The sequence below is a fragment of the Streptomyces zagrosensis genome, from assembly GCF_014203645.1.
Classification (GTDB): Bacteria; Actinomycetota; Actinomycetes; order Streptomycetales; family Streptomycetaceae; genus Streptomyces; species Streptomyces zagrosensis.
In genome coordinates this window covers 1-113,857 of record NZ_JACHJL010000013.1, presented here as the reverse complement: position 1 = coordinate 113,857, position 113,857 = coordinate 1, and the positions used below count along the sequence as shown (strand labels likewise).

Sequence of the window (113,857 nt, the reverse complement as noted above, 5' to 3'; positions counted from 1 at the left end):
GTTGGCACATTCCCTGGCCGCCATCGACCTCCCGTACGCAACCGGCGTGGCCGCCTGGCCGGCGTTGGCGGGCGGTCTGGAGACAGACCTGACGCACGGCGCCGGCTGGGCGTACGCACTGCTGATGCTCACCACCCTGCCGCCGCTGGTACCCAACTCGGCCCTGCTGATCACCAGCGGAGTGCTCGCGGCGCGCGGCAGCCTCGACATCGCGCTGGTGCTGCTCGTCGTGGCCGGCAGCGCACTGCTCGGCGATGCCGTACTGCACTGGTTCGGCGGGCGGTTCAAGGGCCCCGTGCAACGCTGGGCGAACCGCACCACTCGGCGCAAGGCCCTGCTGGGATGGTCGGCGGGGCACATTCAGCGGCGCGGGGTGCCCTTCGTCGTCGCGGTGCGCTTCCTCCCCAGCGGCCGGCTGATCGGCGCCCTCGGCGCGGGCGTCGTCGGCTACCCCGCACACCGTTACCTCATCGGCGCCGGAATCGCCGAGTCCATTTGGGCGGCCTACTCGGTCGGCCTCGGCTATCTGGGCAGCGCAGCGGCGCGCGGCGAGCTCCAGGCCATCGCGATCGGCTGCGGGGTCTCCCTGCTGGTGGCCGCCGTCAGCGGCTATCTGCAACTGCGATCCCGCCGCGCGGCCGGGCCAAGCGCCGCCCCCGACGCTGATGACGGACCTGATAAGAACGGGTGAAGCCCACGCTGGGCGTGACCTTCCTCGCTCGCCGCTAACTCCCGCATTATGCGATCCTTTTGGGCGAAGGCCTGCTGAACGGCCCGCTAGAGCACGGTGTGGCGAGAACGGGAGAGACGAATGCGCGGTACGTCCGTCGAAGACGGCGTGGACATAGAGCATCCGGCCGGGACACCAGTGCCGGCCCGCCCCGCGGTGCGGACCGTCGCGACGTCGGTGTCGTCCCGGTGACGGGCGGCGCGCACCGGGGTGAACTCCTCGCCATCAGCGACCTGCACGTCAGTTACGAGGACAATCGCGCCATCACGGAGAAGCTGCGCCCCAACTCGGACGACGACTGGCTGATCGTCGCCGGTGATGTCGGCGAGGTCTTCGCTGACATCGAGCGCAGTCTCCAGCTCCTCAGCGAACGGTTCGCCAAGGTCATCTGGGCGCCCGGCAACCACGAACTGTGGACCCACCCCAAGGACTCGCTGGAGCTGCGCGGCGTCGCTCGCTACGACCGGTTGGTGGAGATGTGCCGGTCCCTTGGCGTCGCGACCCCCGAGGACCCGTTCCTCATCTGGGAGGGCACCGCAGGCCCGCTCACCATCGCCCCGGTCTTCACGCTGTACGACTACACCTTCCGGGCCAACCCCCGGCACACCCAGGAGGAGGCGCTGGCCGCCGCGTACGAGACCGGCGTGGTCTGCACCGACGAGCACTTCTTGCACCCAGACCCGTATCCGAGCAAGGAAGCCTGGTGCCAGGCGCGGATCGCCGAGACGGAGCGGCGGCTGGCCGAAATCGCTCCGGAGGCTCCGCCGGTGCTCATCAACCACTGGCCCCTGACTCGACTGCCCACCGAGGTCCTCTACTACCCCGACTTCGCACTGTGGTGCGGCACCAAACTCACCGCGGACTGGCACCGGCGTTTCAACGCTGCCGCCGTCATCTACGGCCATCTGCACATTCCGCGCGTCACCACCGAGGACGGCGTGCGGTTCGAAGAGGTCTCGCTCGGCTACCCGCGCGAGTGGCGGCGGCGCGGCCTCCCGGACAACCTGCTGCGCCCGGTGCTGCCCGCGGTGGGCCACGGGGACCAGCAGTACAGCCGGGCGCGCTAGACACCCGATCTGGACCACCGGAGGGCCCGGCGAACACCGGCGCCCTCCGGCGCCCGGGCGGTTAGTGGGCCGACGTTACGAGGCTGTATGAGCTTCCCACTGCTTAGACACCAACGGTGCGGGCCTGAGGGCCGGTGGACGCGTTCGCGAACGGCCGCGGCCAGACGGGCGGGGAGCGCCGTGTGACGGTCGGGACGCGATGAGACCGCTGGAGCTTGGGGCCTGGCGAGCATGGACCATGGCGGGATGACCCGACCCAGAATCCGTGTCGCCGCGTATGTGATCCGCCATCGCGACATTCCCGAACTCCTGGTGTTCGACCACGTCGGCATGGAGGAGGCCGGCACCCAGATCCCCGCGGGGGGCGTCGAAGCCGGCGAGGGAGGGGAAGAAGCGGTCCTTCGCGAGGTCGCCGAGGAGACCGGTCTGCGCATTGCCACCGTGCTTCGGAAGATCGCGGTGGAGGATAAGCCGCACCCGGAGACGGGACAGCCGCGGCGCACCAGCTTCTTCTCCCTCCGGGCACCGGACAACACCCCCGACGCGTGGGAGCACCGGGTCCGTGGTGACGGCGGCGACGCTGGCCGTACCTTCGCATGCCGGTTCCTGCCCCTTCCTCTCAGGCGTCCACTGGCCGACGCCCAAGACGCCTGGCTGGGTCATATCGACCCCTGTTGGACCACCGCTCTCGACGGCAGCCGGTAAGCAGCCATGAAGGGCCCAGCAGGTCGCGTCGGCGCTGACCGCCGGGTACCGGCGCTGCTGACCGCCGAGCCAGGCCCGGCGGTCAGCCGCGCTATCGGTTACGGCGTCGGTGCGCCCTGCAAAGTGGCGAGGGACAGTGCGAATCGGTCCGCGCTATCGGTCCACCAGTGGCGCAGGGTGAGTCCGGCCGCGGCCAGTTCGGCGCTGACGCCCGCGCGCCGGAACTTCGCGGACACCTCGGTCCGTACCTCCTCGCCCGCCTCGAAGGACACCGCCAGATCGAGTGCGGGGATCTTCGCGGTCAACGCCGCCCTGGCCCGTAGGCGCATCTCGATCCACTCGTGTTCCGGGTTCCAACGGGCCACATGGTCGAAGTCGGCCGGGTGGAAGTCGGCGCCCAACTCGCGGTTGAGTACCGACAAAACGTTTTTGTTGAACTCTGCGGTGACGCCTGCCGCGTCGTCGTACGCCGCCACCAGCGTCTGCTCGTACTTGACCAGGTCGGTGCCGAGCAACAACGCATCGCCCGGCGCCAGCAGCGAGCGCACCGAGGCCAGGAAATGGGCCCGTTCGTCGGGCAAAAGGTTGCCGATGGTGCCGCCGAGGAAGACCAGCAGCCTGGGCCCCGGTGTGTCCGGCAGGGCCAGAACCTGCTGAAAGTCGGCGACCAGGGCATGTACGGAGAGCTCGGGGCGTTCGGCCAGCAGGGCGTGCCCGGCCAACTCCAAGGCGCTGGCGCTGACATCCACCGGCACATATGCCTGGAGCTTGGGCAGCGCATCCAGCAGCAGCCGGGTCTTCTCCGACGATCCCGAGCCGAGTTCGACCAGGGTCCGTGCATCGATCGCCGCCGCGATCTCCTGGGCGCGAACGGCCAGGATCTCTCGCTCGGTGCGGGTCGGGTAGTACTCGGGCAGGCGAGTGATCTCCTCGAACAGCTCGCTTCCGCGTGCGTCGTAAAACCATTTTGGCGGCAGCCACTTGGGCTCGGCGGTCAGCCCGGCGGACACGTCCGTACGCAAGGCGGCGGCCGTCGCGTCGGCCGGGAGGGTGCGGGTCAGGGCGAACGGGCTCACGGGGGAGGGCTCCTTGGGCGGGGAGAGCTGTTGGGGTTCGGCGGCAGGCGGCGCGACGCGGCCGGGCTGAGGGGCCAGCGCGTGCGGTGGTGGGTAGGGCCGCTGCGGTGGCGAAGCCGGGGACGGTGGCGAGGCCGCCGCGGGGGAGTGCGGCGGTCGGCGATCCGCGCCGGAATCCGCTGCCGGGGCCCGGCCAGCCCCGGCAGTGGGGGCAGGCCGGGCGGGTGCAGGCGGGGTAGTTGGCGTGCGGTGTGGTGTGGCGTGGGCGTCTGGGCTGCCAGGCATCGGCGGTGGGGTGACCGCCATCGGCGCGCCGATCGGGGTGAGCGAGACGCCGCAGCGGGTGGCGATCACCAAGGTGCGGTCGGGGACCTGCGTCCAGCGTGGATCGTCGTCGTAGGGCTCCGATGCGACCACCACAGCAGCGGTACGGGCTGCCTGGTCGGATGCCGAAGCACGGTGCCCGGCGCCGTTCTCTCCCGGCTGTCCCGGCTGCCCTGGCTGCACCGGCTTTCCCTGTGGCGTTTCGGCGCCGGGCTCGGTGCGGTACCACAGCGAGTCGCCCCAGGCGGTGGCCGCGATGGTGGTGCCATCGGTGAGCAGCAGATTCAGCCGTGACCCGGGGGCCGCCTCATCCAGTGCGATGACCGTCGCGGTGAGCGCCTGGCCGATCGGGACCCCCGCCCGCAGCTGGTGCAGCGTAAAAGCCCAGATGAATGCCGCATCGCAGCGTGCTTCCATGCCGAGCAGTGCCTCCGGGGGGAGCGTGGGCACCAGGCTCGCCATTGATTCCGGCCAGTGCCGCACGGCCCCGTTGTGGCTGAACAGCCAGCGTCCGGAGGCGAATGGCGCGGCAGCCGCCTCCCCATCGGCACTGGGGTCGGTGGCGTCCCGTACAGCGCCGAGCAGCGCCCCGGAGCGCACGACCCGGGCGAGATCGGCGAACGACAGATCCGCCCAGATGGGCCCGGCCCTGCGGTAGCGCGCGGGCACCGGGTCGTCGGCCGCGTACCAGCCGACGCCGAATCCGTCGGCATTGACCGTCCCGTGCTGCTGCCGCCGCGGCTCCCAGGACTGGTGCAGCAGCGCGTGCGGGGGCCGGATGAGGAGCGCGCCGAGTGGCACCTCGTCCCCGAGATAGGCGAGATGGCGGCACATCAGCGGCCCCCTTTCGGGGCCGGGCACGCGCGGCGCGGCAGTCCGCCGCGTGCGGCCGTCACCGCTGCCCCGGCTGTGCGTCGCGTGCGGTGCGGAAGCCGGCGAAGATCTGGCGCCGCATCGGCAGGTCCCAGTTGCGGAACGTGCCCCGGCAGGCCACCGAGTCCACGGCGAAAGAACCACCGCGCAGCACCTTGTGCGCGTCACCGAAGAACACCTGCGAGTATTCCGGGTACGGAAACGCCACAAAGCCCGGATACGGCAGGAAGTCGCTGGCCGTCCACTCCCACACATCGCCGATGAGCTGTCGAACGCCCAGTGGCGAGGCCCCCAGTGGATAGCCGCCGACCGGTGCGGGGCGTAGATGCCGCTGCCCGAGATTGGCATGCTCGGGGGTGGGGTCGGCGTCGCCCCACGGGTAGCGTAGGGAGCGCCCGGAGGCCGGGTCGAATCGCGCGGCCTTCTCCCACTCCGCCTCGGTCGGCAGCCGCCGCCCCGCCCAGCGGGCGTAGGCATCGGCCTCGTACCAACTCACATGGAACACCGGCTCGTCCAACGGCACCGGCTCAAGGACACCGAACCTACGCCGTAGCCACTCCCCGCCATCGCGGCGCCAGAACAGCGGCGCGGTCAACGTGTGTTCGCGCACCAACGCCCAACCGTGCGGATGCCACCAACGCGGCTCGGCGTAACCGCCGTCCTCGATGAAGCGCAGATAGGCGCCGTTGCTCACCGGCACCGAGTCGATGTGAAAAGCGTCCAGCGTCCTGCGATGGGCCGGGCGCTCATTGTCCAGCGCCCAGGGTTCGGCGGATGTGCCCATGGTGAACTCGCCGCCGGGGACCAGCACATCGGCGGGCAGCCGGGCCGCATCGGCCGGTGCACGCGGCGGCTCGGGGGCGGTGAGCGCCGCCGGGCCACGCCGCAACTGGTGGGTGATCAGCATCGTTTCATCGTGTTGCTGCTCGTGTTGGGCGATCATCCCGAAGGCGAACGCCGCGTCCACCAGCGGCTCGCCCCGCAGCGGCGAGCGCTCCAGCACGTCGAGCACGCGGCCACGAACGTCTGCGGCGTAACTGCGCGCCTGAGCGGGCGGCAGCAGCGGCAGCGTGGGGCGCGCGGCCCGCGGATGCTCGAATGCGTCATAGACCGAATCGATCTCCGGCCGTAGGGCCTCGCGCCCAGCCACGGCGCGCAGCAGCCACTGCTCCTCTTGGTTGCCGATATGTGCCAGGTCCCAGACCAGTGGTGACATCAACGGCGAGTGCTGAGCGGTCAGCTCCGCATCATCCACGCAACTGGTGAGCGTCGCGGTGCGCTCCCGAGCGGTGGTCAAAGCTTGGAGGGCGCGCTTCCTGAGCTGCTCCGGGTCGCTGCCTTGGCCGGACGCGGACGACGTCCCGGGCTCTCGTTCTGTGGGGGTCATCGGCGGCCTTCCTTCCCGGCGACGGAATCGAGTAGATCGTCGGCGGGACATCGTCCCCGCGCGACATAGCGTTCGGTGAAGTCGGCAACGGTGGCGCATACGGAAGGCGAGGCGCCCAGTCGCGGCAGCGCGTCCTGGGCCGCGGCGAAACATGCGAGGGCCGCGGTGCGCAGCTCCGGATCGGTCAGCGCCCGCTGGGCTGCCCGACGCCACAGGGGATTGCGGGGAGCGGGCTGCGAGCCCGCGGTGTCCGCGAGCGGCTTGACCGCACGGTAGGCGGCCTCAGCCGCCGCCGGGTCGTCGAACAAGGCGGCGGTCACCGCCAGCGGCACCATCCAGCCGTCGATGCCCGGCTGGGCGTCGATCATGCGCAGCTCCATATGCCCACGTGGCCGAACCGGGGGGAAGAGCGTCGATATGTGGTAGGCGACGTCATCGAGGCTCGGCGGCCGGGGCAGGCCGCTGCGAATCCAGTCCCGCAGGCTCAGCGGTTCCTGCGGCACCTCCCAAGGCCCCGTGTCGTCCCCGAGGGCACGGACGCACATCACCGGCGCGTCCAGCACGTAGGCGGTCCAGGCCGTACGCGGGTCCGTGTCACCGGCGGGTGCCTGGGTGCGGCCCGGGTCGAACGACGCCCACACGGCCTGCCGGGTGGACCGCCAACCGGTGGGCCGGCCCTGAGCGAGCGGCGAGTTCGCAAACGCGGCAACCAATACCGCGCCCAGCAGGTGCGCCAGCTGCCAGCGTCTCCCGTATCCCAGTGTTCCCGGCTCCTCGTGCCCCGCGTCCAGGCAGACCTGTACGGACGCCGAGCGGCACATCATGGTGCGGCCCGCGGAGCCCCAGCGGTCGAGATAGCACTCCATCGCTTGATAGCGGGCCTGGGTGAGCAGCCGGCGCGGTGGCCGCCACGGGTCATGGCCGTGGCCCGCGATGGTGAGCCCCATGGAGAGAAGAGATGCTCTAACCGCGCTCAGGTCCTCCGTCATCTCCTGGATGCAGGAGGTGAGCGAGGAGGCGGGGCGGGAGCTGAGTTCGACTTGGCCGCCCGGTTCGAAGGTGAGGGCGGATCGGAGCGGGAGAGCCCGTAGACCTTCGTTCGCGGTGGTCAGCCGGGACGGATGAACGGGGCGTACGGGGTCGTGCAGGTCGTGTACGAGCCATTCGAGTTCGACACCCAGCTTGCTAGGTGGTCCTGTCTTGAAACAGATGCCGTGTACCAAGGCTTCCACTTCGGCCTCGGTGACCGTCTGCGCTCTCGACGGTCGTAGCTGTTCGGGCATGGCCAAGCCTCCCGTCTGCCGGCCTCGTGAGTCCGGCTCGGTGCGGGGCCTTATGGCCCCCGACACCACCTAAAACCACGTGACGCACGCACTCAAGGGGGCGTATGTCACTTGTCCCAGGTGTGCCCGGCTGTTGACGCAAGCACCACAGCTCATCGTACGGTCACGGCCGTTAAACCTCTCATGGCGTCCGCTGCTCTGCGGCGGTCAGCGGCGGTCTTCCGGCGACCTTCGGTGAGCTGTGGCGCGTTGTGTCGCCCGCCGGTCCACCTACGTATGCCCGTGATGGCCACGGCCATCACGGGTCATGTGTGGACGCCGCCGGCCTGCCGAGCCGCCTGCCGAGATGGGACCGCCCGGCGTGGCGGGTGGCTGCCCCGGGGCTGGCCCAGTTGGGCGAGCGCCGCGCGTCATAATCCGCATCGACCTGGGTACTCGCTGGCGACGAAGCCGATGAACAAGACCCCGCCGTACGAGTGGGGCAGCCAACGAGGAAGTGAGGCTTTTCCATGTCGCAGGTCGAGGAGTCCATCGAGGTCAACGTGCCGGTCCGCACCGTGTACGACCAGTGGACGCAGTTCGAGACCTTTCCCGAGTTCATGGGCGGAGTGGAGCGGATCGAGCAGCGGACCGACACCCTGACCCACTGGGTGACGAAGGTCAACGGGGTGCAGCGCGAGTTCGACGCCGAGGTCACCGAGCAGATCCCCGACGAGCGCGTCGCCTGGACCACCGTCGGCGGGGACGTCAAGCAGGCTGGTGTGGTGACCTTCCACCGTCTTGACGCGACCACCACGAAGGTCATGCTGCAAATGAAGTTCGATCCTGACGGCATGGCCGAGTCCGTCGGCGACAAGCTCGGCTTCGTCAAGCGGCAGGCCACCGCCGACCTGGAGCGGTTCAAGACGTTCATCGAAAAGCGCGGCATCGAGACCGGAGCGTGGCGCGGCCAGGTGTGACCCAGCGCGTTCAACCAGCCGGACTCGTGCGACTCGCCTGGTCGTGCCTGATCTGCCCAGGTGGAGCGCCCCGTATCCCGCCGCTGCCGCCGGGCGCATCCGTCCGGCGGCAGCCCGCGGTCAGTTAGTCAGTTGAAGAAGAGGTCGGTGAATGGTGTCGCCGCATCTTCCGCGGATTGCCCAAACGGGGCATCGAAGTCCCATACCAGGAACAGCAGGAAAGCGATCAGCGCGCTGAACAAACCCGCGAGGAGCAGTTCCCGCGGCGAGCGGCGGATCTGGAGCGTGAACACAATGCCGACCGTCACCATGGCCCCACCGACCAGACCGAACCACACCACGCCCGGCAGCGTCGCGCCCGCGCTCTGCTCCCTGGCGCCGCGCGCGTCGTCGGCGAGGGCGATCTGATCCATCAGCGGCTGGTACGTCTGGGCCATGCGCTCGTCGCGTGGCGTGGACTCCGCCGCGTCATGCCGCAGCTTGCGCAGCAACGCGTCCCCACGCTCCGTGAGCTCGCCCTTGTCGATCATGTGGGGGAATTCCTTGTCCACGACGTGCCGTACGTACGCGGTCACATCCGCCCTGATCCGCTCCCGCTCGGGTGCCGGATACACATGGACCCGCTCGCTCACCTCGTAGAGTGACTGCGCCTCGGCACGCACCGTGTCACCGGCCGCACTCCTGGCCTCCCACACCCCGGCAATGGCGAGGCCGAGGACGATCGCGTACACCACGCCGATCATCATGGCCATGTACTCGATGACGTCGGGGGTCTCCGATGGGTCGTCATCCTCGCCAACGCGACGCTGGTTGAGGAAGACGACGAGGAGCACGACGGCGCAGGCGGCGCCCATCGCGAGGGCTAGGACCAGCCATTCGGGCATGGAAACCTCCGGTACGCCGATGCGCGGAGGCGACGGCGGAGAGCAAGGTGGACGAGGCGTGGCAGGTGCCGCCGGGCCAAGGGTGGCGTTCGGCCTCGGAAGGCCGGTCGCCTGGCCTCTTGGCTCGGGCAGCCGGGCGTGGGGGCCTTCAGCGTGGTGCCTCGACCCGGTGGCCTAGCGGCCTCGGCCCCGGCTGCGGGTGGCGGAGCGGGCGCGTAGCGTCGCCGCGGCGAGTACCGCGGGCGCGGTGATGAGCAGCGTGAGGGTCACGGGGGACAGATCGCCCTGCGGCTGGCGGTGGGTGGGGCGGTGATAGGCGCGCACCTCGATCGTCTCGGGCTCGGGTTTCGGCGTGCGGGACGGGTCCGGCTGGGGCCGCGTGGGGGGCCCCGACGTGGGCCGGGCCCCAGGCGGGACCGGCGGTGGCGGGGCCGCACGGCCACGCTCCGGCCGGGATGGGCCGGGTGGCGCCGGGGGTACGGGGACAGCCGGCGCAGGCGTGGCGTCGGGCGGCGCGGGCCGCACGGGCGGGCTCGGCTCAGGCGGTGTCGGCGCGGGTGGTGTCGGACTCGGCGCCGGCGGAGTGGGACTTGGCGTGGGCGGCGTCGGGGTCGGAGTGGGTGTGGGTGTGGGTGTGGGCGGCGTCGGGGTCGGGGTGGGCGTTGGTGTGGGCGTTGGGGTCGGTGTGGGAGTTGGGGTCGGCGTCGGCGTGGGCGTCGGGCACGGTGGGTGGGGTGGCTTCGGTGGCTTGGGCCGTCCGCAGGAGCCGTGGCCGATGACGACCTTGGCCTTGCCCGCCGAGATGGCGATGCACAGGCCGTTGGGTCGGGTGTGCACCGATACGAAGGCGTTGCCCGTGATGATGTCCAGTCCGAAGCCGCTGTTCCGGCCCTGCTTCGACCCGTGACCGCTGTGCGGGACCGCTCCGCTGTGTCCGACGCGGTGCGGCGTGCTCTGCGCTGACGCTGCCGGCTGGGGCTGTGCGTGGGCCTGCGGCGCGTGCGTTGGTGAGGGCTGCGCCCGCGGACCCGAGGTTGGCGGTCGAGGCTGGAGCAGAGGACGCGCTGGCGCGGTGCCGTCTGCTCGTGGCTCGGGCGCGACCCGTGGAGCCGGCTCGCTCCGTGCCCCGGCATCGCCCGAACCGGCCGCTGCCCAACGGGGACCGGCAGTGACGACACGTTCCGCCTCGCCGTCACCGGCCGTAGCGGTCGCCCCGGAGGAAGCGAGGACAACGGCCGCGAGACCTATCCCTGAACGCGTTGCCCAATGCCATCGATTCACGCGGCCATGCTGCGGGAGCCCTTCATGAGGCGATCCCGGATTAGCGTCAGCTTCGCTCAATAGGGTGAAAAATCGCGTGCCGCGTTTAGAGAGCGCCTAGCGATGGCCAGGCCGGTCAGCGGGCCCTGGCGCGGGCGTCCGCGGTAGCCACGAGGCGTAAGGGACAGGAATGAGGCTGAGTAGGGGCAGCGCCGCACCGCCGGTCAACCGTGACTGACCGGCGAAACGGGGCGGCCGAAGCACGCAACGGTGAGCGCAGCCCCAACGACGTACAAGACAGCGCCCTATGTCCGATGTTCGTTTTCGCCCCCTGCCCCTGCCGAGGCTTACTCGTGCAGCGCGCGCTCGATGATCGCCTGGGTGTCCGTGCCGGGCGGCAGCGTGCCGAACGCATGCCCCCAGTCCCCGCCAAGCCGCGAGGCGCAGAACGCATCCGCGACCGCCGGGTGGCTGTGCCGTACCAGCAGCGAACCCTGGAGCACCAGCGTCAGTTGCTCGGCCAACCGCCGGGCCAGCAGCTGAGCCCGCACCGGGTCGGCGAGCTCACCGAGCAACTTCCGTACCCGTGCCACCGCCGCGTCCAACCGGGCATCGGCCCCTGCCGCCGCGTCCGCCTCCGCGAGAAGGGCGTCCGCCGCATCCGGTGCCTTCGCCAGCGCCCGCAGCACATCCAGCGCCGCCACATTGCCCGAGCCCTCCCAGATCGACAGCAGCGGCGCCTCGCGGTAGAGCCGGGGCATGCCGGACTCCTCGACGTAACCATTGCCGCCCAGGCATTCCAGTGCCTCCGCCACATGGGTGCTGCCGCGCTTGCACACCCAATACTTGCTGGCCGCGAGCCCGAGCCGGCGCAGCGCCGCCTCGTGGGCGTCACCGGCCTCGGAGCGGTCCAATGCGGCGGCGAGCCGCAGCGCCAGTGCCGTGGCGGCTTCGGATTCGACGGCCAGGTCGGCGAGCACATGTCGCATCAGCGGCTGGTCGATGAGGTCAGCGCCGAACGCCCGCCGGTGTGCCGTGTGGTGCAGCGCCTGCCGCAACCCCGCTCGCATCCCGGCCGCCGAGCCGATCACACAGTCGAGTCGGGTCACGTTGACCATCTCCACGATGGTGCGTACCCCGCGCCCAACCTCGCCCACTGCCCAGCCGACGGCCTGTTCGTACTCGATCTCGGCGGATGCGTTGGAGCGGTTGCCCAACTTGTCCTTGAGCCGCTGTAGCCGCAGCGCGTTGCGGCTGCCGTCCGGGAGAACCCGCGGCAACAAGAAGCAGGTCAACCCCTCGGGCGCCTGCGCCAGGGTCAAGAACACATCGCTCATCGGGGCAGAGGTGAACCACTTGTGGCCGGTGATCACATACGAGCCGTCGCCGGCTGGGGTGGCGGTGGTGGTGTTGGCGCGTACGTCGGAACCGCCCTGCTTCTCGGTCATCGACATGCCCGCAATCAGCCCCCGCTTGCCCAGGGGCGGACGCAGCCCGAAGTCGTACACCGAGGAGGCGAGCAACGGCCCGTACATGTCGGACAGTTCGGGTGAGGCACGCAAAGCGGGAATCGCGGCGTACGTCATGGAGATCGGGCAACCATGCCCTGCCTCGGCCTGCGCCCATGCGTAGAACTTCGCGGCGCGTACGAGGTGGGCGCCCGGACGCGGCTCGGCCCAAGCCGCCGCGTGCTGGCCGGTGGCGATCGCCTCGGCCATCAAATGATGCCAGGCGGGATGGAATTCCACCTCGTCCACGCGGTGCCCGTACCGATCGTGGGTGCGCAGCACCGGATGATTCTCCTCGGCCAGCCGCGCCCACTCCTGGACCTCAGCCGACCCGGCGCGGGCCCCCACCTCACGTACCTCAAGCTCGCCCCACGCGCCGCCCTCGCGGCGCACCGCTTCCAGCAGGGCGTCGTCATCGGCGGTGCTGAAATTCGTAAGCGGCGGGGCCTGGTTGACGACCTCATGAGTGGGGCTGGGGCTCACAGTGACCTCCGGGGCGCAGCCGATTGTCCTTACACTTCTATGATGCGTGACGGAGAACCGTAATGCACGGGTCGGGGCCAGGGTTTCCGGCCGGACGCGCGGCAGGCCGGTGGGCCGGGACGAGCCGCGGATGGGCGAGGGTATGGGCAGCGTGGATGGCACGGCAGCTGGCAGGGCGGACGGCGGCGGCGCAGACGGCCGGCGCCCGGGCGCGCGTATGGGGGCGGCGGGAGCAGGCACCGTGGCGGCGGGCGATGCGGGCGATGCGGGCGATGCGGGCGTGCCGACGCTGCGCCCTTTGACCGCTCGGTCGGTCGTGCTCAGCACGCTCCTCGGTCACCACCCCGCCGAACTTCCCGCGCGGGCTCTGGTCCGCGCGGGCGAACTGTTCGGCACCGCCGATGGCACCGTCAGGGTGGCGCTGACCCGCATGGTGGCCGCAGGAGACCTGGAGCAGCGCGACGGTGCGTATCGGCTGTCGGCCCGACTGCTCGCCCGGCAGGCCCGCCAGGACGACAGTCGATCCCCGCAGCTGCGGGACTGGGCCGGTCAGTGGGAGATCGCCCTGGTCACCGGCGAGCGGCGGCGCCCCGCTGCCGAACGCGCCGCCCTGCGGCAGGCGATGGGCACGCTACGACTCGCCGAACTCCGCGAGGGAAGTTGGCTGCGTCCCGCCAATTTGGAGCGGCCCCGTCCGCCCGCCGCGGCCGAGCAGTGCGCATGGCTGATCGGAACCCCCGAGGGCGATCCGGCCCAGCTCGTAGCGAGCCTGTGGGACCTGGAGACCTGGTCCCGACACGCCCGATGGTTGCTGTCCGCGCTGGACGCGGCCGACGAGTTGGCCGGCAGGTTTACGGTGGCGGCGGCCATCCTTCGCCATCTGTTGGCCGACCCCGTGCTGCCGGGGCCGCTGCTGCCCGCCGACTGGCCGGGCGAGGCATTGCGGCGCTCCTACGGCGGGTTCGATGAGGAGTTCCGGGCGGCCATTCTTGGCCACGCGGACTGAGCGGCATCGACGCGGTGTGCTCATGCTGCTGCCGAGGCGGCGTGTCCCGTACGAGCCGGCCCAACTGGGCCTGGGTGACGTGCCCCGTACGATCCGACGCGGTGACGTACCGTGCTGCCTGGCCACTGGACTGCCGGGCGCGTAGCCGGCGTGGGTGCTAGAAGTCCACCCAGGCGGTCTCGTCCGCGCGGGCCACGGACTCCTGCCCGAAGTCCCGCTCATAGGCAGTGCGGATGCCCTCGATCTGCGCGTCGTGGGACCGTGCCTGCGACCGCGGGTAGAGCAGGATCAACTCGTACGAGCGCTCCCGCTCGATCGTCCCGTGCTGGTTGCGCCACTGGCCACGCCCTTCCTGAATGGTCAGCCCGGCGGGAAAGTGCGGGGTGATCTCTCGATCGACGAAGGCGAGGAACTGCTTGTCGGTGACCGGCGGGCCCCCGTCTGGCCGGGCGGTGCCGAAGAACAGCCTGGTTTCGACATACGGCTTGCCGCGCTTGACGGAGGTGGCGGCGGTTGGCGCGGGGGAGTCGGGGCCCAAGGTGGCGTACGCGGCGGGGGCGCCCAGCGCGAGAACGGCGGTCGTCACCAGGGCAGCGAGGTGTAGCCGGGGCGGCGTGGTCGGCATGGTGCGGGTCCCTTTCGCTGGTGTCAGCGCGGCACAGCCCATCTGAGCCATCCGCCGGGCTCGCCATCGTGCGGTGCTCACTCTGGCGCGCGGGTGCGCAATGCGCGTACCGGGCGAGGTATGCGCGCCGAGGCCGCCCTCACCGCGTGGGCCTGCGGCCGACTCACCGCAGCCCCGGCCGATGCCAGGCCGACGTTGGGCGCGGGCCCGGCCGCTATGTCGGGTTGGGAGCGGGCAGGCCGATGGGATTGGGAAACCGCAGGGCACCAGCGCAGGCCCGGGCCAGCGGCGTGAGTAAGTCGGTCAGCCGCTCGCGCCGGGTGGCGCTCACGTCCTGCCAGGGCCGCTGGGCCGCCCGGTTGGTGGCCTGCTCGATGTCCAGGAGAAGTTGACGGCCCCGCGCCGTGGCCGCGCTGTCGGCTGCCAGCAAGCCGCGCTCGGCCAGGCGCTCTGTCGCCGCGTCCCACTCGGCGTCGGTCCAACCCCGGTAGGGCTGGAGTTCGGCGCGGGGCAGGTCGATGCCCGTGCGCAGTACGAGCGCCTCGCAGCCGTCCAGACCTGCCGCCACGAGCGCCGCAAGGTGCCCATCGCCCCGGTGCTCGCGCAACAGCGTCGCCGCATGCCACAGCCGGCGCAACGGCTCGTCAGGCGTCGGGAGCGCGGTGTTCGCGGCGGCCAGCACCCGCCCCGCGCAGTCGAGCTCTGTCGCCAGTGCCCCGAGTTCATCGGCGGCCTGCCGCGCTGCCGCCTCGCGACCGGCCAGCAGCCGCCGCAGCGCCACCTCCGCACCGGTCAGCCGCAGCTTCAGCGCCTGCTGTGGCGAGACCGTCTGCCAGAGCGCAGGCAGCGCCCGCCTGACCATCGCCGGGGCAAAGCTGAAGAACGCGGCCACCACCGGCTCCGGGCCCACGGGGCCCAGCGGAGCCGCGCGACCGACGAAGTAGCCGGGCCAAAAGCCCTTGAGGCCCGCCTCATGAAAGGGGGCGTGTGCGTCGGGCGCGAAGTAGCTTACGGCGTGCAGGGGTTCGACTAGCGGCCACAGGGCACGGGCGGTCGCTTCAGCCTCGCTCATCTCTCCATGCCTCTTTCCATTTTCCATTTGCCATTGTTTCCTTTCATTCCCTTGCTTCCTTTACTTTCTTGGGCGCCCTTGTTTCCTTAGTTTCCTTAGTGCCAATGCGTCGTTGGGTGACGAGGTGGGCCGGGCCGCATTCGGGTGACACCGTGACCGGCACACACGGCATGCGGCGCAGCAGGGTCAAAAATCGGCCCGCGAAGATGGGATGACCGGCCGGGGACGGATGCAGCCGGTCAAGGCCCTCGGGTTCGAGCAGCAGTGGCACACAACTCGCCCCGAACACCTTGGGCCCGTGTAGATAGTGCAGCCGCTGGTCGCCGTGGTCGCGCAGGAGCCGCACCGCATGCCGGACCCGTTCGCGGCTCTCGCGGACCGTCAGGCCCGAGGGGCCGGCCAACTCCTCGCGCTCGGGGGCGATGATGGTGGACATCACGGCGAACGGCGTGTGGGGATGGCCCTCGCGCACGGTCCGTATGAAGCCGATCAACGCCGCCGTCAGCGAGTCACCGTTGTGTGTGCCAAGCGTGTGAACGTTGATGCCGACGCAGACGGTGAGCAGGTCAGCGGGCAGGTCACGCATCAGGCGCGCGGTCATCGGCTGGAGGTAGCAGGCCGCGCCGAGCGCCAGCGACGTCAGGTCCCAGCCAGCGCGCCGCGCCACCAGCGCCGGCCAGGTCCTGCTGGGCGAAACGGCCCCCCGCCCCTGAGAGATGGAGCTGCCGTAATGCAGCCAGTGTGGTTGGTCCGCGTGCATATCGGCGGCCACGGTCGCCCCGGCAGCGACGGCGAGGCCGCGCAGCCGGAACCGGTGGTAGTAGGGCAGCCACAGCTCCACGGTCGGCGGCCCATTCGCGTATCGCCGCCCGGCCACCCCACCCCGACTGTTCAGCCCCGTCAGCCCCGGCACCCGAAACTCCGCGTCCCCGCCGTGCGTCTCAAGATCCACCGTCGCCATCCGGCGGCCATCTCGCAGCACATCGAGGCGGGCCCGCTCCGGCGGCCCGTTCAGCCGCGGCGCGGGATCGGCCTCGTATCGGCAGCTGAGCCAGGGGCTGTCGGTGCGCAGCGTGACGCGCACCCCCGATGGCATCGCCGCTCGGCCGGTGCCGCCCTCGGGCAAATAGAGCGCTGCTTCTTCGTGAGGCAGCCGCCAGGGCGCGGTCCAGCACGGGCCGCGCTGGAGCGACACCGCGCCTCGATAGCGCAGCAGCGGATCGTCGTGGGCGATCAACTGCGCCCCGTTCGTGATCACTTAGCCCTCATTCGAGCCCCGTTAGCGCGACGAGCTTGTTGAGCGTATTCCCGTTTCGGGCGGTGCCGGTGAGGCCGAGGCGCTTTTCCCACAGCACCTGAGTGAGCTTGGAGTGCCGCACCCCATCGGGGCAGTACACATAGATCTCGCGCTCGCCGGCACGGAACTGGTCGGGGGCGTACGCAGCCGGGTCGATGCCCGCCAGCCGCTCGGGATCGACCGGCCCGGACAAGAACGTGACCAGCAGCCGGGCCGGGTCGAACTCCTCGCCGTGAAACGGATTGTGCTCAGCGATACGGCGCAACTCACCGCCAGCGAGGACGAGCACCCGCACCTCCAACGCCATGTGCTCGGCTATCGCCCGCTCCAGGGCGTCACCGACCGCGGCCGGCCCCCGCAGGCCCCGCTCCTTCGATGGCAGGGTGAACACCGCGTTTCCACTGTGTAGGTGAGTCCGCACCGCGCCGCATCCGAGGTTGGTCAGCAGTTCCCGCAGGGTAGCCATGGGAATCCGGTGATGCCGGCCCACGTTGATGCCGCGCAACAGCGCCACGTATCTCGTCACCGGCCCACCGTAACCGCGCCCACTGACAGTGGCCGGACGCCGTCGTTGCGGCCTGATGCGAGCCGATCGGATGAGAGCGGCCGGGCGAGAGCGTCCTGACGAGAGGTGCCGGGAGGCGTGGTTGAACCGAGATGAGATCACTCGCCGAAGAACAGGTTCTCGGGTTTGCGGGCACCAGAGCCGACACCAGAGCCGGCGCCGATACCGGCGCCGGCAATAGAGTCAGCGCCCGTGGCGCTCAGTCGGGGGTGCTCAGATGCTGACGTTGTGCGACCTGAGATAGGCCAGCGGGTTGATGTCGGAGCCGTAACCGGGCCCGGTGCGGATCTCGAAGTGCAGATGCGGGCCCGTGCTGTTGCCGGTGGAACCGGAACGTCCGATGCGCTGCCCGCCGTTGACCGACTGGCCTTCTCGCACCGACACCTGCGAGAGGTGCGCGTACTGGCTGTACTTGCCGTCCGCGTGCCGGATGACGATCTGGTACCCGTACGCGTCGCCCCAGCCTGCCGAGACGACCGTGCCGTTGCCGACCGCCCGAACCGAAGTGCCGATGGACACCGGGAAATCGACACCGGTGTGGTAACCGCGGGACCAACTCGAACCGGCCACCCGGTAGCCGGTGGTGACGCCGACGCCGCTGACCGGCGTGGTGTACCCGCCGCTGGAGGCGGGCGCCGGGCGCTTCTTCTCCTGCCGCTCTGCGGGCTTGTGGGCCGGTTTCTGAGCGGGCTTCGACGTCGGCTTGTTGACCTGCTGGTGGCTGTCGCCCTTCGGCTGCGGCTTCGCCGACCGCTCGGGCGCCTTCTGGTCAGCCCTGGGCTGCTTCTTCTTTTGTGGTGCCTTCGGCGTCTGTGGTGTCTTTGGTGCGTTCGGCGGCTTCGGGGTGTGAGGCGTCCTTGGGGTCTGCGCCTGGGGCCGCTTGGGCTGCTGCGTGGTCGGCGTGGTCCGGCCACCGTTCAACGCGAGGCGCTGACCCGGCATGATCAGGTCGGGGTCGTCACCGATGGTCTGCCGGTTAGTGTCGTACAGGCGTTGCCAGCCGCCGCGTACCTCGTGATCGTCCGCGATGGCGGAGAGCGTGTCGCCGCCCATGACGACATACGGCCCGGCCTTGGGGCCGCGGCCAGGCAGCGAGGTGGGTGTGGTCTCAGGCTTCGCGCGGGTCTCGGACGCCGTCGTGGCCTGCCGCTCCCGCTCGGGGGCGGCCTTGGCCACAGGTGCGGCGCTCCCCTGGGACGGGCTCATCCCGGCGGCGCAGTTAGGCCACGCCCCGGGGCCCTGTGACGCCAACACCTTCTCGGCGACGGCTATTTGCTGCTCTTTGGTGGCCAGGTCGGCGCGCGCGGCATAGGCCGTGCCGCCGTACTCCTGCCAGGTGCTCTGCGTGAACTGGAGCCCGCCGTAGAAGCCGTTGCCCGTATTGATGTCCCAGTTGTTGGTGCTCTCACATTGGGCGACCTTGTCCCAGGCGTCCTGTGAGGCGGCCCCCGCGTCTGCCGCCCCGACGAACGGCAGGGCCATGCCCGCACCGCCAGCGGTAACGGTGAGCGAAGCACGGGAAACCCGGCTGGGCTGATAGCGGCGATGGCGACCACGTAAAGACATAGCGCGTTCCTCTCGCTGCACCCGCTGGCGGGTGTTCGGCGCGCCACAGCGTAGAGCCGCCTTCGAACCCACTACAAGAGGGCAATCGACCATCGCTTCGCTGTTCCTTGCGATCGTCCTGCGCGACGTGCCGCGACGAGGCGCACCGGGGTGCCGGGAACCGGCAAGTCCGCCGCCGTACGCACCCGAGGCAGGCGTTGTCCAAGGGGTGCCGTGCGGGGCCTGGCGCCGGACCGGCTCCGCGTGCCGTACGGCTGGCCAGCGGGTCGCCGAGCGCCGCATCGGGGCTGTTTTCGGAGCGTACCGACTGGTTAGTATGTCCTGAGCGCGTGATCGCGCCCGTACCAACCCGACCGGTTGTGGGAGGCCAGCGAATGCAGGCATGGCGAGTGCACGAGAACGGCGAGCCGCGCGAAGTGATGCGCCTCGATGAGGTTGCGGAGCCGTCCCCAGGCCCGGGCGAGGTGCTGCTGCACGTGCGCGCCATGGGCGTCAACTTCCCGGACGCGCTGCTGTGCCGCGGTCAATACCAGGTGCGCCCGCCCTTTCCGTTCACGCCCGGGGTCGAGGTGTGCGCCGAGGTGATCGCGGTCGGAGCTGACGGCCCTGGTGGCACGGCCGAAGGCAGCGGCCCTGGTGACACGCTCTGGCCACCCGTGGGCGCGCGCGTGTTGGCCCAACCCGCGGTCCCCGCAGGCGGCTTCGCCGAGCGCGTTGTCGTGCCCGCGTCGGCGCTGTTTCCCGCACCGGATGCGCTGGATGACGCGGAAGCCGCGGCCCTGCACATCGGATACCAGACCGGCTGGTTCGGACTGCACCGCAGGGCCGGGATCGCGGCGGGCGAGACGCTGCTCGTCCACGCCGCCGCTGGCGGGGTCGGCAGTGCCGCCGTGCAACTCGGCAGGGCGGCGGGGGCCCGCGTCATCGGCGTCGTCGGCGGCCAGCACAAGGCCGCCATCGCCCGCGAGCTGGGCTGCGATGTGGTCATTGACCGACGATCCGATGACGTCGTCGCTGCGGTCAAGGAGGCCACCGCAGGGCGCGGCGCGGATGTCGTGTACGACCCGGTGGGAGGCGATGCCTTCACTCAGTCGATCAAGTGCGTGGCTTTCGAGGGACGCATCGTGGTCGTTGGCTTCGCCAGTGGCGTGATCCCCAACGCCGCCCTCAACCACGTCTTGGTCAAGAACTACGCGGTTCTCGGCCTGCATTGGGGCCTGTACACCACCCTCGACCCCGCCGCCGTACGCTCCTGCCATGAGGAACTGACGCAGCTCGCCGCACGCGGTGCGATCAAGCCATGGATCAGCGAGCGGGTTCCCCTGGCCGGAGCGGCCGATGCGGTGCAGCGCGTCGCCGACGGCGTCACCACCGGCCGCGTGGTGGTCATCCCCGGTCTGAAGGAGGGCGCCTGATGAGCGCGAAGAACACCGCTGTCGAAGCGGCCGAACCGTCACCCGGCCCGATCGCTGCGGCCGAGCCGTCAGGTAGTCCGGCCGATGGTGCCGAGCCGCCGCCCGGCCCGATCGACGCGGCCGAACTACGGCGCAGGGTCGCACAGTTGCTTGCCGCGTACGACCCGGCGACCACGGCCAGGGCCGACTTCCTACGGGCTCAGTTCGACGCCGGGCTCGCGTGGGTGCACTACCCGGCCGGCCTCGGTGGCCTCGGCGCTCCGCGAGCCCTACAGGGCGTGGTCACCGCCGAACTCGATGCCGCGGGCGCCCCTGACAACGATCCACGCCGCATCGGCATCGGCCTTGGCATGGCTGCGCCGACCATCCTGCGCTACGGCACGAAGGACCAGCAGCGCCGGCTGCTGCGCCCCCTGTGGACCGGCGATGAGGTGTGGTGCCAGCTCTTCAGCGAGCCCGGTGCCGGCTCCGACCTCGCCGCGCTCGCCACCCGCGCGGTGTACGTCCCCGCGGCCCACCCGAGTGAGGGCCACAGTGCGGATGACGCGGAGCGCGCCGGCGGCTTCGGGGCCACGGCTCGCGAGCGGGGTGAGCCGGGTGAGCACGGTGAGCCGGGCGAGGAGGCTCCGCGGAGCGGAGAGTGGGTCATTGATGGGCAGAAGGTGTGGACCTCAAGCGCCCATGTCGCCCGGTGGGGCATCCTCATCGCCCGTACTGACCCCGACCTGCCCAAGCACCGCGGCATCAGCTACTTCATCTGCGATATGACCGACCCCGGGGTCGAGGTCAGGCCGCTGCGCCAGATCACCGGTGAGGCCGAGTTCAACGAGGTCTTCCTCACCGGGGTGCGCATCCCCGACAGCCACCGTCTCGGTGCGCCCGGCGAGGGCTGGCGCGTGGCGCAGACCACGCTGATGAACGAGCGCGTGGCCATCGGCGGCGGCAGCGTGCCTCGTGAGCACGGCATGATCGGTGTCGCTGCCCGCACCTGGCGCGAGCGCCCCGACCTGCGCACCCACGATCTGCACCAGCGGCTGCTGCGGCTGTGGGTGGAGGCGGAGGCGGCCCGTTACGCGGGGGAGCGGCTCGGCCAGCAACTCGCCATCGGCCAGCCGGGTCCCGAAGGTTCGGCCATGAAGCTTGCCTTCGCCCGGCTGCATCAGGAGGTCAGCGGCCTTGAGGTGGAACTACTCGGCGATGAGGGCCTGACGTACGACGACTGGACCATGCGCCGTCCCGAACTCGTGGACTTCACCGGGCGCGAGGCCGGCTACCGCTACCTACGGGCCAAGGGCAACTCCATCGAGGGCGGCACATCCGAGGTGTTGCTCAACATCATCGCCGAACGCGTGCTGGGCCTGCCGCCCGAGCCGCGTACCGACAAGGACGCCGCCTGGAAGGACCTGCCCCGATGACGCATCAGGCCCCGACGCAGCCCCCACAAGAGGGCGCGGGCTCGGCCCACCTGCTCTACAGCGAGCAGGAGGAGGACCTACGGGCCGCCGTGCGCGCGCTCCTCGCCGACCGCTGTCCACCCGAGACCGTGCTCGCCCATGCGGAGGGCGGCCGGGCCTATGACACCGCACTGTGGCAGGCCCTTGGCGCCGAGATGGGTACTGCCGGGCTGCTGGTTCCCGAGCAGCTCGGCGGGGCGGGTGGCAGCGCCCGCGAAGCCGCCGTTGTGCTGGAGGAATTGGGCCGCGCGGTCTCCCCGGTGCCCTATCTGACCAGCGCCGTCATCGCCACGCAGGCGCTGCTGAGCTGTGTCGGAGCCATGGCCGATGCGAACACCGACAGCGGGGAGCAGCCGCGGGCCGCGGCCGAAACCGCGGCGGATGCGGAGGTAGCCGTCGAGCTGCTGGCCGCGCTCGCCTCGGGGGAGCGGGTCGGGGTGCTCGCCGTGCCGCTGTCCAGTGCGCCGGGCAGCGCCAGTGCCGTCACCGTACGAGCCGATGCGCACGCCGCCCTCACCGGCCAGATCGCCGGCGTCGCCGACGCGCTCGCCGCCGATGTGCTGCTGGTCCCCGCGGACGGCCCGGACGGCGTGGGCCTGTACGCGGTCGAAACCTCAGCTCCGAAAGCGGCCCGGCTGCGCCTGGACCCCAGCACGCCGCTCGACCTCACGCGTACGCTCGCCCGGATCTCCCTCGACGCCATGTCCGCCCGCCGCGTTGCCGGCCCTGGAGGTGCCGAGGCCGCCATCGCCCGTGCGCTGCTGACCGGAGCGGGGCTGCTGGCATCGGAGCAACTCGGGCTCGCCGAATGGTGCTTGACGCAGACCGTGCGTTACACCAAGGAGCGGCACCAGTTCGGTCGTCCCGTGGGCTCCTTCCAGGCGCTCAAGCACCGGATGGCGGCACTGTGGCTCGATCTGGTCTCGGCCCGCGCGGCTGCCCGCGCCGCAGCGGACGCGCTGGCCACCGGCGACCGTGACGCCCCGGTCGCGGTGGCCGTCGCCCAGGCGCACACCGCGCGGGTCGCGGTGCGCGCCGCCCAGGAATGCGTGCAACTACACGGCGGCATTGGCATGACCTGGGAACACCCCGCACATCTGTACCTCAAGCGCGCCAAGAGCGATGAGATCGCCCTCGGCACACCGGGGCGTCACCAAGAGGTGCTGGCCCGTCTCATCGACCTCCCGGCCCCGACCGGCTGACGGCCGGCTGACGGCCGGCCGTTGGCTGGCTGCTGGCCGGCGCTGGCCCTCGCTCACGTGGCCCGAGGCCACCGCAGCGCGGGGGCCAGGCCCCGCCCCGGCCCGTCCACGGCGCTTCCATCCGGTTCCGCTTCCATTCCGTATCGCCGGTATCGCCGGTATCACGCGTATCACCGGCATCGTGCGCATCATCCGTACCGACCTCCAAAGCCGCGTGGCCCGTCCCTGGCCGCCTCGCCCCGCGGCCACCTGCCCCAGTAGCGCGCCGCGTCCGCTCGCGCGGTGGGTCCGGCGCCCCGTGCCGCGCCTGGGCCCGGCCCTCGGACGCGTCAGTTCCGGCACCCGACCACGGTGCGGCGAGCCGGCGCCACCATGAGGTCTCAGAGGGCCCCCACGCACCGCCAAACTCCGGCCCCGCACGACTGGTCCTGAACCCACCCTGGGCCTCCGCTTTCACATGTTGTTTAATTGCGACCGATTCGCAGTAACGGTTGATCTTCAACAGAGGTGGGGCATGACGGCCCGGACGAGACGGACTTTGACCGCCGCAACAACGGCGGGCGTCCTGGCAGTGGGCGCGGCAGCGTGCTCAACCCCGGACGACGGCAAGAACGATGGACCGGCCGACGCGGCGGTGGTCGGCATCGCGTACGAGCCCGACAGCCTCAGCCCGCTCCTTGGCTACGGCAAGGACGGCAACTCCAAGATTTTCGACGGGCTGCTGACGCACGACGAACGGATGCGGCTTCGGCCCGCACTCGCCGCCAAGCTGCCCGAGATATCCGACGGCGGCCTGACCTACACGTACACCCTGCGCGCAGGCGTGCGATTCAGCGACGGCGAGCCGTTCACCGCCGACGACGTGGTCTTCACGTACCGCACCATCCTCGACAAGAAGACCAACAACGCGTCCAAGACCGAGCTCGATGCGGTCAAGAACGTGGACAAGAAGGACGACAAGACGGTCGTCTTCCATCTGAAGTACCCCTACGCGCCATTCGCCGAGCGCACTGTGCTGCCCATCGCGCCGCAGCACATCGCAGGCAGGCAGGACGTCAACACCGGCTCCTTCACGACCAAGCCGATCGGCACCGGACCGTACCTGCTCAGCCGCTGGAGCAAGGGCGAAAAGCTCGTCTTCAAGGCCAACCCCACCTACTGGGGCGGCGCGCCCAAGGTCAAGAAGTTCACCATGGCGATCATCAAGGACGACGATGTACGCGCCACTCGGCTGCGCTCCGGCGACCTCGACGGCGCCATCTTGCCGCCCAACCTCGCCGCCACCTTCAAAAGCGATGAGGACCTGCGCAGCCTGCGCGCCAAGACCTACGACTACCGCACGGTGACGCTGCCCAGCGGCAACCCGGTCACCGGTGACCGCGCCATGCGCCGCGCCCTTGACGTCGCCGTGGACCGCAAGGCCATGGTGGACGGAATCCTGGACGGCGCGGGCAAGGAAGCGTACGGGCCGGTGCCCACCGACAGCGAGTGGTTCACCAAGGGCACCGAACGCCACCACGACCTGGGCGCGGCCAAGCGGACGCTGGACGAGGCCGGGTGGAAGCCAGGCAAGGGCGGCATCCGCACGAAGGACGGCAAGCGAGCCTCCTTCACCCTCTGGTACCTCACCGGCGACAAGCTGCGCCAGGACCACGCCCTCGCCTACGCATCCGACGCCAAGAAGGCCGGCGTCGAGATCAAGGTGCAGTCGGGCACCTGGGAGGTCATCGAGCCGCGGATGCAGCATGACGCGGTCCTCGCGGGCGGCGGCAGCCCGGCCGACCCGGACTTCGACCAGTACACGCTGCTGAATTCCGCGCTCGCCGGCGACGGCTTCAACAACATGGCGCACTACGACAACCCGGCCGTGGACAAGGCGCTCACCGAAGGGCGGCGCAGCGGCGACAAGGCCAAGCGCAAGGCCGCGTACGACACCGTCCAACGCGAACTCGCCAAGGACCCCGGCTACACCTTCCTCACTCACATCGACCACCTGTATGTCCTATCCGATCAGTGGAAGTCGCTGACCACCCAGGTCGAGCCGCATGACCACGGCCTGGCATCCGGCCCGTGGTGGAACGTAGAGAAGTGGCAGCCGAAACGGTGACGGGCGCCCGGCGCCCGGGCCTGCCCTGGCTGCCGATGGCGCGGCTGGTGGGACGCCGGGTGCTGTTCGCGGTGCCCGTGCTGTTCTGCGTGACCTTCGGTGTCTTCGCCATCGCGGCGGCCTCACCGTTCGACCCGGTCAAGGCGTACGCGGGCACCGCCGGGCTCACCGCTTCGCAGGAAAACCTCGATCAGTTGCGGGCGAACCTGGGCGCCGATGACCCCTTCGCCGTCCGCTGGTGGAACTGGCTCACCTCGGCGCTCACCGGTGACCTGGGCGACTCCACTTCCCTGCGGCAGCCCGTGGCCCAGGTCATCGCGGAACGCGTCGGCTGGTCGGCGCTGCTGTGCGCGGTCGCCTTCGCGCTGGCGGTGCTCGTCGGCATCGTGCTCGGCGTGCTCGCGGCCCGGCGCAGGGGCGGCCTGCTCGACCGCGCCATCACCTTTGTCTGCTACACGCTGGAGGCCGCCCCGCCGTTCTGGCTTGGGCTGCTGGCCGTGTGGCTGTTCGCCCTCAAACTGGACGCGCTGCCCGCCGGCGGGCTCACCGACACCTCCAGCGAGGTCGCCACCGTGGGCCAGGTCACCCACCATCTGATCCTGCCCGCCGCGGTGCTCGCGGTCTCCCAGCTCCCCTGGTTCGTGCTGTACGTACGGCAAGGGGTTGGTGACGCGCTGGAGGAGGACCCCGTGCGCGGTGCCCGCGCCCGCGGTCTCAGCGAACGCACGGTACTGCTTGGCCACGCCCTACGTTCGGGGCTGCTGCCGGTGCTCACCCTCATCGGCTCCCGGGTGCCCGAACTGATCACCGGCGCCCTGCTGATCGAAACCGTCTTCAGCTGGCCCGGCATCGCCGCAGCCACCGTCGAGGCAGCCACCAGCGTGGACTTCCCACTCCTCGCCGCCCTCACCGTGTTCGCCACGCTGGCTGTACTCGCCGGGAACCTGCTGTCCGACCTGCTGTACGGACTCGCCGACCCGAGGGTGGGCTTCGATGGCTGATCATGATCGGGTCCACGACCGGGGCAACGGCCACGGCAACGGTAACGGCCACGGGCAGGGTTGCTCCAGCGATCACGACGGCTCCACCGACCGGGCCTGCGAGCGCGCGAGCGAGCGTGACGCCCTACGCAAGGGCGTGCCCGCCCCGAACGTGGTTCGTGCCCCCACCGGGGCGCCGCCGGCCTCGCCCGCTGCACCCGCTGCACCCGCGCCCTACAACGCGCCCGCTCCGCCGGCCCACCCGGGGGCGGGTACCGACACCGGTTCGATCGCCGCGGCCGGGCCGGGGCCCAACGCCTCGGGCACCTCCGGTTGGCGGGCCGCTGTTTCCCGTACGCGCCGGGGCGGCCATGCGCTGCGCGCAGCGATCAGCGCCGGGCTCGTCGCGGCCATCGCCTTGACCGTCCTCTTCGTCCCGCTGCTCTTCCCGCTCGATGAACAGGCCGTCCACCTGGCCGACAAATTGCGCGCCCCCTCGCTCGAACACCCCTTCGGCACCGACGATGTGGGCCGCGACCTGCTGTTGCGCTGCGTGTACGGGCTGCGCGTGTCGCTCCTGGTCGGCGTCGTGGCCGCCCTTGCCGCCACCGTGATTGGCACCGCCGTGGGCGCCCTCGCCGGAGCGCTCGGAGGCTGGGCCGACCGCCTGGTGATGCGGCTCGTGGACGTCTTCTCCTCGGTTCCGCATCTGCTGCTCGGCATCTTCATCGTGGCGATGTTCCGGCCCGGCGTCTGGCCGGTGGTGATCTCGGTGGGGCTCACCCACTGGCTGTCCACCGCCCGCATCGTCCGCGCCGAACTGCTGTCGCTACGCACCCGGCCCTATGTGGAGGCGGCCATCTCCGGCGGGGCGTCGCGGCTGCGTGTCGCCGTGCGCCACCTGCTGCCCGCGGTGTTGCCGCAGGCCGGGCTCGCCGCCGTGCTGATGGTGCCGCACGCCATCTGGCACGAATCCGCGCTCTCCTTCCTCGGCCTCGGCCTGCCCAGCCACGAGGCGAGCCTTGGCGCGATGGTGCAGAGCGCGCGGAGTTCGCTGCTCGCTGGCGACTGGTGGCCGACGCTCTTCCCCGGGTTGCTGATCATCATCCCCACGCTCGCCATCGCGGGCCTCGCCGGGGCCTGGCGAGAACGCATCAATCCGCGCCGCCGATCGGAGCTGACGCTGTGACAAGGCCCGACGAGCAGTCCCCAGTCCTCGCCGTGACCGGTCTTTCGGTCCGCTTCCGGATGCGCGGCGGCCAGTACATCGCTGCCGTATCCGATGCCACCTTCGAGCTGCGGCCCGGCGAATGCCTGGCCCTGGTGGGGGAGAGCGGCTGCGGCAAGTCCGTACTGGCTTCCGCCCTGCTGGGACTGCTGCCGGGCAACGCCGAGACGGCCGGTACCGCCCACCTCGGCGGCCCGGCCGGTACGGAGCCGGTCGAGCTTTTGACCGCCGGTGAACAGGTGCTGTCCCGCACCATCCGCGGCCGGCGGGTCGGCCTCATCCCGCAGAGCCCAGCCGCCCACCTCACACCGGTTCGCACCGTGCGCGCCCAACTGGAGGAGACGGTGCGGGAGTTGACTCGTATCCGCCGCCCGCGACTACGCCGCGCGGCCGAGACGGCAGCCGAGCGGGCCGCGTTCCCAGCCGATCACCTCGATCGCTATCCGCACCAGCTCTCCGGCGGCCTGGCCCAACGCGCAGCGACCGCCCTCGCACTGGTCGGCGACGCCGCGCTGCTGCTTGCGGACGAGCCGACCACTGGCCTTGACCGCGACCTCGTGGAGCACACGGTGGACGAACTCCGCCGCCATATCTCCCCGACTCCCGCACGCGCCCCGACCCCCGCACCCGTCCAGGACCCGGCATGCGCGTCGAACGCTGCGCCTGACGCGGACGCTGCGACCGCCGCAGGCCCTGCGACCAGCCCGGGCCCGGCCGCCGGAACAGGCGCGCGCGACACGGCCATGAGCAGTGACCGAGGTGCCGACCCTGCCGCGGACACAGTCTCCAGGCCCGTGCCGCAGGCCCGCGCGCTGCTGATGATCACCCATGACCTGGCCGCCGCGCAGCGCGTCGCCGATCGCGTCGCCGTGATGTATGCGGGCCGGATCGTGGAGCTTTCCGACGCACGCGACTTCTTCGGCGCCCCCGGCCCCCGCCACCCCTACGCCCGGCGGTTGCTCGATGCCCTGCCCGAGCGCTCGTTTACGCCGATCGCCGGCATGCCCCCGGAGCTCGGCCACCTCCCACCCGGCTGTTCCTTCGCACCCCGCTGCGACCAGGCGAACGACCAGTGCGCCACCCTCCCGACGCTCACCGACGGCGTGGCCTGCCATCACGCGCCGCCGCCCGCCTACCGCGCGCCCCTGGCCGGCCCCGGGCAACGAGCCGAGGCCGGCCCCGCGAGCGCCCCGTGCTCCGTCGCAGACAAGCCGCGTGCCACACTCCCCGACGACGGCGGACCGGGCACCATCGCATCCGATTCTGGACCGCGTACCAACGAGGCCCACCATGCTTGAGCTCCGCGACATCACGGCCGGATATGAACGGCGTTCCCCGGTGGTACGAGGGGTCTCGCTGCGCATCGCGGACGGAGAAGCATTGGGGCTGCTCGGGCCCAGCGGCTGCGGCAAGTCCACGCTGGCCCGAGTCGCCGCCCTGCTGCACCGGCCCCTCGCGGGCCAGGTCATCCTCGACGGCGATCGGGCGCGTGGTTGGCGGCACCGGGCCCCCCGCGCCCAACGCACCGCGTACGGCGTCATCTTCCAGCAGCCGCGCTTGTCCGCCGATCCACGGCTGGCGCTCGCCGACCTGATAGCAGAGCCGTTGCGTGCCACGGGGCACGGCAGCGAAGCGACCACGCGCACCGCCGAGTTGGCGCGTCGAGTCGGTCTCGGTGCCGACCTTCTCGACCGTCGCCCGCACGAGGTCAGCGACGGGCAGTTGCAGCGCGCCTGCCTGGCCCGTGCCCTTGCGCTGAGCCCGCGCTGGCTGATTTGTGATGAGATGACGGCGATGCTGGATGCTTCGACCACCGCCGCCCTGGTGCATGTGGTGGAGGAGTACCGGCGCGAGAGCGGCGCCGGGTTGCTGGCCGTTGGCCACGACCGCACGCTGCTCACCCGCTGGTGTGACCGCACGGTCGGTTGGGCCGAGTTGACGAGTTAGGCCCAACTCATGATCATCCACAGACCTGCCGCGCCTGGCCTGGCTCCTCGTGCCCGCCCCAAGGTGCCGGGCGCCGCGCTCCGCGGGTCGAACCGGCGAACGACACTCGTATGGAGCACATCTACGTTTCTTAGGGCGTAACCGGCATAGGGGAAACTATCGACTGATCGTCGCCCGGTCGATCAGCCCATGTGCCGACATGCTCTGGAGCGCCGTGGTCATCTCGATTTCCGTCCTCCTGTTGCTCATTGTCCTCACGGTGACCTTCCTCCGTGGTGGGAACCTGCGGGTCTCACACGCCGTTGTCTGCGCCCTGTTGGGCTTCTATCTCGCGAGCAGCAGCATGGCGCCCTCCATCAACGAAGGGCTGACGACCACGGCCGAGTTCGTCAACAGCGTGCAGCCGTAGCGGACCGGCATCATCCACCGGTCCGCTACGGCTACGTCATCGGGTGCGGTTGCCTCAGCGGCCGATCTCGACGTCCTCCAAGATGCCGAGCGCGTCCGGGACCAGGACGGCAGCGGAGTAGTAGGCGCTGACGAGATAGGAGGAGACGGCCTGCTCGTTGATGCCCATGAACCGGACGTTGAGGCTCGGCTGATACTCATCCGGAATGCCGGTCTGATGCAGTCCGACCACGCCCTGATCGGCCTCACCGGTGCGCATGGCGAGGATCGAGCTGGTGCCGGTGTTGCTGATCGGAATCTTGTTGCAGGGCAGGAGCGGCACCCCGCGCCAAGCCCGCACCGTGGAGCCCATGAAGTCGATGCCCTGCGGATACAGTCCGCGGCTGCTGCACTCCCGACCGAACGCTGCGATGGTGCGCGGGTTCGCCAGCAGGTACTGCGTCTTACGGCGCCGTGACAGCAGCTCGTCGAGGTCGTCGGGGGTCGGCGGGCCGGTGCGGGTGTGGATGCGCTGGGTGAGGTCGGCGTTGTGGAGCAGGCCGAAGTCGCGGTTGTTGACCATCTCGTGCTCTTGGCGTTCGCGGAGCGCCTCGACGGTGAGTCGCAGTTGTTCCTCGACCTGGTTCATCGGCTCGTTGTAGAGGTCGGCCACCCGGGTGTGCACGCGCAGCACGGTCTGAGCGACGCTGAGCTCGTACTCCCTGGGCGCCAGCTCGTAGTCCACGAAGGTGCCGTCAAGTACCGGCTCACCGATGTGCCCCGAGGCCACCGCAATGTTGGCCTCTCCGCGCTTGTTGGTGGGCAGTTCGGGCCGGGCTGCGAACGCTTCGGTGTGCGCAGAGAGCGTGGAATGCCGCTCGGCGATGGTCTGGAAGGTCTGCCGAGGCAAGGTGAGCACGGTGCACCGGGTGACGGCCTTAACGGTGTACTCCCAGATGGCGTCCGCGTCCAACGGGGTGCGCTCCCCGAAGTAATCGCCATCGGCGAGCACGCCGAGCACGGTCTCATCGCCGTACTTGCCGGTGCCGATCTTATTGAGCTTGCCGTGCGCGATCAGCACCACCTGGTCCGCACGCTGGCCGGCCTCTACCAGCACGCTGCCCGCGTCGAACTCCTGCTGCTCAAAGCCCCCGGCCAGCGCTTCAAGCGCCGAGGCATCCGCAAAGCTGCGCAGTAGCGGCAACTCGCCCAGCTCCGCCGGAATGACCCGAACCTCGGCCCCCGTGGTGATGAACTCGACCCGGCCATCCCCCACGGTGTGCGTCAGCCGCCGGTTCACCCGGTACGTACCAGCCTGGACCTGAACCCACGGCAGCACCCGCAGCAGCCACCGCGACGAGATGGCCTGCATCTGTGGGACGGACTTGGTCGTCGTGGCCAGATTACGTGCGGCTGCCGTGCCCAAGCTGAGCTGCTGCTCACCCTCGGAGGCCGGACCCGATTCCACGGAAGTCGTCATATGTGAAACAACCTTTCTTTAACGACGTACGATTGCGCATAAAACCGCTCGCGATGGTGCGGCGAGCGGGTCAGCGGCCGATTTCTACGTCTTCAAGGATGCCGAGCGCGTCGGGCACGAGGACGGCAGCGGAGTAGTAGGCGCTGACGAGATACGACATGATGGCCTGCTCGCTGATGCCCATGAAGCGGACCGAAAGGCCTGGCTGGAATTCATCGGGCAAGGCGGTGGGCTGGAGCCCGATCACACCCTGCCTCTCCTGGCCGGTGCGCATCACGAGGATCGAGGTTGTGCCGCTGTCGCTGACCCCGATCTTGTTGCAGGGGAGTACGGGAACCCCCCGCCAGGCCGGCACGGCGTGGCCGCAGTAGTCGATGCTCTGCGGATAGATGCCCCGCGCATTGAATTGCCGGGCCATGGCTGCGATGGCCCGAGGATGGGCCAGGATGACGCTCGGGTCCTTCCACACGGTGGCCAGCAGCTCGTCGAGGTCGTCGGGGGTTGGCGGGCCGGTGCGGGTGTGGATGCGCTGGGTGAGGTCGGCGTTGTGGAGCAGGCCGAAGTCGCGGTTGTTGACCATCTCGTGCTCTTGGCGTTCGCGGAGCGCTTCGATGGTGAGCCGCAGTTGTTCCTCGACCTGGTTCATCGGATCGTTGTAGAGGTCGGCCACCCGGGTGTGCACGCGCAGCACGGTCTGGGCGACGCTGAGTGGATGCTCCCTGGGCGCCAGCTCGTAGTCCACGAAGGTGCCGTCTAGCACCGGCTCACCGATGTGGCCAGCGGAGACTGCGACCTCTGCCTCCCCCTGTGCGTTTCGCGGCAGTTGGCCCTCGTGTAGAAAGCGCTCGATGTGGGCGCTCAGCTCTGCGTCGTCGCTGACGACGCGCTGAAACGATTCCCGAGTCAGGGTCAGCACGGTGCCGCTGGTCAGCGCCTTGAGCGTGTACGGCCAATCCTGGTCGGGCCCCACCAGCGCATCGGCGCCCACGTGGTCGCCATCGGCGACCACGCCAAGGACGACATCGTCGCCGTACTTGCCGGTGCCGATCTTGTTCAGCTTGCCGTGCGCGATCAGCACCACCTGGTCCGCACGCTGGCCGGCCTCGACCAGGACATCGCCCGGCGCGAAGTCGCGCTGACTGAAGCGATCGGCGAGCGTAGTGAGTGCGGCGTCCGCGGTCACATCGCGCAGTAGTGATAATTCGCGCAACTCGGGCGGAATGACCCGAACCTCGGCGCCGGTGGTGGAAAACGTGATACGGCCGTCCCCGACCGTATAGCTGAGCCTTCGGTTAACTCGGTAGGTACCGCTGGACACGGAAACCCATGGCAGCACCCGCAGCAACCACCGCGAGGTGATTCCCTGCATTTGCGGAACTGTTTTGGTCGTCGTGGCGAGTTGCCGTGCGGCTGCCGTACTCAGGCTCAGTCGTGATGGCTGCCCCTCGGCTTCCGCCGAACTCGATTCCACTGACGTTGTCATCGTAAATGCCCACCCAACCCCGATATGAACACGCGGAAAGATAATCCGCTCAGCGCCTCCGAAGATACCAGTGCGCAATAGGGGCTGTATTCACTCGAAAGAGTGGCATAGGGGAATCGGTTAAATTCTGGTAAATACTCCGATCCCGTTGGGCACCGGGCGTTCGCCGCCCCCGGACGGGTTGTTGCGCACCGTTGGCTGTGGTGCACCCGGCTCACGCGTCACCATGGTCGATGAGCCCCCGCCGTCGAGGTTCACCGCGTCATCGGCGCCCAACTCCAGCATCAGGCCCGCCAACTCAGCGATGGTCAACCCGGAGCGATACTGCGGACGGCCGTCCAGGGACAGCAAGTACATATGCCGCCCACCCTCCCCGATGCCCGCGGCCGAACGCACGGCGGGCGTGGCGGCGTCCAAGCCGTCTAGGGGACGATGCCCGCGCGCGATCGGATATCCGCCCACCGCGAAGGCCACCGGGCCGGGGCGGCTGGCCTCCAGCGCGTGCCGTACCGACACTCGGTCGCCCACCCGCAGCCCGCGCAATGACGCGGCGCCCGCCTCACGCCCCACCAGCACTACGGAATCCCGGGCCACCGGGCCGCGCCCCGGCGTGGGTGACACCTCACTCACCCGGCCCTTACGCACCGTCACCTCGTAGGTCTCTTGGCTGCAAGGTGCCGCACGGTTGGTGTCGGTGCCGCACGTCGCGCGGACTCGCGAGGTCTGACCCCACGCCGCGGTGTACGCCCCGATGCCGCCCTCCGCCAGCGCGTACTGATTGAGGCCACGCAGCGCCAGCGAGCCCCGCGGCGTACGTACCGTGCCGTGCAGTTGCAACCGGTCCAGCCGCGCGGTGCGGTTTTGGCCCACCGCGATGACGTCCTCGGTGCCGGTGCCCGGCGGCAGCTTGGGACCGAACCGCTGGCCTTGCGGCACGGCACCCTTGAGCCGGTGGCCGGCCGCGATGGCGGGCCCCACCGGGGCGCCGGTGGCCTCCACGCCCGGATGCTGGGTCTCGCTGATGTTGAAGAAGTCGCCGTTGACCGCGGCCATCGCACCTCGATCACCCGCCAGTTGAGATAGGGGCGCCCGCGCGCCCACCGCTCCTGGATAGACCAGGTCGAGCGAGAGCCCCGGCGTCCGCAGATCGATCGAGAGCAGGTGCCCGTAGGCGGTGCCGTGAGAGGAGGGCACCGAAAATTCCCGATACTCCACCCCCGGCGCGAGAGACGCGCGATGGGTGACGTGCGGGGCGGCGTCGGCTCCGCTCGCCGCTGGCGCGGTGACCAAGCCGCCGCCGATCAGGGCCGCCCACGCGACCACCACCCCAAGTGCCGCCCGCGCACGGTTCGCCCGTACCGTCACCTTTCCTCCACTCCCCGCATCGGCTGCTGGCTGCTGGCTGCTGACTGCTGACTGCTTCGAAAGGCTTCCCCTCGCGGTGGTCCAGGCACCCGGAACGTCAGGGAAATGGCTGACGACCACCTGCGGAACTCTCCGCGCGTCCCTGCCCATGGGCCCCGTGGCCCTCGATACTCACTGGCGTCCGTCGTGCATGTCCGGCCCTCGCGCCGGGACGAGAAGTAGGAGGCCCCCATGGTCCACAGCACCCGCAGAGCCTTCGTCGTCACCATCGGAGCCGCCCTGGCAGGCGGTGTCGCCGCCCCCGCGTACGCGCAGGCACGCGGTGGCCATCCGGGCGGCGCAGGCGTGTCCCCGTTGCGCCAGGCGCACGCGCACAACGATTACGAGCACGCCCGTCCGCTCCACGATGCGCTCTCGCACGGTTTTACCAGTGTCGAGGCCGACATCTGGCTCGTGGACGGTCAACTCCTGGTCGCGCATGACGAGGTGGACCTCGACCCGACGCGTACCTTGGAGCGGCTCTACTTGGACCCGCTGCTGCGCCGGGTGCGGGCCAACGGCGGCCGGGTGTACCGAGGTCACCGCCTGCCGTTGCAACTGCTGATCGACATCAAGAACCAGGGCGACGCCACCTACCGGGTCCTGTCCAAGCGACTGCACCGCTACCGCTCCATGCTCAGCTTCACCGCAGGTGGCCGGGTCTTCGAGGGCGCGGTTACCCCGGTCATCTCCGGCGACCGAGCCGCGCGGCCCGCCATGGAGGCCGAGCGCGTACGGCACGCCTTCTACGACGGGCGCCTGGATGACCTCGGCACCGGGGTGCCTGCCTCCTTCATCCCGCTGATCAGCAGCAACTGGACGCAGAGCTTCACCTGGCAGGGCGTAGGCGCCATGCCCGTACACGAGCGTGCGCGACTGCGACAGCTCGTGGACGCTGCTCACGCCCAGCGGCAGCGAGTGCGTTTTTGGGCCACGCCCGACCTGCCGGGCCCGGCCAGGGAAGCGGTTTGGCGCGAGTTGTTCGCGGCGGGCGTGGATCACCTCAACACGGATGACCTGCCCGGCCTTGAGGCGTTCTTGCGCGCGGCGCGCTGAGGCGGCCCGCGCGGCGCGCGTGTGTGGACGCAAGCGCCGGGCTGGCGGCGCATACCGGACATGTCTGTGGTCATGGACTCATCGTATGATCACCGACAGCGGCTTTCCGGTAACGCCCACCGCGCGCGTCGTGCGGTGCCCCGGGCCCCCGCAGACGGTTACTGCGGTACGCGACTCACCCGTACCGTCGGTGGGGCCGCGACGGTACGGGTCGTACGGGCGCGGGTGATACGTGAGGTAGGGGCGGAGCTGAAGACGCGCGCGGTGCGGGCGATATGACAGGTGTAGGCGTTTTGTGCGAGGTCGCAGGGATACTCACTGGCGTCCGGCGGGCTGGTCGCGCATGCTGACCGCCATGCAGATCAGAGACGCGACCACCGGGGATTGGGCAGCCATCTGGCCGTTCCTGCACGAGATCGTTGCCGCGGGGGAGACGTACACCTGGGACCTGGACACCAGTGAGGACCGGGCGCGGGAGATGTGGATGCTCGCACCACCGAGCCGCACGGTGGTCGCCGTGGACGATGACGACACGGTACTTGGCACCGCGAAGATGAACCCGAACCACATGGGCCCCGCCGCACACATCGCCAGCGCCAGCTTCATGGTCGCGCCCGAGCACGCCGGGCGCGGTGTCGGCCGGGCGCTGGGCGGCTACGCCTTGGACTGGGCCCGTTCCGAGGGCTACCGGGCGATGCAGTTCAACGCCGTGGTGGAGACCAACACCCGGGCCGTCGCCCTATGGCGCTCGCTGGGTTTCGAGATCATCGGGACCCTGCCCGCCGGGTACCAGCACGCGACCAAGGGCTTCGTCGGGCTGCACATCATGCACCGGCTTCTCTGAGCGGTACGCGGATGAAGGTGGCCTGCTGAGCGGGCTGACGCCCCGGGCGGGCAGGCGCGCGGATGCCGGCCCGGCGCGTGATGCTGGCCGGGCCCCGCCGCCCCGCGGTGTTTACCCGTCCCGATGCCTCAGCCGGACCCGAGCAACGCCCCGGCGCTTGAGAGCGTCGTCGCGATGCGGCCAAGCGCCGCGTCATCGCGCGGCACCGCGTCATACGACGGCCCATCGGCCGTCGCCCAGCGGCGGGCCACCGCGCCCGGTTCCGCACCGAGCAGCAGGCCGGCGGCTTGTGCCGCGGCGCCAAGCGCCACCAACTCCCGGGCGCGCGGCACTCGAAGGGGACGGCCGCTGAGCCGCTGGATGGTCGCGCGCCACGCGGCGCCCTGCGCGCCGCCGCCGATCAGCAGCAGCGGGGACAGCGGGTCCGCGTCCGGGCCGACGACCTTCTCCAGCGCCGCGAGCAGCGCGTACCCGGCCCCGTCGTACGCGGCCTGCAACACCTGGCCCGCGCTCGTGTCATGGCGCAGCCCATGCAGCATCCCGGTGGCCGCCGGCATATGCGGGGTGCGCTCGCCGTCGAGGAAGGGCAGCACGGTCACCGTGCCCCCCGGCTCCACCGCCTCCCGGTCGCGACCGAGCAGCGCCGCGATCCGGTCCACCGCCAACGTGCAGTTGAGCGTGCAGGCCAGCGGCAGCCAGGCGCCCTGCGCATCGGCGAACCCCGACACCGTCCCACTGGGATCGGTGGGGCGTTCGAAGGAGACGGCGTACACCGTGCCGGACGTACCGAGGCTGACGACCGGCTGCCCGGGGCGCAGCCCCAGGCCAAGGGCCGCTGCCATGTTGTCGCCAGTGCCACTGGCGACCAGCGTGCCGGGGGCGAGCGGCAACTCGGGCCGTGGGCGTACGGTCCCCGCCGCCTCGCCCGGCCGCAGCACCCTGGGCAGCAGCGCGGGCGACAGTGCGACGTGGTTCAGCACCTGCTCGTCGTACGCCTGGCTCGCGGTGGCCCACCAGCCGGTACCCGACGCGTCACCGCGGTCGGTGACGCCCGCCTCGGTGAGCCGCTCGGTGAGGTAGTCATGCGGCAGCCGCACCGCCGCCGTCGCGCGCGCCGCCTGGGGCTCGCTTACGCGAAGCCACGCCCACTTGGTCACCGTGAAGGACGGCGCCGGTACGCTGCCCAGCCGCTGCGCCCAGGACTGCGGCCCGCCGAGATCAGTGACCAGCCGGTCCCGCTGCGGGGCCGAGCGAACGTCGTTCCACAGCAGAGCGGGCCGCACCGGTTCGCCGCCCGCGTCCAGCGTGACCAGTCCATGCTGCTGCGCGCAGACGGAGATGGCCGCTGCCTGTCGGGCATAGGGGCCGCACTGTTCCAGCGCATCGCACAGCGCTGTCCACCACTGCCGTGGGTCGCTCTCCCTGGCTCCACCCGAGCTGACGGTGTGCCGGGACTGGCCGCGCGCGAGCACCGCGCCGGTCGCGGCGTCCACCGCGAGCACCTTCGTGGACTGCGTGGAGCTGTCCACGCCGATGACGAGCGGTCCCTCCGGTACGGCGGCCACGGTCATGCGCTCTCCTTCAGCCCGGCTGTGCGCGTCCCTACCCTGTGGATGACCACGCATCGTAGTTCGCCAGGACCACGCGGAAAACGCTGCCGCGGGCTGTCCTGCGCCCATTGCGGGGCGTGCCGGGCCCCTCCCGCGCGAGCGGTTCAGGCGTCCGGAACCGCCTGGATGTCGAGTTCGACGCGGATGGTCGCGCCGACTACCGCGATCCCCCGGGAGAGCATGGTGCGCCAGTCAAGAGTGAAGTCCTCCCGGTGCAACTCGGCCGCTGCGGTGCAGGCGGCCCTGGTCTCGCCGGATATGCCGGTGCCCAGGCCCAGGTAGCGAGTGTCGAGCGCGATGCTACGGCTGACGCCGTGCAGGTTCAGGGCGCCCTGGACGGACCAGCGGGAGCCGCCGCGGTGCACGAAGCGGTCGCTGGCGAAGTGCATATGCGGATAGGTGGCGGCGTTGAGAAATTCGGCCGAACGTAGGTGTTCGTCTCGCTGCCGCACACCGGTGTCGATGCTCGCGGTGTCGATGGCCACCTCGATCCGGGAGTCCTCCATCCGCTCCCCGATCGCCATGGTCCCCTCGAACTGGTTGAACCGGCCGTGCACCGCGGCAAGGCCGATGTGCCGGGCCACGAAGCGGACCGCACTGTGGTCGGGGTCAAGACGCCACACGCCGGGCGTGGGCAGTGCGGGCTGTGGGGCGAGGTCCATCGCAATGGGCTCCAGCGCGGTGCGAAGCCCATCGGTCGCCGCGCAGTTGCGGCGCACGGGCTGGAAGCCCTCCGAGGTGACGGCGAGACCGTACGAGCCGGGTCGTACGGTCGCCGTGAACCGGCCGTTGGGATCGGTCTGTCCGCGCACCACTTCCTGCCCATGGGCGTCGCGAACGGAAACGTCGGCTCGATGGAGCGGAAGCCGAACGGGGTCGAGTACCACGCACTCCAGTGCCCCGGAGCCAGGTGGCAGTGGTGTGGCCTCCCTCCCCGTGGCGCGATGACGGCGGCGGAGCAGGGCAAATGCCATTCCCATGGCCTTTCTGGAGCAGTAAGTGATGGAAGGTAAGACCACCGCATTGTGTCACCGCTCAGGACAAGGTCGTGCAAGACCCCCATCACCATCGCAAACGCGGCGGCTCCGGTCGATGGACCGGAGCCGCCCGCCTTACCCTCTTGTCACCCTCCAGCCGCCGGCCCGGTCAGTCCTCGCCAAGCGCGCCGGCCAGCGCCGTCGCGGGGTCGCCTGCCGCGGGGCCGGCTGGGCACCAGTGGCCTCGCTCCTTGCGGTACGGCCACCAGCGGCCGTCTTGGCCGTATCGCAGTTGGGCGTCGGCGCCCACCACCGTCCACCGATTGCCGTCCGCGCGCAGGCGGGGCCGTTCCGGCTCCTCCCACGCCTGGGAGAGCTGCACACCGGCCCGTGCCAGCGCGTCCGGGCCGGGCGCCCATCGTTCGTCGAGTACGGCGAGTGCGTCGGGCCCGCCGTGTTCCCACGCCAGAGCGGCCCGGTCGAGGTCGGCCCGGCCTCGGCCGCAGCCCGCCGCGAGCCGGGCCACGATGGGTGCGGCGGGGTTGGCTGTGGCCAACCGCACCGCGTCCTGCCCTTCCGTCAACTCTTCTCGTACGGGCACCTGTTCGTGGCCCGGCGCCAGTGCCTGGGCCAGCAACCGATGGGCCCGCGCCGCGGCGTCGGCCGCCAAGAACTCCAGCGCGTCGGTGTCCAGCGGTCCTGCGACGCCGGGCGACGGCGTGCCCACGGTCGCCGCGTCACCGCCGAGCCGTGGCGGGCGTCCCGGCTCCGGCACCGGTGGTGGGGGCTCGGGCAGTGGCGGGATGGCCACCGCCATGGCGAACACCTCGCGCGCCGGGACAGTTTGGGGAGTGGGCGCAACGGCCGCGCGCCCCGGAGCGTGCGGTGCGGCACGCGCTGCGCTGCGCGCCTGGAGATCGTCGAGCAGGTCGCGCTCGCCTCGCCCGCGCAACAACAGCAACACGAACGGGTCCTGGTCGAGCAGCCGGGCAAGCTGATAGCACAGTGCGGAGGTGTGCGGACAGTGGTCCCATGCCTCGCAACCGCACTCGGGCTCCAAGTCGCCGATGCCGGGCAGCAGTTCCACGCCCGCCGCCGCCGCGTCCTCCACCAGGTGCGGCGGCATGTCGCGATCGAGCAGCGCGGCAATGTGCCCCGACTGATCGGCGACCATGTCAAGCAGCCGGTCCCACTCGGCCTCGGTCAGCTCGCGCAGCAGAACGTCGGAACGGTAGGGCGTGCCGTCCTGGCCCCGTACCACGGCGGTAATGCGCCCAGGGCGTACGCTCACCGCACCCACGGCGCCGTCCCTGGCGTGCTTGCGGCCCTTCTTGAGCTGCTGGTTGTCCAGGGCGGTGTCCTCAAGCGCCTTCAGCCACCGCTGGCCCCACCAGGTCTGAGCGAAGCCTCGGCCATGCGCCGGCGGCAATGCCGCGAAGGTGCGTTCCACGGCGTCGGGCCTGTTGCCGTGGGTGGGCCGGTGGTGGCCGGTTGCCGCGCCGCCGGCGTTCCCCTGTGCGCCGGGGCGGGAGGCGTGCGCATCTGCGTACGGGTCGCGGTGACGTTCGTCGCCCTGCTCACGGTCCGGGTCGTACGAGCGGTCCGAGTCGTACGGGTAGTCGGTGTGGGACATCACTTGGTCTCCCTCTGGCCCGCTGGCCGCAGTGCTACCAGTTCCGTCAGTTCCGCGTCGGACAGTTCGGTCAGTGCCACCTCACCCGAGCCGAGTACGGCGTCCGCCAACTCCCGCTTGCGCTCCAACATGGCGGCGATGCGGTCCTCCACCGTGCCCTCCGCGATGATGCGGTGCACCTGCACCGGCTGGGTCTGCCCGATGCGGTACGCGCGGTCGGTGGCCTGCGCCTCGACCGCCGGGTTCCACCATCGGTCGTAGTGCACGACATGCTCGGCCCTGGTGAGGTTGAGACCGGTGCCCGCCGCCTTCAAGGAGAGCAGGAATACCGGTGCCTCCCCATCCTGGAAGCGCTGCACCATCTGCTCGCGCCGCGCCACCGGGGTGCCGCCGTGTAGGAACTGGGTGGGCACTCCGCGCGCGGCCAGGTGGCGCTCAAGGAGCCGGGCCATCGCTACGTACTGGGTGAAGACCAGCACACTGGCGCCCTCGGCCAACACCGTGTCCAGGAGCTCGTCGAGCAACTCCAGCTTCCCCGAGCGGCCCTCGATGGATGGCGATTCCTCCTTGAGGAACTGCGCCGGGTGGTTGCAGATCTGCTTGAGCGAGGTCAGCAGTTTGAGGACCAGACCGCGGCGCGCGAAGGCATCCGCGGCGGCGATCTCGGCGAGCGTCTCGCGTACCACTGCCTCGTAGAGCCCGGCCTGTTCCCTGGTCAGCGACACCGCCCTGTCCGTCTCGGTCTTCGGCGGCAACTCCGGTGCGATCCCGGGGTCGGCCTTGCGGCGGCGAAGGAGGAAGGGGCGAACGAGTGCGCCGAGCCGTTCGGCCGCCGCCGGGTCACCGCCCTCCACTGCTCGCGCATAGCGGCTGCGGAAGCGTCCCAGTGAACCGAGGAGGCCAGGCGTGGTCCAGTCGAGGATCGCCCACAGCTCGGAGAGGTTGTTCTCCACCGGCGTTCCCGACAGCGCCACCCGTGCCTTTGCACCGATGCTGCGTAGTTCCTTGGCCGTCGAAGAATATGGATTCTTCACGTGCTGGGCCTCGTCGGCGACGACCATGCCCCAGCTCACCTGGGCCAGCCGGGCGGCGTCGCGGCGCATGGTGCCGTAGGTGGTGAGAACGAACTCGCCATCCGCGACGGTGTCAAGGTCGCGTACGGCGCCGTGGAAGCGCCGCACCACCGTGCCCGGCGCGAACCTCCCGATCTCCCGCTCCCAGTTGCCGAGCAGCGACGTCGGGCAGACCACGAGCGTGGGCCCGGCCGCTTCGGGCGCCGTCTGCCGGTGCAGATGCAGCGCGATCAGCGTGATGGTCTTGCCCAGGCCCATGTCGTCGGCGAGACAGCCGCCGAGCCCCAGCGAGGTCATTTGGTGGAGCCAGGCCAGGCCGCGGAGTTGGTAGTCGCGCAGCGTGGCGGTGAGCGCGGCGGGTTGCGCAACCGGTTCCGGACGGCCCTCGCTCGGTGTTCCGTCTGCGCTGTTCTCGGGGCGCGCCAGGCGGTCGCGTAGCGCCGCGAGCCAGCCACTGGCCTGCACCTCCACCTCGATGCCTGCGGCCTCGGCGCGCCCGGTGAGCGCGGCACTGAGCGCGGCGACCGGTGTGACCTTGTGGTCCTGCCGCTCGCGGGCGCGGCGCACGGTGGCGGGGTCGATGAGCACCCACTGGTCGCGAAGCCGGACCACCGGCCGGTTGGCCTCGGCGAGTTGGTTCAACTCCGCTCGGGTCAGCTCCATGTCGCCCACCGCGAACCGCCAACTGAAGGCCAGCAGCGCCTCGGCGGACAGGAACGCCGGAAGCCCGGAACCGCCCTGCGGCTCTTCGTCATCGGGCGGGCCGACCACGGCGCGGGTGGTGAGCTCTCGCGCCAACTCTCTTGGCCAGTGCACTCGTACGCCGGCGGCCTCCAGCGCCACCGTCGCATCGCCGAGGAGTTCACTGACCTCCTCGTCGGCGAGGTCGAGTGCGTCCGGCACCGCGGCGGAAAGCAGTGGCGCCAGTGGTGCCCAGGCGCGGGCCGCGCGGCGCAACGTCAGCAGTGCGTCCATCCGGGCCGCGGGTCCCAGCGCGGCGGCCACCTGGGTGTCACCCGCCCACACCTCGGCGGCGTCCGCGACCAGCGTGGGATCGGTGACGCTATGGAGTTGCAGGACGGCGCGGAAGCGCGCGCCCGCGCCCGCCCGCGCATCGTTGCCGGTCGCGTGGGCGTCCGCCAACGGCTCGCTCGTGCTTTCGTGGGCCGTGAGCCCAAGGATCTCCACCCGCAGCGAGAGTCGTACGCCTGCGTCATGCCCGGCGGCGACGCTCGCCGCCCACTCGCGTTGCTCGGGGAGGTGCACCGGGGCGGTGGCGGCGAAGGCGGGCCCACCGGTGACGAGCGCGGCGGCGGGGGAGCGCGGCAGGCCATCCGCGACAGCGTCGAGGAAGGAGCGCAGCAGGTGCTCGGGCTCTGCCAGGGGGAGGTCGCCCGCATCGGGGTACGTGGCGGGGTCGAAGTCGGTGTCGAGGCCCACGCCGACCAGTGGCGCGGCGTGTGCCGCCGGTGGCATGGCCGCGGCCAGTTCTCGTATCCGCAGCAGGTCCGCCTCATCGAGCGGGCCGACCCGCCAGGCGTCGTGATCGGTCCCGCTCAACCCGGGCAACAGCCGGCCCCGGGCGGCTAGTTGGAGGGCGAGGACTGCCGCGGAGCCCCAAAAGGCGGCGGCGGTTCCGGTGCGCGCTGACCTGGCGCGGGTGAGCGCGGGCAGCGCCACACGCACCGGCAGGACCGTGGCCCGCACGTGCAGGGCCGCAACGCCGGAGCCCTCCGCCACGACAACGGTCAGTTCCGCCGCGGAGTCGGGGCCCTGTGGCGGGGTGAGGTGATCGTCCGGCTGCCAGAAGGCGATCCGGCCGGTACGTGCGGGGTCGCCGGGGAGGAAGACGGCTGAGCAGCGGCCGAGCTGGGCCAAGTGTGCAGGTTGTGTGAAACGAAGCGAAGTTAGCGAGGAGGGCGAGGCGGGTGGCGTCACAGGCTACTGCATTCCTCAAACTTGACTAGTAGACGTCGGAGTCGCCGAGGGTAGCGGATGCTGCCTCCGCACGGGTGTCTGCGCGGAGTGATAAGCGCCACGTTGCAGCTTCGGGGCTCGCGGCCGGTACGCCCGCCTCAGCACGTACGAGCGTAGGAGGCGGGCCGTGCTGTCCTTCGTGGACTGCTTTTCGCGCGCGCGTACGCTATACCGAAGGTTTCCAGAACCGTCGAGGGGTGTGGCTAGCCCCCTGTCGCTTGCGGGACGTGGCCCCCGGGAGATCCGGGGGCTGTCTCCATAGCCACGGACGGCCCTCGCCGTTTACGTTTCCAAAGGTCAGGCCATGTGGTGGCACGGAGCCGCACGTGGACCGCCAATGGACACGGAGATGCCATGCCTCAGGCCACCGCCGCAGCCACCCTCGCACCACCTGGCGGCGACCTCGCCCCATCCTCGGGTAGCGACTTCGCCCCCCTGCTGCGCGAGGTGAAGGCTGCGGGCCTGCTCGGGCGGCGCACCGGCTGGTATATCGCGGGCATTGCGCTCAATTTGCTCGCACTCGCCGCCGTCGTGGCCGCGGTCGTTTTGGTCGGCGACTCTTGGTGGACCGTGGCGCTCGCCGTGCCCGCGGCCATATTCTGGGCCCGCACCTCCTTCGTCGGGCACGATGCCGGCCACGCACAGATCACCTCCGACCGTCGCATCAGTGCGCTGATCGGCCTGGTCCACGGCAATCTGCTGCTCGGCATGAGCCGCGCCTGGTGGAACGACAAGCACAACCGGCACCACGCCAACCCCAACCACATCGACAAGGACCCCGACGTCGCCGTCGGCGCGCTGGTGTGGACCCGGCACCAGGCCGCGCTCCGGCAGGGCTTCACCCGCTGGCTCACCCGCCACCAGGCCCGCCTCTTCTTCCCGATGCTGCTCCTTGAAGGGCTCAACCTCAAGGTTTCGGGCCTACGCGACCTGCGTCGGCAAACGCCGCGTGAGCGTGCCCTGGAAGCGCCCCTGTTGGTCGTGCACTACATCATGTACATCGGCTTCCTGCTGGCCGTTCTGTCGCCGGGTAAGGCCCTCGTCTTCGGCCTCGTCCACCACGCGCTCTTCGGCCTCTACCTGGGCATGGCCTTCGCTCCAGGCCACAAGGGCATGGAGATGCCCGACCCGCAGGGCGACCGCTGGGGCCACCTCAAGCGTCAGGTCGTCACCTCGCGCAACATCCGCGGTGGCCCGGCCACTGACTGGGCGCTGGGTGGCCTGAACTACCAAATCGAGCACCACCTGTTCCCCAGCATGGCGCGCCCCCACCTGCCGCTCGCCCAGCCGCTGGTCCGGGCCCACTGCGTCAGGCTCGGCCTTCCGTACACCGAGACCGGACTCATCGACTCGTACGTATGGGCGCTACGTCATATGCACGATGTGGGGGCCCCGCTGCGATCAGGTGTGGAACCTGCGGCGAGTGGCACCCGTTAGACAGATGCGAGAGCGGCCCACCGTGTTGCAGGAGGAGGCGGAAAGCGATGTCGAACCGTGCGAAGGTAGCCGTCGGCGGAGTGATCACCGGGTTGGTGCTGCTGATGCTGCTGCCCAACTGGCTAGCGCTCCTTGTCATGATCGGCGTTCCGGCCGGTGCGTATCTGTTGCTTGACTCCTCGCAACGCAGTCGGCTGCGCCGAGTCTCCCGCAAGCAACTGGGCCGCTGATCGGCGCGACGTCCGTCCAAAGGCCGGGTGGGGGCGGGCTGCCGCGCGGCGGTCGGTGAGAGGGTGCCTGGCGCGAGCGCACTGCGGGTTTCGCGGCGCACTGCGGGTTTCGAGGAGAGGGACGGCCCGGCATGAATGGATCGGTCACGGCGGTGTGCAGCGACAGCGAGCACGCGTTCAGCAAGCCGACGCGCGAGCGGATCACGCTGCTAGCCGGGCTCGGGGTCGAGGGTGACGCGCACCTGGGCGTCACCGTCCAGCACCGTTCCCGGGTCGCCCAGGACCCGACCCAGCCCAACCTCCGTCAGGTCCACCTCATCCACGAGGACCTGTTCACCGAGGTCGCCGCTGCGGGCTTCGCTGTGCGACCGGGTGACCTCGGCGAGAACATCACCACAAGCGGTATCGACCTCCTGGCCCTGCCGGTCGGCACGCTGCTGCACATCGGGGACACCGCCGTCGTCGAGGTGACCGGGTTGCGCAACCCCTGCCGGCAAATCGATGGGTTCTCCGATGGCCTGCTCAAGCAGGTGGTGGGCCGCGACGCGAAGGGCGAAATCGTCCGCAAGGCCGGGATCATGGGCATCGTGCGCAAGGGCGGCGCCGTCCGTCCGGGCGATGCGATCCGGGTGAAGCTCCCGGTGGGCCCGCACCGGCCCTTGGAGCGTGTCTGAGCCCTGCCGCTCCGCGGCCCACGGCTCCGCCTTCGCTCCAGCGGGCTGCTCCAGCGGGCGCTCTGAGTGCGGGGTTGCCGCGCGTGCCGGCCGGCTATTCGGGACGTACGGCCAAGGCATCCAGCGCGGCCAGCAAACCGGGCAACTCGGCCCCACGACCAACCGGCAACACCTCACCCGGCTCGTCATCCAGCAGGACGAACGCGATGTCATCGGTCCGAGCCACCAGACTCCAGCCCGGCCCATCAGCGCGCAGCGTGCGAGCCTGGCCCGACGCGTACGCCGAACGCACCCGACCCGGCGGCGGGGGCGTACGCACGTAATCGTGCGCCTCGCGCAGGACTCGGCGTACGCCCGCGTGACCTGGCCCGTCGCCGTGAGGCCCGGCCGCCGCGGGGGTGGCCGGCGGACGCCGGTCGGTGGATGGGGCGGCGTGGCCAAGGGCGATGGCGGAAGAAGGCCCTGCGGAAACACGGGCCACCACTGCCGGCTGCGCCTGCGAGGCCGTACCCCCTTCCGCGAACATCGCCGCACCATCGACCTGCTGGCGCCACATCACCCACTGCAACGCGATCTCGTCCGCGCCGAGCCGTCGTTGCGCCGGACCCCACCGATCGCAGTCCGGCGGGCTGAGCGGCTGCCGGGTCAGCCCGTCCGGGCCGGGTTCGGGTGGCGGATCGTGGGGCGCGGGTATCCCCGGCGCGGCGACCGCGACCGCTAGCGGCCAGCCGGGCAGGGCGGCCACGATGGTCCGCTCACCGGGCGACAGGTCATAGGCCAGGCCGCAATCCCAGGCCGCGACCGCGCAGGCGACCAGCGACACATCGTCGGTGACCACCGTCCAACGGGCGCCGGCACCGTCCTGGCCGAGCACCAGACCGTATCCATCGAGGTGCGGCGCGAGACCGAGCACCGCGCACACCTGCGGGTAGTCGTCGCCAAGGACGCTGGGGAACTGCGCCGGGGTGACTAGCACCGCGGTCAACACATACAGCGCTTCATCGTTCAACTCGTCCGTCGCGAGCACCACGGCCTCCCTCTCCGTTCCATCGTCCGGCGCACCTTAACCAGCCAGTAACTACGGCGTCGATACCCGGGACAACACCCATGCCGAGCTGCGCGCCATGCGCGCACGACCGGCCCGCCGGATAGCCACGCCCATGACGGAACGTAACCTTCCGGTGCTGCACACGTGCGCAGTGGCGCCTGTGAGGTGGTGATGCGTACGACGCGTAGGGGGCGACTCGCGTGGCCCGCGCCGCTTGCGCGCTCGCCCCCTATCGTCTTTCGCTGAGGTCGCTGAGGTCGCTGAGGCCGTTGAGGTCGCGCCATCTAGCCGGCAGCGGCCTCACGGCGAGGGCGGGCCAGCCTCGATGCCGCCAGGAATTGCGTACTCCGTATCACCGTGCAAAGCGCTGACGCAGCCCAACGAACACCTCCGGCCGCCCCTTGCCCTGCGCCGTATACGCCTGCCAACTGCACCGCCACCCCCTTAGAGTTGAACCCCAGGCGTTGTGCCTCCGGACCACCGAAGGGAAGCCAGCTCTATGCGGCGATACGACTGGCTACGAGAGATCCAGCGGCTCGACCCCGAGCGCGACTTCCTCCGCATCTACCGCATCACCGTCACCCATGAGTTCCCCTGGGACTTCACGCGGGCTTTGGAATTGGCTCTCTTTCGGACCTATGCGGTGCCCAGCATTGGCAGCCTGCTCGCCGAAACCGGTGAATTCACCGAACGCACCCAAAAGCGCTACGACGACACGGCATTGCTGCTCGACGCGGTAGCGGAGCACGGCTTCACGACGAAGGAGGGACGCACCGCGATCCGGCGCATCAACCAGATGCACCGCGCCTACGACATCAGCAACGATGAGATGCGGTACGTGCTGAGCACCTTCGTGGTGACGCCCAAGCGTTGGCTGGACGCGTACGGCTGGCGGCGGTTGTGTGAGCACGAAAAGCAGGCGGCGGCCCGGTACTACCACACCCTCGGCACCCATATGGGGATCACCGACATCCCCGAAACCTTTCAGGACTTCGAGCGCTGCCTCGACGGTTACGAGGCTGCGCACTTTGGGTGGGACGAGGGCGGCAGACGGGTAGCCGACGCGACCCGCGACCTGATGGCCTCCTGGTACCCGCGTCCGCTGGCGCCGCTGGTCCGGGCGGCGAGCGTGGCCCTACTCGACACGCCGCTGCGGCGTGCCTTTCGATACCCGGCGCCGGGGCCGTTGACCACCGCGGTGGTGCGAGGGGCGCTGCGGCTGCGCGGCACCGCAGTACGGTTGCTGCCGCCACGCCGTCAGCCCCACTACGCCCGGCAGAACCCGCAAATCAAGGGCTATCCGGACGGCTACGCACTAGCCGACCTCGGCACCTTTCCGTTCGGGCGGGGGGCTCGTACGGCCCGGACCGGTGGCTCTCGGCCTGCGCTGGCACCCGGTTGCCCCGTTGGCCATCTATCGCTCCCACCGCGGAACACGGAAGCGGAAGCGGAAGAGCAAGGGTAGGTACGCCTGCGGCCCGGGCCTCGGCTGCCTGGTTCGGCACCCCGGAACAGGCTCCCCGGTCTGGGCCGGGGCTGCTGGGTCCGGCAGACGAGAGACCAGTCCAGCGGCGAAGACCGTGCCCACCATGCCGTCCCGCAGCGGCAGAGCGCATGCGTTAGTGACCGCGAGCCCGGCCACCGCGGTCGCCGCCAGCTACTACCGGGGCCGACAGCATGGCTACGCAGACGTCAACACCGAGCACCACGTCATGGGGTCTCACCGAGCCCGGGCCCGGCAGCGGGCCGGGTAGCCCGGCCGACGCGGTCGCCCAGGCCCCGAAGGAAGGTGATCAGCTCAGGCGGCTCATGCACCGTGAACTCACACCCCAGCGTCGCCAGCCGCAGCGCGAGCCACTCCAACGAGTCGGCCGAACTGTGCAACCGACAGCGATGCTCATCAATCGCCGTGAGGTCCCCCGGTGCGTCGCCCAGTGACCCGGCCACCGCCGCGAGCGGCGCGTGCAAGGTGGCTACGGCCCGGTAGGTGGGGGCCAGGCCGCGGAGCGAGGCGGCTACGTAGGCCGCCGCGTCCGGCGCGGGCAGGCTGCGTGGCTCGGCGCGCGCCCCGGTCAGTTGCGGCTCCCGTACACGGTCCACCCGGAACACGCGCCAGTCCTCGCGGTCGTTGTCGTACGCGACGAGGTACCACCGCCGCCCCGTGGCCACCAGCCGATGTGGTTCCACTAGCCGCTGGCTCTCTGTGCCACCGGGAGCGGCGGACAGCTCCTTGCCGTCCTCCGCCTCGTCGCCCGACCTGTTACCCGACTTGCGACCCGACGGCTCTGTGTCAGCCCCCGCCTCGTCGTGGGACCCGGTGCCGGCTGGGCCTGCGGTCGCCCAGGCTCCGCTTCGGTCTCCGGCACGTCCCCACACCGCGCGGTACCGGAACCGCACCCGCTCTTGCCCGGCCACCGCGGAGGCGAGCACGCTGAGGGTCTCCGCATCCACTCCAGGGCCCTGGTCCGCTGGCAGCGGTACGGTAGCGGCGCTGAGCGCCCGCACTCGATGCCGAAGCCGCGACGGCAGTACCTGATCCAGCTTGGCGAGCGCCCGCAAGGACGCTTCCTCGACGCCGTTCACAGCCTGGCCGGCCGTACCCCGCAAGCCGATGGCGATGGCCACCGCCTCCTCGTCATCGAGCAGCAGCGGCGGCATGGCCGCACCCGCCACCAGCCGATAGCCACCAGCGGCGCCCATCGAGGCCCGCACCGGATATCCGAGGTCGCGCAGCCGCTCCACATCACGGCGCACCGTGCGCGGACTGACCCTGAGGCGAAGCGCAAGCTCGCTGCCTGGCCACTCGCGCGGTGTCTGTAGCAGCGACAGAAGGCGCAGTAGCCGGGCCGGGGTGTCGGTCATGCGCCCAGCATGCCAGCGACACCTGCCGATATAGGCCAGGAATTGACCTCTATCAGCCAGCGACAGCTGCGGATAGAGGCCACGAACTGACTTTTTACGGCACTACTCTCACCCTTAACTTCAGGTTGATGGCCGGCCGCCGCGTGCTGATCGCGGCCCGATCGCGCGTCTGACGGGCGAGCCCGTGAGGTTGTGCCGGCTGCGAGTGGCCGTAAGGCCCGCCGCACGCCCATCGAGCGCCGCCTGGCTGGTTGGCGGTGACGACGCCTTGTCGGCCGGGCTGCCGTGAGGGCTCGGCTGCTGCCCTGTTTCGACGCCTACGTCGTCGGCTGCGACCCGCGCGGGCTTCTGTTCCCTCGGCGCTGCGGCGGACCGCGCGCTCAGCCGCACCGGTCAGGCAGGTCACCATGCGGTGCTACTCGGCGAAGGAGTGGTCGCCGGCGTATGGCACCAGCGCCGTGCGGGCCGCAGGTTACCCATCACGGTGGAGCCACTGTGCCGGCTTACCACCACGGACCGCCGCCAACTGGACGAGCAGCTAGCCCGCGTCGGCCAGCTCCTGGACGCGACCCCCGACCTGACGATCGGCAAGGTGACGGTGGGCCCGCACGCGTGAGCCCGTACGGATATGTCTGCCCGAGTACCTCCGGCTGCGTGCGGCACCCGATGGCTCGTGCGCGGCGCAGCCGGGTTCCGGGACTCAGCTACGCGCCGAGGTGGCGCGGCGGAAGAGAGCCGTCCACAGGAAGGACGCGCCGAAGTGCTGAGATTCGCGGGGCTCGGCGTGCATGCGGCGCAGTTCGACCTCTGTCAGATCGCAGAAAATCCGCCGTAGGGATGCGGGGGTGTAGGCGAGTCCGCCGTGGAGGCCGGACCGGCGGTAGAAGTCCGCATCGGGGAGCTCGGAGCCGGAGCCACCCTCCCCGGCAGCGAAGCAGGCCAGGGCGAAGTGGCCGCCGGGAGCGAGCGCACGATCCAGGAGCGCCAGATAGCTGATGCGTCGGTGGGGCGGCAGATGGTGGAAGCAGCCCGAGTCGTAGATCAGCTCGTACGGGCCGCTGAGCGCGGTCGCGGCAAGGGCGAAGGCGTCGCCGCAGTGGAACCGGATATCGGCCCCCACGTCGCGGGCGCGCTCGCCGGCCCAACCGATGGCCCCGGGGGAGAGATCAACGGCATCCACATCAAAGCCCAAGGACGCCAAATAGAGCGCATTACGGCCCGGCCCGCACCCCACATCGAGCGCTCGGCCCGGTGCGATCAGCCCGCGGTCGAGATACGAGACCAGGTTCTCATCCGGTGTGGCCGCGAAGAATGGCACGGGCCGTGAGCGGTCGGCGTAAAAGGTGTCCCACCAGGCGGCAGCGTCGGCCGTCCAGCGGTCGGCCTCTGGAGCGAACAGGTCGTCCATGAGCGTCAGTACGTCGTCGATGGTGCGTACGGTCCGGTCCATCCGGCCCCCTTTCGCATGGGTGAACGCTATGGCCTGCAACAGGAAAGAGCCCAGCTCAAGAGCTGTTACGCGGGAGGCTGCACGGCCGCTGTCGCGATCCGTGTGGGGGTGTGCAGGGCACCTACCTTCGACCGGGCTTGCGGCACCGTTCGTGCGCCTGTGAAGGGTCGTCACGCACGCTTCTTGAGCGGTGCCCGCAGCGGTTTCTCAATAATTTTGTACGGCACAGGCTCAAAGCCCCAGCCCCAGCCCGCTACCGCGGTTTGCGCGACGTCCTTGCCGAGCGCTCTCGCCGAGAAGGAGACACGCCAGCAACTCACCCGGCGCGGTGTTGTGTCCCCCAACTCCGCCGCGCGCTCTTCGCCCTGGAGCGGGCCGGCGTCTGGTGCGCTCTCCAGCCCAGGAGTTCCCTGGATCGTCACTGAAGGTGACCCTGCCGCATGCCAGGACCACGACGAACGGTGCCGTTTCACCGTCAACACCCAGCGCCAACGCGGCCGTAGCGGGCCGGGTTCCGTCTTTGTCCACAGTGCCCGCTCGTCAGGCAGACAAGATCATCTCCGTTCGAGCACACACCACATCGGAGCGGCCTGCGGGCCGCCGTCCGCGCGGATGGTGGAGGGCGTTCCGGCACGGGTGTGTGACGAGAGACAGGCTCGCCACAGTCCCGCTGTCAACTGTTCTGCCGTGTCTCCATCGTGTGCCAGAGCGGGCACAAGGGCACCTCAAAGCCAAGGCCGGGTTGCCGAGACGGCGACGGTGAGCAAGGCTGGCACGGCAGTTGCGGGGAACGCCGTACGGGGAGGCGAGGGGCATGGCACTGACCAAGGGGCTCGACTGGCTGCTGGACGACTTGACCAAGCGGATCGAGCACATACGGCACGCTTTGGTGCTGTCCAACGACGGCCTGGTAACCGGAGCGAGCACATCGCTCGTCCGGGAGGACGCGGAACACATGGCAGCCGTCGCATCGGGTCTGCACAGCCTTGCCAAGGGGGCCGGCCACCATTTTCAGACAGGTCGCGTGCGCCAGGTCATGATTGAGTTCGAGGAGGGCGTGCTGTTTGTGACGGCTGCGGGCGACGGCAGTTGTCTGTGTGTCCTCAGCCACGAGGACGCAGACGTCGGTCAGATCGCCTACGAAATGGCCCTTCTCGTCAACCGTGTCGGTGAGCACCTGGGCGTCCAGGTGCGTCAGCAAAGTGGTGTGCCGGGCACCGTCTAAGACGCCGGGCGCAAGCCGGTCGGAGTTATCCACAGGCCTGCCACGCGACGTCTTCCCCGAGTTATGGTCGTCACTGTCAGTGATCGATCGGTGAGGGGAAGACGCCATGGTGGTACACGCATGGGATGAGCGGGCGGCGGCGGGGGCGACCGTGTCGCTGGGCAGCGCCGCCCGAGAACTTGGCTGGCAGCGCCGAGAGTTGGAATTCGCTGTGCAACTCGGCGAGGTGCGCTCGGTGGGTGGTGGCGAGCCAGCGGTGTGGAGTCGCTCGACGACGGCCTGCGGTCCACCGGGCCCGGCAGTGCCGGGGGCGTCATGGCGAAGGCGGGTCATCCGGGCGGAGATCGAGCGGTTGGCCGCAGATGTGTGCGCCGCTGTGGCACTGCGCTCTCGGCTGCGGTTGATGGGCACAGCGCAAGCAGCGGAGCTGCTGGGCATCAGCCCGGGACGGTTCACCCGCCTGGCGCGCGGTGGATGCGTTAGTCCTGCACGCTTCTACGTCAATCGCTACCGGGCCGTGGTCTGGCTCTATCTGGCGGTCGAGCTGGCGCAATTCGCCGCACACCAACCCGGGTTGAGCGCCGCCCGGACCCCGGAGCGACTGCGGGCCGCGCTGCGCACGGGCGCCGACTGGCGAGGGCGGAACTGGCGGGCGCGGCGGGTCGGGCAGTTGCTCACCCAAAGCGCCGACCCCTGGGAGCGGGCCGCCGCATCGGCCGCCGTGCTCAGCGCCGATGCGCTGGCCGAGACGGTGCCGGACCCGGCAGAGCGGGCCTATCTGCGAGAGCTCGACCCGCCCCTGAGTCCGGTGCGTGCCGTGGCCCCTGCCGTGCGCGCCGCGGTGGACCAGGTGCTGACAGCGGACGATCGGGAGGAGGCGATCTGGCACCAGATCGGTCTTGCTACGGCGCTGGAGGATGCACGACTGACCCGGCGGGCACCCCGCCCGGCGTTGCCCGCACCCGTGCATCCCAGCGGGCCGACCGACCACATGGCTCCCCGGGCCTGCGTGACGCGCCCCGCTCTCGTTGAGCCGCTGGGCCCGATCGACCGCGGAGCTTTGACCGGCGCAGGCCCAAAGAACGCGGGCCAGGACCCGTCCGCGCCCCACGATGGTGCGATGGCTGCGGCGCACGCGCGACCGGGCGCTGTTTGGCAATGGCTGTCGCACACGGCTGCTACGCGCAGCGCCCAGGAGACCACGAATTCCCGGCAGCCTCAGACCACCGCCGTGCAAAGGGCCACCCGCACCAGGGAGCGGTCACGCGGCAGCGACCGGGAGCCACAGACCAGACGGCGACCTCCGGGGCGTTGACCCTCACACCTGCGTCTCGGGGCGGCGATGCGGTCGGAACAGGCCCTCCTGCATGACCGAGACCAGCAGCGCGCCGTCCCGGTTGAAGATTTGGCCGCGGGCCAGACCACGTGCGCCCGTCGCGATGGGCGACTCCTGCTGGTAGAGGAACCATTCATCGGCACGGAAGGGCTGATGAAACCACATCGCGTGGTCCAGCGATGCCATGTCGAAGCCGCGCGGCCCCCACAGCGGTTCGATGGGGATGCGCACCGCATCCAGCAGGGTCATGTCACTGGCATAGGTGAGGGCGCACGTGTGCACAAGCGGGTCATCACCCAGCGGGCCCACCGCACGCATCCACACCCCGCTGCGCGGTTCCGCCCCCGCCAATTCCTCGGCCGTCCACCGCAACGGCTCGACGTAACGGATGTCGAAGGCCTGCCGCCGCTCCATGCGGCGTAGCGCCTCGGGGAGTTCTCCCAGATGCTCGCGGATCGCGTCGCCGAGCCGGGGCAGCGACTCCGGCTCGGGGACCTTCGGCATCGGCACCTGATGCTCGAAACCCGGCTCCGATTGATGGAAGGAGGCCGTCAGATTGAAGATCGTCCGCCCCTGCTGGACGGCGACCACCCGCCGGGTGGTGAAGGATCGACCGTCCCGTACGCGCTCCACCTGGTACACGATGGGCACCCCCGGCATGCCCGGCCGCAGAAAGTACGCGTGCAGCGAGTGCACCGGGCGATCCCCGTCCGTGGTCCGTCCCGCCGCCACCAGGGCCTGCCCTGCGACCTGTCCGCCGAACACCCGCTGGAGCGATTCGTCGGGGCTGAGACCGCGGAAGATGTTGACCTCGATCCGCTCCAGGTCGAGCAGATCGACCAGCCGCTCGGCGGGATTGGTCATCGGTGATGCTCCTTTGTTGAAATGCCGGGGCGTGTCGCCCGGCCACCGCCCGGCGCGAGTGGCGTGTGGGAGGTTACAACTGGCCCACGTCGGTTACGCGGACCACCGCCCGGCCTTCCTCGTCCGACGCGGCCAGGTCCACCTCGGCGGAGATGCCCCAGTCGTGGTCGCCGTTCGGATCGGCGAAGGTCTGCCGCACCCGCCACAGTCCGTGCTCCGGCTGCTCCTCGATGCGCAGCAGCTTGGGGCCACGCGCGTCGGGTCCGGTGCCAAGTTCCTGGTACTCATCCCAGTACGCGTCCAGCGCCCGCCCCCAGGCTTCCGCGTCCCAGCCCGACTCCGCGTCGAGCTCTCCCAACTCGTCCGCCTTGTCCAGCGCGGCCAACTCCACCCGGCGGAACATGGCGTTGCGCACCAACACCCGAAAAGCGCGGGTGTTCGCGGTGACCGGCTTGACCTGGTCCGCGCGCTCCTGCGCCTCCTCCGCCGACTCCACCTCCGGATTGGCGAGTTGCTCCCACTCATCCAGCAGGCTGGAGTCCACCTGCCGCACCATCTCGCCGAGCCAGGCGATCAGATCCTCGAAGTCGTCCGACTTCAAATCGTCCGGCACGGTGTGATCCAAAGCCTTGTACGCGCTGGCGAGGTAGCGCAGCACGATGCCCTCGGTGCGCGCCAGATCGTAGAACGAGGTGAATTCGGTGAACGTCATCGCCCGCTCGTACATGTCGCGAATCACCGACTTGGGCGACAGCGGATGGTCGCCCACCCACGGGTGACTCTTGCGGTACACGTCGTACGCGTGCGACAGGATCTCCTCCAGCGGACGCGGATAGGTGATGTCCTGCAAAAGCTCCATCCGCTCCTCGTACTCGACGCCGTCCGCCTTCATTTGCGCCACGGCCTCGCCCCTGGCCTTATTCTGCTGGGCGGCCAAAATCTGCCGGGGGTCATCGAGCGTCGATTCGACGACGGACACCATGTCCAGGGCATACGAGGGAGACTCCGGGTCCAACAGCTCGAACGAGGCAAGTGCGAACGTAGACAGCGGCTGATTGAGCGCGAAGTCCGCCTGCAAATCGACGGTCAGCCGGACGATCCTGCCGTCGGCGTCAGGCTTGTCCAACTGCTCGACCACACCGCCATCCAGCAGGGACCGATAGATGGCAATGGCGCGGCGGATGTGCCGAAGTTGGTTCTTGCGCGGCTCGTGGTTGTCTTCCAGCAGCCGGCGCATCGCCTCGAACGCGTTGCCCGGCCGGGCGATGATCGCAAGGAGCATGGTGTGCGTCACGCGGAACCGGGAAGTGAGCGGCTCAGGGTCGGCGGCGATCAGCTTCTCAAAGGTGTTCTGTCCCCAACTCACAAAGCCCTCGGGTGCCTTCTTACGGACCACCCTGCGGCGCTTCTTCGGATCGTCACCGGCCTTCGTCAGTGCCTTCTCGTTCTCCACCACGTGCTCGGGGGCCTGCGCCACCACAAACCCGGCGGTATCGAATCCGGCTCGCCCGGCGCGCCCGGCGATCTGGTGAAACTCACGGGCGCGCAGTGTGCGCACCCGCTGCCCGTCGTACTTGGTCAGCGCCGTGAACAGCACCGTCCTAATGGGCACATTGACGCCGACGCCAAGCGTGTCCGTACCGCAGATCACCTTCAGCAAACCGGCCTGCGCAAGCCGTTCCACCAGCCGTCGGTACTTGGGCAACATCCCCGCGTGGTGCACTCCGATGCCGTGCCGGACATAGCGCGAGAGGTTGCGGCCGAACTTGGTGGTGAATCGGAATTTTCCGATCAGCGCCGCGATCTCGTCCTTCTCGTCGCGCGAGCACATATTGATGCTCATCAGGGCCTGCGCCCGCTCCACGGCCGCGGCCTGGGTGAAGTGCACGATGTAGACCGGGGCCTGGCGCGTTTCCAGCAGTTCGGTCAGCGTCTCGGTGAGTGTCGTCGTTCGGTACTCGTAGCTCAGCGGTACCGGCCTGGTGGCCGAGCGGACCACGGCGGTCGGCCGCCCGGTACGCCGGGTGAGGTCCCCCTCGAACCGTGTGACGTCGCCCAGCGTCGCCGACATCAGTACAAACTGCGCCTGCGGCAACTCAATGATCGGGATCTGCCAGGCCCACCCGCGGTCTGGCTCCGCGTAGAAGTGGAACTCATCCATCACCACCTGACCCACGTCAGCGTTCTTTCCATCCCGCAGTGCGATGGACGCCAGCACCTCGGCGGTGCAGCAAATGATCGGAGCGTCGGCGTTCACGGACGCATCGCCGGTCAGCATGCCCACGTTCTCGGTGCCGAACATCTTGCACAGCTCAAAGAACTTCTCCGAGACCAGCGCCTTGATCGGAGCGGTATAGAAGGTCACCTCATCGCGCGCCAACGCCGCGAAGTGCGCCCCTGCCGCAACCAGGCTCTTCCCCGAGCCGGTGGGCGTGGACAAGATGACATTCGACCCGGAGACCACCTCGATCAGTGCCTCCTCCTGAGCGGGGTAGAGCGAGATGCCCCGTTCCTCCACCCACGTCGAGAAGGTCTCGAAGAGGGCATCGGGGTTGGCGTCGCTCGGCATCTGATCGATAAGAGTCACGCCCCCATACTGCCTGCTCTTGGCCTTCAGGCGGGAACCGGCTGTGCTGACGAAGATCGTTCGCAGCTAGGCTGTGCCGGGCCGATGAGAAGACCACCCGCCGAGGCGCGGGCGCGAGCAGGGGCGGGGAACGACGATGATGGGACCGGCGCATTCGCTGTCCGGAGCGGCAGCCTGGCTGGGGGTGGGCGCGGCAACCGGGGCCGCCGGGCACCCCATGCCCTGGCCCGTGCTCGTCGTCGGCGCGCTGATCTGCGCCGGGGCCGCGCTAGCCCCGGACCTGGACCACAAATCGGCGACCATATCCCGCGCCTTCGGACCTCTCTCGCGTGGCCTGTGCGAGGTGATCGACCGTATCTCCCACGCCACCTATCAGGCCACCCGAAAAGCAGGCGATCCGCGCCGCTCCGGCGGACATCGCACGCTCACGCACACCTGGGTGTGGGCCATGCTGATCGGCGGAGGCGCCTCGGCGCTGGCCGTGACCGGTGGCCGCTGGGCTGTGCTTGGTCTGCTCTTTGTGCACATGGTGCTCGCGGTCGAGGGGCTGCTGTGGCGCATGGCCCGCGTCTCCAGCGACGTCCTGGTCTGGCTCCTGGGAGCAACCAGCGCCTGGATTCTCGCCGACATCCTCAACAAGCCGGGCAACGGCTCGGACTGGCTGTTCACCGGGGCCGGCCAGGAGTATCTGTGGCTGGGCCTGCCGATCGTGCTCGGCGCTTTGGTGCACGACATCGGCGATGCGCTGACCGTGTCCGGCTGCCCGATCTTGTGGCCCATTCCGATCGGCCGCAAGCGGTGGTATCCGCTCGGCCCGCCAAGGATGATGCGCTTTCGTGCCGGAAGCTGGATCGAGCTCAAGGTTTTGATGCCTGTCTTCATGCTCTTGGGCGGCGTAGGCGGACTCGGAGCGCTCGGCTTCCTGTGACCTGCCGCTGGTGCGCGAGCCCGGGAGTGCCCAGGTCGCAACCGGTGCGCCGCCCGCCCCGAAGGGCGCGCGACGCACCGGCAATGAGCTCACTGGTGCCAGGAGCGCCAGAGCGCGGCGTACGCACCGTTGGCTGCGATCAGTTCGTCGTGTCCGCCCAGCTCGCTGATACGGCCGTCCTCGACCACCGCGATCACATCCGCATCGTGCGCGGTGTGCAGCCGGTGCGCGATGGCCACCACGGTCCGTCCCTCAAGCACCCGGGCCAACGAGCGTTCCAGGTGTCGCGCCGCACGCGGATCGAGCAGCGATGTCGCCTCGTCCAGCACCAGCGTGTGGGGGTCAGCGAGCACCAGTCGGGCCAGCGCGACCTGCTGGGCCTGCGCGGGCGTCAAAGTGAGGCCACCCGAGCCGACCTCCGCTTCGAGACCACCCTCCAGCGCCCGGGCCCACCCATCCGCGTCCACCGCGGACAGCGCTGCCCACAGCTCGCGATCCACCGCGCCGGTACGGGCCAGCCGCAGGTTGTCCCGCAGGGAACCCACGAACACATGGTGCTCCTGGTTGACGAGCGCAACCTGCTGGCGCACCTGCTCGGCTGGCATCCGCGCCAGCTCGGCACCGCCGAGGGTGACCTCGCCCGTGCGTGGCGCATAGATCCCCGCGAGCAGTCTCCCCAGCGTGGACTTGCCTGCCCCGGAGGGCCCGACCAATGCCATCCGTGTCCCTGGCCGCACCGCGAGGGTCACGTCGTGCAACACATCGGTTCCCGCCCGGTAGCCGAAGCGCACCTCGTCAGCGCGCATGTCCCGGCCTTCCGGTGTCGCTGCGCCGTCCGTGTCCTCAGGCTCGATTTCCCGTACGCCTACCAATCGGGCCAGCGACACCTGAGCGATCTGCAACTCGTCGTACCAGCGCAAAATGAGGCCCACAGGCTCGACCAGCATCTGTGCCAGCAGCGCCCCCGTGGTGAGTTGGCCGACCGAGAGCCAGCCCTCCAGGACGAAGGCACCGCCCAGGATCAAAACCGAGGCCAGGATCAGCACATGTGCCCCGCTGATCACCGGGAAGAGCACCGTGCGCAGCCAGAGCGTGTACCGCTCCCAACTCGTCCACTCGCGTATCCGGCGATCGGAAAGAGTCACTCGGCGGCTGCCGAGCCGGTGCGTCTCGATGGTGCGGCCGGCATCCACCATCTCGGCCAGCGTGGCGGCGACGGCCGCGTACCCGGCGGCCTCCGAACGGTAGGCGCTCGGCGCCCTGCGGAAGTACCAGCGGCAACCGACCAGCAGTACCGGCAGCGCCACCAGGACGGCCAGGCCCAGCGGCGGCGCGGTCGCGGTGATTGCGCCGAGCAACAGCCCTGTCCACACCACACCGACCGCGAGCTGTGGCACGGCCTCGCGCATGGCGTTCGCAAGACGGTCGATATCGGTCGTGATCCGCGACAGCAGATCCCCGGTCCCCGCCCGCTCCAACACTCCCGGCGGCAGACCCACCGAGCGCACCAGGAAGTCCTCGCGCAGGTCCGCCAACATCTGCTCACCGAGGATCGCGCCACGCAACCGCACCTGGTGCACGAATACCGTCTGCACGGCCAGGGCCAGTGCGAACAGGGCAACGGTGCGGCCGAGCGCGACGTCGTCCTCGCCCGCCGCGAGGTCCTCCACCATGCCGCCCAGCAGGTAAGGCCCGACCATCGATGCCAGCACGGCGACGGTGTTGACCAGCATGAGCAGCCCGAAAGCGCGGCGGTGGCGGAGCAGCAGTTCGCGTACGTAACTCCGCACGGTCAGCGTCGAGCCGACAGGCAGGGTGGTAGCCGACTCCGGGGCGGCCGGGTCGTACTCCGGCGGTGCTACGCCGATCATGCCGACTCCTCGATCTTGCGGGCCTCGGTGGTCTGGTGGGTACTGCCGCCCGGCGCGACCGCCACCGGCTCCTCGTCACTTTGGCGAGTCACCACCGCGCGGTACGCCGGGTTGGTGAGCAGCAGTTCGCGGTGGGTGCCGACGTCCGCAACGGCGCCGTCAGGGACGAACACCACCCGGTCGGCACGGTCGAGCAGTAGAGGACTGGAGGCGAAGACGACCGTCGTGCGGCCGGTGCGCAGCCGACGTAGACCATCGGCGATCCGGGCTTCGGTGTGCGAGTCCACGGCGGAGGTGGGTTCGTCGAGGACCAGTACACCCGGATCGGTCACCAGCGACCTGGCCAAGGCCAACCGCTGCCGCTGCCCACCGGAAAGGGAGCGCCCACGTTCAGTGATCTTGGCCCGCTCCGGGTCGCCTGAGCCATCGTCCGCCGCCTGCGCCAGGGCCGTGAGTACGTCGCCGCACTGCGCGGCGTCCAATGCCTCTTGGGCGGAGACCGTGCCGGAACAGGGCACGTCGAGCAGTTCGCCGAGTGTCCCCGAGAGGAGCACCGGGTCCTTGTCCTGGACAAGCACTGCCGCTCGTGCGGCGATCAGCGGAAGGTCATCCAGTGCGATACCGCCGAGCAGTACCGAGGGCGCGCCGGATGCCGGCGGGGTGTCGGGCCGCGCCGTGGGGTTGTCGTTCTGCCGCGCAACGTCACTCGCCGCGGCCGTATGTGCTGCCCTGTCTGCTGTGTTTGCTGTGTTTGCCTCGTCGGCTTCCTCGTGTGTGTCGGTGGCGAGTTTGGCCGGCTCGGGTACGCCTGGTGCGTGGCCTCCCAACCGGTCGGCCAGGCGCCCCGCCGCGTCTGGGTCGCCGCACACGACGAGCGTCAGTTGCCCGGCGGGCGCGAGGAGGCCGGTCGCCGGGTCGTACAGGTCCCCGCCGAGTTCCACTGGATCGTCGCCGGTGTTGGCGCCGAACGCGTGCACGTCGGTTGACGTGGGCGCCCGGCCCGAACGCTGCAACGCCAGTACCTGGGCGGCGCGCTGCGCGGACGGCCGGGAGAAGGAGTAGGCCATGGCGATCTCTTCGAAGTGCCGCAGAGGAAAAAGGAGGAAGGTGACGGCGCCGTAGACCGTGACCAGTTCGCCGACGCCGATCCGGCCGTCCTGAGCCAGCCCGACCCCGTACCAGACGACGGCAATCAGCAGCAGTCCCGGAAGCGCAACCTGTACGGCGGCGATCAGTGCCCACATTCGGGCACTGCGCACTGCTGCGGCTCTGACTTCCTGGGAGGCCGCACGATAGCGGTCGAGGAACAATTCTTCGCCGCCGATGCCGCGCAGTACCCGTAGGCCCGCCACGGTGTCGGCGGCGAGCTCTGTGGCCCGGCCGGCCTTCTCCCGCTGAACGTCGGCCCGCCGGGTGGCATACGGCAGCAGCGGCAGTACACCGAGCGTCAGCAACGGGACGCCGATGGCGATCACCATGCCGAGAGCGGGCTGGTAGATGATCAGGCTCACGCACACCACGACGGTGGTCACCACCGCTGCCGCGAAGCGAGAGAGGGTTTCTACGAACCAGCCGATCTTCTCCACGTCCCCGGTGGAGACGGCGACGACCTCGCCGGCGGCGACCCGGCGGGTCAGTGCGGAACCGAGTTCGGCTGCTTTGCGGGCCAGGAGTTGCTGTAGCCGGGCGGCCACCGTGATCCAGTTGGTGATGGCCACCCGGTGCAGCATCGTGTCACCGGCCGCCGCGAGCGCACCGAGCACGAGCAACAGCCCACCGGCCAGCGCCAGTCGTTCGCCGGAGCGGTCTACCACGGCCTGTACGCCGAGACCGAGGGCCAAGGGCAGGCAGGCGAGGGCCGCCATGTGCAGCGTGCCCCACAAGGCGGCCACCACCTGTTGGCGCCGCTGTTGTTTGCCCAGCCAGATCAGCAGGCGGGGGCCGGAGCGCGCATCGGGGTGGCCGGGATCGGGGAACGGCAGATCTCGAATTTGCATGACATCCCGAGCTAGCGATGAATTCGACAGGAAGCAGGAAGCAGGAAGCAGGGGCGGGAGACGTGACAGGTTCGCCTTCCGAGCGGAGCGAATTCAACTGGTTTTCCCGGGCAGCGGGCGGTTCGGGCCGATCGGTCCCCGGGTGCTGCCGTGGTCCCGGCGAAGGGGTGCGACGATGGGAGCCATGCGAATGTCGGGTGTGGTGCGCGGGACGGTGGTGGCCGTGCTGGCTGCCGGCCTGCTGGCCGGTTGCGAGGGCAACGGTGGCAAAGACAAGGGGCCGGCGGGCGACGGCGCGAAGCAGGCGGGGCCAAAGGCGTCTTCCTCGGCGGACCCACGGCGCATCCCACATGTGGGGGACAAGCTGGCGGCGAAGATACCCGGTGTGACGCGGCAGGTGGTGGCCGTCTACGGCAGGGGCGAGAACTCGGCCGATGCCACAGTGGTGCTCTACACCAAGGACGGCGACACCTGGAAGCGTGACCGGTCCTGGTCCGCTCACAACGGCAGGCGGGGCTGGACGACCCACCACCGTGAGGACGATAAGCGCAGCCCGGTGGGCGTGTTCGCGCTCAGCGACGCGGGCGGTGTGCTGCCCAATCCCGGCGCCGAGCTGCCGTACCACCACGCCGCCGCCTTCGCAGCCCCGCACTACTGGCCCAAGACCCATTGGCACGACTTCGACTACGTCATCGCGATCGACTACAACCGCCTCACGGGTACCTCGCCACTGGACCCGACCCGCCCCCAGGGTCGCCGCAAGGGCGGCAGCATCTGGCTACATCTGGACCACGGGAGCGGCACGTCAGGCTGTGTGAGCCTGCCAAAGGCGGGGATGGAGTACCTGCTCAAGCACCTTGACCCGGCGCGGCATCCCGTCGTGGTGATGGGGGACAAGCAGCAGTTGGCTGCCTGACGCGGCGACATGCGATCCGCGCTGGCGTCCCGTACGTCGCACTTGGGCGCACGGGCCGTGCCCGTCAAGGCTAGCCCGCCGTGCATAGGTGCGCGGCCTGCCGCGCGAAGGCCGGGCCGCGCACCAGCCGGCGGTTATTCCGGTTTTTGCGAATCGATGCCCGGCCGTGCCTTCTTCCACAAACCCCGGGTGAAGTCAGGTATCGCCTGCGGCGCGCCGTTGGCCTTGATGGAGGCGTGACTCAGCGGCACCGGCGCGGTCCAGGTTGCCGCGTCGTAAACGTCGAAGTCGGGGACGAGTCCGAGTCGCATGCACTGCATCACCCGGAACAGCATGATGTAATCCATGCCGCCGTGGCCGCCCGGCGGATTGGCGTGTTCCTTCCAGAGCCAATGGTCCCAATCCGCGTACGCCGCGAAATCACCCCACTGGTCGTCGTTGTTGTCCGGTTCCAGGTAAATGCGTTCCGGATAGTCCTCGAATACTCCCTTGGTCCCACCGAGGATGTTGAGACGGCTGTACGGATGGGGGTTGGAGACGCAGTGCTCCAGCCGTATGACGCGGCCCTTCGCCGTCTGTACGAGGCTGATCGACATATCGCTGCCGACGTACGACTCCTTCCAGCTCGGGTCGCCCGGCGGCATATGGTCCTTGCGGTAGGCCGCCAGACCGCCGGTGGGCGAGCCGAACGTGCTGATTCGTACGGCGCGGTCGCTCCGGTTCACGTCCATGTAGTTGGCGACCGGGCCGAAACCGTGGTTCGGGTAGAGGTCGCCGCGTAGCCTGGTGTGCCACAGGCGGCGCCATGGCCCTTCGTAGTACGTGGGCGAGAACATCAGCCCGCGCAGGTCGTGGATGTACGCGCCGGCGCCGTGTAGCAAGTCGCCAAACAAGCCCGCGTGTGCCATGCGCAGCACCCGCATCTCATTTCTGCCGTACGCGCAGTTCTCCAACTGCAAACAGTGCCGACGGGTGCGCTCGGAGATATTGACGAGCTCCCACAACTGGGACAACTCCATGGCCAGCGGGCACTCCACGCCGACATGCTTGCCGTGCAGCATGGCCGTTTTGCACATGTCGAAATGCGAGTCCCAGGGCGTTGCCACATAGACGAAGTCAAGGTCTGAGCGCTTGCACAGGTTCTCGAAATCGTGGTCGTTCTTGGCGTAGATGGCCGGGGCGGGCTGTCCCGCTGCCGTGACCTTCCGGGCGGCTTTCTCGGCCTTTTCCCGCACCGGATCACAGAGCGCGATGACGCGTACGCCCGGCAATGCGAGAAACAGGTCGATCATGCTGCCGCCGCGCTGCCCCAGGCCGATGATGCCCACTCGTACGGTGCTGCGCCGCTCGAAGGGCACGCCGATCATGGTCGTGCCGCGCTGCTGCGGCGACGCGGCTTCGTCCGCCGGTGTGTCGTCCGCTGTCTGCGCGCCGTGCGCCGCCGCCTGTTGCGCTCCCAGGCCGCCGAGGCCGAGCCCGGCCCCGGCGGCGCTCGCCGTCCACAGCACCGAACGGCGGCTGGGTGCGGGGCCATCGGAGACGGCGCTGGCCTCCGTGTCGGTGAGGTTGCTGGGGTCGTGGGGTGTTGCCTCGTTCATCGAGCCTCCTGGAAAGCTGACGGCGCGTGGCGTGCGGAGATCGTGTCAGACCCTGGCGGGTGTGAGCCGTGTGCCACAAGAGGCGGAACTGGACTCTTGGCGGGAAGGGTTGGACTTTCGTCGGGAGCCGGGTACCGGGGCATCGGCTCGCTGCGCTTCCTACGGCCCGGTGCGCGCGGCTCATGGCCCCCGCAGGGCCCCGGCTTACGGCCGCAGGACCCCCGTTAGGCCAAGGCCGGGGACGCAGTCGGGCTCAGCGGCGGCTGTCGCGGTCGTCCGGGCAGTCCGCGAGGGTGTCGAGCAAGCCGCCGAGCAAGGCCCGATCGTGCTCACTGAGCGGTGCCAGGATGTCCTCCGCCGCGGATCGACGCGCTCGGTGTAGCGCGCGTAGCGTCGCGCGGCCGGCTTCTGTCAGCTCGATCCGCACCACCCGCCGGTTCGCCGGATCGGCCGCACGGCGCACCACGCCGTTCGTCTCCAGGGCGTCCACCAGCGTCGTCACCGCACGCGGTACGACCTCAAGCCGTGCGGCCAAGTCGGCCATGCGCGGCGGCTCGGCGTCGTACTGCGCCACGGTGCGCAGCAACCGGGCCTGTGCGGGAGTGATGCCCAACGGTTCCAGATAGCACTTGTGCGCACGGTGCAGTCTGCGAGTGAGGCGCAGAAGCTGCTCGGCGAGGTGACCGGAGGCGTCGGAGGTGGGCATGGCCCGAATCTTATCAGGACAAAGCTCATTGTGAGCCTAGGTAACAATGAGCTATGCTCGGTAAATCGCGCCGGCAGGCGGTCGGCAAGCGTCCACACCTTCGGAAGGGGTCCATGCGCGACGACGAACCACAGTGGGTCCCGCCCGCTGCTGACCCGGAAGAGCCCGCACAGGTCCGGCGTATTCTTCGCCTCTTCCGTCCCTACCGAGGTCGGCTCGCCCTGGTCGGGCTGTTGGTGGCTGCCTCATCACTGGTCTCCGTGGCCTCGCCTTTCATGCTCCGCGAGGTGCTCGACACCGCCATCCCCGAAGGACGCTCGGGCCTGTTGACGCTGCTCGTGTGCGGCATGATCCTCGCAGCCGTCGTCACCAGCGTCTTCGGCGTCCTACAGACCCTGATCTCCACCACCGTAGGCCAGCGGGTGATGCACGATCTACGTGCTGCCGTCTACGACCGGCTCCAGCGCATGCCGCTGGCCTTCTTCACTCGCACGCGCACCGGCGAGGTGCAGTCCCGCATCGCCAACGACATCGGCGGCATGCAGGCCACCGTCACCTCCACCGCTACCTCGCTGGTCTCCAACCTGACCAGCGTCATTGCGAGCATCGTGGCGATGCTCGCGCTCGACTGGCGGCTGACCGTGGTCTCCCTCTGCCTGCTTCCCGTCTTCGTGTGGATCAGTCGCCGGGTCGGCAGGGAGCGCAAGAGGATCACCTCGCAGCGGCAGAAGCAGATGGCGGCGATGGCCGCGCTCGTCACCGAGTCGCTGTCGGTCAGCGGCATCCTGCTCGGCCGGACCATGGGCCGGGCGGACTCGCTCACTCAGGAGTTCACCCGCGAGTCCGAGCGGCTCGTCGATCTTGAGGTGCGCTCCAGCATGGCCGGCCGTTGGCGGATGTCAACGATCGGGATCGTCATGGCGGCCATGCCCGCGATCATCTACTGGACGGCCGGGATGGCGCTCCAGACGGGCGGCCCGGGCCTTTCGATCGGCACCCTCGTCGCCTTTGTCTCCCTCCAGCAGGGTCTGTTCCGGCCAACGGTGAGTTTGCTGTCCACCGGTGTGCAGATGCAGACCTCGCTCGCGCTGTTCCACCGCATCTTCGAGTACCTCGACCTCTCGGTGGACATCGCCGAGCCGGAGCAACCGGTGCACCTGGAGCAGGTGCGTGGCGAGGTGCGCTTTGACGGCGTGGACTTCTCCTACGACCCGGAGGCGACCGAGCGCACATTGCGGAGCATCGACCTCACGGTGCCCGCAGGAGGCAGCCTGGCCGTGGTCGGGCCCACCGGGTCGGGCAAGAGCACGCTGAGCTATCTCGTGCCCCGGCTCTACGACGTCACCGGTGGGCGGGTGCTCATCGACGGGGTGGATGTTCGAGATCTGAGCTTCGACACGCTGGCTCGTGCGGTCGGCGTCGTCTCCCAAGAAACGTATCTCTTCCATGCGTCGGTGGCCGACAACCTGCGCTTCGCCAAGCCCGACGCGACCGATGAGGAGTTGCGCGCCGCGGCCGAGGCGGCCCAGATCCACGACCACATCGCGTCCCTGCCCGATGGTTACGACACCCTCGTTGGCGAGCGTGGGTACCGGTTCTCGGGAGGGGAGAAACAGCGGCTCGCTATCGCACGAACGATTCTGCGCGATCCACCCGTGCTGATCCTCGACGAGGCCACCAGCGCGCTGGACACTCGCACCGAGCACGCCGTGCAGCGGGCCATCGACGCCCTCGCGGCCAACCGCACCACCCTCACCATCGCGCATCGGCTCTCGACCGTGCGCGACGCGGACCAGATCGTCGTCCTCGACGGCGGTGTCATCGCCGAGAGCGGTACGCACGAGGAACTCATGCTGAGCCAGGGCCGGTACGCGCAACTTGTGCGCCGGGACGCCAAGTTGCCTGCGGCGATACCGGCCAGATGATCCGAAGGGCGACGCCGCGCCTCGGAGCACCAGGGGATAGCGGCCGTCTGGTGCTCATAACCGTCTGTACCGAGTGCCCGCGCGCACGTCGTGGCGCTGGTCGTGGTGGCTTACGCGGTCTCGTCAGGCCCTGGCCCGAACGCGCGCAGGAAGGTGCGTACCGCGGCGCGGGCGACCTCGCGCGCCTCGGCGTCGGAAACCGGGCGGGTGCCCAGGCGCGAGCGGGCCTCCATGGGGCCGGTGAGTAGGGCGAAGAACTGCTCGGCGGCCTGCGCGGGATCGGCCGTGTGCAGCCGCCCGGCCAGGGTGAGCCGCGCGAACCGGTCGGCCAGCGCTTCCTGTACCCGGTGAGTTCCGTGACCCCACACGGAGTCCAGCAGTTCGGGGAACTTGCCGACCTCGGCGTACAGCAGTCGGCGTAGCGCCCAGGAGCGTTCGTCGCAGGAGCACAGCAGCAGGCGGTAGCCCACATCTTCGAGCGTCGCGCTCAAGGCAGCCGCGTCGTCGGCCGTGGCACCCTCGGCGCGAAGCTCCGCGACCACGGCCAGGCTGGCGGTCAGCGCACGTGCGCCCGCCGCCTCCATGGCGTGCCGAAACAGGTTCTCCTTGTCGCCGAGGTGGTTGTACACGGTGGGCTTGGCGACTCCCGCCTCGGCCGCGATGACCCGCACGCAAGCCTGGCCGTATCCCTCACGCGCGAACACCGTGAAGGCGGCGCCCAAAATCGCGTGCCGCTTGTCGATCCGTCCCCGTGGGGCGCCTGCTCCCGCCGTCTGCGGGGAACTCACTTCGCTCACCTGGGCATCGTACCGACTGTCACAGCACTCTGAACCAATGGGTCCAATTGCATGGTCGTAGTCGTTGTGCATTACTAGTGGGGCCACTGAATTGAACCGGGTGGTTCAGTTCTGGAGTGCCCAAGACGCCCTCCGGGCGTGCGTCCACCGCCAGCGAGGAGACCGTGCATGAAAAATCTGGTGATTTCCGGGGGGACCGATGGGATGGGCAAGGCCATCGCGCTGACCTATCTGCGGCGGGGCGACCGGGTGACCATCGTGGGCCGCGATCCGCGCAAGGGGGAGGCGATCCTCGCGCAGGCGCGTGAGATCGGTGCGGGCGAACGCGTGCATTTCCTGCGGGCCGATCTCAGCCTGGTGGCGGAGAACAGGAAGACCATCGACGAGATAGCGGTGACGCTGCCGGCGGTGGACGCGCTGGTGCTGTGCGCGCGGTACTTCCGTTCGACGCGCTGGGAGACAGCGGACGGGTTCGAGGGCACCTTCGCGCTGGAGTACCTGAGCCGCTTCCTGCTCAGCCACGGGCTGCGGACCTTGCTGGAGAAGGCGGACGCGCCGGTGATCGTGAATGTCTCGGGCCCTGGCATGGCGAAGGGCGAAATCCGCTGGGACGACTTCGGCTTCCAGCACGGCTACCACGGAGCGGCGGCCCAACTGCATGCCGGCGTGGCCAACGACTTGCTCGGCGTCGCCTTCGCCGCCACCTACCCCGCGACGCGCACTCGTTATGTGCTGGTGCACCCCGGTGGCGTGGCCACCAGTTTCTCCGGGGAGTACGACGCCGAGTCCGCTCGGCACGTCGCGCAGCTACAGCAGACCGGCAGGCCCGTGGCGGAGGGCATCGTGCCGATCGTGGCCCGTATCGACAGCCCGCCGGCCGCACCGGTCAGCGCCTTCGTACGGTCCCAGCAGATCAACCTAGCTGCCCCGGACTTCGATGAGAGATCAGCGATGCGACTGCGCGACCTGACCCAGCGGCTGCTGGGGGAGTGACCGCAGCAACGGCAGGGCAGTGAGGTGGGCGCCAGATGGCGCCCGCTCCACGCTGTGAGAGCAGGTGACGGGCCGGGGTGGTAAAGGCCGGGTGCAACACCCGAACAGCTCGCGTGCGTCAGCCGAACAGTTGGCGCAGGAACCGGATGTGTTCAACCTGTTGGTGCGGCCCCCCGCCCTCATGGCCGTTGAACTGCCACACCAACAATTCCTTGTCTCCAGCGTAGTGCTGATGCGCGGCGAAGCCCGTGGAGGTGGGGGTGATCGGGTCGCGGAGCGCCGTGGAAAACAACGCGGGAACGGTGGCGCGCACGGCGAAGTTGAGCCCATCGAAGTGATCGAGCGTGCGCAACACCTGCTGTACGTGCCGGCGTTGGCCAGCACAGTAACGGGCCAATTCCGCATACGGCTCCGCGTCGGTGATCTCGATGGCACGCCGGATATCCGTGAGGAACGGCATATCGATCAAGGCGCCCGCAATGCCGGGCGCCAGGGCCGCCGCCACCATGGCCAGCACTCCGCCCTGGCTATGCCCTGCGACGACAATGCGGTCCGGGTCCACGGCCGGATGGGTCCGTGCGGCCTCAACGGCCCGTACCGCATCGGTGTACAGCCGTCGGTAGTAGTAGTCGTCCGGATCGAGGATGCCCTTGGTCACCATCCCCGGCACCGCGGGGCCTGCCGCCCCGACCGGGTCCGGGGTGTCGCCGGGCCGGCCGATGCCGGACTGGCCGCGGGTGTCCATCACGAACGTCACATATCCGGCCGCCGGCCACAGCAGCCAGTCGTACGGCAGCGCGCGCCCGCCGCCGTACCCGAGGTACTGCACCACACAAGGCAGCGACTCGACGGCACCCGGCGCGCCCTTGGGAGCCAGTAGCCAGCCGCGGACGCGGTGTCCGCCGAAGCCCGAGAACGTGACGTCGTAGGTGTCCAGCAGGGCGAGACCCGCGTCGTACTCAGTGAAGTCGGCGTCGAGCGGATGGTCCCGCGCCTCGGCGATGGTGCGCCTCCAAAAGGCGTCGAAGCCGGGCGGCTCGGGCAGCGGCGGTCGGTAGGTACGGAGCGCGTCAAGGGGAAGATCCATGAACACGGCGCGGGCCTCCGCTCGTCAACGCTGGTGTGGGCTGCGCCGCCTCAGCTCGCCCGTACGGCGCGCAGACTCTCCACTCTCGCCTGGATCGCTTGCAACGCACCAGGTCTGCGCCCCGGCACGCGGGTACGTAGCGCAATCAGCTCCGTTGCCAGCGCCCGAGCTCGGGCCGGGTCGCTTACGTGCTGCCACTGATGGTGCGCCCGGTCCACCGCGCTTTCCACATCGGGCTGGTCCTCGGCCTGGCCCGCACTGAGCCGGGTGGTAGCGGCTGCCATCCACAGCTCACTGGCGCGTGCCGGGTCGCCGGCGAGCCGGGCCAGGTCGGCGCGTACCTCAAGCCAGTGCAGCGCTTGGGGCGAGTCGGGCCCCGCCGACCGGAACGCATCCTGCTCCCAGGCCGCGGCCATCGCGGCGGCCTCACTGTGGCGCCCAGCACGGGCGGCTTCCAGTATGGCGCCGTGCGGATCGTGGGCGGCTTCGGCTGTGGTCGCCGGTGCGGCGGTGGGGCGCGAGGGCGATGGCTCGGCCGCACGGGCGGCCGGGACGGAAGGTAGCGCGTCAGCGGGCTCGGCCGCCGCGTTCCCTTCGCCTCCCCGCGCGGGCGTCGTAGGCGCCGAGCCGGGCCACGCGGGGGCGGCACCGCCTGGTGCAAAACCCAGCTCGGCCGGCGTGGGGCCAGGGGCCGTTGGGTAACCGGGGGCCTGCTGTGAGTCGGGCGCCGGCCAGGACGCGTGCGGCGGTGCGGAAGCCTGCGGCGGCGAGGAAGCTGGCGGCGGTGCGGCAGTCGGCGGCGCGGACGCCACGGCCGGCAACCGATCGGACGCGGCCGGCGGCGCCTCGCCCGCCACCCCTGGCACCTGGTGACCCGATGTGGGCGCAGCCCCCGCGCCGGGGCGCTGCTCGAACTGCGGCACACGCCCCGGTTCCGGCAGCGCCGTGGGCAGCGAGCCCGCTTCCCTCGACGGTGCCGCCGGCTGTTCCAGCATCGCCGCTTGCCACGGCTGGTCCACCGCATCCACAGGAGGCATATCCGCCAACGCGGCGGGCAGCGGCGGCCGGTCACCTGGCGAACCCATCACGGCCTGGTGCGGCGAGATGAGAAGTTCGGAGCCACGACCGAGCCCGGACTGCTCGACCGCATGCTGGTGCAACTGAACCAGCGCAGGGCGGACGGTGGCCGCGCGGAGCGCCGCCGCCACGGCACGCGTGTAGTGCGGCGTACTGAGCTGGCGGCGCCGTGGCGGCGGAGCGACGCACCCGTACACCGTGAGCCCGGTCGCCAGCCGCTCGGCGGTCAACGTGGGCCAGGTGGCCTCGTCGGCGACCAGGTCGGCGAAGACGGTGGTACTCCCCATCGGCCGGTGCCCCAGCTCCGAGAGCAGCCAATGCCAGGGCAGCGCGGTGTAACGGGCCGTCTTGGGGACCGTACGAGCCAGCGCCAGGTGGGGGAGCTGCTGCTTGCTGTCCAGCATCAACTGGCCGACCACGTACACCAGCACCGGCCCGGGATGCGCGGCGGCCGTGCGCAGATGGGCCAGCACCGTGTGCGGTTCATCGGGATCGACGAGCTGAACCACCTGCGCGCCGCCCGCGGTATCAAGGAGCACCGCCGGTGCCACGGCCGCCAGCGGTGCCAGTGCGGCGGCCGTATCCATCGCCCGTTGCCTGCCCGTCGGTCCTGCCGCGATGAGCAGGGCGTATCCCGACGCGCTCGCCGTTCCTGCCCCGTTGTTTGCCATAGCAGCACCGTATCCGTTCGAGGCGTGGTCCTGGGGGCCACCCGTGGGGAGCGTCAGAAAGCCGTTGGGGGTGGGTGCGGGGGGATCACTCGAAACAATCGGGCAACAGACGGGCGCGTCAGCGCCCGCGAACGGGCATCACAGACCCCCGGCAAGACCCGCCGATGCGCCACTGGCCTGCGGCTATCCCGGGCGTGAAACGGGCAGATGCGGGCGTGAGTGGTCCGGTGCCTGGCCTGGCCAGCATCCCAACAACCCTTGTACAACTCTCTTCAGGTGCCCGAACGGGCAGCGCAGCTCGTCGGATGGGAGAGTCCCCGTGGACGCCGAGGAACGCCGACGCACGATTCTCGAACTGGCCCGTGACACCGGTTCCGTCCTCGTCGTGGAGCTGGCGAACAAGTTGGGAGTGTCGAAGGAGACCGTACGGCGCGATTTGCACACCATGGAAAACCGCGGCCTGATGCGGCGTACCCATGGCGGCGCGTACCCCGTGGAAAGCGCCGGCTATGAGACGACGCTCGCCTTTCGCACCACCATGCACGTCGCCGAAAAGACGCGCATCGCGGTAGCCGCCAGCGAGCTCGTCGGTGACGCTGAGACGGTCTACATCGACGAGGGATTCACGCCTCAACTGATCGCACAGGCCCTGCCCCGCGAGCGGCCATTGACCGTGATCACCTCCTCGCTCGCCACCGCGAGCGGGCTTGCGGCCAGTGAGCGCATCACCGCGTTATTACTCGGCGGCCGGGTCAGGGGAGGCACGTTAGCCACCGTCGATCACTGGGCCACGCACATGCTCCGGGGCTTCGTGATCGACCTGGCGTTCATCGGCGCCAACGGCATCTCCCGACAGTACGGGCTGACCACGCCCGACCCGGCCGTCAGTGAGGTCAAAGCACAGGTGATGCGGGCGGCCCGACGCCGGATCTTCGCCGGCGTGCACACCAAGTTCGGCGCCGTCAGCTTCTGTCGGTTCGCCGAAGCCCAAGAATTCGAGGCCATCATCACCGACACCGGCTTGCCGCTGGCCGAGGCCCACCGCTACGCCCTGCTCGGGCCCCAGGTGCTGCGGGTGTGACCGCCCCCGTCCCGAGATCTCCCGTACGGCGACATCCCCTCACACCGTTCGTACGGTGCGCCTCCCCGTCCCGGCTAGCCCTGTCCCTATGACGACCCGCCTGTCCGCCACACCACGAGTGCAGCACCGCCCGCACCGCTACCCGACCTGTGCCGCTCCGTAGCCCCGTACTGCCGCTGTAGCCCCGCGCTGCTCCTTGGCCCGCGCGGTGACCCGTCCTCGCCAGGCCCCGTGTGGCGTGCCGCATGCCCGGGCCCCGCCGCGTGTCGCGCCGCTCGTTTCATGCTGCTCGCTTCGTGCCGCTCGGTTCGTGCTGGGCAGGCTCAGATAGCAGCCTTCACCAGTCGCCTAGCAGACCGATTCACGGGGGAGAGTCTTATGCCCAGCCACACCCGACGCGGTGTCCGCGCGCTGGTCGCCGTCGCCTCGGCGGGGGCGCTCATCGCGGCGTGCGCCGGCTGCGAAGGGTACGTCGGAGCCGGTGGCTCATCGCTCTTCGGCGGGGACGCCATCAATGTCCTGATGGTGAACAACCCGCAGATGACCGAATTGCAGCGGCTGACCAAGCGGCACTTCACCGAAGAGACCGGCATCGAGGTCAACTTCACGGTACTGCCGGAGAACGACGTCCGCGACAAGATCAGTCAGGACTTCTCCAATCAGGCGGGGCAGTACGACGTCGCCACCATCAGCAACTTCGAAGTGCCGTTCTTCTCCGACCACGGCTGGCTGCACGACCTGGGCCCCTATCTCGCCAAGGACACGTCCTTCGATCAGCGGGACATCCTCGCGCCCGTACGGCAGTCGCTGACCGCCGACGATGGAAAGGTCTACGCCGAGCCGTTCTACGGGGAGTCGTCCTTCCTGATGTACCGCAAGGACGTGTTCGCCGAACGCGGCCTGACCATGCCCGCCGAGCCGACCTGGCAGCAAGTGGCGGCACTGGCCGCGAAGACCGACGGCGCACGCCCCGGCATGAAGGGCATCTGCCTGCGTGGGCTGCCGGGTTGGGGCGAGCTGACCGCGCCACTGACCACCGTCGTGAACACCTTCGGCGGCACCTGGTTCAACGCGGACTGGCAGGCGCAACTGACCGAGCCCGAGTTCGTCAAGGCGACCGAGTTCTACGTCGATTTGGTGCGCAAACACGGCCAGTCAGGCGCCGCACAGTCCGGCTACGCGGAGTGCCTGAACAACATGACCCAGGGCAAGAGCGCCATGTGGTACGACGCCACAGCCGCCGCCGGTTCGCTAGAGGCAGCGAAGTCCCCCGTCAAGGGCAAGGTCGGCTATGTGAAGGCGCCGGTCGTCAAGACGCCGTCCGCCGGCTGGCTCTACACCTGGGCCTGGGGGCTACAGAAGGCTTCCAAGAAGCCCGACGACGCCTGGCGGTTCATCTCCTGGGCATCCAGCAAGGAGTACGAGGCACTGGTCGGCCGCGAAAGCGGCTGGGCCAACGTGCCGGCCGGCAAGCGCGCATCCACCTACGCCCGTCCCGAGTATCGCGCCGCCGCCACGGCGTTCGCCGACATCACCCACCGCTCCATCAGCGCTACCAGGCCGCGCGACCCAGGCGTCCAACCCCGGCCCGTAGCCGGCATCCAGTTTGTTGGCATACCCGAGTTCACCGACCTCGGCACCAAGGTCTCCCAGGAGATCAGCGCCGCCATCGCCGGACGACAGTCGGTCAGCGACGCACTGCGCAGCTCACAGAAGATGGCCGAGCAGGTCGGCAAGGAGTACCAGGACTGATGACCACTCCGTCCGCCGCACCACCCCCGTCCATCGGGCCGCGGACCGCCACCGCGAGCACCCCGCAGCCGCCCATCTCACCGTCGCCATCCACCACACCGCCGCGGGCACCGGGCCGCCTCAAGGCGTGGGCGACCCGCGCCCCGCTGCTGCCTGCCCTGGTCTTCCTGATCGCCGTCACCCAACTCCCTTTCGTCGCCACCTTGGTGATCTCCCTCTTCGACTGGAACTCCCTGGACCCGGACGAACGGCACTTCACCGGATTGAGCAACTATCAGCACGCCGCCCAAGACGCCGCACTACGCGAATCGGTGCTCACCACCGCCGTGTTGACCGCCACGGTCGTACTCACCACCGTCGTGCTCGGACTGCTGCTCGCGCTGCTGCTTGACCGCAAGTTCCGGGGCCGCGGAGTGGTCCGTACGCTCCTCATCGCGCCCTTCCTGGTGGTGCCGGTCGCCGCCGCGCTGCTGTGGAAACACGCTCTCTACAACCCCGAGTACGGGTTGTTCAACGGCGCCCTGTCCTGGGTGGCCGAACGCTTCGGTGATGACACACCGCCACAGCCGGACTGGGTGTCGGAGATGCCGCTGCTCGCCGTGGAAGCGTCCTTGGTGTGGCAGTGGACGCCGTTCATGATGCTGATCCTGCTGGCGGGGCTGCAAAGCCGGCCGCTGGACATGATCGAGGCGGCCCGCATCGACGGCGCGGGCAACTGGCAGATCTTCCGCTACCTGACCCTGCCACATCTGCGCCGCTATCTGGAGTTGGGCGTACTCCTCGGCTCGGTCTACATCGTGCAGAACTTCGACGCGGTGTTCACCATCACATCGGGTGGTCTGGACACGGCGAACCTGCCCTACACCATCTACCAGACCTTCTACCAAGCACACGAGTACGGGCAGGCGTCCGCCGCCGGTGTGCTCGTGGTCATCGGCTCGATCATCATCGCGACCTTCGCGCTGCGGGTGGTCTCATCGCTGTTCACCGAGGGGGCGTCCCGCTCATGACCACCACCACCGCCGCCGACGCCTCGGCAGCGCCCGCGCCCCGCTCGTGGATGGCCCGGGTTCGGTTGCGCACCGGCCCGCAGGCCAAGGCCCGGCGCAGGGGCGCCGCACTGGGCCTGCTGGCCTGGCTGGCCGGCATTTTGTTCTTCCTCCCCGTGGCCTGGATGGTGCTGACCTCCCTGCACTCCGAGACCGACGCTGCCACCAACCCACCGTCCCTGGGCGCCTCGCTGACCTGGGATGGCTACCGCGAGTTCTTCGGCACAAACGGCGGCGCCAGCCCCTGGCCCCCGCTGATCAACTCGCTGACTGCGAGCGTGTGTTCCACGCTGCTCGTCTTGGTGCTCGCGCTGCCGGCCGCGTACGCGCTGTCACTTCGGCCCGTCCGCAAATGGACGGACGTGCTGTTCTTCTTCCTGTCCACGAAAATGCTGCCGGCTGTAGCCGGGCTGCTACCGGTCTACCTCTTCGCCAAGAACGCCGGCCTGCTGGACAACATCTGGCTGCTGGTCATCCTCTACACCTCGATGAACCTGCCGATCGCCGTGTGGATGATGCAGTCCTTCCTGGCCGACATCCCGGTGGCGATCATCGAGGCAGCACAGATCGACGGGGCACCACTGCGCACCATCTTGGCTCGGGTAGTGGCCCCCATCGCCGGCCCGGGCATCGCCGCCACCTCGCTGATCTGCTTCATCTTCAGCTGGAACGAGATGCTTTTCGCTCGTGTGCTGACCGGCGTCAGGGCGCAGACCGCGCCGGTCTTCCTCACGAGCTTCATCACCAGCCAGGGCCTGTTCCTGGCCAAGGTCTGCGCCGCGTCTGTAGTGATCTCCCTCCCGGTGCTCGCCGCCGGATTCGCCGCCCAGGACAAGCTTGTCCAGGGCCTTTCGCTAGGAGCAGTGAAATGAGGACCGCACTCATCGAGGCCATCGGCAAGGTCACCGTGACCACCGTGCCCGACCCCACGCCTGGGCCGCGCGAGGTCGTCGTGGCCGTCGCGGCCTGCGGACTGTGCGGTACCGACCTGCACATCGTAGAGGGGGAGTTCGCGCCCACGCTGCCGATCGTGCCCGGACACGAGTTCGCCGGCGAGGTGGTCGGACTGGGCCGAGAGGTGACCGAGTTGGTCATCGGCGACCGGGTCGCGGTGGACCCGTCCCTGTACTGCCACGCGTGTCGCTACTGCCGCGTGGGGCGAGGCAACCTGTGCGACAACTGGGCCGCCATCGGCGTATCGGTGGCCGGTGGGGCCGCCGAATACGCCCTCGCGCCGGTCGCCAACTGCATCCGGCTGCCCGACCATGTGAGCCTTCAGGACGCGGCACTCATCGAGCCGCTTTCCTGCGCTGTACGGGGCTACGACGTGCTCGGCAACCACCTCGGAGCCGAGGTGCTCATCTACGGCAGTGGCACGATGGGCCTGATGATGCTGGAACTGGCCAAGCGCACCGGCGCCGTCAGCGTCGATGTGCTCGACCTCAACCCGGAGCGATTGGCCACCGCCCGGCTGCTTGGCTGCTCCCGGGCGGCAGCCACCGTCCAGGAGTTGGAGCAGCCGCGAGGTTGGGACGTGGTCATCGACGCCACCGGACACGCGGCGGCCATCCAAGAAGGTCTACGCAGAGTCGCGAAAGCGGGGACCTTCCTTCAGTTCGGGGTAGCGGACTACGCCACGACCGCGGTCATCGAGCCGTACCGCATCTACAACCAGGAGATCACCATCACCGGTTCGATGGCCGTACTGCACAGCTACGAGCGGGCAGCGGCCCTGTTCGCGACCGGGGTACTCGACCCGGGGGTGTTCATCAGCGACCGCATGCCGCTGGAGCGGTACCCGCAGGCGCTGGAGAGATTCCAGGCGGGCCTCGGCCGCAAGATCGTGGTGGTGCCGTAACACGCCATGATCGATTGGTGCCCCCGCTGCGTGCTGTGTGCAGCGTGTGTCGTGTCGCGTGCCGCCGGGGGCGCCGCACCACAAGCCCGGGCGCGGTGCGCTCGGTGCGCGTGCTGCTGACCGGGCGGTGCTGCCGAGCGTGCGGGTGCTGCTGGCCGTGAGTGTGCTGCCCAGCGTGCGCGTGCTACCGAGCGCGCGGGTCCTGTGCGGCCGGGTCGGTCAAGGCTGTGCGTGGTAGCGGGGCAGAAACTGGGCCCGTACAAACGTCTCCAGGGAAGTGGCCCCCGCTGGGGAGAGCGACCGAGGCTGTGCCATGTGCAGATGGCCGGAGTTCACGGCTTCGGTCACCTCGACCATCATCTCCGCCACATTGGCGGAGGTGCCCGCGCGGCAGAGCGCCTCGCGGAAGGAGGCGATGCTGCACTGCTCGTAGGCCAGCTCCGGTAGGCCGGTCGCCGCGCCGATAACGCGAGTGACCTCCTGCATGGTCACGTCCCGCTCGCCCGGCAGCTCCCGAACCTGCGTGCCCGTCCACGGTTGCCGCAGCAGGTCGGCTGCGATGGCTCCCACGTCCCCAGTGGTCACCAGGGGCAGTGGCACATCGGGCCGGAAGGGCGCGATGATCTGCCGGCTGGTGCGGACCGATGCGACATGGCTGAGCAGGTTCTCCATGAAGTAGCCCGCACGCAGCCACATCATCTTCGTACCGGATACGGCGGAAAGGCGGTGCTCAAAGCGGTGTAGGCCCTTCACAGGACCGGTCCCCGTGGCGTGCTGTGCTCCCCAACTGCTCAATGCGACGACGCGCGGCACGCCGGATGACGCGACAGCCTCCGTGAGCGATGCCGCGATCTGGTCCTGGAAGGCCCCGAAGTCGGGATGGTCCGGTAGGTAGTTGGGCTGAATCACGGCGTAGACGGCTTCGGCCCCTTCGAAGGCGACGGCCAAGGCGTCGGGGTCGCTTGGGTCCGCCTCATGAATGTGGGCACCCAGCTCGGCCAACTCGGTGAGCCGCTGCGCTGTGCGGCCGACGACTCGTACCGTCTGACCTTGTTCCAACAGCCGCAGTGCCGCGGCCCGTCCGGTCCGGCCGCTGGCCCCGGTGATGACGTACACGGTCATGCCTTTCTGCGTAGGTGTGCCGGCGGCGCAACAAGGCGGTTCGCCGGCGGTTCATGCGTTCTGCTCTCCCCGACTGCATCGACTGCATCGACTGCATCGGCCGCGGAGGGTGACAGCGTGGTCAGCGCGCCGAGCCGGACCAGCGCGTCGGCGGTGGCGTCGTCGGCGGGGTGGTAGGCCCAGATCTGGTGACCGCCACTGCCGGGCAGCTCCAGCACGTGCTGGTCGAACGCGACCGGCCCGACCAGGGGATGCCGGAACAGTTTGTGATCGACCGCCTTCTCATAGACGTGATGCTGGGCCCATGCCGTACTGAACTGGTCACTTCGTACGGCGAGTTCGCCCACCAGGCCCGCCAGCTTGGCCGATCCCGCCTCCAAGCCTGCGTTGGCACGCAGTGCCGCCACCGTGCAGCGGGCGAACGCGGGCCAGTCGATGAAGAACTTGGGGGCTCCCGCAGCGAGGAACACCATGCGTGCGTAGTTCTCCCGGTGCTCCAGCCCCTCGTGGAGCAGCTCGCCCAAGGTGTTGGTGGCTACCACGTCGAGCCAGCGGTTCAGTAGCAGCCCAGGCACGGTGAACGAGTCGAGCAGGCGTTGCACCGCCTCCAACCGCTCCGGGCCGGGTCCACCGCCCGCCTCGTTCGCTTCATCCGCCTCGTTCGCGATGACCAGCTCGCGGAGATAGCGCGCGGCGGCAGGGTCGAGAAGCAGCGCCTGCGACAACCCGGTCAGCACCGTGCGGGAGGGGCGGCGCTCCCTGCCCTGTTCGAGACGTACGTAGTAGTCGGTGCTGATGCCGGCCAGCATCGCCACCTCGTCACGGCGCAGCCCTGGCACCTGACGCTCACCCCCTGGCGCCAGCCCATGCTGCTCGGGACGCACCTGCCCTCGCCGGGCACGCAGATATTCGGCTAGCGCTCCGCCCTGCGGGTCCATGCGGAATGTGTCCATGCCTCGACGGTACGAGGAAGGCGGCAGGAGCCGGGTAGGAGTGTGACCCCCACCCCCGGCGGCCCACGCGGACGGGCACCCCTGTGTGCGGCGGCATACGGGCCGGTCCCCAAGGCCGTACCCCCATGGCTCACGCGTGTTTGCGGCGGCTAGTAGCTGTCTGCCGCTCAGCCGTCTTCCCTTTCGTCGACTTGGCGGTCTTCGCGCTCTGCCCGGACTTCGCTGTCGTGCTCTTCTTCGCCGTGGTCTTGGCGGTGCCACGCGAGGATGTGCCGCTGCTCGCCGCGCCCCCGCCACTTTTGGAGCCGGTGGTCTTCTTGGCCGCCGTGCTCTTCTTCGCGGCGGACTTCTTGGTGCGGCTGCGTCCCGGCTCCCCTTCCGAGCGTGCGTCGATGGAGGCCTGGAGCGCGGACATCAGGTCCACCACGTTGTCCGGCGGAGGCTCGGCGGCATCGGCCGATGGCGGGGCCTTGCCTTCGAGGCGGGCGGTGACCAGCTCGTCGAGTGCGGCCTGATAGTCATCGTGCAGCGAGTCCAGGTCGAAGTCCTCCGAGAGCGTGTCCATCAGCGAGGTGGCCATCTTCAGCTCCTGCGGGCGCACGGTCACCTTGCCGGAAGGGGCGAGCCCGGCGGCGGCACGGATTTCGTTCGGCCAGTGCATGGTGTGTAGCACCAGCACATCGTCATGGACTCGCAGCAAGGCCAGCGATTCGCGGGTGCGCAGCGCCACCTTGGACACCGCCACCCTGCCGCTGTCCACCAGCGCCTCGCGTAGCAGTACGTACGGCTTGGCGGCTGCCGCCGAGTCGGCGCCCACGTAATACGCGCGCGAGAGCCGCAGCGGATCGATCTCGTCCGCGTCGATGAACGCGATGACGTCGATGAGCTGCTTGCTGGGCAGCGGCAACTCGGCTAGATCGTCCTCGGTGAGGATCGCCGTGCGGCCGTCGATGTCCTCGTAGCCCTTGGCGATGTCCGCATAGTCCACCTGCTCCCCGTCTACCTCACACACGCGTTTCATGCGGATGCGTCCGCCGTCTGCGACATGGACCTGGTGCAGCTTGACCCCGTGTTCCTCGGTGGCCGGGTAGAGCTTCACCTGGATCGACACCAGACCGAAGCCGATGGCCCCTTTCCACATCGAGCGCATGGTGCTGGCCCTTCTGGTGGGTTGTCTGCCCTATGCCCGAGATCGTCTGGCGGCAGTGCGGGCGGGTGGCTTGCGCGTACGGGTCCAGTCGAGAAGTTGCCGCGCGGTCCAGGTGTTGATCACTCGCTCGGCGGGCACCTCGCACTCGGCCGCGCGGGCGCAGCCGTAGGACTGCCAGTCCAACTGCCCTGGAGCGTGCGCATCGGTATCGATGGAGAAGAGCACGCCGGCCGCCACCGCCTTGTGCAGCAGCGGGCGTGGCGGGTCGAGCCGATCGGGACGGCAGTTGATCTCCACCGCGGTGCCGGACTCGGCGCACGCGGCGAACACCGCTTCGGCGTCAAAGTCCGATGGCGGCCTACCCCGGCCGGTCACCAGCCGCCCGGTGCAGTGCCCCAACACATCGACCAGCGGATCACGTACCGCCGCCACCATGCGTCGGGTCATGGCGGTGGCGTCCATGCGGAGCTTGGAGTGGACGGAGGCCACCACCACATCGAGCTGATCCAACAACTCGCGGTCCTGATCGAGGGAGCCGTCGTCGAGGATGTCGCACTCGATGCCCGTCAACAGGCGAAACGGCGCGACCTGCTCCCGTACCTCCGCCACCACCTCAAGTTGCTCGCGCAACCGCTCGGCGCTCAGCCCGTGCGCGATGGTCAGCCGGGGGGAGTGGTCGGTCAGCACCGCCCAGTCGTGGCCGAGCTCGGCCGCAGAGCGCGCCATGACCTCGATCGGGCTGCCGCCGTCCGACCAGTCGGAATGCATATGGCAGTCGCCGCGCAGCGCGGCCCGCAGCCGCTCGCCCCCCGCGGCCAGCGGCGTGTTCGCCTCGGCAGAGAGCTGCTGTACATAGGAGGGCACCTCGCCCGCCAGTGCCTGCTTGACGACCGCGACGGTCTTGGGCCCAAGCCCCTTGACCGATGTCAGTGAGCCAGCCTGTGCCCGGCGTGCCACCTCGTCGGGGCCCAGGTCGGTAAGTGCCGACGCGGCATTGCGAAAGGCCCGCACGCGATACGTCTCGGCGCCCGTACGTTCCAGCAAGAACGCGATCCGCTCCAGCGCCGCCACCGGCTCCACGCTCGCCGCCTCCTTCCCACTCCTCGCCGCATTGAGCTCTCGTTGGGGTCAGGGCTTGGCCCGACTCGGCTGCACCCGCTTTGGCTCGCCCTTCACCTTCGGATGGTCCGGCGGATAGGGCAGATCTCCCAAAGCGTGGTCGCGCTCATCGCGTGCGGCCAACTCCAGGGCGGCCTCAAGACGGAACGCGTGGGTGTCCAGGTCCGCGTGTACATCACCCACCTCGGCGTACCGCGCGGGCATGGTGGCCAGGTCGAAGTCGCGCGGCCGGGCATCGGGCAACTCCTCCCAGCGCAGTGGAGCCGAGACTGGCGCATGGGGCTTGGGGCGCACCGAGTACGCGCTGGCGATGGTGCGATCCCTGGCGGTTTGGTTGTAGTCCACAAAGATCTTCGCGCCCCGCTCTTCCTTCCACCAGGAGGTCGTCACTTGCTGCGGCGCCCGCCGCTCCAATTCCCGAGCGATGGCAATGGCGCTACGTCTGACCTGGACGAACGTCCATTCCGGAGCCAAGGGAACATAGACGTGTAGCCCCCGACCGCCCGAGGTTTTGGGCCAGCCGCGCAGCCCCAGGCCAGCCAGGACCTCGCGCAACTCCAAAGCGGTCCGCAACGCGTCCTCGTAGTCCGTGCCCGGCTGTGGGTCGAGGTCGATCCGTAGCTCGTCGGGATGGTCGGTGTCGGAGCGGCGCACCGGCCAGGGATGGAAGGTGAAGGTGCCCAAATTGGCGGCCCACACCACGGCCGCCACCTCGGTCGGACAGATCTCATCCGCGTATCGCCCGCTGGGAAAGGCGATCCGGCCAGTCGGAATCCACTCCGGCAGGTTGCGCGGCGCCCGCTTTTGGGAGAAGGACTCCCCGGCTACCCCGTCCGGGTAGCGCTCCAGCGTCGTGGGGCGGTCCCGCAGCGCACGCAACACCCCGTCACCGACCGCGAGGTAGTACCGCGCGACGTCCACCTTGGTGAACCCCCGCTCGGGGAAGTACACCTTGTCCGGATGCGACAGCCGCACCGTCCGCTCGCCGACCGTGATCTCCAGGGGCTCTCCCATGCGGCCACGCTAGGCCGGTACGCGGCGGCGCGCCTGTCGGCGGCCCCTGCGAAGCCGCAGGCCATCGGCCGCGGGCGCCGCGCTGGTCTAGGCGCAAGGGGCGGCCTTGGGCATGCGCCGCGGCCCACCAGGGCCCCGGCGCTCGGCGGGCGGGCGCCACCGTAGGGCCGCACAATCAAGGTCATGGACCTTCCGGTGATGCCGCCCGTGCGGCCGATGCTGGCCAAGTCCGCGGCGACCATCCCGCCCGGTATGAACTACGAGGCCAAGTGGGACGGCTTTCGGGCCATCGTCTTTAGGGACGGCGACGAGGTTGAACTCGGCAGCCGCTCAGGCAAGCCGCTCACCCGCTACTTTCCCGAACTCGTCGAAGCACTGCGGACACGACTGCCCGAGCGCTGCGTTCTCGACGGCGAGATCGTCATCACCAGGGATGACCGTCTCGACTTCGAGGCGCTACTCAGCCGCGTCCACCCGGCCGCCTCCCGGGTGCGGATGCTCGCCGAGACCATCCCCGCCAGCCTGGTCGCCTTCGATCTGCTGGCGCTCGGTGACACCGCGGCGCTCGACGCCCCACAAAGCGAGCGCCGCTTGGCGCTCGCCGAGGCGCTGCGGGGCGCCGCGGCCCCTGTCCACCTGGCGCCCACCACCGCCGACCTGCGCGTAGCACAGGAGTGGTTCCAGCAGTTCGAGGGGGCCGGACTCGACGGTGTCATCGCGAAACGGCCTGATCTCCCCTATCGGCAAGGCGAGCGGGTCATGGTCAAGGTCAAGCACGAGCGCACCGCGGACTGCGTGGTGGCCGGGCTGCGACCGCACAAGAGTGGCCCGGTCGTCGGTTCGCTGTTGCTCGGCCTGTACGACAGCGGCGGCCGACTCCAACACGTGGGCGTCTGCGCGTCCTTCCCGATGCGCCAACGAGAGGCGCTGATGCGCGAACTGGCCCCACTGCGGATGGAGTCGGCATCCGGGCACCCCTGGGCCGACTGGGGCGATGAGAGCGCCCACGAAGCGAACCGGATGCCCGGCGGCCCGAGCCGCTGGAGCGCAGGCAAGGACCTGTCCTGGGTGCCACTGCGCCCTGAGCGGGTCTGTGAGGTGGCGTACGACCACATGGAGGGCGACCGCTTTCGGCACACCACGCAATTTCGCCGTTGGCGCCCCGACCGGGAGCCCGAGAGCTGCGGCTATGCCCAGTTGGAGGAGCCGGTCAGCTACGACCTGGGGCGGGTGCTCAGCGCGTAGCACGCTGGCTTGCGCACCGGGGGACAGTCACGGCGATCGCTGCCGGACGACGACGGCCGGCCCTGTGGTGCGGTGAGTGGGATCAGGCGGACTGCGCCGGCAGGGCCGCCCACACCGTGCGGCCCTCGCCTCGCTCACCGAAGACCACTCCCCAGGTGTCGGCCAAGGTCTCCACCAACAGCAGGCCGCGGCCGTTCTCGTCACCCGCCGCCGCATCGCGCGGCGTGGGCCGGGTGGTGCCGCCACCCTGGTCGCGGACCTCGATCCGCAACTGCCCGCGTACGGACTGGAGTACGCACGCTATCGAGGTGCTGCTCGTATGGACGACGGCATTGGTGACCAGCTCGGATATCACCAATTGGGCCATGTCACGGGCATCTTCCGACACCTGTTGACAGTTGAGCCACATGCGTACGCGGCGGCGGGCGTCGGAGACCGCCGCGCGTTCCGCCGGCAGGCGAAACGCCTCCTCATAGGGGCCGGCTGCGCTGCCCGGGGAAACGGAGAAGGGCATCGTTTCAGGAGCGACCACGGCCGTTCGCCTTCCATGTGCCTGCGGGGGAGGGGGCGTTGTGACGAGAAGCACAGGAAGCGCGGGCTCGGACGTGCTGCCGAGCCACGACCGTGAAAGGGGGCGGCCATGTCTCCATGACCACTGCCTCACTCAGTCAGCGCGGGGCATTCTGCGAAATGCAGAATAGCGAGCGCAGTCTGTTCGCGTCAGTCGAACCATGGCACACTGCTGTGAACAAGCCATATGCGGAGGTGCAATGTGGGAGAGGCGCGATCTGCTCCGACGGTCGGGCAGATAGTCCTCGGCATGCGGCTGCGTGACCTCCGGGAGAAGGCCGGGGTCACGTACGAGCAGGCGGCGAAGGCGCTGGATGTCAACCAGACCACCGTGCGGCGTATGGAGAAGGCCGAAGTCGGGCTGAAACTCCCGTACGTGGAAAAACTGCTGCGCACCTACGGCATACCGGACGAAGAGGTCGGTTCCTTTCTGGAGCTGACCGATGAGGCCAATCAACCCGGCTGGTGGCACCGGTTTCGCGACGTACTGCCCGACTGGTTCAGCCTCTACGTCAGCCTGGAGGGCGCGGCCAGTCTCATCCGTGCCTATGAACCCCACTTCGTGCCCGGCCTGTTGCAGACACCCGAGTACGCCCGGGCGCTGCTCAGCGTCGGCTTCCCCCACGCGAGCGACTCCGAGCTCGACCGCAGAGTGGCGCTGCGGATGGAACGCCAACAACTGCTCACCGGGCCGGACGCACCGCGCCTTTGGGCCATCGTGGACGAGACGGTGCTGCGCCGCCCGGTGGGGAGCGCCGAGGTGATGCGCGCCCAGATCGATCGGCTGGTGGAGGCCCTGGCGCTGCCGAACCTGACCTTTCAGGTCGTGCCGTTCAGCGCTGGGCCGCACCCTGGGATGTTCGGCCCCTTCCAACTGTTCAGGTTCCGGGTGCCGGAACTGCCTGACGTCGTCTACAGCGAAAGCCTGACGAGCGCCTCCTACCTCGATGAACGCGCCGATGTGGCGGCCTACCTCGAAGCCCTTGACCGCATGGGCACCCAGGCCGTCCCAGCACTACGCACCGAGGCCCTCCTCGGTGACCTGCGCAAGGAGCATTGACCGTGAACAAATCCGTGGCAGACATTCACCGCGTCTACAACGGCATGCCCGCTAGCGCGCTGGGCACCGAGGGCTGGCGCAAGCCGTGGAGCGGCCCCAACGGCGGCAGTTGCGTCGAAGTGATGAAGCTTGCCGACGGGCGGGTAGCGCTGCGCCAGTCAACCGACCCCGACGGCCCGGCACTGATCTACACCGTCCGCGAGATCGAGCAGTTCCTCCACGGCGCCAAGGGTGGCCAGGCGGACTTTCTCCTCGCCTAGGGACACGCTCGGCGCGCCACCGCGCAGCAGCACGGACCCAACAGCACCGCCCAGCAGCACCGCCCAACAACAGCACCACCCAACGGCACCGCCAAGCAGCACTCACAATCACCGCGACCGGCAGCCCTCGATAGCCAGCGGTGGCGACAGCACCAGGAAATCGGAGGACCAGATGGCCGAACTCGGTCGCGCAGCGAGCCGGATCGACACCAGTAAGCCGCATCCGGCGCGCATGTACGACTACTACCTCGGTGGCAAGGACCACTACGAGGTGGATCAGCAGGCCGCTGAGAACGTCATAGAGATCAATCCGGGCATCAAAATCTGTGCCGGGACCAACCGCCGCTTCATGCATCGGGCCACCCGCTACCTCGCGGCGACGGGCGTGCGCCAGTTCCTCGACATCGGAACCGGCATTCCCACCGAGCCCAATTTGCACCAGGTAGCCCAGAGCGTCGCTCCCGATGCGCGTGTCGTCTACGCCGACAATGACCCGATCGTGTTGACGCACGCCCAGGCGTTGCTGCGCAGCGCCCCCCAGGGCCGTACCGCCTACATCCATGCGGACGTCCGTGAGCCGGAGAAGATCCTGTCCGCGCAGGAACTGCGCGAGACCCTGGACATGAGCCAGCCGGTCGCCCTGTCGCTGAACGCGCTGCTGCACTTCGTCCCGGATGAGTTCAACGCGTACGAGCTCGTAGAGCGCCTGGTCTCGGAGCTGGCCGCCGGCAGTTTCCTGGTCATCTCGCACGTCACATCGGACTTCGCGCCCGACATCTGGTCCAAGGTGGTCGACATCTACCACCGTGGCGGCATCCCCGCTCAGACCCGCTCTCGCGCGGAGGTCGCACGGTTCTTCACCAACCTGGAACTCGTCGAGCCCGGCGTGGAGGTGCCGCACCGCTGGCGGCCCGACGCCGAGACGGACGAGAGCGTCACGGACGCCGAGGTATCGCTGTACGTGGCGGTGGCGCGCAAGCCGTAGACCACAACACCGGGGGCGCACCGCCGCCCCCGCACACAGACGAGGACGCCCGCCTCGGGGGTGGCGGGCGTCCTCTTGCCGTGCCTGGCTCCCGCCCTGCCAACGCCCCAACCCAGCAACTCGCCGCGGAGCCCTGGTGCTTAGCTTGGGGCGTGGCGGTGCTGGACCGCGCAAGCCGGCGTGCCGCCTGGCATCCGCTGGCGGTTGTTGGCGACCAGTCGGTACACGCCGTGCCCGATCCAGCGCAGTGGCGGCAGGTTCAGCAGTGCGCCGAGCGGCGCCCAGCCGCGACCGCTGTTCAGCAGCAACTTGGCGACCGCACCGATTCCGCCGTAGACGAGACCTGTCGGCGTGATCCACAGCAACTCGTGCTCGGCTCTGGCCTGAGTGGTGCCCAACTCGTCCAGGTCGGCGAACTGCCAGGCGAGCACCTCACAGCGGGGCCGAATGCGGCGCTCGGTGAAGGCCACCGCGCTGGTGCAAAAGGCACAGTCACCGTCGTAGATCAACACAGGTTGCGTCCGCATGGTGCCATCATGCCCCGCGCGCCAATGCCGCCATCGTCCGGGCGGCCAGGGCACGACCGCGGACGTCGGTGCTTGTCCGTGCTTGTCCGTGCTTGTTCGGCCGATCTTGTGACTGCTCTGGCCCGAGTCGTTGTCCTGGTGTAGGGCGGGTGATCTCAGGAAGGAGGCTACGGCCGGTGTCGTACAGGAGTTGCGCGACGCCGGCGGTGGAGTGCCGTACGGGGGTCTCCATCAGCCCGTCCAGGGCCCGATGTACCCGGCTTGGTTCAGGGGTGGGTCGGGTGCTCTCTTCTTCGAGGTGGGAGGCGTCGCGGACAATCTGCCCCCTGAGTTCATCCGCGATCTGTACCCGCGGTGCGGCTGCTAAGACCTGGTGAGCGAAGGCGACGAACTGAGAGGGATCGAAGCTAGAGCTATTGTTCTGGGTGTTTCCTGGCCGACTTGGACACGCCGGCACGGAGTGCTTGTGTGAAGCCCGGCCCTATCCCCGGCTCCTTTTCGCTGCCGGTAATCGCGCGCACTAGCCCCGGCGTCACCGCCGAGCGCTCGCGGCGATTGCACCAAGGCTCCCCCGGAGTACGGGACAGCAACGAAGCCAAGGACGCCTTTGGCTGAAAAGTGGTGCTGCGGGATCTGCGGTACGCAATGAAGTTACGGGCCGGAGGGGTCGTGGGCCGGCTCGGCCACGGAGCGAACGACGGTGGAGGCCGTATCGGTCGGCGCGCCGCGGCACAGGGCGCGGTCCGGGCCGCACCGTGGGCAGGGTCTGGTGCCAGGCGAAGCGAGCAGCGCCAACGCGGCCTCGGTCGTCACCAGATCCGTCGTGCTCGCGGCGGCCCGGCAACGGTCGCGGTGTAGCACCAACCAGGTGCCTCCGGCGGCGTCCAGTGCCGCGGACTCATGGACCCGCCACCAGCCCGCTCCCAGGTCCCCCTCGACGTGCATGTGTGACCCTTCCCGGCCAGACGGCTCGTTGGCATCGACGCGTGGCTTCGATGCTTGTGCCTGTCGGGAAACCGATCAAGTACCTACAAAAAAGTGCGTACGTACCGCTGGGTGAGGCGGCCGGCTAGCCGTCAGCGCGCGCTTGCAACCGTGCCACCGAATACAGGCCACCACCCAGGGCGTGTGGGGCCAGCGGAGCGCCGTCGCGGGCACCGAAACGGAAGCGGACTCCGGTCGCCTTGACGATCGGGTGCCGGTCGCTGAGAGCAGCCTTGGGAGGGAAGTAGTCGGTGACCACCTCGGTGCCGCACCGCACGCGACCCGGGTGGCGCTGAGGAAGAGCCTGACCTCCCAGGGCCGAGGCCGGCCCCGATCTGGTCGGCTTCGGATGATCAGGGGACGTGTGCCCCCGTACTGTGGTGCTAGCCCAGGGGGGTGACGTCCCGCCCGCCGTACGGGGCCGGGCCTACACGGTGCACACGGGCGTGCCGCCGCTCGCCCGCCGCAACGCGCACAGTCCGCCGCGAGATGCAGACCCTGGGCGGCCCGGCCGTCCCCGGAAGGAGCCCCACCACCGTGCGTCCCATACCGACCTGTCTGCTCAGCGGCGACGGTCCCGAGCGCGTCAGCCATGGGCACGACCCGGACCGGTTCGTGCAGATCGGCTCCCTGACCAAGGTCCTCACCGGCACCGCGCTGATGCGCCTGGCGGAGGCGAAGACGCTGGAACTGGCAGACCCGGTGGAGCGCTGGTTGCCGGTGCCGCCTGGTACCGGCATCACCCTGCTGCACCTTGCCGAGCACACCTCTGGGCTGCCTCGACTGCCTCCAGGTCTGTCCGGCCGGGACCCGTACGCTTCCTTCGACGACGCCGCGCTGCGGGCGCTTTGTGGCCGACTCAAGGCGCTGACCGTTCGTGAGCCCGGGACCGAGGAGGAGTATTCCAACTTCGGCTATGCGGTGCTCGGCGCCGCTCTGGTGGCTGCCACGGGGCAGCCCTACGAGCGGGTCGTACGGGAGCAGGTGCTAAACCCACTGGGCATCGACGCAATGGCCGTGCAGCCGCCCGCAGACCGGCGGCTGTGCGCCACCGGGCTCTTCGGCCGCGAGCGCAAGCCGTGGACCATGCAGGGGGCGATCCTCCCCGCCGGCGGCATGTGGGCCACTCCGCGCGCTGCGGCCCGGCTGCTCACGGGTCTGCTCGTGGAGCGTGAACTCGGCGCTCCGGCTCCATCCTGGCAGCACTCCGGAACCGTCACCTGGCACAACGGTGCGACCCGGGACGCCTCGGTGTTCGCGGGTGCGCTCCCGGACGGGCGCTGGGTCCTCGTGCATCAACTCGGCGGTTCACCCGATGCCACTGACGCAGTGGGCGTACGCCATCTGATTCCCCCGAAAGCGGCGTAACAGCCGTACTATCGCCCGCTGTTGGTGCCGCGAAGGGTCACACAGGGCGGGGCAACTCACCACGACTGTTATGGCCGCGGGGCCAAGGCGGCCTCACCGGCAGTTGCCCGGCCGGCGCATGATCGCGTCGGCCGGGCGCGCCTCCTACCGGCCGGTGCCGGAAAGCGGCGGCGGCACGTGTCCGCGGTGCCTTGGCGGTGCCGGATTAGCTGGGGCCGCCCACGCCCTTCCACCATGGGGCCGAGACATCGCGCAAAGTGTTGGTGCCACAGTGCACCTCACCCATGCCCAGGTGGTACGTGTACCAGTCGTCGATGTACGCGACCTTCATGCCCGCTCGGCCGTACGCCGTGGTGACCGCCGTGGTGAAGATGTCCTTGCCGCCGATGACCGGGCCCCACTGTTTGGGCGCCAGGTAGCGGTCCCGGGCCAGCACCACACCGTTGACAGCCCCCGGAACGTACGCACTGGTCATGGTGGTTGCCTTGGCGGACGGGCCAGCGGTCTTCGTCGCTCCGTCGGTCCCGGCGTCGGGCAGGCCAGCCAACTGACCGTGTTTGCCCACCGCGTCGGGCACCGTGCTGGAGCCCAGCCGCTTCAGCGTGGGCGTGCGGTCACCGTCAGCCCCCTCGTCGGTGCCCCGGGTGTAGAGCGCGGGCACCCGTATGACCTCGGCGTCGGTGACGCCCGTCGCACGCTTCAGGGTTTCCAGGTTGGTGGCTATTCGCCGCGCGGCGAGTTCGTTGTCCGCGCGGAGTTCTTTGGATGCGAGCGCCTGGTCGATCGTCTCCTTCGGCGCGGGCGTCTCCTTCGCGTCGGGCACGGAGAACACCCGGGTCTTTCCGTGCCCGGCCTGCTGCGCATCGCGCAGCAGCTTCAGTCCGCCCTGCGGGTCGGCGATGCCGATCCGCCAGCCGCGCGGCGTATTCGCGGGCAGGAACTGCACGAACTCGTCCACATGCCCGACGTGCAGCCAGGAGGTGTCTAGGAGCAGCGGGTCCTGCATGCCCTGCGAGGTGAGCAGGGTGCGCATGGCAGCGGCGGGTTTGGAGTTGCTGTCCACCCGCTGGCCCATGATGATCCGCCCGGCCGGATAGGACCGCCCATCGTGTGCGTACGGGGGGATGGTCTCCAGGTTTCCAGTGGAGTTGAGGGTGTGCTCCTCGCTGTCGCGCACCTTGGTGACCTGGACGACCCCGGTGCCGGGACCGCGCAGCTTCTCGAACAGTTCCCGGCCCGACTCGCGGTCCGGCTGCGCCGAGCGCAGCATGACCCGCATCGCGTGCTGCCGCCCACCGGGCCCTGCCATGCTCACATAGCCGGGCTCAACGAAGTCCTGGGCCCAGGGGTCGCCGTACTTGGTGAAGGTGACCAGGGGCTTGCTGATGCCCGCCCGCTTCACCTCGGTGCCCAAGTCCTTGACGAACTTGCTCTGCTGGCGGCCGTACTCGCTGCCCTCGTCCATCTTGGTGACCAGCACCTCCTGCGCGTTTTGCAGGTGGTGGTGGGTGAGCAGTGGGGCCACCTTCAAGGTGACGTCATCGGATGCGGACTTTCCGCCGGAGTGCACCGTCAGTTTGACCACCGCGCGGCCGTCCCAGACCTTGCTGTCGCGCACCACATCGGTGCCCTCCATGCCCAGTTCGACACCGGTGCGCAGTTCGGCAGCGGTGAGCTTGGTCTTCGCGGTGACCGGTTGCCAACCGCCGTTGCCGACACGGTGGATGAACAGCCGCGCGTGCTTGGCCCCGGCCCCGGTGATCGTGGCCGTGCCGTAACCGCCCGACGCCAGACCCTGCACAGGCACCGTACGTAGCCGGGCGAGGTCCGCCGCGTCGGCCGTCCCATTGACCTTGGTATCGGCCGCGTCGTTGCACGCGGCCAACTGTCGATCGTTCAAAGGTTTGCCGCCGGGGCCCTTGGTGGGGCAGCGGCGGGAATCGTCGTCGATGTTCGGTAGGAAGACCGCTCCGCGACCGGTGGTCCAGGAGTCCTCGCCGGCGGTATCCGTACCGCCGCGCACATCCACCGTGCCGTCGCGGTTCACATCCGCCCGCAGGTCAGCCGCGGGCTGCTTGGCCGCCGCGAATGCCGGCGCCACCGGTACGGTGACGGCGCCGGCCAGCGCGATGGCGAGAACGGTTCGTCCGGAATGGCTCAAACGCACAGTGCGCCCCTTCGTCAAGTTGGGTTGCCGTAGGGCTAGAGCCGTGAGGGGCGTCCCGGGTTGAGCGGCGATGGCAAGGCGGGACCATGGGACGAGCAGGAGCAGCCGACCGGCGGGGGGTGGCCCTCCACCATGAGGCGGAGATAAAACGGATCAAAAGGGCGACATTTGTCCATACCGCACTGTGTTCAGCGCACAGTCGTCAGCTCGTCAACCGCCCTTCGCCGCTGATCCTTTACGATGCGGTCGAGCTTGACGATCAGTCAGCCAGTCGGTACGTGAGGAGATCTGGATGAATCGCATAGGCGCCATAGCCAGCGCGCTGAGCACTGCCGCGATCGTGGTGGTGATGCCCGCCACCGCCAGCGCGGCACAGCCGGCACCAGACAAGGCGCTGAACAAGCGATCCGCCACGACGGCCACCACCGGCACGCAGTGGCGGGAGCCGTGCACCGATGCGTACCACGATGACGCGCGGCTGGGCCCGAAGCGGCTACCGAAGCTGTGGAACAGGCCCGTTGGGCCGCTGCTCCTCGGATACCAGCGCACCGGCAGGCTCTCCTCGGACGCATTCTTGAAGAAATACTGGGAGGGGCCGGCGGACAAGGGTGGCTGGAAGTACCCGCCCAACGACGGCTTCGCCCAGGTCAACGGCGAAATCGACAAGAAGCCCAAGCAGCTGCGGCCGGGACAGCGGCTCGACAGATTCGGCTCGGAGTACGGCGGCTACCTCGCGCCAGCCGGCGACCGGTACGCCAAGCGTGCCCTGCCGCCACAGAACCTGAACACTCGCGATGCCGCCTTCCCTTGCGACTACCGCGTCTACACCGTCACCAAGAAGTTCACCGTCTGGCAGGGCAGCATCGCGCCCTGGTTCGAACAGCCGGGCGGTGGCCAGCAGATCAAGCTTGACCCGGTGTTCCTCAACCCAGGCCAGGAGCAGCGGTTGAACGTGAAGTGGCTGCTGGACAACGGCTACCTCGCCCAGGCCAGGCGGTAGCCGACGATGGAGCGCCGTGCGCTGCGCGCCGCCCTGCGCGCGGCGCAGGTGGCAGACGGTTACTACTGGATCGAGGGTGTCCACGAGCCGGTCCCCACCCCCGTCGATCATCTCTATGTGCGGGCCGCTGATAACGGACGGTGGGAGGTGGGCGCGTACGAGCGAGGCACGCACCAGGTCATCCTCGTCCACGACAGTGAGGAAGCCGCCTGCGCGCACCTGCTGCGGCTGCTGACCTGAACATCGCTCGCGGGTGCGTGCCACAGCAGGCACGCACCCGTGACCAGCCCCGGTCGATCGCAGCCGGGAGCGACCCGTTGAGCTCGGCCGCCCGTCAGCGGATGTCCACGGCCTCACTCGGCCGCAGCCCACGATGGCGCACCGGCACCGAGGCGATCCAGCATCGAGTTGATCGGGCATCGAGACGATCCGGCACGGTGGCTTTCCGACATAGTGGCGAGCCAGTGCAGCGGGACAGGTCTGCTGATGCCGATGTCGCCGCTGTCCGAAGTCGCTAGATATATTTCCCCGCACACTTCCGCGGGCGCCTCTCGATGTGTCGTACCTGTATTCGAAAAAGCCGTGCATGGGTAGCACAGAGATAGCAATCCATAGGCAAGGAAATGGCAGTTTAAGCGACCCACATGACACTCTGAGACAGAGTTATGCGGTTTTTCGTCCCTTCGTATTCTGTCCGGACACGCCATCTTGACCGGCATGTTGTCCACCGTTGATGGTGGATAGCGTTTGTGACTTCCAAGCCGGGGGGGCTTTCCGCATTATGGGCACCCGAAGAGGACTCAGGTTTGCCGGACAACGGGAATTTGCGCCGAAGTGCGGTGGGCGGGCGGCATGGCCGAAACGGCGCCGGACGTCCGTCGTGCCTGCGCATCCGATCACGGGGAGACTGCGTCCTGCCAATTCACCGGTGACCCGCTACCCGATGCGGCACGGTCTTCACTGATTTCCCGCGGCGAGTGGTCGGGGGCAGTGCGGATACGGCGGGGTGCGTGCACCCATGGTTGCCTCCGCCCGCGTGCGCCCCTCGGCCGCCGCTCCGCTGTCCGAGGCGTCCGGACGGCCATAGCGCCCGCACAGCGCGGGTCACGTGCCGCCGGTCGGCCACACCGGTGATCGCAGAGAGGAACCGCACACATGACCGTGTCACCGATGGCACCCGTGGCCACCACAGGCCGCGGCGCACAGGCCAGGGCCCGCATTCTCACCCGCACCGAAACCCGCTTGAGCGCTCTGCTCACCGCCGAACACGCGTTGTGGGCCGGCGTGGACGCGCGCGCCACCGCGCCCGTAGACAGCGTCGGCCAACTGGTGCGCGCGGGGGGCAAGCGGCTGCGACCTTCCTTCTGCGCTGCTGGATTCCTCGCCGCTGGCGGCGACCCGACCGATGCACGGGTAGTGGAGGCAGCTGCCGCCGTCGAGCTGCTGCACGCCTTCGCCCTCATCCACGATGACGTCATCGATGCCTCGCCGCTGCGCCGCGGTGAGCCCACCACCCAAGTGCGCGCCATGGAGCAGCACCGGACCCTGGGCTGGCGTGGCGAGGCCCGCCGATACGGCGAAGGTGTCGCCGTCCTCGCCGGTGACCTGGCGTTCTCTTACGCGATGCGGCTCGCCCAGGAACTGCCCACCCAGGCCCGGCGGGTGTGGGGCGAACTGGTCACCGAAATGATCGTCGGCCAGCACCTGGACGTCGCCGTGGCCGCCGAGGGAATCGCCGATCCACGGCTTTCGGAGTACATCGCCAACGCCAAGTCTGGCCGCTACAGCATCCGTCGCCCGCTCGAACTCGGCGCTGCCATCGTCGGAAACACCACGCTCGCCGCGACGTTCGAGGAGTACGGCACGGCCCTGGGCGAGGCGTTCCAGCTCCGCGACGACCTGATCGACGCCTTCGGCGACGCGAACGTGGCGGGCAAACCGGTGGGTGCCGATGCCGAAAACAACAAGATGACCCTCCTGACGAGCCTGGCCGTGCGACGCAGCGAGCGCGTACGGGAGTTGGTGGCTGCCGGCGGGGACGAGGCGGTGCTCCGCGCGGAGATGGCGGCCATCGACGTACGCGCCGAGATCGAGCGCCGCATCGACGCGTTGGTGGCCCGAGCCCGCGAGGCGCTGGCAGCCGCACCGTTGCCACAGGAGTGGCGCGAGGAACTGTCGGCGATGGCGGTTGCCGTCGCGTACCGCGATAAGTAACCGCCGCGGCGCAGGCGGACGGACGCACGGCACGCAGGTGGAGGGCTGCGACCCCGCCACCATGCGGCCGGGCCTTCGCCATGCGGCCAGCCGGCCGCACCAACTGGTGGCGCGCGGACCGCTGGGGGCTCTCCGTGCCGATTGACCAGCGCGGAGGCGAGCACCCCAGCGGCCCGCGGCTCGTGGCCCGGACCAGTGATCGGCTCAGGCGTTGGGCATTCAGCGCTTGGCGTTACCCGCGTACAGCAGCCGGTTGGGCGAGCCCTTGCCGATGTTCGTGAGCCGTCCGGGCGTCGCCGCGGACACGATCAGCTTCTTGGCCTGTGCCATCGTCAGCTTTGGGTTGTCGCGTAGGGCGATGGCGATGGTGCCGGTTGCCAGCGGAGCGGCGAACGACGTGCCGTTCCAGCCCGTGAGCACATGGGTATCGCTGTCCTTGCCCGCGCCGGACACCCCGGCGCCGGGAGCGAACGCGGTCAGGCACGAGCCGTAGCTGGATGGATTGGAGCCGGTGTTTCGGGCGTCCTTCTTGGTCGTGGCGCCCATGGTGACGGCGCGCGGGTCCTTGGGCGAATTCTGACAGTCGCCCTTACCGAAGTTGCCCGAGATGAACACCAGGATGAGGCCCTTGTTGATCATCGCCTTGGCCGCGTCGTCCATCGCCTGGTCAGCGAAGCCGTCTGCGCTTTGGATGCTCATATTGACCACGGACGACTTGGGCGCGTGCCGTGCCGTCCAGTTCATGCCGTCGATGATCTCCTCGGTGGTCGCGCTGTTGTCGCACCCCAAGATCCGCACGGCGCGCACCTTGGCCTTCTTCGCTACCCCATAGGTCTTGCCGGCGATGTGGCTGGCCACGAACGTGCCGTGGTTCGCGCAGTCCTTGGTGCCCTTGCCGTCCTTGATGGCCGAGTACACGCCGGAGGCGCGCCCACCGAACTCCTTGTGACTGGCTCGGATGCCCGAGTCCAGCACATATACCGGGACCCCAGCGGCGTCGCCTTTCGGGGTGTACGAGGTGTCCAGCGGCAGTTTCCGCTGGTCGATCCGGTCGAGATGCCAGGGGGCACGCTTCTGCGTCGCCTTGGTCGCCGGCTGGCTGGCGGCTGGCGCCTCCTGCCGATGGATGCGTACGGGCTGCACATAGGCCACTGCGGGGTCGCGCCGTATCTCATCGAGTGCGGCGGGCGGCAGGTCGGCGGAGAAGCCTTGCAGCGTACCGGTGTACTCGCGGCGTACGGTGCCGCCTGCTTCCTGAGCGGTGGCCTTCGGAGCGGTTAGCGCTCTGGCGGTCGAGGTCTGCGCGGCGCTCTTGGCCGGCTGCTTGAGGACCACGATGTAGCGGCCATCGATGGCATTGGGCCCCGCGGCGTGCAGCGGTGCCAGCCGGTCGGTGGCCGGGCCCGGCGACGCGCTGGCCGACCAGGTCACGATGGTGCCGCCTGTCGCGACCAAAGTGAGAGCCAGTGCTGTGGCCAGGGTTGTTCTCGCCATGCGTTTCTCCTGTGAGGTGGTGGGGCCGTGGGCATGTTCGCGGGGTGGGTGCTTGACGACGGGGACGGTGGGGAGGTTGAGCTGACGGCAACGCCGCGATGGGAGTGGTGGTGCTGACGGGGCTGATGGTGTCGAACTCATGGACGAAGAACAAGGAACGACAGGCACTTTGTTCGATCTTCCTGCGGCGGGAACGGCCGAGGTGGGAAGGGTGCGCGGACGGTGGCGCGGCGGCCGAAGAGGGAGTGCCGGCTAAGGAAGCGGCGCATGGCGTGCCGTATCGGGTCCGGACGCGCGGGGGAGTGCAGGGCAGCGGGACGTCGGCAGCGCAAAATTTGGCCAAAGCACGAAGAAAAAGCGCGAAGAGGCAGCGCAGGGAGGCAGCGGGGGAGGGCCTCGGCGTGGCGTGGCAGGGCGGCGGGTTATGGCTGGCTGGGCGGGTGGTGGAGGCGTACGGACCGACTGCAACGCGCTGAGTCCCCATGGTCGTTGCCATGAGCAACTGCGAGAACTTAGAGCTACCTGAGTTGACTGCGGTGCGGCGTCGCTAGGGACGGGCCGTGCGCGACAGGAGAGCGAGGCGGAACAATGGGCCAGGACGCGCCGGAGGCAGGCAAGGCGGTGGGCGACGGAGGGAGCAGGGCACTGATCGCCCGACTGATGTTTGGGGCGATGGCCGCGCGAACTACGTGACCGCCGTGCGCCACGGTACGCCCTTGCCGGGTGCTCAGCGGCTGATCCGCTGTTCCTTCGCGGGCTCCTCGCGGACCACCTCCCGCGGGTCCTTGTCTTCCCGCAGGCCCAGGAATCGGGGATGGCGCAGCATCCCGTCCCGGGTCCACTCGGTGAAGGCGAGTTGCGCCACCAGCTCCGGTCTGGCCCAGTGGGCATGACGTTCTCGTACCGGGTCGGCGAACGGCGCGGCCGTGGTGGCCAGGTCGTCCAGGCGGGCGCGGACCGTGCGCAACATCGCCTCCGTGTAACCGGTGCCGACCTTTCCCGCGTAACGCAACTGGTCGTGCTCGTAGTAGCCGAGCAGCAGCGCACCGAAGCCGGTTCTGCTGCCGGACGGTTCGGTGAACCCGCCGATGACGAACTCCTGGCCGCGCGCGCACTTGAGCTTCAACCAGTCGGGGGACCGGCGCGGCCGATAGCGGCCCTGTGCCCGCTTGGCGATCAAGCCCTCCCAGCCGCGCGAACACGCCTGGTCCAGCAGGTCCTGACCGCCCTGGTTGCGATGGGTGGTCAGCCGCAGCGGCTCCCGGAAGTCCAGGGCGCGAAGCAGCAGCGACTTGCGGACCCGCAGCGGCAGCTTGGTCGTCTGGTACCCGTCCAGGGCCAACAGGTCGAACAGGCAGTAGGTGACCGCGACGCCCGTAGCCAGGGCCCGGCGCGGGTCGGTGAGCCCCATGCGCCGCTGGAGCCGGGAGAAGTCGGTGCGCCCGTGCGAGAAGGCGACGATCTCGCCATCCACGGTGAAGTCGGCACAGGACTGTGCGCCGAGGACATCGACCAGTTCGGGGTAGGTGGAGTTGATGTTCTGTCCGCTGCGCGAAAAGAGCCGCACCGGCTCCGCGCCCGGCTGCCGTACGGCCAGCGCACGGACGCCATCGAGCTTGCGTTCAAAGATCCAGTCGGTGCCGAACTCCCGCCTATCGCTGAGCTGGGCGAGCATCGGGGCCGCCGCCAGTTCCGCACCCGGCGGCGCGTCCGACAGGAGGCGTCGCTGCTCGGCCGACAGCCCGTCCAGCAGACTGCTCATGTGCCCTCGCCCCCGTGCGCGTGCCGTTCTTGCGCCACAACTTGGCCAAGGGTGCGCCCGGTGCGGGCCGAACGAGCGCGGGAGGGGACAGGCCTGCCGCGCTGCCGAGCCGTGCCCGCGTCACCCTGCTTGACCAGCAGCCAAGACTCCCGCTCGCCGGCACCACCGCGAAACCGAGTGAGGGCGTAGCCACCGTGCAACTTGGTGCCATCGAGCCAAAACGAGATATGCCCGTCCTCCAACGCGGCGGCGAACGGAACAGGCTGGTCTTTTTCACGGCGGGGGCGGTGGGCGTCGCGATCGCTCTTGTCGTGACTCTTGGCATGGTCGGTGCCGTGGCTTGTGGCGTAGGTTTTGTCATGGGTCAGCGGGCGGTAGGTGCCCTCGTCCCACACGATCACGGTGCCCGCGCCGTACTCGCCCTGCGCGATGACGCCTTCGAAGTCCCGGTACTCCAACGGATGGTCCTCCGTGGGGATGGCCAGTCGCTTGTCCCCGGGGTCAGCGGACGGGCCCTTCGGTACGGACCAGGACTTGAGCACCCCGTCCACCTCCAGACGAAAGTCGAAGTGCAGGGTGCTCGCATCATGGAGTTGGACCACGAAACACGGGGCGCTCTCGTCGCCGACGCTGCCCGGGCGTGTGCTCGCACCGCGCGGTTCGCCGGTCGTGTCGAAGTGGCGCTTACGACGGTACGTATCGAGCTTGTCGGCATCGCGGCCCATGGCGCCCCCGCTCAGACGCGGAGCGCGGGCCCGCCGCCCTCCGGCAGGGTCCCGGTCAGTTGGCGCTGTGCCGCACGCAGCGCCGCCTCGATCTCACGGGTTCCGGTGGTCACGCACAGCGTGTACGTGACGTCGTCCATGCGGCGGCGCTCGTGCACGCCACCCGCTGAGGCGCACAGCCTCCGCAGCGTCTCGTACCGGTCGATGAGCTCGCGCAGCACCGAGGGGTGTGCCATCAGCATCGTGGGTCTCCTTTCGCCACATGCGCCGCCTGCGGCGTCGGGGGCGGCCCTGGTAGCTGACTCTCCCGACATGATGCCTGCCCACGGCCGAGGCCGCATGGCGAGAAGGCCGCGAGGACGGGCCGCAGGCTACGGGCGAAGGGGAGCGGTCGCGGCACCACCCAGCCCCGCGGCAGCGCGGTACCCCGCCCCGCCGGCAGGGTCCGTAAAGGCCACAGACAGCGCCCGGGAGGGCCAGACAGGCTCTAGGAGGCCCGGCACAGCGCTCGGGCGCGGGGTACCACCCCGCGCCCGAGCTGAAACGGCGAGGGACTGGCGCCCGCGCCCACCATCCGCGGGCCGTCCCTGGCCTCGGTGGCTATGACCCCCGTTGCTCACCGGTCACTGGACAGTGCCTCGATCAGTTCGCCGGACTTGGGGTTGGGCAGGGCCTTGGCAGCGTCGGCCAGAGCGACGATGCCGACGAGGTCGTGCCCGTCGATTACCGGCAGCCGGCGGACCTTGTGCTGCTTCATCGTCGAGAACACCTCCTCGACGTCGTCGTCGGCGCCGATGGTCACCGCCTCGCCCTGAGCCAGCTCACCCGTCGTCGTACGCTGCGGGTCCTTGCCCGCGCCGAGCACCTTGACCACGACGTCGCGGTCGGTGAGAACGCCCTTGAGCTTGTTGTCCGTGCCGCAGATCGGCAGCGCACCCACGCCCAGCGCGGTGAGCTTCCGCGCGCCCGCCAGGACGCTTTCCTCGGCTCCGATGCATTCGGCGCCGGGGGTCATGATGTCGCGTGCGGTAGCCACAATCGTTCACCACCATCTCGCTCTGCTGAGCGGGTCGGAATCTCGATAACGCCGTTCGGGTGCCCTGGCGCGCCCGCGACAAACAGCCGCACCTAACGAGTGACCTGGTACGGAGACCAGCGGACCAGCCCGAGGCAGGTCAGGGGTACCTGGCATGGCATGGCGAGGCGCGGGCACCCGAGGCAGCGACGGTGCAGCACGCTCCCCGGTGGCCAGTGCCCGGGAGCCGCGCGAGAGGAGGGACGCCGTGACCACCCCAGACAACCGTGAGCCTCGTGACGACGGCCGGTACCCACACGATCTCCACGACCCGGGCGCCGACCCCGAAGACGAGGGCATCCCCGACCTACAGGACGGCACGCCGGAGCAGCAGCGTGCCTCGGACCCGCAGCAGATGCCCGTACCCGGCGACCAGCCCACCATCGCCGAATACCGCAGCACGACCACCAACGAGGCGTGGGAGCGAGAGTCGTTGGACGAGCGGCTGGCCGACGAGGTACCGGACGTGGGAGCCAACGAACCGTCCGGCGCCGGGCCCGTGGACGCGCCGTGGGCCGACACGGCGCAGGAGGAAGTCGCCGGCCTGCTGTACGACGAGCCCGACCCTGACCAGCCGCGTGAACAGGACGTCTACTCCCAGGAGGGCTCCACGAGCGGACTTTCCGCCGAGGAGCAGGCGGTCCACGTGGTGGCCGACGAGGACGAGAACAGTGGCGTCGGCGGAGCTGGGATCAGCGACGTGTGACGGTCGGCAACGGGACGTGACACCCGCCGGCACGGCCGAACCGGTGCCGGCGGGTGGGTGGGTGGTGGGTCATGCTGTGGGGTGATGCGGCTGGTGCACGCTTTATGGCTGCGCGTACTACTCGTACTACGGCTTATGGCTGTGCGGCCTATGGCTGTGCGTACTCCTGCGCGTACTACGGTCGGCGCGTCCTATGGCCGGCCGCCCACACCCGTTGACAACTCTCGCCATCTGCCGCCGGGTTGACGGCCGAGGAGCGGCGGTGTCGGCGCGCCGATGGGCTCACGGAGCCCTTGCAGCAACTCCTCCAGCGCTTGCACGGAGGTGTACCGGGGCTCCCAGTCGAGTTCTGCCGCGGCGCGGCCGGTGTCCATGATCGGCAGCCGCAGCACCGTACGGAGCAGGCCCGGTGTCGCCGGGACGATACGCAACCGCCACAGCGCCGCCACGGCGGCACTCGCTGCGGCGGCGGGCACCGGCACCACCCGCGCGCGCAGCAGCACGGCCAGGCTTCGGGCGTCCACTACCGGCCCGGCAGCCAGGTTGAACGCCCCGCTCACCGGCCGTACCACCGCCTGCGTGAACGCCTCCGCCGCATCGTCGGTGTGGAGCACCTGAAAACGCAACCCAGGCACATCAGGCACCACTGGCACCAGCCCGGGACGCATCAACCGCCCCGGCACGAAAGGGCCGGCGAAGAGCCTGCGCTGTTCGGGTGAGGCCGACCGCTGAAAGACGAAGCCCGGCCGCATCCGTACGACCCGAACACCCGGATGGTCGTGCTCGAAGGAGTCCAGAACGCGTTCCACGTACGCCTTCTCGCGCGGGTACGCCGCCTCCGGCCAACCATGCGTTGGCCACGACTCATCCACAGCCCGGTCCTTTGGGCCGGGCGAATAGGCGCCCACCGACGAGGAATAGACAAGCGCGGGCACCTGGGCCGCGGCCACCGCGTCGAACACCTGAATGCTGCCCTCCACATTGGTCCGCCACGTGGTGACCGGGTCATGCGTCGGCTGGAACAGCCAGGCCAGGTGGACGACGGCATCGGCACCCTGGAAGTGCTCGGCGAGGTTGCTGATTTCGTCGCCGACGTCGGCGCGCACCCAGCGTGTCTTCGGCGGCGTCCAGTCGGGGCTGCGGCGCGCGATGCCCACGATCGAGCCGACCCGTGGGTCGCGGGCGAGCGACCTGACCACACCCGTACCGATATTGCCGGTCGCTCCGACGACCACGACACGCAGCGGATACCCGTCTGAAGGCTTTCGGATCGCCATCGCTGTCGGTCCTTCCGAGTGCCGGGGTAGGGCATCCCGGGTTACCCGCGGCCCGCCGCGGCAAACGCGCGATCGCGGTCCGCGCGGCAGCTAGGGCGCGGGGCGATCCTCGCCGCCGCCCTCGCCACGGCCGGACGCGCTGGCCTGGCGCTGAGCGGCCGGACTTGGCGTGAGGGTGTCCCCGGCCTCGCTGTCATGTCGGGCGTTGCGCTCCTCCGTCACGTCCGTCTCAGCGTTCTCGACCTCTTGCTCCAGTTCCTCCGCGGCCGAAGGGGCCTTCCTGTGGTCCGTCACCGTCGAGTCCTCTTCCTCGTGGGTGCGTATGGGGTCCGTCATGCTCGGGGGCTGTGTCGTACGCGCGGTGGGCTGTGTTGTACGTGCCACGGACTGTTGTTGTACGCGCCATGGCTGAGTCGTATGCGCCATGGCGCGTGAGTACGTGCCGTCCACCTGCCACTGAGCGGCAGGTGGACGGGCTCGCGTCTCAGCCGGGGTGCTCCGGGACTGCCGACTCGTCGTGCGGTCGCTGGCCCACCTTCTCGGCATCGTCCTTGGCCCGCGGCGGCCGTCCCGAGGAGTCGATCTCCACCTCGGGTACCTCCACAACGGGCGGCAGATCCGGCGTGACCTGCGTGTCGCTCTCATCCGCCGACTCTGCTTGGCCGGACCGGTTCGCCTGCTCGGCCTCGCTGGATTCCGCGGATACCTGTTGCTGCTCTGTGTGACGCATAAACCCCGGGTACCCCAAGACCGTAACGCGACTCCTCGCACCGACACGGTGCGAGATCCAGCACCGACCGGCGTGCGCAGGGCACGATCGCCGCGAGGGCTGGCCCGACACGGCCCAGCGAAGCGAGGACAGGAGCAGACGATGACGCCTTCCACCGAGGCGGCGCGGGCGGCGCTCTTCGACATGGACGGGACGCTGGTTGACACCAACTACTTGCACGCGGTCACCTGGTGGGAATCCTTCCGGCAGGCCGGTATCACCGTGCCCATGCCAGACATCCACCGCTCGATCGGCATGGGCGGTGACCGGCTGCTCGACCACCTACTCGGCGCGGACCGCGACCGATCCCAGGACGAGAGCATCACCGCCGCACACACCGCGCTGTACGCCGCTTACTTCCCCACCCTCGCCCCGCTGCCCGGCGCCGCCGACCTGCTGCGCGCGATGGCCGACCGCGGCTGGCGCGTGGTGGTGGCCAGCTCGGCCGGCGGCGATGAACTGGTGGCCATGCGGAACGCCATCGGTGCCGACGAGGCGATCGCCGATGCCATCAGCGGCGATGACGTAGAACACACCAAACCCGCCCCGGACCTCGTACAGGAGGCGGTGCGGCGCTCGGGCGCGCCGGCGGATCGGTCGCTGTTCGTGGGCGACACGGTCTGGGACATGCAAGCTTGCGCCGCCGCAGGGGTGCGATGCGTGGGTCTGCTGAGCGGCGGTATCCCGCGCTCCGCCCTGGAGGCTGCGGGAGCCGTCGCCGTGTACGACGGGCCCAGCGATCTCCTCGCCCACCTGGACGACAGCCCATTCCAGGACGCGTAGCCAGCCACGGCCAACGACGTGGGCTCAGGTTTGCCCGCGGGCTGCGCGGGGACTCGACGATGCCAAGGCAACCATGTTGCCGAGGCACCAGCACGCTGCCGCTGAGGAGTGATCATGAGGGCCCTGACCTGGCACGGCAAACGTGACGTGCGGGTGGACACCGTCCCCGACCCGCGGATTACCGAGCCGACCGACATCGTCGTACGCGTCACCTCCAGCGGCATCTGCGGCTCCGATTTGCACCTCTACGAAGTTCTCGGGCCCTATCTGGACCCGGGGGACATCCTCGGGCACGAGCCCATGGGCATCGTGGAGGAAGTCGGCAGTGAGGTCACCGCCGTAGCGCCGGGGGACCGGGTCGTCATTCCGTTCAACGTTTCCTGTGGCACCTGCTGGATGTGTGGGCAGGGCCTGCACTCGCAGTGCGAGACCACGCAGGTACGCGAGCGCGGCATGGGCGCAGCGCTGTTCGGCTACACCAAGCTGTACGGGCAAGTCCCCGGCGGCCAGGCGGAGTTGTTGCGCGTTCCATTCGGAAACACGCTGCCCGTCAAGGTGCCACACGGACCGCCGGACGACCGGTTCGTCTACCTCTCCGACGTCCTGCCCACCGCCTGGCAGGCGGTCGCCTACGCGGATATCCCGCCGGGTGGAAGCGTCACCGTACTCGGGCTCGGCCCGATCGGTGACATGGCGGCCCGCATCGCGCTGCACCAGGGTGCGGGCCGGGTGATCGGCGTCGACCTGGTCCCCGAGCGGCTGGCCAGGGCCCGCGCGCGGGGCGTGCACGCGCTGAACCTCACCGAGTACGGCAAGGACCTCGGCGATGAGATCCGCCGCCTCACCGATGGCCGGGGCACCGATGCGGTCATCGAAGCTGTCGGCATGGAGGCCCACGGAGCCACCGGGGCCAAGGCTGCCCAGCAACTCGTGGGCAGGCTGCCCGGTGGGTTGGGCGAGAAGGTGATGGGCCGCGCCGGCATGGACAGCATGGCGGCCTTCAACACGGCCGTCGATGTGGTGCGCCGTGGCGGCACGATCTCCCTCAGCGGCGTCTACGGGGGTGCCATCGACCCGGTGCCCATGCTGACCCTGTTCGACAAGCAGATCCAACTCCGCATGGGACAGGCCAACGTCAGGCGTTGGGTCGATGACATCCTGCCGCTGCTCGATGAGGGCGACGTACTGGGCGTAGACGACTTCGCCACGCACCGGCTGCCACTGGAGCAGGCCCCGGACGCCTACCGAACGTTCCAGGCCAAGCAGGACGGCATGGTCAAGACGCTGCTGACCATCTGACCCGCCCCGCTGCACCCCACCTCCTGTACTCCGCCCCCGCTACACCCACCCCATCCCGCTGTACCCCAGCGCCGCGCGCAGCCGCACCTTCAGTCAGCCGCCCGCTGCGAGCGTGGCCGCGAGCGCTGCCTGCGTGTCCGCATTGGCGCCGCGCTCGAACGCGGCCTCATAAGCCAGGTCTCCGGCGGCGGCCCGCGCCGCACGCTCGAACTCATCGCGCACCGCACGCACCTCGGGCGTGCCCTGCTCCGCGTGTCCTACGGTGCGCCAATACGCCTGGCCCAAGCCGTACACCAGCGCCGCGCCCACACCGTCACCCTGTGCCGCGATCGCCGCGGCCAGCAGATCAAGGCCCAAGGCGATGCCGAAACTGTCGCCCATCTGCTGCTTGCCCGACAACATCGCCCTTGCGTGCTCCGCCGCCTCCCGCGGTCGGTCCGACAGCAGTGCTATCAGGGCGAGTTGGTGCTCGACATATGCGCGGGTCCAATACTCACCGATCTCCGCGCAACCCCGCCGCAGCCGCAGCGCCTCCGTCCGCGCCTCCGACAGCCGGCCCAGCGCGGTGAGCGCGAAGACGTGGGCGAGGTGGCAGCGCAGTCGGGAGGCGGAGTCGAAGGGCTGCCCAGGAATGGTGCTCAGTGCATTCCCGGTGAGCGCCCGCGCAGCCAGCGGTTCACCGCTGAGCAGCGAGACGAGCCCCGCGAGGTAGGCCGCCGCCAGCCGGGACTCGTCATCGCTGCTGTCCTGCGCTGCGTATGCGCACTGATCGCTCAACTCGCGTGCGGTCGTGCACTCGCCCTGGAGCGTCAGGGCCACGCCCAGCGCCCACAGCCCGCGAGTTCGCTCCGGGCCGGGTTCCGGGCACAGGGCCAGGGCACGTTCCAAAAAGCTGCGGGCATCGGTCAGATGCCCACAGCAGCTCCAGAAGTAGCCGACCAGGCCCGCTAGTTCCAACGCCCGCAGCGGTCGGGCCGCCAGCAGATGCTCCAGTGCGGCACACAGATCCTCGCGCGCGCGGGAGATCCGGCCGTACCACCTGACCTGGTCGGTGCTCAGCCACCCCGCGTCAGCCTGGCGTGTCAAGCTCAGGAAGTGCTCGGCGTGCCGGTCGGCCAGCTCGGCCTCCTCACCCGTCGCGCGCAGCCACTCCCGGCCGTACTCGCGCACGGTGTCGAGCATGTGGTAGCCGTCACCACTCCGTCCCAGCACCGACTTCACGAGCAGTCCGTCGAGCGCCGGCTGCACTGCGTGGGCCGGGAGTTGACCGTCCACGCACACTGCGCGAACCGAGGCCGTGTCGAAGGCGCCGCGGAAGACGGCCAGCCGTGCCCACAGCAGACGCTCGGCCGGCGTACACAGCCCGTGGCTCCAACCGATAGCGGTTCGTAGCGTCTGGTGCCGCTGTGGCCACACCCGCTCGGGGTGCTCCAGCACATCGAAGCGGGACCCCAACCTGTGGAGAAGTTCTTCGAACGTATGGAGCCCCAACTGCGCGGCGGCCAACTCCAGTGCCAGCGGAATGCCCTCAAGTCGTTGGCACAGGGCGACGGCCGACACCGTCTGCGCACCAGGTCGAGGAAACGAAAGACCAGGCGATGCGGCCTTGGCCCGCTGCGTGAACAGGTCGAGCGCGTCCGGACCGTCGGCACGCAGCGGGCCCACCTCGATGACCCGCTCGCCGGGCAGCTCCAGCGGCTGCCTGCTGGTAGCGAGCAAGGTCAACCCGGGTGCCGTCGTCAGCAGGTCGCCCAGCAGGTGCCGACACGGCTGCACCAGGTGCTCGCACGAGTCGAGCACCAGCAGCAGACGTTTTTCGACAAGCCACTCACACAGCTCCTCCACCGGTATGCCCGGCATATGGTCCGACAGGTCCACCGCGTCGGAGACCGTCGCGAGCAGCAGCCGGTCGCCCTTCAGCGGTGACAGGTCGGCCCACCACACCCCATCCGGGTAGCGCGGTGCCGCACGGGCAGCCGCGCGCAGCGCGAGTCGGCTCTTGCCCACGCCGCCGGCGCCGGTCAGTGTCACCAGCCGGTCATCGCTGAGCGCACCTGCCAGCCTGGCCAGCTCAGCTTCGCGCCCTACAAAGCTGGTCGTCTCTTCGGGAATGTGCCCCACCACGCGCATATTCTGACCCAAGCTGTGCCCCGTACGGCAACCACAACGACAGGCTTTGTGGACGGTGCGATAAACCCGGCGGACTGCGCCATAATCGGTGTGCCCCGTGGCCTGAGCCCCTCTAGCATCCTTCACGTGGACACAAAGAACGACCCATTTGCCGCACAACTGCTGACCTGGGCGGGTGGCAGATCGGACATCAAGGCGATTTTGCGTACCGGATCGCGCGGGCGCCAGGACGGAACGGTCGATGCCCTCTCCGACCACGACATCGAGCTGTACACCACCGAGCCAGCACGCTACGAGGAGAACGGCGACTGGATACGGGAGTTGGGGGCCGTGTGGGTGTGCGTCGGCCTGGAGGGGCCCTGGGAGAATCCGGCCTGGCTGGTGTTCTTCGAGGGCGGGCTGAAGGCAGACTTCCAGGTGGTGCCGGTGGTTCGGTTGCGCGAGCTGGCCGATGACGGGCTCGACGAACTGCACGAGCGCGGCTATCAGATCCTGCTTGACCGCGAGGGGCTGGCCGCCGCCTTGCCAGCGCCGACCGGGGCTGCCCCGGAGGCTGAACTGCCGGACGAGGAAGAGTTCCAGCAGGTGTGCGCGGAGTTCTGGCACGAGATCGCGCACCTGCCTCGCTATCTGGCGCGCGGTGAACTGTGGATCGTCAAGGCCCGCGACTGGACCACCAAGGAACTGCTCCAAACGATGATCGAGTGGCACGCCCAAAGCCACTTCGGACCACAGCACGACGTATGGCACGGGGGCACTCGAATGCGTGAGTGGGCCGCCCCCGGCGTATGGAAGCGCGCGGGCGGCGTCTTCGCCGACTTCGCGCCTGACGGATGCCTGCGCGCCGCACAGGCGACGGCTGACCTGTTCGCTGAACTCTCCCGCGAGGTGGCCCGCACTTACGGATTCTCGTACCCCGAAGCGGCAGAACGCGCCATCCGCCCGTATCTCAACCAACTTCCGGCACTGCACGACTGAGCTGCCCCGGCCCACCACCGCGCCTGGAGGCAGCGCCGGGCCCGGGGGCAGCGCCGGGCCCGGCGACGGCGGTTGGTGTGCCGCTGCCGGGCCCGCGTGACTACGCCTGGGTGAGATCAGCCGCCGTGGCGACGAAGCGGGCTGTCACGGAGTTGCCGCCCACGCGCCGCAGCCCCGCCTTGGCCAGGACACGCACCGAAGCCGGGTTCGACAACTCCACGTCGGCTTGCACCGTGTGCACCTCCGGCGCGGTCAGGGCGAACTCCACGATGGCTCGGGCGGCTTCGGAGGCGTAACCGCGACTGCGTCGAGAGGGGACGACGCCGTACCCAAACTCGACGCATCCCTCGCTGGGTGGCCAGAACAGGCCGATCGCGCCGACGACCAGACCGGTCTCCCGCTCGATGATCTGACGCTGGCCATAGGGGCTCAACCCAGCGGGGTTTTCGGTGAGGAAGCCGGCGATGACCTGGTCGCCCTCGGCGGGGAAGTCCTCCGCCCAGTGCGCGAGCCGCACCTCATCGATGACAGCGGTGAGCTCATCAAGGGGCCATTGCCGCAAGACGAGCCGGTCGGTGCTGAGTTCCGTACCGGTCGATTCCCCACTGCTAGCGGAACCGGCTGAATCCGTACCGGCCGAATCTGTACCGGCCGAATTTGTACGGGCCGGACCTGTACGGGCCGTATCCGTATCGGTAGAACCCGCGTCGGCAGAAGAAAGAGAAGACACGCGACACTCCTGGTCGTTGATGACCGGGCCGCTCACTTACCTCGGCGGTCCGGAAAAGGGCAGGTCGATGACGCTGTTGGCCGGGCCATATTCATCAACCTCCCTGGTCGCCGCGGCCGTCACCGCTCGGGCGTCGGGCCGTCATGTCTCGCGTACGCGCCGGACCTTATCAAATGACCGGAGTGCTGCCGCGGGCGCGTCCGGAACTGGCACACCGTGCGCTCGGCGCCGGATCTCATGGCGCTGGCAGCCGTAGCGCAAGCATCGCGATGTCGTCGCGGCCGGTTTGGGCGGGGTGAGCCAGCAGCACATCGCAGAACGCATCGACCGGTTCGCGGGCGAGCGTGGCCGCATGGCGGCGCAGCCGCTCAAGCCCCTGGTCGAGGTCCTCATCCGGGCGCTCGACCAGGCCGTCGGTGTACAGCAACAGCGTGCAGCCCCGGGGCAGCGGGTGCACGCTGCTGTTGCGCGGCTCGTCCGGCATGAGTCCACCGAGCAAAATGTCCTGCGCGTCATCGAGGAAGTACGCCTCGCCATCCCAGGTCACCAACAGTGGCGGGGGGTGGCCCGCGACAGAGTAGTTCAACTGCCAGGGCCCACCCGGCGGGCCTTCGACGCGGGCCAGGACGCAGGTCGTGGTGGACTCCTGCGGGCTGAGGACCAGCGTGTTGACGTCGAGCCGGCGCAAGATGTCACCGGGCGGCTCCTCTCGGTCCACGGCCAGCGCCCGCAGCATGTTGCGCGTACGACCCATGGTGACGGCGGCTTCCAGATCGTGCCCCGCCACATCACCGATGATCAACACAGTGACGCCGTCACGCAGCACGAACGAGTCGTACCAGTCGCCGCCCACCTCGGCCGCCGCGGGGCTGGCCAGGTAGCGGGCCGTGATGGCGATGTCCGGTACCTCGGGGGGCGGCGTGAGCAGGCTGTGTTGCAGCGCCCTGGCGACCTGCTGGGTGCGCTGGAGCTGCATGGCCCGACTGAGTGGCGCGTGCGCCTGCTCGATCAGCTCCCGCATCAGGTTGCGGTCCGCCTGTGAGATGGGGTCGCGGTCGCCGCACACGAACGCCGCGACAACGGCCGCCACCTCGCCGTCCACCAGGATCGGCAGCAGCGCGCCGCTGTGCGCGCCAGTACGCGTCAGCCAAGGCATGGTGCCCGGCGGGGCGAAATCCGAGGGCACGGCCCCGGGCGGGAACGTCTCGTGCAGCGGCTGTCGGCCTCGAACCGCCCGGGTGATTGCGTGCTGCGCGCCGATGAGCTCCTCCCTGCGCGGCGGCAGCCCCGAAGGGAGGCCAGGGCGCGCGGTCGCCGCGACCCGCTCAACGGACAACGGGGCGGGTTCGACCGTACTTTCCGGGGCAAAGAACTCGCTGAGCAGGTAGATCCCGCACTCGTCGGCAAGCGCTGGCACCAACACCGTGCTCAGGACGGCGAACGCCTCGGGGGCGGTGGGCGACTCGGCCACCGCGCGGGCCGCCCGCCGGATCAGCTCGCCGCGCCGCTCCAGTAGCCAGCGTTCCTCGATATCGGTGCAGGCGCCCACCCACTCAAGAACCTGGCCGTTCTCTCGCACCGGAACGGCGTGCAACTCGCAGTGGCGGTAACTGCCGTCGGCCTGCCGCAGCCGGTACGTGTACTGGAACAGGTCCGGCGCCTCTGAGGCTGCACGGAACCAAGCGCGCGCCAGCCCGCCGCGGTCGTCTGGATGGGCCGCATCAAGCCAGCCATCGCCGCGGATGGCATCCCGAGGCTGCCCGGTCGTCCGCTCCCAGGATGCGCTGTGCTCGAAGACCTGCCCGTGCTGGTCGCTCACCCACACCTGCTGGGTGAGCGCCGCGATCAGGCTCTCGTAGCGCCGCAGGGCCCGACGCCGCTCCTCGGCCAGCACCCGGGTCCGCTCCACGGCATTGACCCGATCGGTCTCCTCCACTACGACGAGCAGCAGCCCCGGCTCCCGGTCCGCGAGCTCGATCCTGGTGGCGCTGAACGAGAGATACCGCTGCGCCGCGTCGTCCATGCCGTCTGCGGCAGCGGCGCCCATGGTGAAGGGGATGGCCGTTGCCTGGGTCGCCTCGCCGGTACGGAAGGCATGCTCCAGCAGGTCCAGGTCACGCTGTTCCCGCAGGTCGGCGAATAGCTCGCGGATGGGCATGCCAAGCGGTCGGTCGCCGAAGATCCGGTGGTATGCGTCGTTGGTGTACGCCAGAACCAGACGTTCGGTCCGATAGACCCCCACCCCTACGGGCGCCGCGTCAAACACTTCCAGCGGCAGACCACTGGATGCGATTTTCCCCTTGTTTTGCGGCAAAGGCGACATATCAATATCATGCGCCATGGTTGGTGCGCTCGTCACGGAGGGTGTGCGGCTCGTCGGTGGTGCTCTGGGGATCGCGTGCGGCCCGATATGGCACGGTTCAGGGGCCCGCGGGCCCCTGAACGGTGGCCGGTTGGTCCTGGGCCGTACGACCCCGATGAGCGAGTGGGGCGATCGCCTGACCAGGCGCGCCCATCGCCAGTGAGCCACCCCACCGGTGGCCCGCGTTGTGGCCATGGCCTGCTCCGTCGCTCACCACAGCAGTAGGGCTGCCCCCATCCCCGGCATGGGTGTGGCTGCACCGGTGCCGTCACGCCTGAGACGGTGCGACAGCCGGCGGGTCCGCGAGGCCGGCCGGCGACCAAAGTGGCGGCCCATCCTGCCGTGCGCTCGCTGCCGTCCCGATGTCCTGCTACGCGCTGCCGTTACGCCGAAGCCGCGAACGCGTCCACGCCCGTCAGTTCCGCCGACAGCGCCCACAGCCGGGCCGCCTGTCGTGGGTCGGTCGCGTGTGCGCGTACGCCACCAACCTGCGGTCCGTCATCCGTGCACAATTCGGCGACATCGCAGTCTTCGCAGTAGACGCCGCCCAGGCCGGCGAGTTGGGGAGACGTCGCCGCCCACACCTGGGTCGCCGCGCCCTGTTCGGGAGTCTTGAACACCTCGGCGGCAGTGCTCGCCTCGTCGATCCAGCCCATATCGAGCATCTCCTGCCGGTGCAGATGGCGCTGGAGCGGAGTAAGAATGGCGCCCGGGTGCAGCGAAAACGCCCGTACGCCCGCATCCCGGCCCACCGCGTCGAGGTGCACTAGCGAACAGTGCATTGGCCGTTTTCGCTTGGCCGTATGCCTGCCACTTGTCGTAACCATGGTCGAACCACATGTCGTCCCAGCGGATGCCCGATGCGTGGTGACCCAGGGACGATACGGACACCACGCGGGCCCCACCGCGGGCAAGCGCGGGCCACAACCGATTGACCAGGGCGAAGTGCCCCAGGTGGTTCACCGCAAACTGCGCCTCCCAGCCTGGGCCGATCCGCGTTTGCGGACAGGCCATGATCGCGGCGTTGTTGATGAGGAGGTCGATGGCGCGGCCCGAAGCCAGCGAGCGCTCGGCGAACGCCCGCACGCTGTCCAGGTCAGCGAGGTCGAGCTCATCGATCTCGATGCCATCGATGCCGGCGAGAGCCTTCTCGGCGGTGGCCCGCCGCCGCGCAGGGACGATCACCCGGGCGCCGGCGTCGGCGAGCGCGCGCGTCGTCTCCAGCCCGAGCCCGGAGTAGCCGCCGGTGACCACGGCGTGGGCGCCGGTCAGGTCGATGCCGTCCAGGACGTCACTTGCGGTGCTTCGGGCGCCGAACTTCGATCCGATCGGGTGTTGAGGAGTCGTCGTCATGCGCTGCACGCTACGCACTGGAGGGCGCTCTAGGACAAGGTGGCGCAGGGACCGTGGCCTGGCACCGAAACGGCCTCGACCGCGGTCCCCGCGGCCTCATCAACCGAGCGGAATCTCGTAGTGCACCGTGCCGAAGCCCGGGCCGTGTTCGCCGGTTGTCCTGGCGTCGCAGACCTCCTTGGCGATGCTGTCCCAGAAGCCTTGTGCACCGGGGACGTTGACGTTCGTGTGCAGGTAGACGCAGTCGTAGCCGTCTGTCGCGGCAGCAAAGGAGCAGGCTTGATGGACCATCGCCCGCGCCAGTCCGTGCCGTCGGTGCCCCTCCGCGACGTACACGCGGACCAGTTGTGCGGTCGAGCCCGGGCGGTACCGCTCGGCGAGCCAGCGCGGGTGGGGCGGGTGGGCCGGGCCCCGAGAGAGCAGCCCGGTGGTTCCCACCACCTCGTCGTCCAGCGCGGCGACGAGGAGGAGGTGCCGTGGGTCGTTGAGGTAGGTGCCCTCGATGTCGATGGCGTCCGCATGCCAGGCGGGGACGTAGCCATAGCCGAAGTCGCGGTAGAAGGTGTCCAGCATGACCCGCCGAGCACCTTCGATGTCCTCGGGCCGAGCTGGGCGCAGCTCGTACGGGCCCTTGCGTTGGGGGGTGTAGTCATTCATGGCACGACACCCTACATGGCTCATGAAAACCATTATCAACAACGACTTCGGGGGTGGCGGGGCGGTATGGGACTGCCCGGCGCCGTCCGCGACAATGGTCGCAGTGACCGCAGTGACCGCAGTGACCGCAGTGACCGCAGTGGCAGAGCGCGGAGCAGGGTGGCGGGCGGGCCGGGTCGCTCAGGAAGCGGCGCAGTGGGGGAGTGGGAATCGTGCACGAGGTGCTGAACTGGTGGCGACGCGGCATTGGCACGGTGCCGGAATCCGTCTGGGAGCGCACCGAGCTTCGGTCGCTGATCCTCGCGGACAACGGCCTCACTGAACTCTCGCCCCACGTCGGCCGGCTGCATCGTCTACATACCCTGGACCTCGGCCACAACGAGCTCACCGCGATCCCCGGCGAACTCGGCGACCTGCCCGCGCTGACCGGCTTCCTGTACCTGCACAACAACCGGCTGACGGAGCTTCCCGCCACCCTCGGGCACCTGACCGCTCTGCGCTACCTCAACATCGGCGGCAACGAACTCAGCACGCTGCCGGACACCATCGGCGGCATGGCTGGACTCGTCGAACTGCGGGCTCAGCGCAACCAGTTGTCCGTGTTGCCCGACTCCATCGGTCAGCTGCGCCGGCTCCGCGGTCTGTGGCTGCGGGGGAACCAGCTCGGCGCCCTCCCGGACGGGTTCGCCGCGCTGGCCGGGTTGCGCGAGTTGGACCTCCGCGAGAACGCCATGGAAGAGGTGCCTCCTGCGTTGGCTGGGCTGCCCCTGCTGCGCCAACTCGACCTACGCAGCAACCGAGTCCGGCAGCTGCCGGACTGGCTCGCCGAGCTGCCCGCGCTGGAGCGGCTCGACCTGCGCTGGAACATTATCGAGCCCGCGCCGCGCCTGCTGGCCGACCTGGAGCGCCGCGGTTGCTTCGTCCTGCTGTAGCCGGTGTACGGGCGGCGCGGCCCGGCGCACCGTTGACCTGAGGTTCCCCCGTTGCTCGGGAGGTGCTGATCAGCTGGTCAGAGAGGTGACGGGTTTTCAGGTTGGCTCTTTTGGCCGCTGCCTGATCGGAGTAGTGCTTCT

Annotated in this window: 101 protein-coding genes and 2 pseudogenes (1 of these 103 cut by a window edge); 47 read left to right on the top strand and 56 right to left on the bottom strand. The window is 69.5% G+C overall.

What is annotated here, in order from left to right; genetic code table 11:
• The 3 genes from FHS42_RS23440 to FHS42_RS23430 all read left to right on the top strand — a co-directional run.
• Positions 1-691, top strand: the 3' portion of a protein-coding gene (locus tag FHS42_RS23440; protein ID WP_184575078.1) for a DedA family protein. It extends 14 nt beyond the left edge of the window; 691 of the gene's 705 nt are visible here — the last part of the coding sequence; its start codon lies beyond the left edge, outside the window; its stop codon occupies positions 689-691.
• Positions 692-918: 227 nt separating this feature from the next.
• Entirely contained in the window at positions 919-1,797 is an 879-nt protein-coding gene (locus FHS42_RS23435; protein WP_184575076.1) for a metallophosphoesterase family protein, read from the top strand.
• Positions 1,798-2,043: 246 nt separating this feature from the next.
• A complete protein-coding gene (locus FHS42_RS23430) occupies positions 2,044-2,502 on the top strand; it encodes an NUDIX domain-containing protein (protein ID WP_184575074.1) in 459 nt (152 codons plus the stop codon).
• Between the two features lie 98 nt (positions 2,503-2,600).
• Here the strand turns inward: FHS42_RS23430 and egtD are convergent, their stop codons facing one another.
• The 4 genes and pseudogenes from egtD to egtA all read right to left on the bottom strand — a co-directional run bounded on the left by egtD (position 2,601) and on the right by egtA (position 7,445).
• Complete coding sequence (gene egtD / locus FHS42_RS37405; RefSeq protein WP_312867014.1) at positions 2,601-3,578, bottom strand: L-histidine N(alpha)-methyltransferase; 978 nt, start codon at positions 3,576-3,578, stop codon at positions 2,601-2,603.
• A gap of 591 nt (positions 3,579-4,169) precedes the next feature.
• Positions 4,170-4,736, bottom strand: a pseudogene (locus tag FHS42_RS37400) (class II glutamine amidotransferase domain-containing protein); the annotation flags it as partial.
• A 58-nt stretch (positions 4,737-4,794) separates the two neighbouring features.
• Positions 4,795-6,162, bottom strand: coding sequence for an ergothioneine biosynthesis protein EgtB (gene egtB / locus FHS42_RS23420; protein WP_184575070.1), 1,368 nt, complete (start codon positions 6,160-6,162; stop codon positions 4,795-4,797).
• Positions 6,159-7,445 carry an ergothioneine biosynthesis glutamate--cysteine ligase EgtA gene (gene egtA / locus FHS42_RS23415; protein WP_184575068.1) on the bottom strand — a complete coding sequence of 429 codons (1,287 nt, stop codon included), beginning with the start codon at positions 7,443-7,445 and terminating at the stop codon, positions 6,159-6,161. The genes egtB and egtA overlap by 4 nt, the downstream gene beginning before the upstream one ends.
• A 509-nt stretch (positions 7,446-7,954) precedes the next feature.
• On the opposite strand from egtA, the gene FHS42_RS23410 reads away from it, so the two are divergent.
• Positions 7,955-8,404 carry an SRPBCC family protein gene (locus FHS42_RS23410; RefSeq protein ID WP_184575066.1) on the top strand — a complete coding sequence of 150 codons (450 nt, stop codon included), beginning with the start codon at positions 7,955-7,957 and terminating at the stop codon, positions 8,402-8,404.
• 128 nt (positions 8,405-8,532) lie between these two features.
• Here the strand turns inward: FHS42_RS23410 and FHS42_RS23405 are convergent, their stop codons facing one another.
• The 3 genes from FHS42_RS23405 to FHS42_RS23395 form a co-directional block, all read right to left on the bottom strand.
• Positions 8,533-9,288 (bottom strand): bestrophin-like domain, encoded by a 756-nt coding sequence (locus tag FHS42_RS23405; protein ID WP_184575064.1) that lies wholly within the window; start codon positions 9,286-9,288, stop codon positions 8,533-8,535.
• 174 nt (positions 9,289-9,462) lie between these two features.
• Complete coding sequence (locus FHS42_RS23400; protein WP_184575062.1) at positions 9,463-9,612, bottom strand: hypothetical protein; 150 nt, start codon at positions 9,610-9,612, stop codon at positions 9,463-9,465.
• Between the two features lie 214 nt (positions 9,613-9,826).
• The gene (locus FHS42_RS23395) at positions 9,827-10,012 is read right to left on the bottom strand and encodes a hypothetical protein (RefSeq protein WP_184575060.1); all 186 of its coding nucleotides are present in this window, start codon (positions 10,010-10,012) and stop codon (positions 9,827-9,829) included.
• A 51-nt stretch (positions 10,013-10,063) separates the two neighbouring features.
• On the opposite strand from FHS42_RS23395, the gene FHS42_RS38285 reads away from it, so the two are divergent.
• Positions 10,064-10,195: a hypothetical protein gene (locus FHS42_RS38285; protein WP_281392847.1), complete on the top strand. Its 132-nt coding sequence runs from the start codon at positions 10,064-10,066 to the stop codon at positions 10,193-10,195.
• 700 nt (positions 10,196-10,895) lie between these two features.
• Here the strand turns inward: FHS42_RS38285 and FHS42_RS23390 are convergent.
• Complete coding sequence (locus FHS42_RS23390; RefSeq protein ID WP_184575059.1) at positions 10,896-12,539, bottom strand: isovaleryl-CoA dehydrogenase; 1,644 nt, start codon at positions 12,537-12,539, stop codon at positions 10,896-10,898.
• 217 nt (positions 12,540-12,756) lie between these two features.
• Between FHS42_RS23390 and FHS42_RS23385 the strand changes: the two genes are divergently transcribed.
• Positions 12,757-13,545, top strand: a complete 789-nt coding sequence (locus tag FHS42_RS23385; protein WP_184575313.1) for a PaaX family transcriptional regulator C-terminal domain-containing protein — start codon at positions 12,757-12,759, stop codon at positions 13,543-13,545.
• Between the two features lie 157 nt (positions 13,546-13,702).
• Here FHS42_RS23385 and FHS42_RS23380 read toward each other — a convergent pair whose 3' ends face one another.
• The 5 genes from FHS42_RS23380 to FHS42_RS23360 form a co-directional block, all read right to left on the bottom strand.
• The gene (locus FHS42_RS23380; protein ID WP_246495282.1) at positions 13,703-14,170 is read right to left on the bottom strand and encodes a DUF3574 domain-containing protein; all 468 of its coding nucleotides are present in this window, start codon (positions 14,168-14,170) and stop codon (positions 13,703-13,705) included.
• A gap of 214 nt (positions 14,171-14,384) precedes the next feature.
• Positions 14,385-15,242, bottom strand: coding sequence for an SCO6745 family protein (locus tag FHS42_RS23375; protein WP_184575057.1), 858 nt, complete (start codon positions 15,240-15,242; stop codon positions 14,385-14,387).
• A 43-nt stretch (positions 15,243-15,285) separates the two neighbouring features.
• The gene (locus FHS42_RS23370; RefSeq protein WP_312867005.1) at positions 15,286-16,500 is read right to left on the bottom strand and encodes a GDSL-type esterase/lipase family protein; all 1,215 of its coding nucleotides are present in this window, start codon (positions 16,498-16,500) and stop codon (positions 15,286-15,288) included.
• 7 nt (positions 16,501-16,507) lie between these two features.
• A complete protein-coding gene (locus tag FHS42_RS23365) occupies positions 16,508-17,065 on the bottom strand; it encodes a DUF1697 domain-containing protein (RefSeq protein WP_184575055.1) in 558 nt (185 codons plus the stop codon).
• Positions 17,066-17,317: 252 nt separating this feature from the next.
• Complete coding sequence (locus tag FHS42_RS23360) at positions 17,318-18,670, bottom strand: transglycosylase family protein (RefSeq protein WP_184575053.1); 1,353 nt, start codon at positions 18,668-18,670, stop codon at positions 17,318-17,320.
• Between the two features lie 374 nt (positions 18,671-19,044).
• Between FHS42_RS23360 and FHS42_RS23355 the strand changes: the two genes are divergently transcribed.
• The 9 genes from FHS42_RS23355 to FHS42_RS23315 all read left to right on the top strand — a co-directional run bounded on the left by FHS42_RS23355 (position 19,045) and on the right by FHS42_RS23315 (position 29,412).
• Positions 19,045-20,085, top strand: a complete 1,041-nt coding sequence (locus FHS42_RS23355; protein ID WP_184575051.1) for an NADPH:quinone oxidoreductase family protein — start codon at positions 19,045-19,047, stop codon at positions 20,083-20,085.
• Positions 20,086-20,195: 110 nt separating this feature from the next.
• On the top strand, positions 20,196-21,500 hold the full coding sequence (locus FHS42_RS23350) for an acyl-CoA dehydrogenase family protein (protein ID WP_376772680.1): 1,305 nt from the start codon (positions 20,196-20,198) through the stop codon (positions 21,498-21,500).
• Complete coding sequence (locus FHS42_RS23345; RefSeq protein ID WP_184575047.1) at positions 21,497-22,741, top strand: acyl-CoA dehydrogenase family protein; 1,245 nt, start codon at positions 21,497-21,499, stop codon at positions 22,739-22,741. Before FHS42_RS23350 ends, FHS42_RS23345 begins: the two co-directional genes overlap by 4 nt.
• 514 nt (positions 22,742-23,255) lie before the next feature.
• Entirely contained in the window at positions 23,256-24,848 is a 1,593-nt protein-coding gene (locus FHS42_RS23340; RefSeq protein WP_184575045.1) for an ABC transporter substrate-binding protein, read from the top strand.
• Between the two features lie 35 nt (positions 24,849-24,883).
• A complete protein-coding gene (locus tag FHS42_RS23335; protein WP_184575304.1) occupies positions 24,884-25,849 on the top strand; it encodes an ABC transporter permease in 966 nt (321 codons plus the stop codon).
• Between the two features lie 355 nt (positions 25,850-26,204).
• The gene (locus tag FHS42_RS23330; RefSeq protein ID WP_221476805.1) at positions 26,205-27,017 is read left to right on the top strand and encodes an ABC transporter permease; all 813 of its coding nucleotides are present in this window, start codon (positions 26,205-26,207) and stop codon (positions 27,015-27,017) included.
• Entirely contained in the window at positions 27,014-28,354 is a 1,341-nt protein-coding gene (locus FHS42_RS23325; RefSeq protein ID WP_376772679.1) for an ABC transporter ATP-binding protein, read from the top strand. The genes FHS42_RS23330 and FHS42_RS23325 overlap by 4 nt, the downstream gene beginning before the upstream one ends.
• Positions 28,347-29,003 carry an ABC transporter ATP-binding protein gene (locus FHS42_RS23320; RefSeq protein ID WP_184575043.1) on the top strand — a complete coding sequence of 219 codons (657 nt, stop codon included), beginning with the start codon at positions 28,347-28,349 and terminating at the stop codon, positions 29,001-29,003. Before FHS42_RS23325 ends, FHS42_RS23320 begins: the two co-directional genes overlap by 8 nt.
• 214 nt (positions 29,004-29,217) lie before the next feature.
• Positions 29,218-29,412, top strand: a complete 195-nt coding sequence (locus tag FHS42_RS23315; protein ID WP_184575298.1) for a hypothetical protein — start codon at positions 29,218-29,220, stop codon at positions 29,410-29,412.
• A 54-nt stretch (positions 29,413-29,466) separates the two neighbouring features.
• On the opposite strand, the gene FHS42_RS23310 is transcribed toward FHS42_RS23315, so the two are convergent.
• From FHS42_RS23310 to FHS42_RS23300, 3 genes are all read right to left on the bottom strand, one after another.
• Positions 29,467-30,870 carry a family 2B encapsulin nanocompartment shell protein gene (locus FHS42_RS23310; protein WP_184575041.1) on the bottom strand — a complete coding sequence of 468 codons (1,404 nt, stop codon included), beginning with the start codon at positions 30,868-30,870 and terminating at the stop codon, positions 29,467-29,469.
• A gap of 70 nt (positions 30,871-30,940) precedes the next feature.
• The gene (locus tag FHS42_RS23305; protein WP_184575039.1) at positions 30,941-32,353 is read right to left on the bottom strand and encodes a family 2B encapsulin nanocompartment shell protein; all 1,413 of its coding nucleotides are present in this window, start codon (positions 32,351-32,353) and stop codon (positions 30,941-30,943) included.
• A gap of 120 nt (positions 32,354-32,473) precedes the next feature.
• Positions 32,474-33,718: a phosphodiester glycosidase family protein gene (locus FHS42_RS23300; RefSeq protein WP_312867004.1), complete on the bottom strand. Its 1,245-nt coding sequence runs from the start codon at positions 33,716-33,718 to the stop codon at positions 32,474-32,476.
• A gap of 231 nt (positions 33,719-33,949) precedes the next feature.
• Between FHS42_RS23300 and FHS42_RS23295 the strand changes: the two genes are divergently transcribed.
• Together FHS42_RS23295 and FHS42_RS23290 are read left to right on the top strand one after the other, a co-directional pair.
• A complete protein-coding gene (locus FHS42_RS23295; RefSeq protein WP_184575035.1) occupies positions 33,950-34,813 on the top strand; it encodes a phosphatidylinositol-specific phospholipase C/glycerophosphodiester phosphodiesterase family protein in 864 nt (287 codons plus the stop codon).
• A 355-nt stretch (positions 34,814-35,168) separates the two neighbouring features.
• Positions 35,169-35,657 carry a GNAT family N-acetyltransferase gene (locus FHS42_RS23290; RefSeq protein WP_184575033.1) on the top strand — a complete coding sequence of 163 codons (489 nt, stop codon included), beginning with the start codon at positions 35,169-35,171 and terminating at the stop codon, positions 35,655-35,657.
• Between the two features lie 128 nt (positions 35,658-35,785).
• On the opposite strand, the gene xylB is transcribed toward FHS42_RS23290, so the two are convergent.
• From xylB to FHS42_RS23270, 4 genes are all read right to left on the bottom strand, one after another.
• Positions 35,786-37,228 (bottom strand): xylulokinase, encoded by a 1,443-nt coding sequence (gene xylB, locus FHS42_RS23285; protein ID WP_184575031.1) that lies wholly within the window; start codon positions 37,226-37,228, stop codon positions 35,786-35,788.
• Between the two features lie 143 nt (positions 37,229-37,371).
• A complete protein-coding gene (locus FHS42_RS23280; RefSeq protein ID WP_184575296.1) occupies positions 37,372-38,241 on the bottom strand; it encodes a YceI family protein in 870 nt (289 codons plus the stop codon).
• 172 nt (positions 38,242-38,413) lie between these two features.
• Positions 38,414-39,877 (bottom strand): SWIM zinc finger family protein, encoded by a 1,464-nt coding sequence (locus FHS42_RS23275; RefSeq protein WP_246495280.1) that lies wholly within the window; start codon positions 39,875-39,877, stop codon positions 38,414-38,416.
• Positions 39,877-42,888 (bottom strand): SCO1167/SCO6262 family helicase, encoded by a 3,012-nt coding sequence (locus tag FHS42_RS23270; protein WP_184575029.1) that lies wholly within the window; start codon positions 42,886-42,888, stop codon positions 39,877-39,879. Before FHS42_RS23270 ends, FHS42_RS23275 begins: the two co-directional genes overlap by 1 nt.
• Before the next feature lie 393 nt (positions 42,889-43,281).
• On the opposite strand from FHS42_RS23270, the gene FHS42_RS23265 reads away from it, so the two are divergent.
• From FHS42_RS23265 to FHS42_RS23255, 3 genes are all read left to right on the top strand, one after another.
• Complete coding sequence (locus tag FHS42_RS23265) at positions 43,282-44,364, top strand: fatty acid desaturase family protein (RefSeq protein WP_184575027.1); 1,083 nt, start codon at positions 43,282-43,284, stop codon at positions 44,362-44,364.
• Between the two features lie 47 nt (positions 44,365-44,411).
• Positions 44,412-44,594, top strand: a complete 183-nt coding sequence (locus tag FHS42_RS23260) for a tail-anchor membrane protein (RefSeq protein WP_184575025.1) — start codon at positions 44,412-44,414, stop codon at positions 44,592-44,594.
• 131 nt (positions 44,595-44,725) lie between these two features.
• Positions 44,726-45,268: an MOSC domain-containing protein gene (locus tag FHS42_RS23255; RefSeq protein WP_184575023.1), complete on the top strand. Its 543-nt coding sequence runs from the start codon at positions 44,726-44,728 to the stop codon at positions 45,266-45,268.
• A gap of 94 nt (positions 45,269-45,362) precedes the next feature.
• On the opposite strand, the gene FHS42_RS23250 is transcribed toward FHS42_RS23255, so the two are convergent.
• The gene (locus FHS42_RS23250) at positions 45,363-46,295 is read right to left on the bottom strand and encodes a hypothetical protein (RefSeq protein ID WP_184575021.1); all 933 of its coding nucleotides are present in this window, start codon (positions 46,293-46,295) and stop codon (positions 45,363-45,365) included.
• Between the two features lie 520 nt (positions 46,296-46,815).
• On the opposite strand from FHS42_RS23250, the gene FHS42_RS23245 reads away from it, so the two are divergent.
• The gene (locus FHS42_RS23245; protein ID WP_184575019.1) at positions 46,816-47,781 is read left to right on the top strand and encodes an oxygenase MpaB family protein; all 966 of its coding nucleotides are present in this window, start codon (positions 46,816-46,818) and stop codon (positions 47,779-47,781) included.
• 245 nt (positions 47,782-48,026) lie between these two features.
• Here the strand turns inward: FHS42_RS23245 and FHS42_RS37395 are convergent, their stop codons facing one another.
• The gene (locus tag FHS42_RS37395) at positions 48,027-49,178 is read right to left on the bottom strand and encodes a helix-turn-helix transcriptional regulator (protein WP_184575017.1); all 1,152 of its coding nucleotides are present in this window, start codon (positions 49,176-49,178) and stop codon (positions 48,027-48,029) included.
• 412 nt (positions 49,179-49,590) lie between these two features.
• On the opposite strand from FHS42_RS37395, the gene FHS42_RS23235 reads away from it, so the two are divergent.
• Positions 49,591-49,794: a hypothetical protein gene (locus tag FHS42_RS23235; RefSeq protein WP_184575015.1), complete on the top strand. Its 204-nt coding sequence runs from the start codon at positions 49,591-49,593 to the stop codon at positions 49,792-49,794.
• 84 nt (positions 49,795-49,878) lie between these two features.
• Here the strand turns inward: FHS42_RS23235 and FHS42_RS23230 are convergent, their stop codons facing one another.
• Together FHS42_RS23230 and FHS42_RS23225 are read right to left on the bottom strand one after the other, a co-directional pair.
• On the bottom strand, positions 49,879-50,628 hold the full coding sequence (locus FHS42_RS23230; protein ID WP_184575013.1) for a class I SAM-dependent methyltransferase: 750 nt from the start codon (positions 50,626-50,628) through the stop codon (positions 49,879-49,881).
• A 170-nt stretch (positions 50,629-50,798) separates the two neighbouring features.
• On the bottom strand, positions 50,799-51,050 hold the full coding sequence (locus tag FHS42_RS23225) for a hypothetical protein (protein WP_184575011.1): 252 nt from the start codon (positions 51,048-51,050) through the stop codon (positions 50,799-50,801).
• A 392-nt stretch (positions 51,051-51,442) separates the two neighbouring features.
• Between FHS42_RS23225 and FHS42_RS23220 the strand changes: the two genes are divergently transcribed.
• A complete protein-coding gene (locus FHS42_RS23220; RefSeq protein WP_184575009.1) occupies positions 51,443-51,853 on the top strand; it encodes a roadblock/LC7 domain-containing protein in 411 nt (136 codons plus the stop codon).
• Between the two features lie 106 nt (positions 51,854-51,959).
• Positions 51,960-53,168, top strand: coding sequence for a DUF6397 family protein (locus FHS42_RS23215; protein WP_184575007.1), 1,209 nt, complete (start codon positions 51,960-51,962; stop codon positions 53,166-53,168).
• Between the two features lie 3 nt (positions 53,169-53,171).
• On the opposite strand, the gene FHS42_RS23210 is transcribed toward FHS42_RS23215, so the two are convergent.
• Together FHS42_RS23210 and FHS42_RS23205 are read right to left on the bottom strand one after the other, a co-directional pair.
• Complete coding sequence (locus FHS42_RS23210) at positions 53,172-54,053, bottom strand: acyl-CoA thioesterase (RefSeq protein ID WP_184575005.1); 882 nt, start codon at positions 54,051-54,053, stop codon at positions 53,172-53,174.
• A 73-nt stretch (positions 54,054-54,126) separates the two neighbouring features.
• Positions 54,127-56,640 carry a DEAD/DEAH box helicase gene (locus FHS42_RS23205; protein ID WP_184575003.1) on the bottom strand — a complete coding sequence of 838 codons (2,514 nt, stop codon included), beginning with the start codon at positions 56,638-56,640 and terminating at the stop codon, positions 54,127-54,129.
• A gap of 136 nt (positions 56,641-56,776) precedes the next feature.
• On the opposite strand from FHS42_RS23205, the gene FHS42_RS23200 reads away from it, so the two are divergent.
• Positions 56,777-57,568 carry a metal-dependent hydrolase gene (locus FHS42_RS23200; protein WP_184575001.1) on the top strand — a complete coding sequence of 264 codons (792 nt, stop codon included), beginning with the start codon at positions 56,777-56,779 and terminating at the stop codon, positions 57,566-57,568.
• An 89-nt stretch (positions 57,569-57,657) separates the two neighbouring features.
• Here FHS42_RS23200 and FHS42_RS23195 read toward each other — a convergent pair whose 3' ends face one another.
• Both FHS42_RS23195 and FHS42_RS23190 read right to left on the bottom strand, forming a co-directional pair.
• Complete coding sequence (locus FHS42_RS23195) at positions 57,658-59,439, bottom strand: ABC transporter ATP-binding protein (protein WP_184574999.1); 1,782 nt, start codon at positions 59,437-59,439, stop codon at positions 57,658-57,660.
• Positions 59,436-61,436, bottom strand: coding sequence for an ABC transporter transmembrane domain-containing protein (locus FHS42_RS23190; RefSeq protein WP_184574997.1), 2,001 nt, complete (start codon positions 61,434-61,436; stop codon positions 59,436-59,438). The genes FHS42_RS23195 and FHS42_RS23190 overlap by 4 nt, the downstream gene beginning before the upstream one ends.
• A gap of 184 nt (positions 61,437-61,620) precedes the next feature.
• On the opposite strand from FHS42_RS23190, the gene FHS42_RS23185 reads away from it, so the two are divergent.
• Positions 61,621-62,352, top strand: coding sequence for a L,D-transpeptidase family protein (locus FHS42_RS23185; RefSeq protein ID WP_246495309.1), 732 nt, complete (start codon positions 61,621-61,623; stop codon positions 62,350-62,352).
• A gap of 134 nt (positions 62,353-62,486) precedes the next feature.
• On the opposite strand, the gene FHS42_RS23180 is transcribed toward FHS42_RS23185, so the two are convergent.
• Positions 62,487-63,950 (bottom strand): Gfo/Idh/MocA family protein, encoded by a 1,464-nt coding sequence (locus FHS42_RS23180; protein ID WP_184574993.1) that lies wholly within the window; start codon positions 63,948-63,950, stop codon positions 62,487-62,489.
• Positions 63,951-64,203: 253 nt separating this feature from the next.
• Positions 64,204-64,656 carry a MarR family winged helix-turn-helix transcriptional regulator gene (locus FHS42_RS23175; RefSeq protein ID WP_184574991.1) on the bottom strand — a complete coding sequence of 151 codons (453 nt, stop codon included), beginning with the start codon at positions 64,654-64,656 and terminating at the stop codon, positions 64,204-64,206.
• 113 nt (positions 64,657-64,769) lie between these two features.
• Between FHS42_RS23175 and FHS42_RS23170 the strand changes: the two genes are divergently transcribed.
• Positions 64,770-66,581 (top strand): ABC transporter ATP-binding protein, encoded by a 1,812-nt coding sequence (locus FHS42_RS23170; protein ID WP_184574989.1) that lies wholly within the window; start codon positions 64,770-64,772, stop codon positions 66,579-66,581.
• Positions 66,582-66,691: 110 nt separating this feature from the next.
• On the opposite strand, the gene FHS42_RS23165 is transcribed toward FHS42_RS23170, so the two are convergent.
• Positions 66,692-67,378 (bottom strand): TetR/AcrR family transcriptional regulator, encoded by a 687-nt coding sequence (locus FHS42_RS23165; protein WP_312867002.1) that lies wholly within the window; start codon positions 67,376-67,378, stop codon positions 66,692-66,694.
• Positions 67,379-67,546: 168 nt separating this feature from the next.
• Here FHS42_RS23165 and FHS42_RS23160 point away from each other — a divergent pair, with 168 nt between their 5' ends.
• Positions 67,547-68,371, top strand: coding sequence for an SDR family NAD(P)-dependent oxidoreductase (locus FHS42_RS23160; protein ID WP_184574987.1), 825 nt, complete (start codon positions 67,547-67,549; stop codon positions 68,369-68,371).
• 118 nt (positions 68,372-68,489) lie between these two features.
• Here the strand turns inward: FHS42_RS23160 and FHS42_RS23155 are convergent, their stop codons facing one another.
• Complete coding sequence (locus FHS42_RS23155; RefSeq protein ID WP_184574985.1) at positions 68,490-69,464, bottom strand: acetylxylan esterase; 975 nt, start codon at positions 69,462-69,464, stop codon at positions 68,490-68,492.
• Between the two features lie 44 nt (positions 69,465-69,508).
• Entirely contained in the window at positions 69,509-71,206 is a 1,698-nt protein-coding gene (locus tag FHS42_RS23150; protein WP_184574983.1) for a hypothetical protein, read from the bottom strand.
• Positions 71,207-71,525: 319 nt separating this feature from the next.
• Between FHS42_RS23150 and FHS42_RS37390 the strand changes: the two genes are divergently transcribed.
• The 5 genes from FHS42_RS37390 (at position 71,526) to FHS42_RS23125 (ending at position 76,946) form a co-directional block, all read left to right on the top strand.
• Positions 71,526-72,287 (top strand): DeoR/GlpR family DNA-binding transcription regulator, encoded by a 762-nt coding sequence (locus FHS42_RS37390; protein ID WP_184574981.1) that lies wholly within the window; start codon positions 71,526-71,528, stop codon positions 72,285-72,287.
• A 378-nt stretch (positions 72,288-72,665) separates the two neighbouring features.
• Entirely contained in the window at positions 72,666-74,039 is a 1,374-nt protein-coding gene (locus FHS42_RS23140) for an ABC transporter substrate-binding protein (protein ID WP_184574980.1), read from the top strand.
• Entirely contained in the window at positions 74,039-75,049 is a 1,011-nt protein-coding gene (locus FHS42_RS23135) for a carbohydrate ABC transporter permease (RefSeq protein ID WP_184574978.1), read from the top strand. The genes FHS42_RS23140 and FHS42_RS23135 overlap by 1 nt, the downstream gene beginning before the upstream one ends.
• Positions 75,050-75,099: 50 nt before the next feature.
• Complete coding sequence (locus FHS42_RS23130) at positions 75,100-75,960, top strand: carbohydrate ABC transporter permease (RefSeq protein WP_184575290.1); 861 nt, start codon at positions 75,100-75,102, stop codon at positions 75,958-75,960.
• Positions 75,957-76,946, top strand: a complete 990-nt coding sequence (locus tag FHS42_RS23125) for a zinc-dependent alcohol dehydrogenase family protein (RefSeq protein ID WP_184574976.1) — start codon at positions 75,957-75,959, stop codon at positions 76,944-76,946. The genes FHS42_RS23130 and FHS42_RS23125 overlap by 4 nt, the downstream gene beginning before the upstream one ends.
• 219 nt (positions 76,947-77,165) lie before the next feature.
• On the opposite strand, the gene FHS42_RS23120 is transcribed toward FHS42_RS23125, so the two are convergent.
• The 5 genes from FHS42_RS23120 to ligD (FHS42_RS23100) form a co-directional block, all read right to left on the bottom strand.
• Entirely contained in the window at positions 77,166-78,068 is a 903-nt protein-coding gene (locus FHS42_RS23120) for an NmrA family NAD(P)-binding protein (RefSeq protein WP_184574974.1), read from the bottom strand.
• Positions 78,065-79,021, bottom strand: coding sequence for a helix-turn-helix domain-containing protein (locus FHS42_RS23115; RefSeq protein WP_184574972.1), 957 nt, complete (start codon positions 79,019-79,021; stop codon positions 78,065-78,067). The genes FHS42_RS23120 and FHS42_RS23115 overlap by 4 nt, the downstream gene beginning before the upstream one ends.
• A gap of 130 nt (positions 79,022-79,151) precedes the next feature.
• Positions 79,152-80,162, bottom strand: coding sequence for a non-homologous end joining protein Ku (gene ku, locus FHS42_RS23110; RefSeq protein WP_376772677.1), 1,011 nt, complete (start codon positions 80,160-80,162; stop codon positions 79,152-79,154).
• Between the two features lie 39 nt (positions 80,163-80,201).
• The gene (locus tag FHS42_RS23105; RefSeq protein WP_184574968.1) at positions 80,202-81,251 is read right to left on the bottom strand and encodes a PHP domain-containing protein; all 1,050 of its coding nucleotides are present in this window, start codon (positions 81,249-81,251) and stop codon (positions 80,202-80,204) included.
• Positions 81,252-81,299: 48 nt separating this feature from the next.
• Positions 81,300-82,304 (bottom strand): non-homologous end-joining DNA ligase, encoded by a 1,005-nt coding sequence (gene ligD, locus FHS42_RS23100; protein ID WP_184574966.1) that lies wholly within the window; start codon positions 82,302-82,304, stop codon positions 81,300-81,302.
• A gap of 183 nt (positions 82,305-82,487) precedes the next feature.
• Between ligD (FHS42_RS23100) and FHS42_RS23095 the strand changes: the two genes are divergently transcribed.
• The gene (locus tag FHS42_RS23095; protein ID WP_184574964.1) at positions 82,488-83,549 is read left to right on the top strand and encodes an ATP-dependent DNA ligase; all 1,062 of its coding nucleotides are present in this window, start codon (positions 82,488-82,490) and stop codon (positions 83,547-83,549) included.
• An 82-nt stretch (positions 83,550-83,631) separates the two neighbouring features.
• On the opposite strand, the gene FHS42_RS23090 is transcribed toward FHS42_RS23095, so the two are convergent.
• Entirely contained in the window at positions 83,632-84,081 is a 450-nt protein-coding gene (locus FHS42_RS23090; RefSeq protein WP_312867001.1) for an ATP-binding protein, read from the bottom strand.
• Between the two features lie 240 nt (positions 84,082-84,321).
• On the opposite strand from FHS42_RS23090, the gene FHS42_RS23085 reads away from it, so the two are divergent.
• The 3 genes from FHS42_RS23085 to FHS42_RS23075 all read left to right on the top strand — a co-directional run bounded on the left by FHS42_RS23085 (position 84,322) and on the right by FHS42_RS23075 (position 86,424).
• Positions 84,322-85,179: a Sco1979 family transcriptional regulator gene (locus tag FHS42_RS23085; RefSeq protein ID WP_184574962.1), complete on the top strand. Its 858-nt coding sequence runs from the start codon at positions 84,322-84,324 to the stop codon at positions 85,177-85,179.
• A gap of 44 nt (positions 85,180-85,223) precedes the next feature.
• A complete protein-coding gene (locus tag FHS42_RS23080; protein ID WP_184575286.1) occupies positions 85,224-85,439 on the top strand; it encodes a DUF397 domain-containing protein in 216 nt (71 codons plus the stop codon).
• 172 nt (positions 85,440-85,611) lie between these two features.
• Positions 85,612-86,424 (top strand): SAM-dependent methyltransferase, encoded by an 813-nt coding sequence (locus tag FHS42_RS23075; RefSeq protein WP_184574960.1) that lies wholly within the window; start codon positions 85,612-85,614, stop codon positions 86,422-86,424.
• A gap of 140 nt (positions 86,425-86,564) precedes the next feature.
• On the opposite strand, the gene FHS42_RS23070 is transcribed toward FHS42_RS23075, so the two are convergent.
• Positions 86,565-86,951 carry a thiol-disulfide oxidoreductase DCC family protein gene (locus FHS42_RS23070; protein ID WP_184574957.1) on the bottom strand — a complete coding sequence of 129 codons (387 nt, stop codon included), beginning with the start codon at positions 86,949-86,951 and terminating at the stop codon, positions 86,565-86,567.
• A gap of 468 nt (positions 86,952-87,419) precedes the next feature.
• Here FHS42_RS23070 and FHS42_RS23065 point away from each other — a divergent pair, with 468 nt between their 5' ends.
• Positions 87,420-87,566, top strand: coding sequence for a hypothetical protein (locus tag FHS42_RS23065; protein ID WP_184574956.1), 147 nt, complete (start codon positions 87,420-87,422; stop codon positions 87,564-87,566).
• A gap of 36 nt (positions 87,567-87,602) precedes the next feature.
• Here FHS42_RS23065 and FHS42_RS23060 read toward each other — a convergent pair whose 3' ends face one another.
• The gene (locus FHS42_RS23060; protein ID WP_184574954.1) at positions 87,603-87,896 is read right to left on the bottom strand and encodes a DUF6233 domain-containing protein; all 294 of its coding nucleotides are present in this window, start codon (positions 87,894-87,896) and stop codon (positions 87,603-87,605) included.
• A gap of 124 nt (positions 87,897-88,020) precedes the next feature.
• Positions 88,021-88,212 carry a hypothetical protein gene (locus tag FHS42_RS23055; protein ID WP_184574952.1) on the bottom strand — a complete coding sequence of 64 codons (192 nt, stop codon included), beginning with the start codon at positions 88,210-88,212 and terminating at the stop codon, positions 88,021-88,023.
• A gap of 260 nt (positions 88,213-88,472) precedes the next feature.
• Here FHS42_RS23055 and FHS42_RS23050 point away from each other — a divergent pair, with 260 nt between their 5' ends.
• Positions 88,473-89,303, top strand: a complete 831-nt coding sequence (locus FHS42_RS23050; protein WP_312867000.1) for a serine hydrolase domain-containing protein — start codon at positions 88,473-88,475, stop codon at positions 89,301-89,303.
• A gap of 205 nt (positions 89,304-89,508) precedes the next feature.
• Here the strand turns inward: FHS42_RS23050 and FHS42_RS23045 are convergent, their stop codons facing one another.
• Positions 89,509-91,470, bottom strand: a complete 1,962-nt coding sequence (locus FHS42_RS23045) for a protein-arginine deiminase domain-containing protein (protein WP_184574947.1) — start codon at positions 91,468-91,470, stop codon at positions 89,509-89,511.
• Between the two features lie 292 nt (positions 91,471-91,762).
• On the opposite strand from FHS42_RS23045, the gene FHS42_RS23040 reads away from it, so the two are divergent.
• The 3 genes from FHS42_RS23040 (at position 91,763) to FHS42_RS23030 (ending at position 94,684) form a co-directional block, all read left to right on the top strand.
• The gene (locus tag FHS42_RS23040) at positions 91,763-92,470 is read left to right on the top strand and encodes a TNT domain-containing protein (protein WP_184574945.1); all 708 of its coding nucleotides are present in this window, start codon (positions 91,763-91,765) and stop codon (positions 92,468-92,470) included.
• Positions 92,471-92,476: 6 nt separating this feature from the next.
• A complete protein-coding gene (locus tag FHS42_RS23035; protein ID WP_184574943.1) occupies positions 92,477-92,710 on the top strand; it encodes a hypothetical protein in 234 nt (77 codons plus the stop codon).
• Between the two features lie 915 nt (positions 92,711-93,625).
• Positions 93,626-94,684 carry a polyprenyl synthetase family protein gene (locus FHS42_RS23030; protein WP_184574941.1) on the top strand — a complete coding sequence of 353 codons (1,059 nt, stop codon included), beginning with the start codon at positions 93,626-93,628 and terminating at the stop codon, positions 94,682-94,684.
• A 219-nt stretch (positions 94,685-94,903) separates the two neighbouring features.
• Here the strand turns inward: FHS42_RS23030 and FHS42_RS23025 are convergent, their stop codons facing one another.
• The 5 genes from FHS42_RS23025 to FHS42_RS23005 all read right to left on the bottom strand — a co-directional run bounded on the left by FHS42_RS23025 (position 94,904) and on the right by FHS42_RS23005 (position 99,701).
• Positions 94,904-96,178: a S8 family peptidase gene (locus tag FHS42_RS23025; protein ID WP_184574939.1), complete on the bottom strand. Its 1,275-nt coding sequence runs from the start codon at positions 96,176-96,178 to the stop codon at positions 94,904-94,906.
• A 727-nt stretch (positions 96,179-96,905) separates the two neighbouring features.
• The gene (gene ligD, locus FHS42_RS23020; RefSeq protein WP_184574937.1) at positions 96,906-97,940 is read right to left on the bottom strand and encodes a non-homologous end-joining DNA ligase; all 1,035 of its coding nucleotides are present in this window, start codon (positions 97,938-97,940) and stop codon (positions 96,906-96,908) included.
• Complete coding sequence (locus FHS42_RS23015; RefSeq protein WP_184574936.1) at positions 97,937-98,665, bottom strand: DNA polymerase ligase N-terminal domain-containing protein; 729 nt, start codon at positions 98,663-98,665, stop codon at positions 97,937-97,939. Before FHS42_RS23015 ends, ligD (FHS42_RS23020) begins: the two co-directional genes overlap by 4 nt.
• A gap of 11 nt (positions 98,666-98,676) precedes the next feature.
• Complete coding sequence (locus FHS42_RS23010; RefSeq protein WP_184574934.1) at positions 98,677-98,907, bottom strand: DUF5133 domain-containing protein; 231 nt, start codon at positions 98,905-98,907, stop codon at positions 98,677-98,679.
• Between the two features lie 374 nt (positions 98,908-99,281).
• Positions 99,282-99,701, bottom strand: coding sequence for a CBS domain-containing protein (locus tag FHS42_RS23005; RefSeq protein WP_184574932.1), 420 nt, complete (start codon positions 99,699-99,701; stop codon positions 99,282-99,284).
• A gap of 247 nt (positions 99,702-99,948) precedes the next feature.
• On the opposite strand from FHS42_RS23005, the gene FHS42_RS37385 reads away from it, so the two are divergent.
• Complete coding sequence (locus FHS42_RS37385) at positions 99,949-100,446, top strand: DUF5709 domain-containing protein (RefSeq protein ID WP_184574931.1); 498 nt, start codon at positions 99,949-99,951, stop codon at positions 100,444-100,446.
• A gap of 191 nt (positions 100,447-100,637) precedes the next feature.
• Here the strand turns inward: FHS42_RS37385 and FHS42_RS22995 are convergent, their stop codons facing one another.
• The 3 genes from FHS42_RS22995 to FHS42_RS22985 all read right to left on the bottom strand — a co-directional run bounded on the left by FHS42_RS22995 (position 100,638) and on the right by FHS42_RS22985 (position 102,453).
• A complete protein-coding gene (locus tag FHS42_RS22995; protein WP_184574929.1) occupies positions 100,638-101,723 on the bottom strand; it encodes an NAD-dependent epimerase/dehydratase family protein in 1,086 nt (361 codons plus the stop codon).
• Positions 101,724-101,813: 90 nt separating this feature from the next.
• On the bottom strand, positions 101,814-102,059 hold the full coding sequence (locus FHS42_RS22990) for a hypothetical protein (protein WP_221476823.1): 246 nt from the start codon (positions 102,057-102,059) through the stop codon (positions 101,814-101,816).
• Between the two features lie 148 nt (positions 102,060-102,207).
• Positions 102,208-102,453 carry a hypothetical protein gene (locus tag FHS42_RS22985; RefSeq protein ID WP_184574927.1) on the bottom strand — a complete coding sequence of 82 codons (246 nt, stop codon included), beginning with the start codon at positions 102,451-102,453 and terminating at the stop codon, positions 102,208-102,210.
• A 141-nt stretch (positions 102,454-102,594) separates the two neighbouring features.
• Between FHS42_RS22985 and FHS42_RS22980 the strand changes: the two genes are divergently transcribed.
• Both FHS42_RS22980 and FHS42_RS22975 read left to right on the top strand, forming a co-directional pair.
• Positions 102,595-103,275, top strand: coding sequence for an HAD family hydrolase (locus FHS42_RS22980; protein ID WP_184574925.1), 681 nt, complete (start codon positions 102,595-102,597; stop codon positions 103,273-103,275).
• 114 nt (positions 103,276-103,389) lie between these two features.
• Positions 103,390-104,574 (top strand): zinc-dependent alcohol dehydrogenase, encoded by a 1,185-nt coding sequence (locus FHS42_RS22975; RefSeq protein WP_184574923.1) that lies wholly within the window; start codon positions 103,390-103,392, stop codon positions 104,572-104,574.
• Between the two features lie 93 nt (positions 104,575-104,667).
• Here FHS42_RS22975 and FHS42_RS22970 read toward each other — a convergent pair whose 3' ends face one another.
• Positions 104,668-106,698 carry an ATP-binding protein gene (locus FHS42_RS22970; protein ID WP_184574921.1) on the bottom strand — a complete coding sequence of 677 codons (2,031 nt, stop codon included), beginning with the start codon at positions 106,696-106,698 and terminating at the stop codon, positions 104,668-104,670.
• Positions 106,699-106,830: 132 nt separating this feature from the next.
• On the opposite strand from FHS42_RS22970, the gene FHS42_RS22965 reads away from it, so the two are divergent.
• Positions 106,831-107,682, top strand: a complete 852-nt coding sequence (locus tag FHS42_RS22965; RefSeq protein ID WP_312866999.1) for an aminoglycoside 6-adenylyltransferase — start codon at positions 106,831-106,833, stop codon at positions 107,680-107,682.
• A 100-nt stretch (positions 107,683-107,782) separates the two neighbouring features.
• Here FHS42_RS22965 and FHS42_RS22960 read toward each other — a convergent pair whose 3' ends face one another.
• From FHS42_RS22960 to FHS42_RS22945, 4 genes and pseudogenes are all read right to left on the bottom strand, one after another.
• Complete coding sequence (locus FHS42_RS22960; protein ID WP_184574919.1) at positions 107,783-108,412, bottom strand: GNAT family N-acetyltransferase; 630 nt, start codon at positions 108,410-108,412, stop codon at positions 107,783-107,785.
• Between the two features lie 235 nt (positions 108,413-108,647).
• Positions 108,648-110,735, bottom strand: coding sequence for a SpoIIE family protein phosphatase (locus tag FHS42_RS22955; RefSeq protein WP_184574917.1), 2,088 nt, complete (start codon positions 110,733-110,735; stop codon positions 108,648-108,650).
• Between the two features lie 422 nt (positions 110,736-111,157).
• Positions 111,158-112,127, bottom strand: a pseudogene (locus tag FHS42_RS22950) (SDR family NAD(P)-dependent oxidoreductase).
• A gap of 99 nt (positions 112,128-112,226) precedes the next feature.
• The gene (locus FHS42_RS22945) at positions 112,227-112,784 is read right to left on the bottom strand and encodes a GNAT family N-acetyltransferase (RefSeq protein ID WP_184574915.1); all 558 of its coding nucleotides are present in this window, start codon (positions 112,782-112,784) and stop codon (positions 112,227-112,229) included.
• 212 nt (positions 112,785-112,996) lie between these two features.
• Here FHS42_RS22945 and FHS42_RS22940 point away from each other — a divergent pair, with 212 nt between their 5' ends.
• The gene (locus FHS42_RS22940; protein ID WP_312866998.1) at positions 112,997-113,716 is read left to right on the top strand and encodes a leucine-rich repeat domain-containing protein; all 720 of its coding nucleotides are present in this window, start codon (positions 112,997-112,999) and stop codon (positions 113,714-113,716) included.
• Positions 113,717-113,857: the final 141 nt, after the last annotated feature.

What these genes read in the sequence shown, in the direction of transcription:
- FHS42_RS23120 (WP_184574974.1), bottom strand. Translation starts at nt 78,068, where the DNA reads ATGACCGTGTACGTCATCACCGGGGCCAGCGGCCGGACCGGACGGGCC.
- FHS42_RS22990 (WP_221476823.1), bottom strand. Translation starts at nt 102,059, where the DNA reads ATGACGGACCCCATACGCACCCACGAGGAAGAGGACTCGACGGTGACG.
- ligD (WP_184574966.1), bottom strand. Translation starts at nt 82,304, where the DNA reads ATGGGAGAGCCCCTGGAGATCACGGTCGGCGAGCGGACGGTGCGGCTG.
- FHS42_RS23360 (WP_184575053.1), bottom strand. Translation starts at nt 18,670, where the DNA reads ATGTCTTTACGTGGTCGCCATCGCCGCTATCAGCCCAGCCGGGTTTCC.
- FHS42_RS23210 (WP_184575005.1), bottom strand. Translation starts at nt 54,053, where the DNA reads ATGACCAATCCCGCCGAGCGGCTGGTCGATCTGCTCGACCTGGAGCGG.
- FHS42_RS23200 (WP_184575001.1), top strand. Translation starts at nt 56,777, where the DNA reads ATGATGGGACCGGCGCATTCGCTGTCCGGAGCGGCAGCCTGGCTGGGG.
- FHS42_RS23410 (WP_184575066.1), top strand. Translation starts at nt 7,955, where the DNA reads ATGTCGCAGGTCGAGGAGTCCATCGAGGTCAACGTGCCGGTCCGCACC.
- FHS42_RS23015 (WP_184574936.1), bottom strand. Translation starts at nt 98,665, where the DNA reads ATGGGCCGCGATGCCGACAAGCTCGATACGTACCGTCGTAAGCGCCAC.
- FHS42_RS23430 (WP_184575074.1), top strand. Translation starts at nt 2,044, where the DNA reads ATGACCCGACCCAGAATCCGTGTCGCCGCGTATGTGATCCGCCATCGC.
- FHS42_RS23035 (WP_184574943.1), top strand. Translation starts at nt 92,477, where the DNA reads ATGGAGCGCCGTGCGCTGCGCGCCGCCCTGCGCGCGGCGCAGGTGGCA.
- FHS42_RS23405 (WP_184575064.1), bottom strand. Translation starts at nt 9,288, where the DNA reads ATGCCCGAATGGCTGGTCCTAGCCCTCGCGATGGGCGCCGCCTGCGCC.
- FHS42_RS23295 (WP_184575035.1), top strand. Translation starts at nt 33,950, where the DNA reads ATGGTCCACAGCACCCGCAGAGCCTTCGTCGTCACCATCGGAGCCGCC.
- FHS42_RS23060 (WP_184574954.1), bottom strand. Translation starts at nt 87,896, where the DNA reads ATGCACGTCGAGGGGGACCTGGGAGCGGGCTGGTGGCGGGTCCATGAG.
- FHS42_RS23195 (WP_184574999.1), bottom strand. Translation starts at nt 59,439, where the DNA reads ATGATCGGCGTAGCACCGCCGGAGTACGACCCGGCCGCCCCGGAGTCG.
- ku (WP_376772677.1), bottom strand. Translation starts at nt 80,162, where the DNA reads ATGTGGAAAGGGGCCATCGGCTTCGGTCTGGTGTCGATCCAGGTGAAG.
- FHS42_RS23310 (WP_184575041.1), bottom strand. Translation starts at nt 30,870, where the DNA reads ATGACGACTTCCGTGGAATCGGGTCCGGCCTCCGAGGGTGAGCAGCAG.
- FHS42_RS23340 (WP_184575045.1), top strand. Translation starts at nt 23,256, where the DNA reads ATGACGGCCCGGACGAGACGGACTTTGACCGCCGCAACAACGGCGGGC.
- FHS42_RS23150 (WP_184574983.1), bottom strand. Translation starts at nt 71,206, where the DNA reads ATGGCAAACAACGGGGCAGGAACGGCGAGCGCGTCGGGATACGCCCTG.
- FHS42_RS23380 (WP_246495282.1), bottom strand. Translation starts at nt 14,170, where the DNA reads ATGCCGACCACGCCGCCCCGGCTACACCTCGCTGCCCTGGTGACGACC.
- FHS42_RS23160 (WP_184574987.1), top strand. Translation starts at nt 67,547, where the DNA reads ATGAAAAATCTGGTGATTTCCGGGGGGACCGATGGGATGGGCAAGGCC.
- FHS42_RS23355 (WP_184575051.1), top strand. Translation starts at nt 19,045, where the DNA reads ATGCAGGCATGGCGAGTGCACGAGAACGGCGAGCCGCGCGAAGTGATG.
- FHS42_RS22995 (WP_184574929.1), bottom strand. Translation starts at nt 101,723, where the DNA reads ATGGCGATCCGAAAGCCTTCAGACGGGTATCCGCTGCGTGTCGTGGTC.
- FHS42_RS23125 (WP_184574976.1), top strand. Translation starts at nt 75,957, where the DNA reads ATGAGGACCGCACTCATCGAGGCCATCGGCAAGGTCACCGTGACCACC.
- FHS42_RS37395 (WP_184575017.1), bottom strand. Translation starts at nt 49,178, where the DNA reads ATGACCGACACCCCGGCCCGGCTACTGCGCCTTCTGTCGCTGCTACAG.
- egtA (WP_184575068.1), bottom strand. Translation starts at nt 7,445, where the DNA reads ATGCCCGAACAGCTACGACCGTCGAGAGCGCAGACGGTCACCGAGGCC.
- FHS42_RS23030 (WP_184574941.1), top strand. Translation starts at nt 93,626, where the DNA reads ATGACCGTGTCACCGATGGCACCCGTGGCCACCACAGGCCGCGGCGCA.
- FHS42_RS23220 (WP_184575009.1), top strand. Translation starts at nt 51,443, where the DNA reads ATGGCACTGACCAAGGGGCTCGACTGGCTGCTGGACGACTTGACCAAG.
- FHS42_RS23230 (WP_184575013.1), bottom strand. Translation starts at nt 50,628, where the DNA reads ATGGACCGGACCGTACGCACCATCGACGACGTACTGACGCTCATGGAC.
- FHS42_RS22955 (WP_184574917.1), bottom strand. Translation starts at nt 110,735, where the DNA reads ATGTCGCCTTTGCCGCAAAACAAGGGGAAAATCGCATCCAGTGGTCTG.
- FHS42_RS23135 (WP_184574978.1), top strand. Translation starts at nt 74,039, where the DNA reads ATGACCACTCCGTCCGCCGCACCACCCCCGTCCATCGGGCCGCGGACC.
- FHS42_RS23185 (WP_246495309.1), top strand. Translation starts at nt 61,621, where the DNA reads ATGCGAATGTCGGGTGTGGTGCGCGGGACGGTGGTGGCCGTGCTGGCT.
- FHS42_RS23255 (WP_184575023.1), top strand. Translation starts at nt 44,726, where the DNA reads ATGAATGGATCGGTCACGGCGGTGTGCAGCGACAGCGAGCACGCGTTC.
- FHS42_RS23115 (WP_184574972.1), bottom strand. Translation starts at nt 79,021, where the DNA reads ATGGACACATTCCGCATGGACCCGCAGGGCGGAGCGCTAGCCGAATAT.
- FHS42_RS23320 (WP_184575043.1), top strand. Translation starts at nt 28,347, where the DNA reads ATGCTTGAGCTCCGCGACATCACGGCCGGATATGAACGGCGTTCCCCG.
- FHS42_RS23095 (WP_184574964.1), top strand. Translation starts at nt 82,488, where the DNA reads ATGGACCTTCCGGTGATGCCGCCCGTGCGGCCGATGCTGGCCAAGTCC.
- FHS42_RS23290 (WP_184575033.1), top strand. Translation starts at nt 35,169, where the DNA reads ATGCAGATCAGAGACGCGACCACCGGGGATTGGGCAGCCATCTGGCCG.
- FHS42_RS23335 (WP_184575304.1), top strand. Translation starts at nt 24,884, where the DNA reads ATGGCGCGGCTGGTGGGACGCCGGGTGCTGTTCGCGGTGCCCGTGCTG.
- xylB (WP_184575031.1), bottom strand. Translation starts at nt 37,228, where the DNA reads ATGACCGTGGCCGCCGTACCGGAGGGACCGCTCGTCATCGGCGTGGAC.
- FHS42_RS22945 (WP_184574915.1), bottom strand. Translation starts at nt 112,784, where the DNA reads ATGAATGACTACACCCCCCAACGCAAGGGCCCGTACGAGCTGCGCCCA.
- FHS42_RS23345 (WP_184575047.1), top strand. Translation starts at nt 21,497, where the DNA reads ATGACGCATCAGGCCCCGACGCAGCCCCCACAAGAGGGCGCGGGCTCG.
- FHS42_RS23190 (WP_184574997.1), bottom strand. Translation starts at nt 61,436, where the DNA reads ATGCAAATTCGAGATCTGCCGTTCCCCGATCCCGGCCACCCCGATGCG.
- egtB (WP_184575070.1), bottom strand. Translation starts at nt 6,162, where the DNA reads ATGACCCCCACAGAACGAGAGCCCGGGACGTCGTCCGCGTCCGGCCAA.
- FHS42_RS23215 (WP_184575007.1), top strand. Translation starts at nt 51,960, where the DNA reads ATGGTGGTACACGCATGGGATGAGCGGGCGGCGGCGGGGGCGACCGTG.
- FHS42_RS23070 (WP_184574957.1), bottom strand. Translation starts at nt 86,951, where the DNA reads ATGCGGACGCAACCTGTGTTGATCTACGACGGTGACTGTGCCTTTTGC.
- FHS42_RS23275 (WP_246495280.1), bottom strand. Translation starts at nt 39,877, where the DNA reads ATGTCCCACACCGACTACCCGTACGACTCGGACCGCTCGTACGACCCG.
- FHS42_RS23025 (WP_184574939.1), bottom strand. Translation starts at nt 96,178, where the DNA reads ATGGCGAGAACAACCCTGGCCACAGCACTGGCTCTCACTTTGGTCGCG.
- FHS42_RS38285 (WP_281392847.1), top strand. Translation starts at nt 10,064, where the DNA reads ATGACGACCTTGGCCTTGCCCGCCGAGATGGCGATGCACAGGCCGTTG.
- FHS42_RS23170 (WP_184574989.1), top strand. Translation starts at nt 64,770, where the DNA reads ATGCGCGACGACGAACCACAGTGGGTCCCGCCCGCTGCTGACCCGGAA.
- FHS42_RS23375 (WP_184575057.1), bottom strand. Translation starts at nt 15,242, where the DNA reads ATGAGCGAGGCTGAAGCGACCGCCCGTGCCCTGTGGCCGCTAGTCGAA.
- FHS42_RS23080 (WP_184575286.1), top strand. Translation starts at nt 85,224, where the DNA reads ATGCCCGCTAGCGCGCTGGGCACCGAGGGCTGGCGCAAGCCGTGGAGC.
- FHS42_RS23385 (WP_184575313.1), top strand. Translation starts at nt 12,757, where the DNA reads ATGGGGGCGGCGGGAGCAGGCACCGTGGCGGCGGGCGATGCGGGCGAT.
- FHS42_RS23040 (WP_184574945.1), top strand. Translation starts at nt 91,763, where the DNA reads ATGAATCGCATAGGCGCCATAGCCAGCGCGCTGAGCACTGCCGCGATC.
- FHS42_RS22975 (WP_184574923.1), top strand. Translation starts at nt 103,390, where the DNA reads ATGAGGGCCCTGACCTGGCACGGCAAACGTGACGTGCGGGTGGACACC.
- FHS42_RS23180 (WP_184574993.1), bottom strand. Translation starts at nt 63,950, where the DNA reads ATGAACGAGGCAACACCCCACGACCCCAGCAACCTCACCGACACGGAG.
- FHS42_RS23010 (WP_184574934.1), bottom strand. Translation starts at nt 98,907, where the DNA reads ATGCTGATGGCACACCCCTCGGTGCTGCGCGAGCTCATCGACCGGTAC.
- FHS42_RS23305 (WP_184575039.1), bottom strand. Translation starts at nt 32,353, where the DNA reads ATGACAACGTCAGTGGAATCGAGTTCGGCGGAAGCCGAGGGGCAGCCA.
- FHS42_RS22985 (WP_184574927.1), bottom strand. Translation starts at nt 102,453, where the DNA reads ATGCGTCACACAGAGCAGCAACAGGTATCCGCGGAATCCAGCGAGGCC.
- ligD (WP_184574937.1), bottom strand. Translation starts at nt 97,940, where the DNA reads ATGAGCAGTCTGCTGGACGGGCTGTCGGCCGAGCAGCGACGCCTCCTG.
- FHS42_RS23280 (WP_184575296.1), bottom strand. Translation starts at nt 38,241, where the DNA reads ATGGCATTTGCCCTGCTCCGCCGCCGTCATCGCGCCACGGGGAGGGAG.
- FHS42_RS23140 (WP_184574980.1), top strand. Translation starts at nt 72,666, where the DNA reads ATGCCCAGCCACACCCGACGCGGTGTCCGCGCGCTGGTCGCCGTCGCC.
- FHS42_RS23245 (WP_184575019.1), top strand. Translation starts at nt 46,816, where the DNA reads ATGCGGCGATACGACTGGCTACGAGAGATCCAGCGGCTCGACCCCGAG.
- FHS42_RS22980 (WP_184574925.1), top strand. Translation starts at nt 102,595, where the DNA reads ATGACGCCTTCCACCGAGGCGGCGCGGGCGGCGCTCTTCGACATGGAC.
- FHS42_RS23265 (WP_184575027.1), top strand. Translation starts at nt 43,282, where the DNA reads ATGCCTCAGGCCACCGCCGCAGCCACCCTCGCACCACCTGGCGGCGAC.
- FHS42_RS23175 (WP_184574991.1), bottom strand. Translation starts at nt 64,656, where the DNA reads ATGCCCACCTCCGACGCCTCCGGTCACCTCGCCGAGCAGCTTCTGCGC.
- FHS42_RS23130 (WP_184575290.1), top strand. Translation starts at nt 75,100, where the DNA reads ATGGCCCGGGTTCGGTTGCGCACCGGCCCGCAGGCCAAGGCCCGGCGC.
- FHS42_RS23260 (WP_184575025.1), top strand. Translation starts at nt 44,412, where the DNA reads ATGTCGAACCGTGCGAAGGTAGCCGTCGGCGGAGTGATCACCGGGTTG.
- FHS42_RS23075 (WP_184574960.1), top strand. Translation starts at nt 85,612, where the DNA reads ATGGCCGAACTCGGTCGCGCAGCGAGCCGGATCGACACCAGTAAGCCG.